104 protein-coding genes, 5 tRNA genes, 3 pseudogenes and 1 riboswitch (2 of these 113 only partly in view) are annotated in these 114,236 nt (G+C 56.4%); of the genes and pseudogenes, 62 read left to right on the top strand and 50 right to left on the bottom strand.

From position 1 onward, the window contains the following. From edd to N7D90_RS18570, 4 genes are all read left to right on the top strand, one after another. Positions 1-116: the 3' end of a phosphogluconate dehydratase gene (edd, locus tag N7D90_RS18585; RefSeq protein WP_261739369.1), read on the top strand. Its footprint begins 1,711 nt before the window's first position; the window shows 116 of its 1,827 coding nt (coding positions 1,712-1,827); its start codon lies off the left edge, out of view; the stop codon is at positions 114-116. Next, positions 113-1,069 carry a glucokinase gene (locus N7D90_RS18580; protein ID WP_261739368.1) on the top strand — a complete coding sequence of 319 codons (957 nt, stop codon included), beginning with the start codon at positions 113-115 and terminating at the stop codon, positions 1,067-1,069. The genes edd and N7D90_RS18580 overlap by 4 nt, the downstream gene beginning before the upstream one ends. A 109-nt stretch (positions 1,070-1,178) precedes the next feature. Continuing rightward, entirely contained in the window at positions 1,179-1,910 is a 732-nt protein-coding gene (locus N7D90_RS18575; protein WP_261739367.1) for a response regulator, read from the top strand. Further along, the gene (locus N7D90_RS18570) at positions 1,900-3,360 is read left to right on the top strand and encodes a HAMP domain-containing sensor histidine kinase (RefSeq protein WP_315968124.1); all 1,461 of its coding nucleotides are present in this window, start codon (positions 1,900-1,902) and stop codon (positions 3,358-3,360) included. Before N7D90_RS18575 ends, N7D90_RS18570 begins: the two co-directional genes overlap by 11 nt. Here N7D90_RS18570 and N7D90_RS18565 read toward each other — a convergent pair. Continuing rightward, entirely contained in the window at positions 3,329-3,976 is a 648-nt protein-coding gene (locus N7D90_RS18565; protein WP_261739366.1) for an AP2 domain-containing protein, read from the bottom strand. The two genes, N7D90_RS18570 and N7D90_RS18565, sit on opposite strands and share 32 nt — an antisense overlap. Positions 3,977-4,328: 352 nt before the next feature. On the opposite strand from N7D90_RS18565, the gene N7D90_RS18560 reads away from it, so the two are divergent. From N7D90_RS18560 to N7D90_RS18535, 6 genes are all read left to right on the top strand, one after another. Then, the gene (locus N7D90_RS18560) at positions 4,329-5,618 is read left to right on the top strand and encodes an ABC transporter substrate-binding protein (protein WP_261739365.1); all 1,290 of its coding nucleotides are present in this window, start codon (positions 4,329-4,331) and stop codon (positions 5,616-5,618) included. A gap of 103 nt (positions 5,619-5,721) precedes the next feature. Then, a complete protein-coding gene (locus tag N7D90_RS18555) occupies positions 5,722-6,630 on the top strand; it encodes a carbohydrate ABC transporter permease (protein ID WP_261739364.1) in 909 nt (302 codons plus the stop codon). A 1-nt stretch (position 6,631) separates the two neighbouring features. Beyond that, complete coding sequence (locus N7D90_RS18550; RefSeq protein WP_261742480.1) at positions 6,632-7,477, top strand: carbohydrate ABC transporter permease; 846 nt, start codon at positions 6,632-6,634, stop codon at positions 7,475-7,477. 3 nt (positions 7,478-7,480) lie between these two features. Beyond that, positions 7,481-8,641 (top strand): ABC transporter ATP-binding protein, encoded by a 1,161-nt coding sequence (locus N7D90_RS18545; protein WP_261739363.1) that lies wholly within the window; start codon positions 7,481-7,483, stop codon positions 8,639-8,641. 84 nt (positions 8,642-8,725) lie between these two features. Further along, positions 8,726-10,078, top strand: a complete 1,353-nt coding sequence (locus N7D90_RS18540) for a carbohydrate porin (protein ID WP_261739362.1) — start codon at positions 8,726-8,728, stop codon at positions 10,076-10,078. 103 nt (positions 10,079-10,181) lie between these two features. Further along, complete coding sequence (locus N7D90_RS18535; protein WP_261739361.1) at positions 10,182-11,045, top strand: D-hexose-6-phosphate mutarotase; 864 nt, start codon at positions 10,182-10,184, stop codon at positions 11,043-11,045. A 31-nt stretch (positions 11,046-11,076) separates the two neighbouring features. On the opposite strand, the gene N7D90_RS18530 is transcribed toward N7D90_RS18535, so the two are convergent. From N7D90_RS18530 to N7D90_RS18520, 3 genes are all read right to left on the bottom strand, one after another. Beyond that, complete coding sequence (locus N7D90_RS18530) at positions 11,077-13,866, bottom strand: RHS repeat-associated core domain-containing protein (protein WP_261739360.1); 2,790 nt, start codon at positions 13,864-13,866, stop codon at positions 11,077-11,079. Then, positions 13,863-18,482, bottom strand: coding sequence for a SpvB/TcaC N-terminal domain-containing protein (locus N7D90_RS18525; RefSeq protein WP_410011861.1), 4,620 nt, complete (start codon positions 18,480-18,482; stop codon positions 13,863-13,865). Before N7D90_RS18525 ends, N7D90_RS18530 begins: the two co-directional genes overlap by 4 nt. Positions 18,483-18,792: 310 nt before the next feature. Next, entirely contained in the window at positions 18,793-19,653 is an 861-nt protein-coding gene (locus N7D90_RS18520) for a MurR/RpiR family transcriptional regulator (RefSeq protein WP_261742479.1), read from the bottom strand. Positions 19,654-19,858: 205 nt separating this feature from the next. Between N7D90_RS18520 and zwf the strand changes: the two genes are divergently transcribed. Genes zwf through N7D90_RS18505 form a run of 3 tightly spaced genes read left to right on the top strand, consistent with a single transcriptional unit; the run spans position 19,859 to position 22,711 of the window. Then, positions 19,859-21,328 (top strand): glucose-6-phosphate dehydrogenase, encoded by a 1,470-nt coding sequence (gene zwf, locus N7D90_RS18515; RefSeq protein WP_261739358.1) that lies wholly within the window; start codon positions 19,859-19,861, stop codon positions 21,326-21,328. Continuing rightward, the gene (gene pgl / locus N7D90_RS18510) at positions 21,315-22,028 is read left to right on the top strand and encodes a 6-phosphogluconolactonase (RefSeq protein ID WP_261739357.1); all 714 of its coding nucleotides are present in this window, start codon (positions 21,315-21,317) and stop codon (positions 22,026-22,028) included. The genes zwf and pgl overlap by 14 nt, the downstream gene beginning before the upstream one ends. A gap of 17 nt (positions 22,029-22,045) precedes the next feature. Continuing rightward, entirely contained in the window at positions 22,046-22,711 is a 666-nt protein-coding gene (locus tag N7D90_RS18505) for a bifunctional 4-hydroxy-2-oxoglutarate aldolase/2-dehydro-3-deoxy-phosphogluconate aldolase (RefSeq protein WP_395246975.1), read from the top strand. A gap of 275 nt (positions 22,712-22,986) precedes the next feature. On the opposite strand, the gene N7D90_RS18500 is transcribed toward N7D90_RS18505, so the two are convergent. Both N7D90_RS18500 and N7D90_RS18495 read right to left on the bottom strand, forming a co-directional pair. Beyond that, entirely contained in the window at positions 22,987-24,180 is a 1,194-nt protein-coding gene (locus N7D90_RS18500) for an aminotransferase class V-fold PLP-dependent enzyme (protein ID WP_261739355.1), read from the bottom strand. Positions 24,181-24,191: 11 nt separating this feature from the next. Next, positions 24,192-24,428, bottom strand: coding sequence for a DUF3820 family protein (locus N7D90_RS18495; RefSeq protein ID WP_261739354.1), 237 nt, complete (start codon positions 24,426-24,428; stop codon positions 24,192-24,194). A 208-nt stretch (positions 24,429-24,636) separates the two neighbouring features. Between N7D90_RS18495 and N7D90_RS18490 the strand changes: the two genes are divergently transcribed. Beyond that, on the top strand, positions 24,637-25,104 hold the full coding sequence (locus N7D90_RS18490; RefSeq protein ID WP_261739353.1) for a ferritin-like domain-containing protein: 468 nt from the start codon (positions 24,637-24,639) through the stop codon (positions 25,102-25,104). A gap of 58 nt (positions 25,105-25,162) precedes the next feature. Here N7D90_RS18490 and N7D90_RS18485 read toward each other — a convergent pair whose 3' ends face one another. Continuing rightward, positions 25,163-25,633 (bottom strand): MaoC family dehydratase, encoded by a 471-nt coding sequence (locus tag N7D90_RS18485; protein ID WP_060694572.1) that lies wholly within the window; start codon positions 25,631-25,633, stop codon positions 25,163-25,165. 88 nt (positions 25,634-25,721) lie between these two features. Next, the gene (locus N7D90_RS18480; RefSeq protein WP_261739352.1) at positions 25,722-26,666 is read right to left on the bottom strand and encodes an alpha/beta hydrolase; all 945 of its coding nucleotides are present in this window, start codon (positions 26,664-26,666) and stop codon (positions 25,722-25,724) included. Between the two features lie 209 nt (positions 26,667-26,875). Between N7D90_RS18480 and fadD2 the strand changes: the two genes are divergently transcribed. Then, positions 26,876-28,564 (top strand): long-chain-fatty-acid--CoA ligase FadD2, encoded by a 1,689-nt coding sequence (gene fadD2, locus N7D90_RS18475; protein WP_261739351.1) that lies wholly within the window; start codon positions 26,876-26,878, stop codon positions 28,562-28,564. 360 nt (positions 28,565-28,924) lie between these two features. Then, on the top strand, positions 28,925-30,616 hold the full coding sequence (gene fadD1 / locus N7D90_RS18470; RefSeq protein ID WP_261739349.1) for a long-chain-fatty-acid--CoA ligase FadD1: 1,692 nt from the start codon (positions 28,925-28,927) through the stop codon (positions 30,614-30,616). 125 nt (positions 30,617-30,741) lie between these two features. Here fadD1 and N7D90_RS18465 read toward each other — a convergent pair whose 3' ends face one another. After that, positions 30,742-31,122 (bottom strand): hypothetical protein, encoded by a 381-nt coding sequence (locus N7D90_RS18465; protein WP_261739348.1) that lies wholly within the window; start codon positions 31,120-31,122, stop codon positions 30,742-30,744. 280 nt (positions 31,123-31,402) lie between these two features. Between N7D90_RS18465 and N7D90_RS18460 the strand changes: the two genes are divergently transcribed. Both N7D90_RS18460 and def read left to right on the top strand, forming a co-directional pair. Continuing rightward, positions 31,403-32,356, top strand: coding sequence for a YihY/virulence factor BrkB family protein (locus tag N7D90_RS18460; protein WP_261739347.1), 954 nt, complete (start codon positions 31,403-31,405; stop codon positions 32,354-32,356). Between the two features lie 2 nt (positions 32,357-32,358). Then, positions 32,359-32,898 carry a peptide deformylase gene (def, locus tag N7D90_RS18455; RefSeq protein ID WP_261739346.1) on the top strand — a complete coding sequence of 180 codons (540 nt, stop codon included), beginning with the start codon at positions 32,359-32,361 and terminating at the stop codon, positions 32,896-32,898. On the opposite strand, the gene N7D90_RS18450 is transcribed toward def, so the two are convergent. Further along, positions 32,852-33,298, bottom strand: a complete 447-nt coding sequence (locus tag N7D90_RS18450; protein WP_261739345.1) for a GNAT family N-acetyltransferase — start codon at positions 33,296-33,298, stop codon at positions 32,852-32,854. The genes def and N7D90_RS18450 overlap by 47 nt on opposite strands. Before the next feature lie 608 nt (positions 33,299-33,906). On the opposite strand from N7D90_RS18450, the pseudogene N7D90_RS24735 reads away from it, so the two are divergent. Continuing rightward, positions 33,907-34,632 (top strand): annotated as a pseudogene (locus N7D90_RS24735) (PAS domain-containing protein); the annotation flags it as partial. Positions 34,633-34,656: 24 nt separating this feature from the next. After that, positions 34,657-35,226 (top strand): methyl-accepting chemotaxis protein, encoded by a 570-nt coding sequence (locus N7D90_RS24730; protein ID WP_410012321.1) that lies wholly within the window; start codon positions 34,657-34,659, stop codon positions 35,224-35,226. On the opposite strand, the gene N7D90_RS18440 is transcribed toward N7D90_RS24730, so the two are convergent. Further along, positions 35,223-36,254, bottom strand: a complete 1,032-nt coding sequence (locus tag N7D90_RS18440; RefSeq protein ID WP_261739343.1) for a LacI family DNA-binding transcriptional regulator — start codon at positions 36,252-36,254, stop codon at positions 35,223-35,225. The two genes, N7D90_RS24730 and N7D90_RS18440, sit on opposite strands and share 4 nt — an antisense overlap. Positions 36,255-36,483: 229 nt before the next feature. On the opposite strand from N7D90_RS18440, the gene N7D90_RS18435 reads away from it, so the two are divergent. Both N7D90_RS18435 and N7D90_RS18430 read left to right on the top strand, forming a co-directional pair. Next, positions 36,484-37,017, top strand: a complete 534-nt coding sequence (locus N7D90_RS18435; protein WP_261739342.1) for a gluconokinase — start codon at positions 36,484-36,486, stop codon at positions 37,015-37,017. 85 nt (positions 37,018-37,102) lie between these two features. Further along, on the top strand, positions 37,103-38,455 hold the full coding sequence (locus tag N7D90_RS18430) for a GntP family permease (RefSeq protein WP_261739341.1): 1,353 nt from the start codon (positions 37,103-37,105) through the stop codon (positions 38,453-38,455). A 104-nt stretch (positions 38,456-38,559) separates the two neighbouring features. On the opposite strand, the gene alaC is transcribed toward N7D90_RS18430, so the two are convergent. Then, positions 38,560-39,768 (bottom strand): alanine transaminase, encoded by a 1,209-nt coding sequence (gene alaC, locus N7D90_RS18425; RefSeq protein ID WP_261739340.1) that lies wholly within the window; start codon positions 39,766-39,768, stop codon positions 38,560-38,562. Between the two features lie 199 nt (positions 39,769-39,967). On the opposite strand from alaC, the gene N7D90_RS18420 reads away from it, so the two are divergent. Beyond that, the gene (locus N7D90_RS18420) at positions 39,968-40,459 is read left to right on the top strand and encodes a GyrI-like domain-containing protein (protein ID WP_261739339.1); all 492 of its coding nucleotides are present in this window, start codon (positions 39,968-39,970) and stop codon (positions 40,457-40,459) included. Here N7D90_RS18420 and N7D90_RS18415 read toward each other — a convergent pair. The 4 genes from N7D90_RS18415 to N7D90_RS18400 all read right to left on the bottom strand — a co-directional run bounded on the left by N7D90_RS18415 (position 40,456) and on the right by N7D90_RS18400 (position 43,921). Then, positions 40,456-40,962, bottom strand: coding sequence for a GNAT family N-acetyltransferase (locus tag N7D90_RS18415; protein ID WP_261739338.1), 507 nt, complete (start codon positions 40,960-40,962; stop codon positions 40,456-40,458). The two genes, N7D90_RS18420 and N7D90_RS18415, sit on opposite strands and share 4 nt — an antisense overlap. Before the next feature lie 119 nt (positions 40,963-41,081). Continuing rightward, positions 41,082-42,260, bottom strand: coding sequence for a GAF domain-containing sensor histidine kinase (locus N7D90_RS18410; RefSeq protein WP_261739337.1), 1,179 nt, complete (start codon positions 42,258-42,260; stop codon positions 41,082-41,084). 147 nt (positions 42,261-42,407) lie between these two features. Further along, positions 42,408-42,713 (bottom strand): PepSY domain-containing protein, encoded by a 306-nt coding sequence (locus tag N7D90_RS18405; protein WP_261739336.1) that lies wholly within the window; start codon positions 42,711-42,713, stop codon positions 42,408-42,410. 80 nt (positions 42,714-42,793) lie between these two features. Beyond that, positions 42,794-43,921, bottom strand: a complete 1,128-nt coding sequence (locus N7D90_RS18400) for a glycerophosphodiester phosphodiesterase (RefSeq protein ID WP_261739335.1) — start codon at positions 43,919-43,921, stop codon at positions 42,794-42,796. Between the two features lie 204 nt (positions 43,922-44,125). On the opposite strand from N7D90_RS18400, the gene N7D90_RS18395 reads away from it, so the two are divergent. After that, positions 44,126-44,449 carry a DUF2025 family protein gene (locus tag N7D90_RS18395; RefSeq protein WP_261739334.1) on the top strand — a complete coding sequence of 108 codons (324 nt, stop codon included), beginning with the start codon at positions 44,126-44,128 and terminating at the stop codon, positions 44,447-44,449. A gap of 13 nt (positions 44,450-44,462) precedes the next feature. Here N7D90_RS18395 and N7D90_RS18390 read toward each other — a convergent pair whose 3' ends face one another. Continuing rightward, positions 44,463-44,996, bottom strand: coding sequence for a DUF1003 domain-containing protein (locus N7D90_RS18390; RefSeq protein WP_261739333.1), 534 nt, complete (start codon positions 44,994-44,996; stop codon positions 44,463-44,465). Between the two features lie 34 nt (positions 44,997-45,030). Next, positions 45,031-46,110, bottom strand: coding sequence for a diguanylate cyclase (locus N7D90_RS18385; protein ID WP_261739332.1), 1,080 nt, complete (start codon positions 46,108-46,110; stop codon positions 45,031-45,033). Positions 46,111-46,390: 280 nt separating this feature from the next. Here N7D90_RS18385 and N7D90_RS18380 point away from each other — a divergent pair, with 280 nt between their 5' ends. Further along, a complete protein-coding gene (locus N7D90_RS18380; RefSeq protein ID WP_261739331.1) occupies positions 46,391-47,416 on the top strand; it encodes an MBL fold metallo-hydrolase in 1,026 nt (341 codons plus the stop codon). Positions 47,417-47,430: 14 nt separating this feature from the next. Here the strand turns inward: N7D90_RS18380 and N7D90_RS18375 are convergent, their stop codons facing one another. After that, positions 47,431-47,748, bottom strand: a complete 318-nt coding sequence (locus N7D90_RS18375; RefSeq protein ID WP_261739330.1) for a helix-turn-helix transcriptional regulator — start codon at positions 47,746-47,748, stop codon at positions 47,431-47,433. 77 nt (positions 47,749-47,825) lie between these two features. Continuing rightward, positions 47,826-48,065 (bottom strand): hypothetical protein, encoded by a 240-nt coding sequence (locus N7D90_RS18370; protein WP_261739329.1) that lies wholly within the window; start codon positions 48,063-48,065, stop codon positions 47,826-47,828. Positions 48,066-48,214: 149 nt separating this feature from the next. On the opposite strand from N7D90_RS18370, the gene N7D90_RS18365 reads away from it, so the two are divergent. From N7D90_RS18365 to N7D90_RS18350, 4 genes and pseudogenes are all read left to right on the top strand, one after another. Then, positions 48,215-49,858 (top strand): ShlB/FhaC/HecB family hemolysin secretion/activation protein, encoded by a 1,644-nt coding sequence (locus N7D90_RS18365; protein WP_315968166.1) that lies wholly within the window; start codon positions 48,215-48,217, stop codon positions 49,856-49,858. Positions 49,859-49,888: 30 nt separating this feature from the next. Then, positions 49,889-51,427: pseudogene (locus tag N7D90_RS18360) on the top strand (filamentous hemagglutinin N-terminal domain-containing protein); the annotation flags it as partial. Continuing rightward, positions 51,404-51,751 (top strand): annotated as a pseudogene (locus N7D90_RS18355) (integrase core domain-containing protein); the annotation flags it as partial. The pseudogenes N7D90_RS18360 and N7D90_RS18355, both read left to right, overlap by 24 nt. Positions 51,752-52,106: 355 nt before the next feature. Then, positions 52,107-53,195 (top strand): hypothetical protein, encoded by a 1,089-nt coding sequence (locus N7D90_RS18350; protein WP_261739328.1) that lies wholly within the window; start codon positions 52,107-52,109, stop codon positions 53,193-53,195. Positions 53,196-53,304: 109 nt separating this feature from the next. Here N7D90_RS18350 and N7D90_RS18345 read toward each other — a convergent pair whose 3' ends face one another. Then, the gene (locus tag N7D90_RS18345; protein WP_261739327.1) at positions 53,305-54,555 is read right to left on the bottom strand and encodes a ribonucleotide-diphosphate reductase subunit beta; all 1,251 of its coding nucleotides are present in this window, start codon (positions 54,553-54,555) and stop codon (positions 53,305-53,307) included. Between the two features lie 92 nt (positions 54,556-54,647). Here N7D90_RS18345 and N7D90_RS18340 point away from each other — a divergent pair, with 92 nt between their 5' ends. Then, on the top strand, positions 54,648-54,974 hold the full coding sequence (locus N7D90_RS18340; protein WP_261739326.1) for a hypothetical protein: 327 nt from the start codon (positions 54,648-54,650) through the stop codon (positions 54,972-54,974). Between the two features lie 84 nt (positions 54,975-55,058). On the opposite strand, the gene N7D90_RS18335 is transcribed toward N7D90_RS18340, so the two are convergent. Both N7D90_RS18335 and N7D90_RS18330 read right to left on the bottom strand, forming a co-directional pair. Then, on the bottom strand, positions 55,059-55,355 hold the full coding sequence (locus N7D90_RS18335) for a hypothetical protein (RefSeq protein WP_261739325.1): 297 nt from the start codon (positions 55,353-55,355) through the stop codon (positions 55,059-55,061). Between the two features lie 141 nt (positions 55,356-55,496). Continuing rightward, entirely contained in the window at positions 55,497-55,760 is a 264-nt protein-coding gene (locus tag N7D90_RS18330) for a DUF2790 domain-containing protein (RefSeq protein ID WP_261739324.1), read from the bottom strand. Positions 55,761-56,175: 415 nt separating this feature from the next. Between N7D90_RS18330 and acs the strand changes: the two genes are divergently transcribed. The 14 genes from acs (at position 56,176) to astE (ending at position 72,054) form a co-directional block, all read left to right on the top strand. After that, positions 56,176-58,131, top strand: coding sequence for an acetate--CoA ligase (acs, locus tag N7D90_RS18325; RefSeq protein WP_261739323.1), 1,956 nt, complete (start codon positions 56,176-56,178; stop codon positions 58,129-58,131). A gap of 587 nt (positions 58,132-58,718) precedes the next feature. Then, positions 58,719-59,492, top strand: coding sequence for an ABC transporter substrate-binding protein (locus N7D90_RS18320; RefSeq protein ID WP_261739322.1), 774 nt, complete (start codon positions 58,719-58,721; stop codon positions 59,490-59,492). 91 nt (positions 59,493-59,583) lie between these two features. Continuing rightward, complete coding sequence (locus N7D90_RS18315; protein ID WP_261739321.1) at positions 59,584-60,273, top strand: ABC transporter permease; 690 nt, start codon at positions 59,584-59,586, stop codon at positions 60,271-60,273. Continuing rightward, positions 60,270-60,968, top strand: a complete 699-nt coding sequence (locus N7D90_RS18310; RefSeq protein WP_261739320.1) for an ABC transporter permease — start codon at positions 60,270-60,272, stop codon at positions 60,966-60,968. Before N7D90_RS18315 ends, N7D90_RS18310 begins: the two co-directional genes overlap by 4 nt. Before the next feature lies 1 nt (position 60,969). Then, a complete protein-coding gene (locus N7D90_RS18305; RefSeq protein ID WP_261739319.1) occupies positions 60,970-62,082 on the top strand; it encodes a succinylglutamate desuccinylase/aspartoacylase family protein in 1,113 nt (370 codons plus the stop codon). 23 nt (positions 62,083-62,105) lie between these two features. Further along, positions 62,106-62,870 (top strand): ABC transporter ATP-binding protein, encoded by a 765-nt coding sequence (locus N7D90_RS18300; protein WP_261739318.1) that lies wholly within the window; start codon positions 62,106-62,108, stop codon positions 62,868-62,870. Between the two features lie 115 nt (positions 62,871-62,985). Then, entirely contained in the window at positions 62,986-63,966 is a 981-nt protein-coding gene (gene argR / locus N7D90_RS18295) for a transcriptional regulator ArgR (RefSeq protein WP_261739317.1), read from the top strand. Between the two features lie 284 nt (positions 63,967-64,250). Then, positions 64,251-65,471: an aspartate aminotransferase family protein gene (locus N7D90_RS18290; RefSeq protein ID WP_261739316.1), complete on the top strand. Its 1,221-nt coding sequence runs from the start codon at positions 64,251-64,253 to the stop codon at positions 65,469-65,471. A 138-nt stretch (positions 65,472-65,609) separates the two neighbouring features. Beyond that, positions 65,610-66,629 (top strand): arginine/ornithine succinyltransferase subunit alpha, encoded by a 1,020-nt coding sequence (aruF, locus tag N7D90_RS18285; protein ID WP_261739315.1) that lies wholly within the window; start codon positions 65,610-65,612, stop codon positions 66,627-66,629. 55 nt (positions 66,630-66,684) lie between these two features. Then, a complete protein-coding gene (gene astA, locus N7D90_RS18280) occupies positions 66,685-67,722 on the top strand; it encodes an arginine N-succinyltransferase (protein WP_261739314.1) in 1,038 nt (345 codons plus the stop codon). Further along, positions 67,719-69,188, top strand: coding sequence for a succinylglutamate-semialdehyde dehydrogenase (gene astD, locus N7D90_RS18275; protein WP_261742477.1), 1,470 nt, complete (start codon positions 67,719-67,721; stop codon positions 69,186-69,188). The genes astA and astD overlap by 4 nt, the downstream gene beginning before the upstream one ends. A 140-nt stretch (positions 69,189-69,328) precedes the next feature. Further along, positions 69,329-70,675, top strand: a complete 1,347-nt coding sequence (gene astB, locus N7D90_RS18270) for an N-succinylarginine dihydrolase (protein WP_261739313.1) — start codon at positions 69,329-69,331, stop codon at positions 70,673-70,675. Positions 70,676-70,742: 67 nt separating this feature from the next. Then, positions 70,743-71,030, top strand: a complete 288-nt coding sequence (locus tag N7D90_RS18265) for a topoisomerase II (RefSeq protein ID WP_235573226.1) — start codon at positions 70,743-70,745, stop codon at positions 71,028-71,030. A gap of 13 nt (positions 71,031-71,043) precedes the next feature. Next, positions 71,044-72,054 (top strand): succinylglutamate desuccinylase, encoded by a 1,011-nt coding sequence (gene astE, locus N7D90_RS18260; RefSeq protein ID WP_261739312.1) that lies wholly within the window; start codon positions 71,044-71,046, stop codon positions 72,052-72,054. Here the strand turns inward: astE and N7D90_RS18255 are convergent. Next, positions 72,051-73,550 (bottom strand): M91 family zinc metallopeptidase, encoded by a 1,500-nt coding sequence (locus N7D90_RS18255; protein WP_261739311.1) that lies wholly within the window; start codon positions 73,548-73,550, stop codon positions 72,051-72,053. The two genes, astE and N7D90_RS18255, sit on opposite strands and share 4 nt — an antisense overlap. A 119-nt stretch (positions 73,551-73,669) precedes the next feature. Next, positions 73,670-74,179 carry a 6,7-dimethyl-8-ribityllumazine synthase gene (locus N7D90_RS18250; protein ID WP_261739310.1) on the bottom strand — a complete coding sequence of 170 codons (510 nt, stop codon included), beginning with the start codon at positions 74,177-74,179 and terminating at the stop codon, positions 73,670-73,672. Positions 74,180-74,310: 131 nt separating this feature from the next. Continuing rightward, a riboswitch (FMN riboswitch) is annotated at positions 74,311-74,478 on the bottom strand. Positions 74,479-74,692: 214 nt separating this feature from the next. Here N7D90_RS18250 and ltaE point away from each other — a divergent pair. From ltaE to mgtE, 9 genes are all read left to right on the top strand, one after another. Continuing rightward, the gene (gene ltaE, locus N7D90_RS18245) at positions 74,693-75,697 is read left to right on the top strand and encodes a low-specificity L-threonine aldolase (RefSeq protein WP_261739309.1); all 1,005 of its coding nucleotides are present in this window, start codon (positions 74,693-74,695) and stop codon (positions 75,695-75,697) included. A 146-nt stretch (positions 75,698-75,843) separates the two neighbouring features. Beyond that, on the top strand, positions 75,844-78,462 hold the full coding sequence (gene alaS, locus N7D90_RS18240; protein WP_261739308.1) for an alanine--tRNA ligase: 2,619 nt from the start codon (positions 75,844-75,846) through the stop codon (positions 78,460-78,462). A gap of 83 nt (positions 78,463-78,545) precedes the next feature. After that, positions 78,546-79,781 carry an aspartate kinase gene (locus N7D90_RS18235; protein WP_261739307.1) on the top strand — a complete coding sequence of 412 codons (1,236 nt, stop codon included), beginning with the start codon at positions 78,546-78,548 and terminating at the stop codon, positions 79,779-79,781. Between the two features lie 189 nt (positions 79,782-79,970). Continuing rightward, positions 79,971-80,159: a carbon storage regulator CsrA gene (gene csrA, locus N7D90_RS18230; protein WP_003175645.1), complete on the top strand. Its 189-nt coding sequence runs from the start codon at positions 79,971-79,973 to the stop codon at positions 80,157-80,159. A gap of 61 nt (positions 80,160-80,220) precedes the next feature. Further along, positions 80,221-80,311 (top strand) — tRNA-Ser (locus N7D90_RS18225). 107 nt (positions 80,312-80,418) lie between these two features. Next, a tRNA-Arg gene (locus N7D90_RS18220) sits at positions 80,419-80,495 on the top strand. A 71-nt stretch (positions 80,496-80,566) separates the two neighbouring features. Beyond that, positions 80,567-80,643: transfer RNA gene (locus tag N7D90_RS18215), tRNA-Arg, on the top strand. A gap of 70 nt (positions 80,644-80,713) precedes the next feature. After that, positions 80,714-80,790: transfer RNA gene (locus tag N7D90_RS18210), tRNA-Arg, on the top strand. Positions 80,791-81,175: 385 nt separating this feature from the next. After that, positions 81,176-82,618, top strand: coding sequence for a magnesium transporter (gene mgtE / locus N7D90_RS18205; protein WP_261739306.1), 1,443 nt, complete (start codon positions 81,176-81,178; stop codon positions 82,616-82,618). Positions 82,619-82,735: 117 nt separating this feature from the next. Here the strand turns inward: mgtE and N7D90_RS18200 are convergent, their stop codons facing one another. From N7D90_RS18200 to N7D90_RS18185, 4 genes are all read right to left on the bottom strand, one after another. After that, complete coding sequence (locus tag N7D90_RS18200; RefSeq protein WP_019823397.1) at positions 82,736-83,056, bottom strand: Arc family DNA-binding protein; 321 nt, start codon at positions 83,054-83,056, stop codon at positions 82,736-82,738. Positions 83,057-83,381: 325 nt separating this feature from the next. Next, positions 83,382-83,786: a hypothetical protein gene (locus tag N7D90_RS18195; RefSeq protein WP_261739304.1), complete on the bottom strand. Its 405-nt coding sequence runs from the start codon at positions 83,784-83,786 to the stop codon at positions 83,382-83,384. A 66-nt stretch (positions 83,787-83,852) separates the two neighbouring features. Then, entirely contained in the window at positions 83,853-84,581 is a 729-nt protein-coding gene (locus tag N7D90_RS18190) for an aspartate/glutamate racemase family protein (protein WP_261739303.1), read from the bottom strand. Positions 84,582-84,639: 58 nt separating this feature from the next. Then, entirely contained in the window at positions 84,640-86,181 is a 1,542-nt protein-coding gene (locus N7D90_RS18185; protein ID WP_261739302.1) for an NCS1 family nucleobase:cation symporter-1, read from the bottom strand. A 245-nt stretch (positions 86,182-86,426) separates the two neighbouring features. Between N7D90_RS18185 and N7D90_RS18180 the strand changes: the two genes are divergently transcribed. After that, positions 86,427-86,552, top strand: coding sequence for a hypothetical protein (locus N7D90_RS18180; protein WP_261739301.1), 126 nt, complete (start codon positions 86,427-86,429; stop codon positions 86,550-86,552). 337 nt (positions 86,553-86,889) lie between these two features. Continuing rightward, positions 86,890-86,966, top strand: a tRNA-Arg gene (locus N7D90_RS18175). Between the two features lie 236 nt (positions 86,967-87,202). On the opposite strand, the gene N7D90_RS18170 is transcribed toward N7D90_RS18175, so the two are convergent. From N7D90_RS18170 to N7D90_RS18155, 4 genes are all read right to left on the bottom strand, one after another. Continuing rightward, positions 87,203-87,823, bottom strand: coding sequence for a LysE family translocator (locus tag N7D90_RS18170; protein ID WP_261739300.1), 621 nt, complete (start codon positions 87,821-87,823; stop codon positions 87,203-87,205). 137 nt (positions 87,824-87,960) lie between these two features. After that, positions 87,961-89,004 carry a hydroxyacid dehydrogenase gene (locus N7D90_RS18165; protein WP_261739299.1) on the bottom strand — a complete coding sequence of 348 codons (1,044 nt, stop codon included), beginning with the start codon at positions 89,002-89,004 and terminating at the stop codon, positions 87,961-87,963. Positions 89,005-89,044: 40 nt separating this feature from the next. After that, entirely contained in the window at positions 89,045-90,421 is a 1,377-nt protein-coding gene (locus N7D90_RS18160; RefSeq protein ID WP_261742476.1) for an MFS transporter, read from the bottom strand. 93 nt (positions 90,422-90,514) lie between these two features. Then, on the bottom strand, positions 90,515-91,180 hold the full coding sequence (locus tag N7D90_RS18155) for an RraA family protein (protein WP_261739298.1): 666 nt from the start codon (positions 91,178-91,180) through the stop codon (positions 90,515-90,517). 139 nt (positions 91,181-91,319) lie between these two features. Here N7D90_RS18155 and N7D90_RS18150 point away from each other — a divergent pair, with 139 nt between their 5' ends. Together N7D90_RS18150 and N7D90_RS18145 are read left to right on the top strand one after the other, a co-directional pair. Continuing rightward, positions 91,320-92,264, top strand: coding sequence for a LysR family transcriptional regulator (locus N7D90_RS18150; RefSeq protein WP_261739297.1), 945 nt, complete (start codon positions 91,320-91,322; stop codon positions 92,262-92,264). Further along, entirely contained in the window at positions 92,251-93,135 is an 885-nt protein-coding gene (locus tag N7D90_RS18145) for a LysR family transcriptional regulator (RefSeq protein WP_261739296.1), read from the top strand. The genes N7D90_RS18150 and N7D90_RS18145 overlap by 14 nt, the downstream gene beginning before the upstream one ends. Positions 93,136-93,562: 427 nt before the next feature. Here N7D90_RS18145 and N7D90_RS18140 read toward each other — a convergent pair whose 3' ends face one another. Together N7D90_RS18140 and N7D90_RS18135 are read right to left on the bottom strand one after the other, a co-directional pair. Next, on the bottom strand, positions 93,563-94,180 hold the full coding sequence (locus N7D90_RS18140) for a recombinase family protein (protein ID WP_261739295.1): 618 nt from the start codon (positions 94,178-94,180) through the stop codon (positions 93,563-93,565). A 376-nt stretch (positions 94,181-94,556) separates the two neighbouring features. Continuing rightward, positions 94,557-95,078, bottom strand: a complete 522-nt coding sequence (locus N7D90_RS18135; RefSeq protein WP_261739294.1) for a hypothetical protein — start codon at positions 95,076-95,078, stop codon at positions 94,557-94,559. Between the two features lie 782 nt (positions 95,079-95,860). Between N7D90_RS18135 and N7D90_RS18130 the strand changes: the two genes are divergently transcribed. From N7D90_RS18130 to N7D90_RS18120, 3 genes are read left to right on the top strand one after another with little or no spacing between them, the layout of a single operon-like run. After that, positions 95,861-96,286 carry a hypothetical protein gene (locus N7D90_RS18130; RefSeq protein ID WP_261739293.1) on the top strand — a complete coding sequence of 142 codons (426 nt, stop codon included), beginning with the start codon at positions 95,861-95,863 and terminating at the stop codon, positions 96,284-96,286. A gap of 37 nt (positions 96,287-96,323) precedes the next feature. Further along, on the top strand, positions 96,324-96,692 hold the full coding sequence (locus tag N7D90_RS18125) for a hypothetical protein (RefSeq protein ID WP_261739292.1): 369 nt from the start codon (positions 96,324-96,326) through the stop codon (positions 96,690-96,692). Then, positions 96,689-97,180: a hypothetical protein gene (locus tag N7D90_RS18120; RefSeq protein WP_261739291.1), complete on the top strand. Its 492-nt coding sequence runs from the start codon at positions 96,689-96,691 to the stop codon at positions 97,178-97,180. Before N7D90_RS18125 ends, N7D90_RS18120 begins: the two co-directional genes overlap by 4 nt. Positions 97,181-97,671: 491 nt before the next feature. Here N7D90_RS18120 and N7D90_RS18115 read toward each other — a convergent pair whose 3' ends face one another. The 8 genes from N7D90_RS18115 to N7D90_RS18080 all read right to left on the bottom strand — a co-directional run bounded on the left by N7D90_RS18115 (position 97,672) and on the right by N7D90_RS18080 (position 106,543). Beyond that, positions 97,672-97,875, bottom strand: coding sequence for an Arm DNA-binding domain-containing protein (locus tag N7D90_RS18115; protein ID WP_261742475.1), 204 nt, complete (start codon positions 97,873-97,875; stop codon positions 97,672-97,674). 325 nt (positions 97,876-98,200) lie between these two features. Then, positions 98,201-99,388 carry a fumarylacetoacetate hydrolase family protein gene (locus N7D90_RS18110; RefSeq protein WP_261739290.1) on the bottom strand — a complete coding sequence of 396 codons (1,188 nt, stop codon included), beginning with the start codon at positions 99,386-99,388 and terminating at the stop codon, positions 98,201-98,203. Between the two features lie 164 nt (positions 99,389-99,552). Then, entirely contained in the window at positions 99,553-101,337 is a 1,785-nt protein-coding gene (locus N7D90_RS18105) for an IlvD/Edd family dehydratase (protein ID WP_261739289.1), read from the bottom strand. A 16-nt stretch (positions 101,338-101,353) separates the two neighbouring features. Continuing rightward, the gene (locus N7D90_RS18100) at positions 101,354-102,238 is read right to left on the bottom strand and encodes an NAD(P)-dependent oxidoreductase (protein ID WP_261739288.1); all 885 of its coding nucleotides are present in this window, start codon (positions 102,236-102,238) and stop codon (positions 101,354-101,356) included. Then, positions 102,235-103,608 carry an MFS transporter gene (locus N7D90_RS18095; RefSeq protein ID WP_261739287.1) on the bottom strand — a complete coding sequence of 458 codons (1,374 nt, stop codon included), beginning with the start codon at positions 103,606-103,608 and terminating at the stop codon, positions 102,235-102,237. The genes N7D90_RS18100 and N7D90_RS18095 overlap by 4 nt, the downstream gene beginning before the upstream one ends. A gap of 220 nt (positions 103,609-103,828) precedes the next feature. Next, a complete protein-coding gene (denD, locus tag N7D90_RS18090) occupies positions 103,829-104,800 on the bottom strand; it encodes a D-erythronate dehydrogenase (protein WP_261739286.1) in 972 nt (323 codons plus the stop codon). Between the two features lie 37 nt (positions 104,801-104,837). Further along, positions 104,838-105,686: an ureidoglycolate lyase gene (locus N7D90_RS18085; protein ID WP_261739285.1), complete on the bottom strand. Its 849-nt coding sequence runs from the start codon at positions 105,684-105,686 to the stop codon at positions 104,838-104,840. A 116-nt stretch (positions 105,687-105,802) separates the two neighbouring features. Continuing rightward, complete coding sequence (locus tag N7D90_RS18080) at positions 105,803-106,543, bottom strand: SDR family oxidoreductase (protein ID WP_261739284.1); 741 nt, start codon at positions 106,541-106,543, stop codon at positions 105,803-105,805. 106 nt (positions 106,544-106,649) lie between these two features. On the opposite strand from N7D90_RS18080, the gene N7D90_RS18075 reads away from it, so the two are divergent. Together N7D90_RS18075 and N7D90_RS18070 are read left to right on the top strand one after the other, a co-directional pair. Then, positions 106,650-107,606, top strand: coding sequence for a LysR family transcriptional regulator (locus tag N7D90_RS18075; RefSeq protein WP_261739283.1), 957 nt, complete (start codon positions 106,650-106,652; stop codon positions 107,604-107,606). Positions 107,607-107,715: 109 nt separating this feature from the next. After that, complete coding sequence (locus N7D90_RS18070) at positions 107,716-108,984, top strand: MFS transporter (protein WP_261739282.1); 1,269 nt, start codon at positions 107,716-107,718, stop codon at positions 108,982-108,984. Positions 108,985-109,102: 118 nt separating this feature from the next. Here N7D90_RS18070 and N7D90_RS18065 read toward each other — a convergent pair whose 3' ends face one another. The 7 genes from N7D90_RS18065 to N7D90_RS18035 form a co-directional block, all read right to left on the bottom strand. Further along, a complete protein-coding gene (locus tag N7D90_RS18065; RefSeq protein WP_261739281.1) occupies positions 109,103-109,561 on the bottom strand; it encodes an REP-associated tyrosine transposase in 459 nt (152 codons plus the stop codon). A 239-nt stretch (positions 109,562-109,800) separates the two neighbouring features. Continuing rightward, on the bottom strand, positions 109,801-110,052 hold the full coding sequence (locus N7D90_RS18060; RefSeq protein ID WP_261739280.1) for a hypothetical protein: 252 nt from the start codon (positions 110,050-110,052) through the stop codon (positions 109,801-109,803). A gap of 95 nt (positions 110,053-110,147) precedes the next feature. Further along, on the bottom strand, positions 110,148-111,458 hold the full coding sequence (locus N7D90_RS18055; protein ID WP_261739279.1) for an MFS transporter: 1,311 nt from the start codon (positions 111,456-111,458) through the stop codon (positions 110,148-110,150). Between the two features lie 37 nt (positions 111,459-111,495). Beyond that, the gene (fucP, locus tag N7D90_RS18050) at positions 111,496-112,722 is read right to left on the bottom strand and encodes an L-fucose:H+ symporter permease (RefSeq protein WP_261739278.1); all 1,227 of its coding nucleotides are present in this window, start codon (positions 112,720-112,722) and stop codon (positions 111,496-111,498) included. Positions 112,723-112,882: 160 nt separating this feature from the next. Continuing rightward, positions 112,883-113,224: an L-rhamnose mutarotase gene (locus tag N7D90_RS18045; protein ID WP_261739277.1), complete on the bottom strand. Its 342-nt coding sequence runs from the start codon at positions 113,222-113,224 to the stop codon at positions 112,883-112,885. Beyond that, positions 113,221-113,997 (bottom strand): SDR family oxidoreductase, encoded by a 777-nt coding sequence (locus N7D90_RS18040; RefSeq protein WP_261739276.1) that lies wholly within the window; start codon positions 113,995-113,997, stop codon positions 113,221-113,223. Before N7D90_RS18040 ends, N7D90_RS18045 begins: the two co-directional genes overlap by 4 nt. Further along, on the bottom strand, positions 113,994-114,236 hold the 3' portion of the coding sequence (locus N7D90_RS18035) for an amidohydrolase family protein (protein ID WP_261739275.1). It continues 603 nt past the right edge of the window; 243 of the gene's 846 nt are visible here — the last part of the coding sequence; its start codon lies beyond the right edge, outside the window; its stop codon occupies positions 113,994-113,996. The genes N7D90_RS18040 and N7D90_RS18035 overlap by 4 nt, the downstream gene beginning before the upstream one ends.

The following is a 114,236-nucleotide window of genomic DNA, read 5'->3' as shown; positions in this document are numbered from 1 at the left end:
CTCTGGATAATGCCGTCGGCACCGGGCGTGAGTTGTTTGCGTTTATGCGTCAGGCCTTCAGTTCGGCCGAGCAGGGCGCGAGCACCTTTACCTCGTCTCTGGAAAATTTGAAATGAAGCTCGCACTGGTCGGTGACATTGGCGGCACAAATGCACGGTTTGCGCTGTGGGAAAACGACCAGCTGCATTCGGTCCGCGTGCTGGCCACGGCAGATTTTGCCTGCCCGCAAGACGCCATCAAGCTTTATCTGCACGACCTGAACCTGGCTCTGGGCTCTGTAGGTTCGGTGTGTTTGTCAGTCGCCGGTCCCGTGAGTGGCGATGAGTTTCGCTTTACCAACAACCATTGGCGCTTGAGCCGCTCGGGGTTCTGCCAAGCGTTACAAGTCGACAACCTGCTGCTGATCAATGACTTCAGTGCGATGGCCCTGGGCATGACTCGCCTGCAACCGGATGACGTGCGCCAGGTTTGCCCGGGTATTGCAGACTCGACGCGGCCATCGGTGGTTATCGGGCCTGGAACCGGGTTGGGCGTGGGCACCCTGCTCAATCTTGGCGAGGCGCAGTGGATGGCCTTGCCGGGGGAGGGCGGCCACGTTGACCTGCCCATGAGCAACCCGCGTGAAGTGCAGTTGTGGCAACACATCTACAACGAAATTGGCCATGTGAGTGCTGAAAGCATTTTGAGCGGCAGCGGTTTGCCGCGGGTCTATCGGGCGATTTGTGCAGTGGATGGTCATACCCCGGTGCTGGACAGCGACCGTGCGATCACCGCCGCTGCGCTGGAAGGGGATCCGGTGGCGCTGCAGGTGCTGGAGCACTTCAGTTGCTGGCTGGGACGTGTGGCGGGCAACAATGTTCTGACCATCGGCGGGCGTGGCGGGGTGTATATCGTGGGCGGTGTGATTCCGCGTTTTGCCGATATCTTCCTGGCCAGCGGCTTTGCCCGCAGCTTCGCCGACAAGGGATGTATGAGTGATTACCTGAAGGGCATCCCGGTGTGGTTGGTGACGGCACCGTACCCTGGTTTGATCGGTGCGGGAGTGGCGTTGCAGCAAGCGTTTGGCTAAAACGCGTAAACCTTGTAGCCGCTGCCGCAGGCTGCGATAAGGGCCGAAGGCCCTTCAAAGCCATCGCAGCCTGCGGCAGCGGTTACCAATAAAAATAAGGAACACCACAGTGACCATACCCGGCAAATCCATTTTGCTGGTCGATGATGACCAGGAAATCCGAGAACTGCTTGATCTCTATCTCACTCGCGCCGGTTTTCAGGTGCGCACCGTGGGCGATGGTGCGGGGTTTCGCGAAGCGCTGGATGCGGCGGCCAGCGATCTGTTGATCCTTGATGTCATGCTGCCCGACGAAGATGGCTTCAGTTTGTGCCGTTGGGTGCGTCAACATCCACGTTTTGCCCAGATTCCGATCATTATGCTGACCGCCAGCTCTGACGAGGCGGACCGGATCATTGGCCTTGAACTGGGCGCCGACGATTATCTGGGTAAACCCTTCAGCCCCCGCGAGCTGCTGGCGCGGATCAAGGCGTTATTGCGCAGGGCGCAATTTGCCAATACGAGTTCGGGCAACGAAGTCCTGGCCTTTGAAGACTGGCGACTGAACACCGTGACCCATCGACTGTTTCATTCCGATGGCGAAGAGGTAATCCTGTCAGGGGCTGATTTCGCCTTGCTCAAGTTGTTTCTGGATAACCCGCAGCAGATTCTCGACCGTGACACCATCGGCAACGCTACCCGTGGGCGGGACCTGATGCCGCTGGACCGGATCGTCGACATGGCGGTCAGTCGCTTGCGCCAACGCTTGCGCGACACCGACAAACCACCGCGGTTGATCCGCACCATCCGCGGTAGTGGTTATCAGTTGGCGGCTCAGGTCTCGTTCGGCAATGACCTTTAAATTCCTGCGCAAATGGCATTTGCCCCGCTCATTGCTGGGCCGCATGTTGCTGCTGACCTTGCTCGCCATTTTGCTGGCACAAACCCTGTCCAGTGCTATCTGGTTGTCGCAGTTGCGTACCACACAACTTGAAGGCCTGGTCAACAGTGCACGCAGCATGGCGCACTCGATGAACGCGACCGTGACCTACCTGCGCTCCTTGCCATTGGCCTATCGCCCGCTGGTACTGGATCAATTGCGCAGCATGGGCGGTACACGTTTTGTCGTCAGCCTCAATGACAAGCCTTTGGACATGCAAGTGTTGCCGCCGACCCAGCGCAAGCAGGCGGTGCTGGATGCGGTGGATCAGGTGTTGCGCGAGTCGGTAGGGCCCAACGTCGACATGTCGGTAAGGTTTGTCAGCCCGCAGGATTTACGTATTTTCAATGCCGGTCTCAAGCTCGATGAGCTGCCACGTTCCTGGGCGCATTTTGCGTTGACCCTGGAACCGGTCAATCCGCCGGTGCTGGTGACGCAAATTCAGATGGTGCCGGGTGAATGGCTGTACATCGCGTCCCTGTTGCCCCAGCCCTACACCAGCCTTGAAGAAGAGGGCCTACCGGCATTGCAGGTGTGGTTTATCGTCCTCAGCAGCATTTTTTTATTGTTGTTTATCGGGCTGCTGGTGCACTGGCAAAGTCGCCCGCTCAAGCGTCTGGCCCGGGCTGCCCGCGATATGTCGCTGGGCGAGGATGAGGTCAAACCGGTCGAGGTGGGCGGTGGCAGCGAAGTGGTCGAGGTGGGGCGTGCCTTGAACACCATGCGCGCGCGTATCAGTCGTTACTTGACCGAGCGCAGTCAATTGTTCAGTGCCATCTCCCATGATTTGCGCACGCCCATTACCCGCCTGCGCCTGCGCGTTGAGCTGCTGGACGACGAGCAACTGCAACACAAGTTCGGTCGCGATCTGGATGAGCTGGAGATGCTGGTCAAAGGCGCGCTGCAATGTGTGAAAGACACTGATATTCACGAAAATATCGAGGCAGTGGACTTGAATCACCTGCTCGATTGCTTGATCGAGCCTTATTTGCTCCCGCAGGGAAATGGCCGTGTGACGTTACAGGGGAGGGCCCTCTGGCCGTATTCGGGCAAACCGCTGGCTTTGCGGCGCTGCATGGGCAACCTGATCGATAACGCACTCAAGTACGGTAAAAACGCGCACTTGCGTATTGATGACAATGAAAACGCTTTTGTGCTGACCGTTGACGATGAAGGGCCGGGCGTTCCCGAACAGCGGCTTGAGCAAGTGTTTGAGCCTCACTTTCGCCTGGCCGGGCAGCAGCAGGGCTACGGGCTGGGGCTGGGTATCGCACGCAGCATCGCCCACAGCCACGGCGGTGAAGTCAGTTTGCAGAACCTGCGCGTCGGCGGCCTGCGGGTTACTTTGTACTTGCCGCGAAATGGCGACTGATCGATAGGCTCGCCTGCTCGGCACTGATGGGCAACAAGACTTCCAGGTTGGATGCTGAAGCCTTTTCGATAATGGCTTCAGGTCGGCGGGGGCTATTCATCGCAGCGTTGATACGGTTTTCGCGCACGCGCCTGCTGGTCTGGCTGAAGTGCTGCTGCAGTTTTTCCATGGCCACGTCATAGGGCTCGTTGCACAGGCTTAATTGCCGCTGGCGCTCTTGCAGTGCCAGCCGCTTGGCCTCGTCATCGCCATAACGATCAACGCGAAAGCTCTTGCTCAGGTTGTAACCGTGAATACGCGTCGTCGCGCGCCAGTAATCGATGTGGTTGGACAGAACCCGGTAAACCCCGGGGTGCCCGCTGGTGTTGTGCGGCATCAGGCGTTGGCGGCTCTCATAAGTGAAGGCCTGGGGCATTTTCAGCACCAGTTGGTTGCGCAAGTTTTCGGCCGCGTCCAATGCTGCAGCTTCCCCTCCGTACTCGGCAAAGTCGAAGAGGTGCAGATGCATCTTGCCGGAGCGCTGAATGTCCAGTTTCCAGGCGTAGGCGCGACCGTCCGGGTATTCAAGCGGGTAAATGAAACAGTGATTACGGGTCGTTGCGCGTGGGCTTGGCATAAGTCACATCTCCTGATGGGGACCGGCATCCGTTCTTTAATCGTGACGATGTGCAGCAGACTCGCTGAAGTTTTTTGCTGGTACAACGTGGGAAAACGACTTCGGGATGCGTCCTACATGTAATGCGGAAAATGCCTTACTTCGGTTGTGGGCCCAGCTTGGTGGCTTACAGGAACCCAGTGTCAGACATTGTCGTAAAACCTTCAGCATCGAAAATAGCCCAAACCTCTGTGTCACAAGGTTGTGACATATGCGCGTCTCTTCGTTACGCGGGGGCGGGTAGTGATGGATACACTCTTTGGCAGCGCAAGCAAAAGACTTGCACAGCTATAACAACAAGAAAGGATCAGTCATGAATTCATTCAGTCGCCTCGCCGTTGTCATTTCGCTTGCCACTCTATTCCCCCTGAATACCTATGCCAGCACCCCTGCCGATTCCAAAGGTACGGTTGAAGTCGTGCATTGGTGGACGTCCGGTGGTGAAGCCAAGGCGGTTGGTGTTCTTAAAAAGCTGATCGAAAAAGACGGTTACACCTGGCAGGACAGCGCTGTGGCCGGTGGTGGTGGCGCAGCGGCCATGACCGTGCTTAAAACCCGCGCCGTGTCAGGCAACCCGCCGTCAGCTGCACAAATCAAAGGCCCTGACTTGCAGGACTGGGGCGCCCTCGGTTTGCTGACCAACCTCGATGAGGTGTCCAAGACTAATAACTGGGACGCGCTGCTGTCCAAAACCGTATCCGACACCATGAAATACAACGGCCATTACGTGGCTGTACCGGTGAATATTCACCGGGTGAACTGGTTGTGGATCAACCCCGAAGTGTTCAAAAAAGCCGGCATCGACAAAGCGCCAACCACCCTTGAAGAGCTCTATGCCGCAGGCGACAAGCTCAAGGCCGCGGGCTTTATACCTCTGGCCCACGGTGGCCAACCTTGGCAGGACAGCACGGTTTTTGAAGACCTGGTGCTGAGCGTCATGGGGCCTGACGGTTATAAAAAAGCCTTCATTGATCTTGATCAAAAAACCTTGACCGGCCCGCAAATGGCCGAAGTCTTCACCAACCTGAAAAAACTGCAGAGCTATATGGATCCGGATGGCACCGGCCAGGATTGGAACCTGGAAGCGGCCAAGGTGATCAACGGCAAAGCCGGTATGCAGATCATGGGTGACTGGGCGAAGAGCGAGTGGGCTGCTGCGGGTAAGAAGGCTGGCACAGACTATGAATGCGTGCCTTTCCCCGGCACCAAGGGCAGCTTCACTTACAACATCGATTCGCTGGCGATGTTCAAACTGTCTGCCAAAAACAACACGCCAGGCAATATCGCAGCGCAAAACGATGTGGCCAAAATCGCCCTCGAACCTGAATTCCAGTACGTGTTCAATCAGAACAAAGGCTCGATTCCGGTACGCAACGATCTGGACATGAGCAAGTTCGACAGCTGTGGCCAGGCGTCAGCCAAAGACTTCGCCGAAGCGGGCAAGTCCAACAGCCAGTTGCCAAGCATGGCGCACAACATGGCCACTTCGCTGGCGGTGCAAGGCGCGATTTTTGACACCGTGAGCAACTTCATGAGTGACAAGAATGCGGATCCAGCCACTGCTGGCAAAAAGCTCTACTCCGCGATCAAGTCTGCGCAGTAATTCGTTGCTCTGACCTGCCACGCTCAGGCGTGGCACCCCATGACCCCAGGTTGTGCGGCATCTGCGTTTGCGGATGCCGGCATACCCTCTCGGGAGTATTTCGATGAGTTCCGTGGCTGTGTTCAGCAAGGCCTCGCCCTTTGATGCGCTGCAACGCTGGTTGCCCAAGCTGGTTTTGGCGCCGAGCATGCTGATCGTGTTGGTTGGCTTTTATGGCTACATTTTGTGGACGTTTGTGCTTTCGTTCACCAACTCCAGTTTTATGCCCAGCTACAAATGGGTGGGCTTGCAGCAATACGCACGCTTGATGGAAAACGACCGCTGGTGGGTCGCCAGTAAAAACCTGGCGGTATTTGGCGGGATGTTTATCGCCATCAGCCTGGTCATCGGCGTGTTCCTGGCGATTCTGCTCGACCAGCGGATTCGCAAGGAAGGCTTTATCCGCACGATTTATCTGTACCCGATGGCGCTGTCGATGATCGTCACCGGTACGGCCTGGAAGTGGCTGCTCAATCCCGGCCTTGGGCTGGACAAAATGCTGCGCGACTGGGGGTGGGAAGGCTTTCGTTTTGACTGGCTGCTGGATCAGGATCGGGTGGTGTACTGCCTGGTGATCGCGGCGGTATGGCAGGCTTCCGGGTTTGTGATGGCGATGTTTCTGGCCGGTCTGCGCGGGGTCGATCAGTCGATCATTCGTGCCGCCCAGGTCGACGGTGCGAGCCTGCCGACCATCTACCTGCGCATCGTGTTGCCAAGCCTGCGCCCGGTGTTTTTCAGCGCTTTCATGATCCTTGCGCACATTGCGATCAAGAGCTTCGACCTGGTGTCGGCGATGACCGCCGGTGGCCCGGGCTACTCCTCGGATTTACCCGCGATGTTCATGTATTCCTTCACTTTCAGCCGTGGGCAAATGGGTGTCGGTTCTGCCAGTGCGATAATGATGCTGGGGGCGATTCTGGCCATCCTCGTGCCGTACCTGTATTCCGAACTGAGGAATAAACGCCATGACTAATATGACGAGCGGGATCGGGGCACCACGATTGAGCTTCAGCCGCCTGGCGATTTACGCCACCTTGATTCTAGCTGCCGCGATCTACTTGATCCCGCTGGTGGTGATGCTGCTTACCAGCTTCAAAAGCCCTGAAGATATCCGCACCGGCAACCTGCTGAGCTGGCCGCAAGTAATTGACGGTATTGGCTGGATCAAGGCCTGGGACACGGTGGGCGGGTACTTCTGGAACTCGGTGAAAATCACCGTCCCTGCGGTATTGATCTCGACCTTTATCGGGGCCATGAACGGTTACGTCCTGTCGATGTGGCGCTTTCGCGGTTCGCAACTGTTCTTTGGCCTGCTGCTGTTTGGCTGCTTCCTGCCATTTCAAACCGTGTTGCTGCCGGCCTCGTTCACCATTGGCAAGCTGGGCCTGGCCAACACCACCACCGGCCTGGTGCTGGTGCACGTGGTTTACGGCCTGGCCTTTACCACGCTGTTTTTCCGCAACTACTACGTGAGCATCCCGGATGCCCTGGTCAAGGCTGCGCGGCTTGATGGGGCGGGCTTTTTCACTATTTTCGGGCGGATTCTGCTGCCGATGTCGGTGCCGATCGTGATGGTCTGTCTGATCTGGCAATTCACTCAAATCTGGAACGACTTTCTGTTTGGTGTGGTGTTTGCCAGTGGGGATGCGCAGCCGATTACGGTGGCGCTGAACAACCTGGTCAATACCAGCACCGGCGCCAAGGAATACAACGTTGATATGGCTGCGGCCATGATCGCGGGGCTGCCGACGCTGCTGGTCTACATTTTTGCGGGCAAGTATTTTCTGCGCGGGCTGACGTCCGGCGCGGTCAAGGGGTAAGGCATGGCTACTCTCGAATTACGTAACGTGAATAAATCCTACGGCAAGGGTTTGCCCGACACGCTGAAAAACATTGAACTGAAAATCAACGATGGCGAATTTCTGATTCTGGTGGGGCCTTCGGGCTGCGGTAAGTCGACCCTGATGAACTGCATTGCCGGTCTTGAGACCATCAGTGGCGGGGCGATTCTGGTGGACGATGCCGACATCAGCGGCATGAGCCCCAAGGACCGTGATATCGCCATGGTATTTCAGTCCTACGCGCTGTATCCGACAATGAACGTGCGCGACAACATCGCCTTCGGTCTCAAGATCCGCAAAATGAGCGCGGAGGCGATTGAAGAAGAAGTCGCACGGGTTGCCAAGCTGCTGCAAATCGAGCACCTGCTGACCCGCAAGCCTGGTCAGTTGTCGGGTGGTCAGCAACAGCGCGTGGCGATGGGGCGGGCACTGGCGCGGCGGCCGAAGATTTACCTGTTTGACGAGCCGCTGTCCAACCTCGACGCCAAGCTGCGGGTCGAAATGCGCACTGAAATGAAGTTGATGCATCAACGCCTGAAAACCACCACCGTTTACGTCACCCATGACCAGATTGAAGCCATGACCCTGGGCGACAAAGTGGCCGTGATGAAAGACGGGATCATCCAGCAGTTCGGTACACCCAAGCAGATCTACAACGACCCGGCCAACCTGTTTGTGGCCAGCTTTATTGGTTCGCCACCGATGAACTTCATCCCCCTGCGCCTGCAGCGTCGCGAAGGACGGTTGCTGGCCCTGCTCGACAGCGGGCAGGCACGCTGCGAGTTGCCGCTGGGCATGCAGGACGCCGGGTTGGAGGATCGTGATGTGATTGTGGGCATTCGCGCCGAGCAGATTGTGTTGGCACCCGCCGAGCCCAATGGCTTGCCAACGATTCGTGCTGAAGCGCAGGTCATCGAGCCCACAGGCCCTGACACCCTGGTTTTTGTGAACCTGAACGGGAGCAAGGTCTGCTGCCGAATGGCCCCTGATGATGCGCCGCTAGTGGGGCAGAGCCTCAATTTGCAGTTCGATCCGGCCAAAGTGCTACTGTTTGATGCGAATACGGGCGAGCGTCTGGGAGCGATGAGTTCGCCTCAGACCCACGGCCGGGCAGATAACGTGGCGCAATTCAAGGGTCGTTAAGTCGGAACAGGGAGCCTGTGACCAGGCCTCCTTGAGTTGTGCCGCGTTAAACAATGCCAATAAGAAAACAACGAGGATTAAGGGATGACTAACAGAATGACCCGCACCCGTCTGGCCTGCCAGCTATCGGCAATTATCGCGCTAAGCCTGGGTGCAAGCAGTGTCTACGCCGACGAAGCGTTCAGCGCCGACTCGAAATGGATGACCGGCGACTGGGGCGGTGAACGGACCAAACTGATTGAACAGGGCATCGACATCAAGGCCGATTACGTCGGTGAAGTCGGTGCCAACCTGCATGGCGGTTACAACGACGACAAGACTGCGCGCTACAGCGACCAGTTCGGTCTGGGCGTGGCTTTGGACCTGCAGAAACTGTGGGGCTGGGATAACACCCAGGCCAAGATCCAACTCACCAACCGTAATGGCCAGAACATCTCCAATGACCGTGTCGGCGACCCGCGTGCCGGCACTCTGAGTTCCTCCCAGGAAGTCTACGGCCGTGGCCATATGGTGCGCTTGACCCAATTGTGGATTCAGCACCAGTTCCTCGACGGCAAACTGGACGTCAAGGCCGGTTACTTCGGTGAAGGCGAAGACTTCAACACCTTCCCGTGCGAATTCCAGAACCTGGCGTTCTGCGGCTCCCAGGTCGGTAACTGGGCCACCAACATCTGGTACAACTGGCCGGTTAGCCAGGCTGCACTGCGTGTGAAATATAATATTTCGCCCGAGTTCTATGCGCAGATCGGCGCGTACAACCAGAATCCGTCGCAGCTTGAACACGGCAATGGCTTCAAGCTCAGCGGCAGCGGCACCAAGGGCACCGTCCTGCCGGTCGAACTGGTCTGGTCGCCGAAGGTCAACAGCCTGCCGGGTGAATACCGTGTCGGTTACTACAAAAGCACCGCGCCGGCCGATGACCTGCGCGAAGACATCAATGGCAATGACGCCGCAACCACCGGCCAGAGCTACCGCGTTCGCAACAGCAAAAGCGGCTACTGGTTTGTTGCGCAGCAGCAACTCACCACCCATAACGGTGATGCTTCCCGCGGCCTGAACATTGCTGCCAATGCCACCTTCCACGACAAGGACACCAACATCGTCGACAACTACCAGTCGCTGATGTTCGTGTACAAGGGCCCGTTCGATGCGCGTCCAAAAGATGACGTAGGTATCGGTTTTGCCCGTATCCATGTCAACGACGAGGTGAAGAAAAACGCCGAGCTGGCCAACGCGGCCATTGGCGCCACCGACTACAGCGATCCGCTGTACTCGCCATTGCGCTCTACCGAGTACAACTACGAAATCAACTACGGCTTCCACGTGACCAACTGGCTTACCGTGCGTCCAAACCTGCAATACATCACTCACCCGGGTGGTGTGGACCAGGTAGATAACGCATTGGTAGCAGGACTGAAAATTCAGTCGGTGTTCTAGGGTTCTTGCGCTAAGCTCCTTGCTTTTCCAGCGGATAGCCTTGGCTATCCGTTTTTTTTTCGGGGCTGCACACCTCGGCGTATGATTTTCAGGACTGCGGCACATGCATGAGCATCCGCTTCACCGTTTCTTCAAATCCAAACGCGAACAGCCGATTTTTCAGTGGGAGCGTTTTCAGCAACGCGACGTACTGGTGATCGATCACCCACATTGCCAGGCCGTATTCAGCCGTCAGGGCGCGCAATTGCTGCACTTCCAACCAACCGGGCAAAAGCCGTGGTTGTGGTGCGCAGCCAAATGGCCACAAGTGGGTGCCATACGCGGTGGGGTCCCTATTTGCTGGCCTTGGTATGGCCGCCATCCCAGTGAAAACGCGTGGCCATCCCATGGTTGGGCGCGGTTGATCGACTGGAAGCTGCTCGACAGCAGCACCGATGAAGAGGGTGTGACCCTGCACTGGCGTTTGCAGCTGTGCGATTGGCAGGTCGATTTGCATGCACGTCTGGGTGAAGAAATGGAGCTGCGCCTGAGTACCGAACATCAGGACGATGAGCCGTGCCAGGTCAGCCAAGCATTACGCGCTTACTGGCGTATTGGTGATGTCGCGGAGGTAGCGCTGTCCGGTCTGGACGGTGTGCAGGGCTACGATCAGTTGAACCGTGAGGTTTGTCAGCAGAAGGGCGAGCTGCGGGTGGAAGGCGGTTGCCAGCGGGTGTTCCAGCATGACGGCGAAATGCAGCTCAACGATCACGCCTGGCAGAGAGCGTTGAGTATCGACACGGGAGTCAAGGCCAACACGGTGGTCTGGCATCCGGGCAAGCGGCCATTGCTGGGCGTGAGCTGGAATGAAGTGATGGGTTTTGTGTGCGTGGAGTCCACCAGTGGCGGCACGCATAACCAGACCCTGGCCCCCGGCGAGAAAGCTCATTTGAGTTTGCAGGCGAGGGCGGGGTTGGTGGCTGGTTAATGTTGCGGCTTGCTCACAGCCTCTTTTCTCATCAAACGTAGAAATGCTTGACGATGGGGGCAGAGCTTGCAGCGGATGCTGTACTTTTTGCCGGGCCTTTATAAGACAGGTTTGATTTCGAAATAGTCAGGCTGTGGGGTATGAGTATTTGTGGTCGAAACAAACTGTTCATGACCACGTCCGATTGCCCGGAACGCTGCAACTCGAAAACAGCCTCTTTTGTGTCGCCGCTGAACGGTTGCAGCTCGTTCACAATGCTGAGTGCAAGGCCCTCAATCATGTCCATGCCCATAAAGATGGAAGGCAGAATTGTGTTTGACTCGGCTGACCTGAAAAAAAGATATTTATCCCCATGTGCTACCCATGCGGGTGGGTTCGTTACGGGTCTCTGATCAATTTGCGCAAGGTCGGTCAGCTCTAAATGCGCCACGTCGTGATACTCATGCATGGGTTCCAGGACCGTCCGGTATCGATGCTCACCGAATCGGCTCTTTTCTTTCTGGTTTTTTTCGCCGGCCTCTAGTGAAAAAAATACGAAATCGTTTGTAGCGAAACTTTCGATGTCCAAGAGTTCGGTATTGTTTTTATCGAAGGTGATTTTGTTTTTTTGCAGCTGCTTTCTCGACTGCAGCGTCAGTGCGCCACTGCTGTCGCGAAAATCCTTGTTTGAAAAGTGCACAAGGTTAAATACTTCTTCTTGAAACCCCGTGACGAACAGCTCTTCTGCGGCTGACAAGTCCAGGTCTTGCTTAAGCCTCGCCATATTTCTATCGGATAACTCACTGATGGCGGTGAAACCGTTGCCTTGGGTTCTTATGTCCTCCCACGCCTCGCCATGTTTGAGCATATGGTTATAGGCCGCCTCGACTTCTTGCGGCGCATTGCCATTTGGATCAACAAAGTTCAGCGGGTTGTTGCGCAGCATTCGATACAGATTCAAGCCATCCACAGTCCCCGCCGGATCCGGGTTAATCCACCGCTGCAACCATGGCGCGTAATAGCGCATGCCGTAGTAGTAAAGCCCACTGGCATCGCGCTCCTTGCCCGAGTAACGAATGGTTTTATAGGCTGCCTCAACGGCGGAGCGCGCTGACCACCAGGCTGTACCACCATAGGGGTAATAACCTTCATGGCTGATCAGGCTGGCGTGTGCGTCCAGTTCCAGGGTGCTTGAACCCAAGTGGTCATCCAGGGTGTAGCGCAACTGGTCATTCTCGACGGCGTCGGGTTTGCCGTGTGCCCAATGCAGGCAGCGAACGGCAGTCGCGATCACGACTTCAAGGCGTTCTCCTTCGTGGGTATGTATTTCCAGCCCCGGCAAGTAACGCACCTCTGAGGTGTGGGTCACCATTTTTGCCTGCCGGGTGCCGACTTTGCGCAGGCGCTGGCCGCTGGCGTCGTAGATATAGCGCTCCTCATCATCGCTGCCTCCCTGGCGACTGACTTGTACGGTTCGGCTCAATTGATTGCGGTTATCCCAGCTCAGGGGCTGACCGGGTTGCAGGGCTTGCTGGTTGCCATTGGCATCGAAGGCAGCGTTAAAGTCCGGTATTTCAAGCTGGGTCAAACCACGATTGCTTTTGGGCGCGATCAGCATCGTGCGGGTGTAGTTCTGCTGGCCTGTATGACGTAGTTCAGTCAGATTGCCGCCCGCATCGTATTGATAGGTCTGGCGGTAATTGACCAACAGGCTCAAATCGCCCGGGTTGGGCGCAAGTTCAGGTAAATGCGGGCCAATGCTGGCCCCGAGTGCTTCGCTGCCGGTAGCTTCGATCAATTGGTAGAGGCTGTCGTAGCGATAGGTGTTGATGGGTGAGGTTTTATGATGGGCAAAGAAGTGCACAGATTGGGCAAAGTCTTCAATTTGCAGCACATTGCCCACCGGATCGTACTGATAGCTCAGCGACTGCAGAGTACTACCGGGCCGGGTTGAGGTGAGTTTTATCAAGCGTCCGCTGGCAGGGTCGTACTGGCTGGCGCGGGTGACGCCATTGCCCAGGGTCTGGCTTTCAATTTGGCCAAAGGCGTTATAGGCCACGCTGTGGAAAACAGCAGTTTGCGTGCCGCCTTTGAGTTGCAGGGTTGCACCGTTGACTTCACCTGCAACGTTGTAGCTCGTGCGTTGCTGATGACCCGAGGCATCGATCTGACAGGTTGTTTCGCCTAGGGCGCTGTACTGCCAGTTAGTGGTTGCACCACTTCCGGGTTCGAGTAACGCATCGCGTTCGGTTACGGGCTGCGGCCAGTCAGGCGTCTGCAGGCGGGTTAAAAAGTGTCGTGTTGCACTCAAGGCGGTGCCCGATAATGTGTAATCGGCAAAGAGTTGTGTGCCGGCACTGTCATCGTTGCGAACCAAACGACCGCACTGGTTGTGTGCAGCGGCTGGCGCAGAAACAGCGCCATAGCCAAGACGCGTAATAACCTGTTCAGGCTGGCCTGGTCCTTGTTCGCTAATGGCGACCGGTCGTGCCAGTTCATCGAACTCGGTCCGCCAATGGCTGCCTCGACTGTCCCAGCTTTCAGCGTTGTTGGCATTTGCGTCAGCCAGAAGCAAACGCCAACCGGCATCAACGCTGTCGGTTAACAGTACCCGGTTGGACAGACTGAATACGGCGCTTTGATTGGGGGCTCCCAGGCGCGGGTCAGTGCACGCGATGGGTCGCCCGGCGGCATCGAATTGTTGACGAGTTACACGTTCGCTGACAGGTTCTTCGAGGTTGCTGCGATAGTAGGCAACTGTTCGGGCAGCCAACCCACGCGGTTCAATGACTGTGAGTATCGGGGTCATTGCATCCTGCCGGTTGTGCAAGCTAATAGTCATTGCAAGCCTCCTGTATCGCCGACGCTGCTCATGGTTTTGAGGGGGAAGGCCTCCAGATACAGGTCATTTTCATCCTCACTGATGCTGTACCAGGTCAGGTACGTCTGGCGCCGCCAATAACCACTGGCGGTAATGGTTTTGGTCGGGCGGCCCAGCGGGTCGTAGAACTGTTGGTCGCTGTAACCGAACTGGCGAAAGGACTCGTCGTTGATGTAACGATACTTATCGGCGAAGTAAGGCCGGTAGACGCGAACCGCCAAGCCTTTATTGTTGTATTCCACGCGCTCGCTGACACGCCAGCGCTCGGCGGCCTGTACCTGTGCTGGCTGGCCTCCCGTCATGCTCAGGTTGCCTTGGTCGTCGACTGCGTAGGCCTGCCCCGGTTCGACCTTCTGTTTGCTTTGCAAGGCTCGGCCAAACCCGTCCGAGGCACTGATGGACATGCGTACTTGGCGTTGCGGGTCGTTCGGGTAGCGGTCAGCCTGCAAAACTGCGCAATAGGCCGGTTCGCGAGGCAAGGCCAACAAGGCTGCGCAGGTTTGAGCCGAGATCTGGCTTTGCGGGTACTCACCGTTGGCCAAGCGTTTGCGCGCACTGGCGCGTAAATGCCCAGTGGGCATCAGCACCCCCAGCGCTACGCCATTGGGCAGCAGGTTCTGCGGCGCCTTCCCCATCCAGCTGCAGGGTTCGTAGAACATGGCCGAGGCCAGGTCGCCCATCACCGAGCTGTCGGCAATGGCCTGCCCAGCGCTTGCCGTGGCCTGCGTATGGCTGGCCATTGTGCCAAAACCGACATCCATGACCGCCTGGGTTGTGTCGTTCCACTCGGTGCCCCAGAACGTGCTCAGCACCAGCCTGCCCATCGCATCGTAGCGGGCTTCGTTAACATTCTGATTGGGGTCACGAATCCATTTGGCCTGCAAGGATTTGTAGTCGTAGACCACTTCAGTCACACCCTCGTCAGGTGCCGTAAATTTTTCCGGTAGTAACCAAAGGTGGTCATAGCTGACCCTGGACGGTTTGACCCATACCACCGGTTTTTGCTCGAGCAATTTGTTGAAATGCTCAATCGCGGCGAAAGTTGAATACCCCGTGCGTGCTGCCCACAGGCTGGTGCTGGCATCGACCGTGTTGCTGGTGGGCCGCCACAGACCGACATCCACATAACCGGCCGATTCGAGTTTGGCCTTGATCTCGTCAGGAGTGTTGCCCAGCAGGTTTGTCGGTGCGCCCTGAGCATCCTTGATCACATAGGCTTGCAAGGCACTGGCATCCAGTTCGGCCTGTTCGCCATATTCGGGCAGTGCCTCGAAGTTTACCGTCCCGTCAGGGCAGCCCTGGTATTGCACGCGGCTCTGGCCCGCCAGCATGCGCTGGCCGTTGAGCGGGTCTTTGCCCAGAGGTGACTGGGGGCCAATAAAGGTTTCATAACTGATGTTCTTGATCGACGGGTCGCCAGCGTCCAGGACGTAGGCCACATCCTGGCTGCGGTAGGGCAGGCCTAATCGCAGGTAGTCGGTCTGCTTGATATGCAACACCCGCGCATGGCTCTCGCTCAGGTAGCAGCGCAGTTGGGCGTCGTCCCAGGCATCGCCCCACCAACGGCGCAAGTGTGCGTGATCTTCGTCGTCCGGGTACGGAGCCCGTGCACCGGCCCGTCGCGCGCATGCAACGGAGACGGCATGGTTTACGCTGCCATACTCATCCATGGTCAGGTTGATCTGGTGCTGGCAGAGCGGATCATCGCCCTGGCGCTCGTATTGCAGGCTGCGCTGTTCGATGACGAAAGGCTGCATGACGCTGTAGTTGTCATGTGCCGAGCGCGCTTGCAGCAGGCGAACGCCATAGCGACTTTGCGTGACGCTGTAAGGCACGCAATTGCCATCCACCCCCAGAATTTCGGTGCGCAAAACCGAGCCACTCAAGGTGCGGGCCGCGTCGCGCAGGGTTGGGGCATCCCAGTCGGTATGGATCTGCTCGTTGCCGTCCACGCGCTGGGTGCACAGTGGGCTGCCCAGCGGCGCAAGCAGTGCATCGTCGGCCCAGGCATCGGTAACGGCCATGTGCAGGGTCTTGCCGGTGTGAAACCAGGTTTTGCTCAGTACCGGTGCGCTAAGTCCTTGGGTCTCGGTAGCCGGTGCAGACTCTGTGTCGGTTTGCAGCAACAACCCAAATCCGCGAAATTCCCGCTCTACGCCATCGTAATAACCGTGTCGATAGGCAAAGAACTGAGATAAGTGGTTGCCGGTAATCTGATCGAACTGGCGTTGTTCACTGACCAGATGCATGGGGAAGGGCATTTCAGACACTGCCTGAGACGGGTCTTGCAGAAGGGCTTTTTCATCCAGCCATTCCTGGGCCGATGAGCGATACACAACCTCGCCCGCAGCGCCCATGTTGTTGTCCGTGGCGCACAGCAGATACGGTTTGCTGTTGCTGACAAAGTCGCAGCGCCAATGAACAGGTTCAAGATCTGGTTTGCAGGTGTTGCTGGTCACCACCAGGCTTGAGCAGCCCAGACCTTGCAGGTCAGCCACGCTGACGCTGGTCAGCGCCTCATATCGCAACCCTTCGGGCAACGTAATAGTGACGGGGGCGGCGAAACCATGCCCGCTGAGGTTGATGAAAATCTGCACCGAGCCACTTTGCCAATACAGGATGTCGGCGGCCCCCGAGCCATCGAGATCGGCGAGCCGAATGTGCGCGGGGTTAAACTCCCCGGCAAACTCCAGTTTGCCAAGGTTGATCGGCTCGCCGAATCGACCGCGCCCCAGGTTAGGAAAGCAGCTCACGGCCTGATCTGTAATACGGATCAAATGCTGCTGGCCCGATCCCAGCAGGTCACTGAACGCCACCAGTTCGTAGCGATCATCACTGAATACGGGCAAGGCGCTTTCATCGACCTGGCGTTTGACCAGGACGGGGGGAGCGAAACCCTTGTTCTTCAAATTGGCATACAGGCGAACGCTGCGTGTCCCGATCATCGCCAAATCCGACAGGCCGTCTCCCATCAGGTCGGCCAGTTGTGCTTGCGGATGAAAAAATTCGCTGGGGAAGGCTGCGTAGGGGGTGAAGTGGTCCCATTGCTGGTTGGTGTCGAGGGTGAAAAAACCTGCAATGGAGGGCTGGGCCACCAGCCAGTCGAGCTTGCCGTCACCGTTTAGATCAGTCAGAACTTGAAGTGTCGGCGATTGCAGGTTGGCGGCAGGCATTTGCTTGAGCAACTCCCGCGCAGCGTAGCTCACCGCGTTTTTATCAAGACCGGGAGAGGGATGACGGACGGGGCGCCGGTAGTACCAGGCGTTTTCCAGTCGATACAGGATTCCGGCCAGGCCATCGCCGAACAGGTCCACCAATTGGTAGTTACCGGCATCGATGCCCGCGTCCAGCCTTGGCGCCTGCTCGGAAAAAAATGGCGAGAACCGGGCCTCCCCGGCGGTGAGGTTGAATGAGCTGTACTCGAACTCCATCGGCGGGTTGAACTGCGCCTCTTGCCCGACATAACCAATCAAGTGAGCGGTGCTCAGCAATGACGCAACCGGTTGCTGCTGGTACTCCAGTTGCAGGCGCTGGACCAGCGTCGGTTTCCCCTCAATCAGTACCGGGCCGGTATTGTCGGGGCCATCGGCACACCAGTGATACATCAGTACCTGATGGCACAGGCGCAGAGTGCGGTCCTCGAAGCCATATCGGTAACTGCTGACCGGGTCAGCCCGCAGTGGCCACGACTGGCCAGCGGTCTGCGGGTACTCGGGCTGGGCCACCAGTCGAGCGTCGGATTCGCCATAGTCGAACACCAGATCAAAAAGCCAGACCGGTGCCATTGGCTTTTGCAGCAAAAAAGGCACCCGGTCGCCAGTCAGATTGCCATAACGCACACGCTGCAAATAACGATGGGTGTTGCTGTCCCTGCGTTGCCAGGCGTCTGCGTAGGGCCCTGTCAGAGTGCTCAGCGATACATCGTTTTCAGCTATGTATTCGTACAGGACATGTTCGCCATTCACCGCGACCGACTCTTCAAGATGCCACTCTGCAACCCAGGTCGAGGTGTCATGCCGGTGTTGCAATCGGGCGGTTTCACTATGGCCATAAATATGGACGCTACCGTCGGCGATCTGGATCAGCCAAAACGAATCGGTTGCGCCTACATAGTGTTCGAATGTGCTGAAGTCTCCTTCCACCCGTGGTCTGTAGGCGGTCACGCGGTAGGTTTCAGACAACGACCGGTCGCGAAAGCGTGATGCATCGCGAGTGTTGATCTGGCCATTGGCATTGCGCTCAGGCAACAACACATCGCCATTGGGCGAGAGGTAGGCCGGTTCGCTCATATTGCCATTGGCGTCGGGCTCGAACTGCGGCGTGCCCCGGTTGTTTTTCCGACTGATCGAGGGCCGGTTGATTGACCATCCCTGACCGAACTCTGTCCGTCCGCCAGCACTGCTGTAGCTCAATCCCAGTGCTGGGGCATAGCCGCGGCCAGGCGTGATGGGCAAGGGAATGGCGACTGACGCTGCGCCGGTGAAGCCGACGGCTGCCCAGCCTTTGCCAATGCTTTGGATGGCTCCGCCGCCTTTTGGCAGTGAGGGTGCAGAAATACTGAGCGGTTCTTGGGCCATGATCATGAACTCCTGCCACGGGGCTTTTTCAGATAGACCGATCTGAAGATGAAGGGGCAGGAGTAGCAGGCAGAAGAGAGACTGAACCCCGTTTAAAGAATGACCCCGAGGCGTTCACGTTATGACTGTTTTCGACAGCTGTAACCTGTCATATCTGACAGTAAAACGTCCTGGGGACTGCTGCTTCAGAAGAGGAGGGAAGATCATGGTGTAGCCGCTGAGGAGCGCAGAAAGGCTGCGATAAGGTCCGAAGGACCTTCAAAATATCGGGCTCGCTGCGCTCCTCAGCGGCTACAAGCCCCGTGGGCTGTCAGTTGAATTCGTCGCCTACCGGATAGCGGCTGGCGTTGAGGCTTTCCTTGATTTTGCGCAGGTGTGGCTGGAAGTCCACGCCGCGGCGCAAGGTCATGCCGGTGGCCAGCACATCGAGTACGGTGAGCTGAATAATGCGCGAGGTCATTGGCATATAAATGTCAGTGTCTTCGGGCAGCGGGATATTCAGGCTCAAGGTACTGGCTTTGGCCAGCGGCGAATTTTCGGCGGTCAAACCCAGTACAGAGGCACCATTGGCTCGCGCAATACGCGCCACTTCCACCAGCTCACGGGTGCGTCCGGTGTAGGAAATAATCACAAACAGTTCGCCGGTATGCGCCACCGAGGCGATCATGCGCTGCATCAGTACGTCGGCGTGGGCGGTGACCGCCAGATTGAAGCGGAAAAACTTGTGCTGCGCGTCCAGTGCCACCGGGGCCGAGGCACCCAGGCCAAAAAAGTGGATCTGCCGAGCCTGGATCAGCAAGTCGACGGCGCGGCTGACAAGGTTGGGGTCCAATGCCTGACAGGCGCTGTCCAGGGAGGCGATGGCGCTGCCGAAAATCTTCTGCGTGTAAGCGGCCGGATCATCGTCCGCTTCAACCGCACGGCTGACGTAAGCTGCACCACTGGCCAGGCTCTGCGCAAGTTGCAGTTTTAATTCAGGGTAGCCACTGACGCCAAATGAACGGCAGAAACGGTTGACCGTGGGTTCGCTGACGGAGGCTGCCTGAGCCAGCGCAGCGATGCTGAACCGGGTTGCCTGCTGCGGGTTCTGCAAAATGATTTCAGCCACTTTGCGCTCGGCCTTGTTCAGGTCTTCGAGGCGGCCCTTGATCTGTTCGAGTAAATTTCGCACGCGGTCCATTTATGATCCTTGGGTCAGCGATGCAAGAACCGGACTAAAGCGGTTCTGGAAGGTGGCCTATCCTACTGGTGGCCTGTGACGACCACTAGCAGGAATCTGTATTTTCAGAAAATGTTGTGTTTATTACTACATTTTTCCTTGAGTGATGCCTTGAAAAAAGGTATTTGTAGCTTAACTTGATAAAAGAACAAACATCATGCCTTCGATTACGGTTGAACCGTGCACCTTTGCCTTGTTCGGCGCCCTCGGCGATTTGGCCTTGCGCAAGCTGTTTCCTGCTTTATACCAATTGGATCGCGCCGGTCTGCTCCACGCTGACACGCGCATTCTTGCGCTGGCTCGTGAACCCGGCGACGCCACCGCGCATCTGGCGCATATCGACAGCCAGTTGCGCCAGTACCTGGGCGACAAGGAAATCGAAGCTGAGGCGCTAACCCGCTTCCTGGCTCGATTGAGCTATCTGCATGTGGATTTTTTCAAGACTGAAGACTATTTGTCTCTGGCAGAGCTTGCCGGAACAGAACAGCGCTTGATTGCCTACTTCGCCACACCGGCGGCGGTTTACGGTGCTATTTGCGAGAACCTGTCGAAAGTTGGCCTAGCGGAAAACACCCGCGTGGTGCTGGAAAAGCCCATCGGCTCGGATCTTGAATCCTCGCGCAAGGTCAACGATTCCGTGGCGCAGTTCTTCCCCGAGAACCGCACCTACCGGATCGACCACTACCTTGGCAAAGAAACCGTACAAAACCTGATTGCGCTGCGCTTTGCCAACAGCCTGTTCGAAACCCAGTGGAACCAGCGCTACATCTCCCACGTTGAAATCACCGTGGCCGAGAAAGTCGGCATCGAGGGTCGCTGGGGTTATTTCGACAAGGCTGGCCAGCTGCGCGACATGATTCAAAACCATCTGTTGCAGTTGCTGTGCCTGATTGCGATGGATCCGCCTGCGGACCTGTCGGCCGACAGCATTCGCGACGAGAAGGTAAAAGTACTCAAGGCACTGGCCCCGATCAGCGCCGAAGGCCTGACCACCCAAGTGGTGCGCGGCCAGTACATTGCCGGTTACAGCGAAGGCCAGTCAGTGCCGGGTTATCTGGAGGAGGAGAACTCCAACACCCAGAGCGACACCGAAACCTTTGTTGCCCTGCGTGCCGATATTCGCAACTGGCGTTGGGCGGGTGTGCCGTTTTACCTGCGGACCGGCAAGCGGATGCCGCAAAAGCTGTCGCAGATCGTGATCCACTTCAAGGAACCGTCGCACTACATCTTCGCCCCTGAGCAGCGTCTGCAAATCGGCAACAAGCTGATTATTCGTCTGCAGCCGGATGAAGGTATTTCCTTGCGTGTGATGACTAAAGAGCAGGGCCTGGATAAAGGCATGCAGCTGCGCAGCGGTCCGTTGCAATTGAATTTTTCCGACACTTATCGCAGTGAGCGGATCCCGGATGCCTACGAGCGTCTGTTACTTGAAGTCATGCGTGGCAACCAGAACCTGTTTGTACGCAAAGATGAAATTGAAGCAGCATGGAAATGGTGCGACCAGTTGATCGCCGGCTGGAAAAAGTCCGGTGATGCACCCAAGCCGTACGCGGCGGGCTCCTGGGGGCCGATGAGTTCCATTGCTCTGATTACGCGGGACGGGAGGTCTTGGTATGGCGATATCTGATGTGAAACTGCCTGAAGGTGTCAATGCGCACACTTTCAAGAACCCGGCACACATGGCCGAGGGGCTGGCAACTCGTGTTGCCGAGGAATTGAACCAGGCCATCAGCACTCAGGGCGTTGCCACTTTGGTAGTGTCTGGCGGTCGCAGCCCGGTGGCATTTTTCCAGAGCTTGATCAAACAGCCGATCGACTGGTCGAAAGTTGTCGTCAGCCTTGCTGATGAACGCTGGGTGCCGGTTGAACATGCCGACAGCAACGCCGGGCTGCTGAAAAAGCACCTGCTTCAGGGGCCAGCCGCCAAGGCCCGCTTTGTCGGTTTGTATAACGCTGCAGCCACAGTTGAAAAGGCTGCATTGGAAGCGGATCAAGGCCTGGCCGAATTGCCGCCGATTGATGTGCTGATTCTGGGCATGGGTGATGACGGGCATACCGCGTCGTTGTTTCCTAACAGCCCGAACCTGAGCGAAGCCCTGCAACTGGACAACCCGCGCCGTTGCTGGGCGATGCTGGCGCCAACCGTGCCGCATCAGCGTTTGAGCATGAGCCGCAGTCTGCTGGCCAGTGCGAAGCACAAAGTGCTGTCGATCCAGGGACAGTCCAAATTGAACACCCTCAACGAAGCGCTGGGGGGCACAGATGTTGCTGCCTTGCCGATTCGTGCCTTTCTGCAACCTACGTTAGAGATTTACTGGTGCCCATGAGCCAAGGATCAGCTGCCATGACAACAACAATTGCGAACGTATCGATGGCGGATAAAGTCGCCCTGATCGACAGCCTCTGTGAACGTGCACGAATTCTGCCGGTGATTACCATTGCCCGCGAACAAGACATCCTGCCATTGGCGGATGCGCTGGCGGCCGGTGGTCTGACGGCCCTGGAAGTGACCTTGCGCTCGTCGTTCGGCCTCAAGGCCATCCGTATTCTGCGCGATCAGCGCCCTGAGCTGGTGACAGGTGCGGGCACCGTATTGGATCGCCATATGCTGGCGGCGGCAGAAGAAGCTGGTTCGCAATTTATTGTTACGCCGGGCATTACCCGTGACTTGCTCCAGGCCAGCGTTGCCAGCGATATCCCGCTGTTGCCGGGTATCAGCAATGCTTCCGGAATCATGGAAGGCTACGGACTGGGCTACCGTCGCTTTAAATTGTTCCCGGCTGAAGTCAGTGGCGGTGTGGCCGCGATCAAGGCATTGGGCGGCCCGTTTGGCGAGGTCAAATTCTGCCCGACTGGCGGGGTTGGCCCGGCGAATATTCGCAACTACATGGCGTTGAAAAACGTGATGTGTGTGGGCGGTAGCTGGATGCTGGACAGCGAGTGGATCAAAAACGGCGACTGGGCCCGAATCCAGGAATGCACCGCAGAGGCGCTTGCTCTGCTGGATTGATGTTTTAGCTACGAATATGTTGTGTGTTCTACGGTTTTTGGTGCGCTTGGTCGGCGCACCTTTTTTTTGCCCGGGTTTTTGTGATTACAACAAACCCGTAGCAGCTGCCGTAGGAACGAGGCTGCGTTCGATTGCGCAGCGATCGTAAATCCTGAATGCACGGTTTTTTCAGAAAGAACGCATAGTCTGACTTTACGACGGCTTCGTCGGAGTGCCGCACCACGCCAACGCAGCCTCGTTCCTACGGCAGCTGCTACGGGGCGAGCATCAAATGGTTATGCGTGGGCCAGTGACAGCTCGCGCAACGCCCTGACCAACTGATTAATGTCATCCAGACTGGTGGTTAAACCCACAGTGATACGAATGCAACTGCCACACGCCGAGCCATTGCGGGCGACGGTGAACAGGTTGTAGTCCTTGAGCAGGCGGTCAACCATCGGCTGCTGATCCTGTAGATGGGTAAAGCGCAGCGACGTAATGGCGCAACGCAGCCGCGGATCATCTTCGATCAGCACTTCAATCCCCGGCATTTTTCGCGCCTCACTCACCCACAGATCGCGCAGGTAGTTCAGTCGTGCTCCCTTGGCCCGTGCGCCGCCCATGTACTGGTGCTCCTGTAACACTGTGGGCAGGGTCAGCCAGGCCGGGATATTGGCGGTGCCGTAGGGCGAGCGGTTGCGGATATCCGGTTCCGGGTAATGCTGGCTGGCCATGTCGGGGTCAATATCGGCCAGGCGCTGCGGGTCTATATACATACAGCCCAGTGTCAGCGGCGCCCCGATCCATTTATGCAGGTTGTACCCGGCAAAGGCGACGCCCAATGTCTGCAGATCGAACTCGATCTGGCCCAGGGCGTGGGCACCGTCAAGTATCACATCGACCCCGTGCTCTTTGGCCGCTGCGACAATCTCCTGCACGGGCAGCACCAGCCCGGTGCGGTGGGTCACATGGGTAAGGGCCATCAGCTTGATACGCGGGTGGCGCACAAAGGCTTCGCGATAGCTGGCCACCAGGCTTTCATAAGTAGCAGGGTGCTTGTGGGTGATTTCAATGACTTCAAGCCCGCGTTGCTGTGCCACCCAGCGCATCGCATATTCGACGCTGTGGTATTCCAGGTCGCAGATCAGCAATTGATCGCCGGGTTGCAGGCCGTTGTAGTTGCGAATCAACGATTGCAGGGCGTCGGACGCGCGCGAAGTCAGTGCCACACCTGCCGGGTCAACGCCCAGCAGCTCGGCAAGTTGGTCGCGGATCTCGATGTTCCGGGACACATCGAAATGCTGGCGCACAGGGATCGAGTTGTTGCGGTTAATAAAGTCGATATTGCGCTGGTAGTCCTGCGCCACGTCGCGAGTCATGCGCCCGAAGTAGCCGTTTTCCAGATTGATCGGACCGGGAGCTACGTCGTAGCGCTCGGCAATGGCGTGCCAGAAGTTTTCGTCGCGGGCGTTGTCTTCAATCCTTGGCATGGGCAACTCTTTCAGTGGCGGGGTTTGGGTTTTGCGTGTTTGGCGCGCAATGGGTCGAGGAGGTCCGACAGGCCGTTGTGATCAATCTCTTGCATCAGGGCCAGCAAGCCGCCCAGTTCGCCGTGGGGGAAGCCCTGGCGGGCAAACCAGTTCAAGTACTGGCCGGGCAGGTCGGCGATGATACGGCCTTTGTATTTGCCGAAGGGCATTTCGCGTGTCAGCAACAGTTCGAGTTTTTCGGGGTTCATGCGGCGGCCTTTATTACGTGAAGCTATAGGATGAAAAATACAGGCAATTTGCATGAAGGCCAATTGACAGTTCATGCATATAAACCGGATACAGATTTTAATGAATTTTGTAACTTGCTGATTATTAAGAGTTTTATTCGATTTTAAAAGCTGGCACGAGCCCTGCAATCTCTATTGCACGATCCTCAACCCTGTAAGGAATTGAACAATGACTGACCTTAATAAAGAAGCCATTAGCGTCCTGAACGATTTGATCGAAACCAGCAAAGACGGCCAGGAAGGGTTTAAAACCTGCGCTGAAGATATCAAACACCCGGAGCTCAAGGCACTGTTTGCCAAGCGTGCTGCTGACTGTGCAGCGGCAGCTGCCGAATTGCAGGCACAGGTACGTGCACTGGGTGGTGATCCGGAAACCAGCACCAGCGTTGCCGGTGATTTGCATCGCCGCTGGGTGGACGTCAAGTCGGTGTTTACCGGCAAGGATGAAGAAGCAGTGCTCAACGAAGCTGAGCGCGGTGAAGACCACGCGCTGAAGGCTTATAAGGAAGCGCTGGAGAAAATCAGCAAGCACAACCTGGTGGGTATTCGCGATCTGGTAGAACGCCAGTATCACGGTGTGCAACGCAATCACGATCAGGTCAAAGCCCTGCGTAATCAGGCCCGTGCCCGTGCTTGAGAGCAACATGGCTGAATAAAAAAACGCCGGTTAACCGGCGTTTTTTTATGGGCGGGGATTAACCAATGCTGATCGCCGGCAGCACCGGCAAGGTCACGGTTTGTTGCTTGCGCGGGGCAATGATTTCGGCTTCGCCATCAACCACGATTTCATCGCGCTGATTGAACACGCGGGTAGCGATGCGAACGCGGAACTTGGGCATTTTTTCCAGAATTTCCAGACGCACGGTCAGGGTGTCACCGATCTTTACCGGCTTCTGAAAGCTCATTTGCTGGCCAACATAAATAGTGCCCGGGCCAGGCAGTTCGCAGGCCACGGCAGCACTTATCAGCGCGCCACTGAACATGCCATGGGCAATGCGCTCTTTGAACATGGTCGCAGCGGCGAATTCAGGGTCGAGGTGCACCGGGTTGTGGTCGCCGGACATGGCCGCAAAAAGCTGGATGTCGCGCTCTTCGACGGTTTTGCTGTAACTGGCAGTCTGGCCGACTTCGAGGGCTTCGTACGGGGTGTTGGTAACCTGGGTCATCTAGCGCATGTCCTGTGACGAGTGTTTGGTTTTAAAGCAATGATTTTAAAAGATTTTTCAATTCTTTTAGATAAAAAAGCAAATATGCTCATTCGCTGCGCAGCGGGCGGGTGTGGCTCAATGCCTGATTGAGCCACTCAATAACATCAGCCATCACTTCGTCGCGATTAATTTCATTGAAGAGTTCGTGCCGCGCTTGCGGGTACAGATTCAACTGCAACTGACGATTACCGGCTTGTCGCAAAGCCTTGGCCAGATCAGTGAGACGCTTGCCTTCACTCACCGGATCACATGAGCCGCCCATTATCAGTAACGGCAGGCCCGGATCAATTTGAGCGAGATTGGACGCTTTGCTGATTTGCTGCAACCCGCCTAACAAATCGATCCACAGTTGGTTGGTGCAGCGAAAACCACACAAGGGGTCACTGGCGTAAGCATCGACCTGGGCCGGGTCACGACTGAGCCAGTCGTAAGCGGTGCGGTTGGGCTTGAAGGTTTTGTTGAAAGAGCCGAAGGACAGCCACTCGATCAGCGCGCTGCGACCTTTGGGTCCTTGGCGCCACCGTTCGAAACGGGCGATCAGGCTGGCGGCACGATAGAGCGCCACCGGCTGGAAATTCGAGGCGCTGAGAATCGCGCCTTGCAGGCTTGCACTGTGATGCATCAAATACGCCTGGGCGATGTAACTGCCCATACTGTGGCCGAGCAGGAAAATTGGCACTCCCGGATAGGTCTGGCTGATATGTCGGTTAATAGCCGCCACATCACTGACCACAGCACACCAGCCATCGTTGTCGGCAAAGTAGCCCAGAGTTTCTTGCTCAGCCGTTTTGCCGTGGCCGCGCTGGTCGTGGGCATACAGCCCAAAACCGGCATCACACAGGGTTTTGCCCAGGTATGCATAACGGCCACTGTGTTCAGCCATGCCATGAGCCAACAGAACAATGGCTTTGGGCGTGCCAGCAGGCAGCCACTGGTGAACAAAAAGACCACTACGGTCGTTCGCCTCCAGCCAGAAAGTCTCAGGGATCATGGCAATTCCTTCATTTGTAGTCGTAGCAGTGTATAGCGCATTTGCCTGAAGGCCACTCAACAGGTAATCCCGTAGCAATAAGATTCAAGATGTAAATGGCGAAGATCGCTGTATTTGCCTACAACTTGATAACTGTTAACGTCCGCACATTCCGCTTTTCATTAAATGAATGACGCGGCCAGACACGCTCAGGTACGAGGATAAAAATAATGCAACCTGATTTCTGGAATGACAAACGTCCCGCCGGTGTACCGCTGGATATCGATATGACGACTTTCAAGTCGGTGGTTGATGTTTTTGAGCGCTCCTGCAAGAAATTCGCGGATCGCCCGGCCTTCAGCAATTTGGGTGTGACCATCACCTATGCCGAGCTTGAACGCCACAGTGCCGCTTTTGCCGGTTATCTGCAGGAATACACCGATCTCAAGCCTGGCGACCGCATCGCCGTGCAAATGCCCAATACCTTGCAGTATCCGATTGCCGTATTTGGTGCGATGCGTGCCGGGCTGATAGTGGTCAACACCAACCCGCTCTACACCTCGCGTGAGATGCGTCATCAGTTCAAGAGCGCAGGTATTCGTGCACTGGTGTACTTGAACATGTTCGGCAAGCGCGTACAGGAAGTACTGCAAGACACCGAAATCGACTACCTGATCGAAGCCAAAATGGGCGACATGATGCCGGCCGCCAAAGGCTGGATCACCAACCTGGTGGTCGATAAGGTTAAAAAACTGGTGCCTGCCTACCAGTTGCCCCAGGCGATTTCCTTCAAAAGCGTGTTACGCCGTGGTGCCGGCCAGGTTATTCGCCCGCTGACGGTAACGCTGGATGACACCGCAGTGCTGCAATACACGGGCGGCACCACCGGCCTGCCCAAAGGCGCGATGCTCACCCATGGCAATCTGATAGCCAACATGCAGCAGGTGCGTGCGTGCCTGTCACAGCATGGGGCTGATGGCCAGCCGATGCTCAAGGACGGCCGCGAGATCATGATCGGTCCGCTGCCGCTTTATCATATCTATGCATTCACCGCCAATTGCATGGGCATGATGGTCACCGGCAACCATAACGTCCTGATCACCAATCCGCGTGATATCAAAGGTTTTATCAAGGAACTTAAAAACTGGAAATTCACCTGTTTTCTGGGCCTCAACACCTTGTTTGTTGCGCTGATGGACCACCCCGACTTCAAGACCGTGGACTTCTCCGGGCTTAAAGTCACCAACTCGGGCGGTACGGCACTGGTCAAGGCCACGGCTGAACGTTGGGAAAAACTCACGGGGTGCAGAATTGTCGAAGGCTACGGTCTGACGGAAACCTCGCCGGTGGCCAGCGCCAACCCTTGCGGCTCCCTGGCAAGGCTGGGCACGGTAGGCATGCCGGTTCCGGGCACGGCCATGAAAGTGATCAGCGATGAGGGGGTTGATCTGGGGCTGGGCGAGCGGGGCGAGCTATGCGTCAAAGGTCCGCAAGTGATGAAGGGCTACTGGCAAAACCCGGAAGCCACAGCCGAGGTGCTGGACGCCGATGGCTGGTTCAAGACCGGCGATATTGCGGTGATTGATCCGGATGGTTTTGTCCGCATCGTCGATCGCAAAAAAGACCTGATCATCGTCTCCGGTTTCAACGTGTACCCCAACGAGATTGAAGACATCGTCATGGCACATCCAAAAGTAGCCAATTGCGCAGTCATTGGTGTGCCCGATGAACGCACCGGGGAGGCGGTCAAACTGTTTGTAGTACCGCGCGCAGGCGGGGTGACCGTTGAAGAACTCAAGGCTTACTGCAAGGACAACTTCACGGGCTACAAGGTGCCCAAGCAAATCGTGTTGCGTGATTCCTTGCCCATGACCCCCGTTGGCAAGATCCTGCGTCGCGAGTTACGCGATAACGCCTGATTCGTTCAACCTGGCGACAGACGCCCACTGGCAGTAAGCCAGTGGGCGTTTTTTTTCGGCCATGACACTGACCGACAATGGCCCATAACCTTCAGTGGGTGCGCTGTAATGCCCGATATAGAGGGCTTTTGACGTTAGTAGAGTTATTGCACTAATGATGACTTGGGATTGTCCTACAGTCAGGTTGGTTACTCTGCGGCCCATTTTTGGCTCTAGGCGGCCTTTAGCAAAGCTGCTACTCTCGGCGCGCTTTGTGACTTCCAGGTTAAGTAAAAACCTGAACTGTCCATTATAAAAATCAAACAAATAAGAACCGCACCCATGCGGTGAAGAATTCGCGACGCTGAGGAGTGGGCTTCCATGATTGAGAGCTTTTGGAAGGATAAGTACCCAACTGGGATTGCTGCTGAAATCAATCCAGATGAATACCCAAATATTCAGACGGTACTGCGGGAATCTTGCCAGCGTTTCGCCGATAAACCGGCGTTCAGTAATCTGGGCAAAACCATCACCTATGGTGAGCTTTATGAGCAGTCCGGCGCTTTTGCTGCCTGGTTGCAGCAGCACACCGACCTGCAACCCGGCGATCGCATCGCCGTGCAATTGCCCAACCTGCTGCAATACCCGATCGCTGTGTTCGGAGCAATCCGCGCCGGCTTGATCGTGGTCAACACCAACCCGCTATATACCGCGCGGGAAATGGAACACCAATTCAAGGACTCTGGCGCCAAGGCGCTGGTATGCCTGGCGAACATGGCGCATCTGGCCGAAAAGGTCGTGCCGCAGACTTCGATCAAGTATGTGATCGTCACCGAAGTGGCCGACATGTTGTCGCCCTTCAAGCGGGTGCTGATCAACTCGGTCATCAAGTATGTGAAGAAAATGGTTCCGGCTTATCACTTGCCCCAGGCCATAAAATTCAACGATGTGCTGAGCAAAGGGCAGGGCCAGCCGGTCAAGGAAGCCAACCCTGCGAGCAGTGATGTTGCTGTGCTGCAATATACCGGTGGCACTACGGGTGTGGCCAAGGGCGCGATGCTGAGCCACCGCAACCTGATCGCCAACATGTTGCAGTGCAAGGCGCTGATGGCTTCCAACCTCAATGAGGGTTGTGAAATCCTGATTACGCCACTGCCGCTGTACCACATCTACGCCTTTACCTTTCACTGCATGGCGATGATGTTGCTCGGTAACCATAACGTGCTGATCAGCAACCCACGTGATTTGCCAGCGATGGTCAAAGAACTGTCCAAGTGGAAGTTCACCGGCTTTGTGGGTCTCAATACCCTGTTTGTGGCGCTGTGCAACAACGATGCCTTCCGCAAGCTGGACTTTTTGGCTCTCAAGGTGACGTTATCGGGCGGCATGGCCTTGCAAATGTCGGTGGCCGAACGTTGGAAAACTGTGACCGGTTGCCCGATCTGCGAGGGTTACGGCATGACCGAAACCAGCCCTGTGGCCACGGTAAACCCGGCCCAGAGCATCCAGGTTGGCACCATTGGCATTCCGGTGCCTTCGACGCTGTGCAAAGTAATCAACGATGCCGGTGAGGAGCTGCCGCTGGGTGAAGTTGGCGAGTTGTGCATCAAGGGCCCGCAGGTCATGAAAGGCTATTGGGAGCGCCCGGACGCGACCGCGGAGATCATGGACGCTGAAGGTTGGTTGAAGTCCGGTGATATCGCACTCATTCAGCCAGATGGCTATATCCGTATTGTCGATCGCAAGAAAGACATGATTCTGGTTTCGGGCTTCAATGTGTACCCGAACGAGCTGGAAGACGTGATGGCTTCCTTGCCTGGTGTTTTGCAGTCCGCGGCAATCGGTATTCCGGATGAGAAAACCGGTGAACTGATCAAAGTGTTTATCGTGGTCAAGCCGGGCATGACCTTGACCAAAGATCAGGTGATGGCGCATATGCGTGCCAATCTGACAGCCTACAAAGCGCCTAAATTCGTCGAATTCCGCGACAGTTTGCCGACCACCAACGTGGGCAAAATTTTGCGTCGTGAGCTGCGAGACGAAGAGCTGAGAAAGCTGGGCCTTAAAAAGTAACTTGCCTGAATACAACAAAGCCCCGCATTGCGGGGCTTTGTTGTTTACTTGTGTGGGAGCGAGCCTGCTCGCGAAAGATGTTAACGCTTGAAACTTTCGCGAGCAGGCTCGCTCCCACGGATTTTTTACTTCTGCATAAATTGCGCGAAGTTGACACCAGTACCTGTCGGACGCACGTCCTGCAGGAAGGAGTCCTTGTCTGCGCTCAGCTCAAGGCTCATGGTTGGCGTACGCTTATGCGTAGCACGTACGACCATGCCTTCGCGCTTTTCGCGCAGGAATGCTGTCGTTACCTTCAAATGCAGCAGCTCGTCGGTGCTTGGAGTGTGCAGCAACAGGTGTACCCATTCGTATTGACCGACAGCCAAGCGGGCCAACGGAATATCGAACCACCAGATGTTCTTGTTGGTGTTCAGTGCGGCGAAATGGCAGTTGTTGACGCCGAGTACCGCGCCGCCGAGTTCCTGGTTTCTGCGGGCAATAGCCAGCTTTTTATCGAGTTTCATAACCTTCCTACAATTGCGGATCTTCAGCGCCATAGCCTGAATACGTCGCGTATTCTCGGGGGTTAGCGGGCAAACATAAAGCCCAACCTGCACGGAACGACGAAATGATCGGTAGAAAATAAATGAAACTCGGTGCGGGAAGGTGAGTCAACCTTGGGTTGGTCGATTTACAGGTTTGGCGGTGAAGTGCTTTCAGAGTCGCCAATTGGACTACTTTTAGGTAAAACCCTTCGCTTGGAGGCGTGTTGAACTCAATAACTGCGCGGCGAAAGGAGACGCTATGTTTTTTCCAGGCTTGAACGGCCTGCCTTTGGGCAAAGTCTTGATCCGTACGGTCAAGGAATTTATCGACGATGAAATGTCGACCTACGCCTCGGCGCTGGCCTACCAAATGCTGTTTTCGTTGTTTCCCTTCATTCTGTTCCTGATTGCTCTGATCGGCTTTTTGCATCTGCCCGACTTCTTTACCTGGTTGCGTTTGCAGTCTGAACTGGTCTTGCCGCCGCAAGCGCTGGAGCAGGTCAATCCGGTCATCGACCAGTTGCAGCAGTCCAAGGGCGGGTTGCTGTCGGTGGGTATCGTGATTGCGTTATGGACCGCTTCGGCGGGTGTGCGGCTGATGATGAGTGCGATGAATGCCGCGTATGACGTGGTCGAAGGGCGGCCCATCTGGAAGCGTTTTCCGCTGTCGATTTTTTACACCATCGGCATTGCCGGCATGCTTCTGGCCGCGGCTGCGCTAATGGTGCTCGGGCCGCAAGTGATGAGCTGGCTGGCAGGGCAGGTGGGGCTTGAAGACTTCGTTGTGACGCTGTGGACCATCCTGCGCTGGCCGGTGATTATCCTGTTGCTGATGGTTGCGGTGGCACTGATGTATTACGTGATGCCCGATGTTGAGCAGAAATTTCGTTTTATTACGCCTGGGTCGGTGCTTGCGGTAGTCGTCTGGATTGTGGCGTCATTGGGTTTTGCCTTTTATGTCAAAACCTTCGCGGACTACAACGCCATGTATGGCAGTATCGGGGCAATCATCGTGTTGTTGCTGTACTTCTACATTTCGTCGGCAGTGCTGTTGCTGGGAGCCGAGATGAATGCGGTGATCGAACACTTGTCGGCCGAAGGCAAAAATCCGGGTGAGAAAACATTCGCTGAATCCGAAGACCCCGACCCGAAGCAGCATGTCTCTGGCCTGGGGCGCGACCATTCCCTTAAACCCACTTCTGATGAAGCCTGACTATGATTCGTGAAATTCTGAAAATGGGCGATGAGCGTCTATTGCGTGTAGCCCAACCGGTGCCGGCTGAAATGTTCGACACGCCTGAACTTTGGCAACTGCTCGACGACATGTTGCAGACCATGGAACATGCGGGCGGTGTGGGTCTGGCGGCCCCGCAGATTGGTGTTGATCTGCAACTGGTGATCTTTGGCTTCGAGCACAGCGAACGCTACCCGGATGCCGAAGCCGTGCCGCAGACCATCCTGATCAATCCGTTGATCACGCCTCTGAGCCCCGCGCTTGAGGAGGATTGGGAAGGCTGCCTGTCAGTCCCAGGCCTGCGCGGTGTAGTCGAGCGGTATCACAAGATCCGCTACGAAGGCTTCACCCCCAAAGGTGAGCCGATCGTACGCGTTGCGGAAGGCTTTCATGCGCGGGTAGTGCAACATGAATGCGATCACCTGATCGGGCGTCTGTATCCGTCACGAATCAAGGACTTCAACAAATTTGGCTTTATTGATGTGTTGTTTCCGGATCTGGAACCGGGCACGCAGGAGTAACCCCTAACGCAATCATCGCCTTGTTGCGTTGGTAGCGAACCAGTCGTTCATACAGGGCGTGGGGCAATTCCACGTCCAGGTTGAATCCCAGTTTTTCATAGAAACCCTGCAGTTCTGGATCGCAGAACAACCAGACCGGGCCGTCGCAGGTTGCCACTGCCTGGCTGACCAGTTCGCCAGCCACACCTTGCCCGCGTAGCGCTGGCGCGACAAACAACCCTGTTAGCCAGTAGCCGTTAGCCATTGGCCGCAAACACAACCCCGCAATAATCTCTTCTTGGCGAGCGACCCATAATTGCGCGTCCTTGACCGCTTTCATCGACGACTGGTGCGCACGATAAAACTTGTTCATCAACGGCCACAAAGGTGCTTCAAGCGGGGCGTAAACAATGGCAGTCATGAGTCCACAGGCTTTTAGGGAAGGGGCGCGCAGTATAAACAAACATGGCGCGGGTTTTGTGGTGTTGCCGATATTTACTGTTGAGGTCTATTCGGAATTAAAACGTAAGTTTTATCGTTCTTTTTCGAATAAACGGTTTTAAATAAAAGTTCGCGCGTGATCAGTGCTATACCTGAGTCCACATCCCTGAACACTGGAGCGCACAACATGGCTAAAGGCATGGATTCAAAGAAAGCAGCGAAGAAAAAACCGGCCAAAACAGCTGACGAAAAACGCGCTGATAAAAAATCCAAAAAGTCCGATACCGGGTTGTTTGGGCATTAAGTAACTCTCCAGGAGCTCGGTTCTCGGGCTCCTGTCGTACTTTTAAACGCCGCATCCTCCATTTGGATTATTTTTTAAGCCTGTGCGTTTCGTCGCAAGTTGATGGCCATTTGCTTGCACCCGTTATTTGGCTAGCTATGCTCCTGTTTCACGGGGCCGGGCGCTAAGTGCTTAAACCCTCGAAGTGCGTACAGCTCTAACGTTAAGAGTTAAAAGCGCAGGTGGCTTGCTGTGTCTTGGACACTTTTGAATTATCAATAGACAGCACCTCCAGGGATTGAGCCATGTTTAATTCGCACCGAAAAGCCGATCAGCTTGAGAATCAACGCCTCAATAGCTTGTTAAATGACATGGCAGCCAAAGTGCAGGCTATCAGTCGCTCCATGGCTATTATTGAGTTCGCCCCTGATGGCACCATCCTGGATGCCAACGAGAACTTTTGTCGGGTCATGGGTTATTCCGTTGACGAGATTCGTGGCAAACACCATCGACTTTTTTGTGAACAGTCTTACATCAAATGCAGCGACTACAGCCATTTTTGGCGCGATCTGGAACGCGGCGAACCGTTGAGCGGCACCTTCTCACGGCTTGACAAGTCGGGGCGTGAGGTATGGCTGGAAGCCAGCTATATGCCCATTGTCGGTTCAGACCAGCAGGTCACCCGTGTGATCAAGGTTGCTTCGGACATCACCGAGCAAATCAATAAAGAGCACGAAAACCAGAGCATCGTGAATGCCCTGAGCCGCTCCATGGCCGTCATCGAGTTTTCACCTGATGGGCGGGTGATCAATGCCAACCAGAACTTTCTCGACACCATGCATTACTCATTGAACGAAATTGTTGGCCAACACCACGGCATGTTCTGTCATCGAAGTGAGAGCGAATCAGCCGGATATAAATCTTTCTGGGCCTCGCTCAACCGAGGTGAATACCATTCCAGACGTTTTGAGCGGGTCGACAAATACGGTCATACGGTTTTTCTTGAAGCGTCCTACAACCCGATTTTCGATGCCAAAGGCCGGTTGTACAAAATAGTGAAGTTCGCCAGCGATATCACCGCTCAGGTCACCAGCCTGCAAACTGCTGCCGAATCGGCCCACAGCACTTCGGTGCAAAACGACGCCTGCGCGCAGAAGGGGTCGCAGGTGGTTCAGCAGACGGTGCAAATCATCGAGGCCATTTCCAGGGACCTCAATGAAGCTGCGCAGAGCATTGATGCCGTGAGCAAGCAGTCGGACAGCATTGGCAAGATTGTGCAGACCATTCGCGGGATCGCCGATCAGACCAACTTGCTGGCGCTCAATGCCGCGATAGAGGCGGCAAGGGCTGGGGAGCACGGGCGCGGTTTTGCAGTGGTGGCAGATGAGGTCAGAAACCTGGCGGCGCGCACCAGTGCGGCCACACTGGAAATTGTTGAAGTGGTACGCAGAAACCATGACCTATCGCTCAGTGCGGTCACCAGCATGCAGTCGAGCCTGAGCCGAACCGGGCTGGGTGTTGAACTGGCCAATGAGGCGGGAGAGGCAATTCTGGAGATCCAGCAAGGCTCAAGGCATGTGGTCGATGCTATCAGCCAGTTCAACTCGACGTTGCAGTTGCATTAACTGCTCTCGCGCACCATCAATTCAAACCCCATGTCTTGTACCGGGTTGGCCACTTTATTGCCCGCCATCAGTGTGAGCATCTGCTCGGCTGCGCGGCGGCCAATGGCTTCCCGAGGTGTGCGAATACTGCTGAGGCGCGGCACCATAAACTCCGAAGACGGCAGGTCGTTAAAGCCTAGTACCGCAATCTGCTCCGGGATTTTTATCCCGGTGCGCGCTGCCTCCAGCAGGGCCCCTTGGGCAAGGTCATCGTTGCCGAAAAATATGGCATCAACCTGCGGATGGCTGGCGAGCAATTGTAAAAACAACTCACCGCCAAGGCCCACAGAGGAAGGGCGGGGCGTCAACACTTCAAGGTCAGGGTTGTACAAGCCTGCTTCCTGCAAGGCGCGACGGTAGCCTTCGCCCCGCAACAGCGTGCGTTGATCGAGTTGAGCGCCGATATAGGCCAAACGTCGGCGCCCACGGGAGATCAAATGCCGGGCGGCGGTTTCACCGGCCTTCAACTGAGAAAAGCCTACGCAGTTCAGGCCCTCGGCAGCATCCAGTTCCATCATGTACACGCAAGGGACATTGCTGGTTTCGATCATGCGCCGGGAGCTTTCGGAGCGGTCAAAGCCTGTCAGCAACAGACCGCGTGGCTGGTAGGCCATGTAGTTGCGCAGCAGGTTTTCTTCTTCATCGCGCGAGTAGTGAAAGTTGCCGATCAATACTTCAAAACCCTTGGGGCGCAATACGGCATGGATAGCTTCGAGAGTGTCGATAAACAGCAGGTTGGACAATGAAGGCACCAGCACGACTACGGAGTGGCTCTGCGCCGAGGCGAGTGCCCGAGCGGCCGGATTGACCACGTAGTTCAGGTCGGCGGCGGCCACCCGCACCTTTTCTGCAAGCTCGATGGCGACGCTGCTGATACCGCGCAAGGCGCGGGAGGCGGTAATGGGGCTGACCCCGGCGAGGCGGGCAACTTCATTAAGGGTAGGGCGACCCGTGGTTCGGGTGTTTTTATCGTTTTTAGAGGAGGTCATCGGGGCGGCTTGCCAAACAAAAAACAAGTCACTAAGGTAGCGCTGTCCTGGCGTGCCCGCAATTGCCTGATTGCGGGCAAGTCAGTTACCCCAGCTTTGTATGTCGAGAGCGTCACCGCGTCTCCCCATAAAAATGAGAAATAGACGTCGGTAGCCTAGGCTTTGTGCTTTGCTTTCAAGTATTGAACGCATGGACAAAGACAGCGCTGTCTACGGACTGAGGTGTTTCATGAGTCAACCTATTACTGCTCTGGTCATCATGGGCGTCGCCGGCTGCGGCAAGTCCAGCGTTAGCCAGGCACTGTGCCATCTCAATGGCGCAACTCCGATTGAAGGTGATGCGTTTCACCCAGCGGCCAATATAGACAAAATGAGTGCCGGTATCCCCCTGACCGATGAAGACCGTGCCGGCTGGCTAGACAGCCTGTGCGATGAATTGCGTCGTGCGGTTGCTAACGGCCAGCGCCCGGTCCTGACCTGCTCGGCGCTGAAACTGCGTTATCGCGAGCGCTTGCGCAGTGCGGTTGACGGTTTGGGCTTTGTGTTTCTTGAGCTCACCCCTGAAGTCGCTGCTGCTCGAGTGGCCGATCGTCCGGGGCACTTTATGCCCAAGACGCTGATCGACAGTCAGTTCGCTGCGCTTGAGTCACCGACCAATGAGTCATTGGTACTGACCTTGAACGCAGGTGAGATGAACGTTAAGCAATTAGCGAGCGCTGCCCGAGACTGGTGGTGCGAGCAGACGGTAATGGCAACTTCATGATGTTGTTTCAAACAGATAGCGCTATCTGCCTCGGCCGTAGCGGCACACACGTACTGGATAACAACAAAAAGGCAGGAGACGCCCCATGCTAGGCATGTCCCACAATACGTTTCTGCTGCTTGACGCAGTAGTGACCATCATCGGCTTGATCGTATTGATCACCCGATTCAAGCTGCATCCCTTTATCGCATTGATCATTGCGTCGGCATTTTTGGGCCTGACGGCCGGTATGCCTGCCAATCTGATCATCAAATCGTTCCAGGACGGCTTTGGTGGTGTGTTGGGCTTTGTCGGGATCATCCTGGCGCTGGGCACGATGCTTGGCAAAATGATGGCTGACTCTGGCGGTGCAGATCAAATCGCCCGTACCTTGATCCGTGCATTCGGCAAGGAAAAGGTGCAGTGGGCGATGATGTTTGCCGCATTCCTGGTCGGCATTCCGCTGTTCTTCGAAATCGGCTTTGTACTGTTGATCCCGCTGGTGTTTATCGTTGCGCGCCGCACCGGTGTCTCGATCATCAAAATCGGTATCCCGCTGCTCGCCGGTTTGTCGGCTGTACACGGGTTGGTGCCGCCGCACCCGGGCCCGTTGCTGGCCATTGGCGTATTTGGTGCCGATATCGGCAAGACCATTTTGTATGGCCTGATCGTTGCGTTGCCAACGGCGATCATTGCCGGTCCTATTTACGGTACGTTTATCGCTAAATACATTCCCGGTCATGCTTCGCAGGAGTTGATGGACCAACTGGCGAGCGAGCCGGAATCAAGCACGCTGCCGAGCTTTTCCATCACCTTGATCACTGTGCTGCTGCCGGTGTTCCTGATGTTGCTCAAGACGTTCGCGGACGTTGCGCTGCCGGATGGCAACTTCTTCCGTGTGTGGATGGACATGATCGGTCACCCGATCAGCGCCCTGTTGCTGGCATTGCTGCTGGCGCTTTACACCTTTGGTGCTCGTCAGGGTATTGATTCAAAACGCATCCTGAAACTGCTCGACGCGAGCCTGGCTCCGACCGCTGCAATCATTCTGATCATTGGTGCAGGCGGCGGCTTCAAGCAAATGCTTGTGGCTAGTGGTGTGGGTGACGTGATCGGCCATATGGCGGTGAACGCGCAAATCTCACCGATCCTGTTGGCTTGGCTGGTGGCTGCGGTGATTCGTATCGCGACCGGTTCTGCGACCGTAGCGACGATTACCGGGGCGGGGATTGTATTGCCGGTAGTGGACATGATTCCGGGTGTAAACCGCGAGCTGCTGGTGCTGGCAACGGGGGCGGGGTCGTTGATTCTGTCTCACGTCAACGATGCGGGTTTCTGGCTGGTGAAGCAGTACTTCAACATGACCGTGGCTGAAACCTTCAAAACCTGGACGGCGATGGAAACCATCCTGTCGGTTGTAGGTTTGATCTTTATTCTGCTGCTGTCGTTGGTGGTTTAACGAGTATTTGTAGCCGCTGCCGCCAGGCTGTTTGAAGGGCCGCAGGCCCTTCAAACAGGGTTGCCGTGCAACCCATCGCAGCCTACGGCAGCGGCTACAGAAACTTAGCTGGCGCTCAAGCCGTCAGCCCGGAACATAGCGCGAATACCGCGTAGCGCCTGACGAATGCGATCCTGATTTTCAATCAGGGCAAAGCGCACATGATCGTCGCCGTACTCACCAAATCCTACGCCTGGCGACACACAGACCTTGGCATCCGCCAACAGCTTCTTGGCGAATTCCAGTGAGCCCAGATGCGCGTAAGCCTCGGGAATCTTGGCCCAGATATACATCGAAGCTTTCGGGTTTTCGACCATCCAGCCCAGTTCATGCAGCCCTTTGACGATCACGTTGCGGCGCTGACGGTACTGTTCGGCAATATCCTTGACGCACTGCTGGTCGCCTTCGAGCGCAGCAATCGCCGCCACTTGCAGCGGGGTGAAGGTGCCATAGTCGTGGTAGCTCTTGATTCGCGCCAGAGCATTGACCAACTCCGGATTACCCACCATAAAGCCAATGCGCCAGCCTGCCATGTTGTAGCTTTTTGACAGGGTGAAAAACTCCACCGCGATGTCCTTGGCGCCCGGCACTTGCATGATCGAAGGGGCTTTCCAGCCGTCGTAGACGGTGTCGGCGTAGGCCAGGTCGTGAACCACCAATACATCGTATTGTTTGGCCAGGGCTACCACGCGCTCGAAGAAATCCAGCTCAACGCATTGCGCCGTGGGGTTGGACGGGAACCCCAGAATCATCATTTTCGGCTTGGGGATCGAGCCGCGAATGGCTTTTTCCAGTTCGGCAAAAAAGTCCACGCCAGGGATCAGGGGCACCGAACGCACCTGGGCACCGGCAATCACGGCACCGTAAATGTGAATCGGGTAGCTGGGGTTCGGCACCAGCACGGTGTCGCCTTGGTCCAGAGTGGCAAGCATCAAGTGCGCCAGGCCTTCCTTGGAACCGATAGTGACGATGGCTTCGTGCTCGGGATCAATCTCGACGTTGTAACGGTCGGCATACCAGCGTGAAATAGCCCGGCGCAGACGTGGAATACCACGCGAAGTCGAGTAGCCGTGCGTGTCTTCACGCTGTGCGACAGTGCAGAGCTTTTCTACGATATGGGGTGGCGTCGGGCCGTCAGGGTTACCCATGCTGAAGTCGATGATGTCTTCGCCCCGACGTCGGGCGGCCATCTTCAGTTCAGCAGTGATGTTGAAAACGTAGGGGGGGAGTCGATCTATGCGCGCAAAGCGTCGCGGCGAACCTTGGTCTGCCATGTGTGCCTCTGATACGTAAGCGCCCGGAACCGTCCGAGCGACGTTGACCACTGCGGTGGTCTGAACAAAACAATACTGGCGATGATGGCCTTTTGTCTAGATGCCGCCAGGGTCTATTTTTTCGCGGGTACGACCAAGCTGCGTTTTTGTTCCTATACTCAATTGCTGTGTTTCCTACTTACTCGATCGAGCATGTCCCATGGATCAACTAAAAAAGTTCGAACTGCCAGCTCCGCGATTTGCCAAAGGTCAGTTTCAACTGATCGCGGGCTTGGGTGGGCGTTTCACTCAGGAGACCTCTGATCGAATTCCTCATCTGTGGGACCAGTTCATCCCGGAGATCGGAAAGGTGCCAAGTCAAATTGGCGAGGAAACCTACGGTGTTTGTTGTAATCCGGATGGCGAAGGCGGCTTTGAATACATTGCCGGCGTGGCTATCAGCAAGCTGGACGACCTGCCTGAGCGGTATCGCTGGATTGAGTTGCAAGAGCATGCCTACGCGGTCTTCGAGCATCGCGGCCCACTGGATACTCTTGCACAGACTTTTCAGGCGATTTGGAACGACTGGCTGCCCAACTCTGGCTACGAAGCGGTTGATGCGCCCGAGTTCGAGCGCTACAGCGCAGACTTCAATCCTGACACCGGCACAGGTGTGGTAGAGATCTGGCTACCGGTTAACAAGCCCGCTTAACCGGCCTGTAAGAGCCGCGGCGACATGGGTTCCAGCGACAGCACCAGACGTCGTTCACCGCGATAGGCCTCGCCCTGCTCGACCCACCCCTGGCTCAGGTAAAAAGCCAGGGCGCTGGCGTTGAACGGACTTACAGACAGCATCAACTGACGAACTTCGGGCCAAAACCGATGAATGGCCTGGGGTAGTTCGCGCAGACAGGCTTTGCCTAATCCTTGGCCTTGCATCCGACTGTCGACCTGCAGTGCGTGCAAGGTGGCGCTGCCAGTTTCTGCCCAATGAGGCAAAAGTAGTTGGCGCTTAAGGAGTAGAAAGGCCACCGGTAGTTCATCGGTTAGCAGTGCCAATCCTTTGATCCCGTCATGTGCTTGGGCAGGCAGCGAGTGCAGAGCCGACTCGATATTGCCGCAAAAAGCGATTTGCTCAGGATGAACCTCAATCCCCAGCAATTGTTCGCGCTGGAGAGGGGTGAGGGCTTCATAAGCGCAGAGGCGGATGTGCATGTCGGAATTCTGTCGGGGCGCAATGGGAGGTAGCTGACGCTTTACATCAGTTACCGCTGAACAGTGCGTCAGTTTCTACTTATCCCGAGCCCAAATACAGATTTTTCGCAGGTCGACCTTCAGGGCAGCGGCAGGCTAAAGGTAAAAATCGTGCCGTTTTCTTCATCCGAGGCTACTTCCAGATGGCCGCCGTGGGACAGGGCTATCTGGCTGGCAATGTACAGCCCAAGGCCAAGACCGGCTTGCGGTGTGTGGTTGGCCGAGCGTGTATAGGGCTTGAAGATATCGGGCAGGAGTTCGGCCGGGATGGGTTTGCCTTGGTTCGAGACCGAGAGCCTGAAAACCCCATCCAGGATCAGGGCTTCAACCCGCACCGAACCGGTGAGAGAACCATGGGTAATGGCATTGGCCAGCAGGTTGGAGAGCAGTTGAGCCAAACGGCCACTGTCACATTGAATGCCTTCGAGTGGTCCGATGTCAGACTGGATCCAGCGGTCGGGATGAACGCTTTGTACTTCCGAAACCACGTGGCTGAACACTTGATCGAGATCGAGGCATTCGCACAGGGTTACGGGGATTCCGCTGCCGAGGCGGCCTCGAGCAAAGTCCAGTACGTCCTCTACTAACTGCGATGCACGATGACCGCAAGTCAGGATGTGCTGCACCAGAACATCAGTTGACGGGCTGGGGTGCCTGCGTAACAAACACTCGGCGGCTGTGGTGATAGCGAATAACGGGTTGCGCAAGTCATGGCCGATAACGGCGATAAATTGCTCGCGCAACTCTGCATTTTCGCGCTCCTGTAACAGCGCCGTTTCGGTACGCTGCAGGCTTTCTTCAGCGTCAATTTGCAGAGAAAGCAGACGTGCAAATGACTCCATTGTGGACTGGATGGTGCTGGCTTTGAGGCTTGCTGGATCTGGGTCAAGAGCGCACAGAGTGCCAAAAAAACTGCCGTCGGTACGCCACACCGGAATCGTGATGTAGCTCTCGAAACGATACAGTTTTGGCGTGTGATGGTGCTGGTACAGCGGGTCTGTACTGGCGTTGTCGATGATGATCGGCAGATGCGAGTTCATGCTTTCAAAGCACAGTGTGCTGACCAGATCCAGTTCCCCACCCGCCTGCAAACCAAAGCCCAAGTTGTCGAGTACCGCACAGGCGGTCCAGGTGGTCTGGGTGACTCGGGCAACGGCGGCAAAGCGCATACCGGTCATTTCAGTGATGACCTGCAGGATCGCAGGCACAGCACTGATCCGGTTAATTGTTGCAATATCGTCTGCCGCGCCTTGCGCCATGGGAAATGCTCTTGCTTAAAAAGTTGATTTTAGCCAGAACACTTGAGCAAGGTACAAATTCATGGGGTATTTGTATAAATTTCTACAGACAAAACAAAAAGCCGCGCCCTTCATAAAGAGTGGCGCGGCCTTTTTATTTAAATTAACTCAGGTGTCTTGTTTGTCCTGCAGCACTTCAGCAGTTTTTGCGTCGAGATCGACGTCCCACTTAATACCTTTGCTGTCGCGCAATTCAACTTCATAAACCAGTTTGCCGTAGGAGTGATCAAGCTCGGTGTCGAGAATGGTCGCGCCCGGATGTTTATCCAGCGCTGCTTGATTCAACTTTTCAAATGAGGTGATTTCACCCGATTTGATCAGGCCAGGAATATGGTCAGGGCGTACATCGGCCTGGGCAACACCAGCAGTCAAGGCCAGGGCAACAGTGGCGAATACTAGATTAAGTGATTTCATGTTGAGTCCCTTGGGGTTGATTTGTTTAAGTGGGCTCAGACTACCCGGCGCAACTTAACTCATCCTTAATTTTCGCCCTGTTACTTGCTAGTAGCCATTTTTTCCAGCAGTTGGTTAACGGTTTGTGGTGCTGGACGCTGGAAGTACTTGAGCAGTTCACTGGCACGGTTAGTGAAAATGCCGTCGACGCCTGCGGCCATTGCTTTTTTGAAGTCCACAGGTTCGTCGAGGGTGTACACGTGCACCAGCATGCCTTTGTCGTGGGTGGCCTTGTTCATCCACGGCTGGATCAGGTCGGCATAACTCTGGTCACCGCCGTGGGTGAGTGCTGCCGATGGGCCTGTGCCGATTGCTCCGTTGGTCTTGGCAATATCAAGCCATCGAATGAACTCTGCCTGGTCTTTGGGTTGCTGCTTGGCGTAGTACGCGGCTTTATCCTTCTCGCCAGAATCGGCGAAACTGAGCGTGGTCTTGGGCGTAATGGAGTCTTCACCCACCCACAGCAAGAGGATTTTTGGTGTGTCGGGCATTTCTTTTTGCAACAACCCAAGGCTGCTTTTCTCGAAGGTTTGCAAAATCACCCGGCCTTTGCCCTGACCGACCTGCGGTTCCGCTTTCGCTCCTGTCGCAGGCTCAAGCCAGCCTCGTTCGTTCAGCTTGTTTTTCAGGTCGTGTTCAATACCCGGAAATTGCTTGGGTTCTTTGGTTTCGATGTACAGGCCCGGTTTGTGTTGCGGATTGCCTTGGGCGATATCGATGATTTCGTCCAGAGTCAAAATCGGCAGTCCTACGTAGGATTGACGTGCGCGTGTCGGGTAAGACTGGTTGAACCAACTGCCTGCATCCAGGGTTTTAAGTTCTGCGAGGGTAAAGGCGCTGGCGGGGCTGTCTTTGCGCTCCGGGAATTTTTTGGCCACATCGGTGGTACGTAACAGGCTGTTGTCATGCAGCGCAAACAGAACACCATCCTTGCTGCGTTGCAGGTCCATTTCCAGATAGTCGGCGCCCAAGTCTCGGGCCAGGGTGTAGGCTGCTGCGGTTGATTCCGGGGCATCGAATGACGCACCCCGATGGGCAATAACTGCCGGGTGCGGGATACCGTGAGCGTTGGCTTGTGCCGCTTCAATGGTGTTTATCGCGCTGGCGGTTTGTACGCCGCTCATGGCCAGGATCAGTAGTAGGGCGCTTTTGCCAAAAGTGTCAGGCATTGGTTGAATTCCTTTCAATCAGAACAATAGGGGGCCAAGCGACGGGCAGATCGACATGGACCTGTGTAATGTTTTTTTTGCGATTTTTCCTGCAAATGTGCAGTACTCTTGGGCGCAGCAGCGTCCCCGGCAGAGGGACAAGCATCAAGTCTTGCGTGTAAACCATCGTTCCAGAGCCCTTGGGGCTCGTTAGAGAGGTTTACCATGCGTATCACTTCGCAACTAATCTGTCAGGCCGCCGATCTACTTAACGGTTTTGTTGGTTTCAATCGTAAGACAAGCCAGCACATTGTCCGTTTTAGTGAAGATTCTTTCGGGATGGATGTCGCTGACGACAACATCACGCCTACCAGCGAGTTTGTTTGGCAGTCTGCTGGCGCAGACACCATGACCCTCAAGCGCGAGTTGATCCAGTTATTGCTGGATCAAAACATCGACGACCGTCTGAACATTACCGAGCCTTTACGTGTGTATATGCAGCGTCAGGACGTGCCTGAAATTTCGGCCGTGCGCCGCTGTATAAGCTGAGTGCCTGCAACCCTCAGGACTCTTTGCGCACGAAGTGTTGGTGCATTTCCGTGGTCAGGCTTTCAATCCGCTCGGTCAACTGTTTGGTCATTTCGGTTAGCCGGGTGTTTTGTTCCAGCAGCGTCATGATCTGTTCTGTGGTTTGAGCCGCGGCGGCTTGCCGTTCGGTATTGGCCACGGCCAGAGCCTCGCGGTGCTGGGCATCTGCATCGGACTGGGCCTTGTCGCGCGCGGCTTGGCGCGTTTGAGCGAGCAGGATCAAGGGCGCGGCATAGGCCGATTGCAAGCTGAACGCGAGATTGAGCAGGATGAACGGATAAATATCAAAGTGCGCCACGCCAAACACATTCAGGCATACCCATATCACCACGATCAGGGTTTGTGCGCCGAGAAAGGCCGGGGTGCCAAAGAAGCGAGCAAATGCTTCAGCCCTTAAGGCAAACCGGTCATTGCCGAAGGTTGGCGCCAAGTGTTCGTAGGCCCGATGAAAACGCAAGTGATCGGTTTTCCTTGTGGGCGCTGGAGTGGCTGTATCTTCAATGGCCATAGGGCTCTCTTCTGGTTTCGCTTGCGTGATGGGTTCAACCGGAACTGCCGCTCAAAACCGACTCTGGAAGTGTGTCTGCGGCACCAACACTGATTTTGTTACGGCCCGTGTTTTTTGCGATGTACAGGGCTTTATCGGCTTCGTTCAACCACATGTTGGCGTGCAGGAACTCGGGGCGGCAGGTGGCTAGCCCAATGCTCAGGCTAACGTTCAGGTCAGGTTCGTCGCAGTATTGAAAGTTGGCGAACACATGGCGCAGCCGCTCCATGATTTCCGTGGTTTGGGCCAGCGAACGGTTGGGCAGGATGACGCAGAATTCATCACCGCCATATCGCCCGGCGAGGTCTTCGGCACGCAAGTTATTCTTGAGCTCCTTGCTGAGCTGGCGCAATACACTGTCGCCCACGATATGTCCGTAGGTGTCATTGATATTCTTGAAATGGTCGATATCAATCAGTACCAGCGTGGCAGTGGAATGGTTTTCTTGGCACTTGAGGAAGCTGAGCTGTAACAGGTCTTTCCAGTAGCCGTGATTAAGCAGACCGGTAAGGCTATCGGTACGGCTGAGGGTGCTGAGTGTCCGCTTATGTTCCGCCAGAGTGATTGCCAGGCCATAACTGACCATGCCTACAGCGAAAGGGTAAAGGATCAGTACGGGCACGCAGGCATAAACTTGCAGGCTGGTGGTATGGGGAGTAAAGGCAATACCGAACAGCAACGACGCAATCAGGGCACCTGCCAATTGCGCCAGCGCTCCACGGAGCAGCAATTTTGGGCCACCTGCCGCGACGTTATGCATCATCATCATCGACACAATGATAACCGTTGGCAGAGGATTGAACTGAATGCTCGCAGCCCAAAACCCCCCACACAGAGAATCGATCAAAATATTGCGGCGTTCAGCCCTATACGGATACGTCGCACGTGATGACAGCTGATATGCCAAGTGCGGCCATGCAAACGCATTGATCAGCAGCAGTACCCACACCCAGGCAGACCTGTCGAGCGGATAGAGAGCCGCCATCAAGCCGATGCCGCCAAACCCAGAGCCAATGATCCGTGGCGCATAAATGCGCTTGGCGAACGACAGACCTTTGCCTCTTTTATTGTCCATGGTTATCTGCGCAAGATGTTTGGGCTGAGTATCCGGCAACTGCTTGGTAGTCTCTGGCCGATTGTTGGCTTGCTGATAAGCATTGTCGAGAATACATCGCAGATATGTTGTTTTTTTTGAAACGATTTTTCGGTCTCTTCCAGCCCCTGAGGTAGAGACCGACCCTGTGGTGCAAGTTAAGCAGTGTCTGCTACCACTACAGGTGTTTATAAAATGACGATCAACCTTTCATGGACTGAAAAGCAAGTTAATACTCACTTTTTCACTGGAGCCTTCAGCCATGGCACTCGACTCACACAGTGCAGAGGGACCTAAACCCGCTGAACGTCATCAAGGCGCATTTTTGAATGATGGCGTAAGACCGTCCTCCAGCCTGGGCAAGACCTTGGGTATTTTCTGGAAAATGATTTTTCAAAAGCCTTCGGATACTCGTCCGGCAGGTGTGATCCCGGTCAAGTCACTGACTCGTCAACAGTTGGATGCCGCACCGAATTTCAGTGTGTATCGGCTGGGGCATTCGACCTTGTTGCTCAAGCTCAACGGCAAATACTGGCTGACCGATCCGGTCTACGCAGAGCGTGCCTCACCGTTCCAGTGGGCTGGCCCCAAGCGTTTTCATGCGCCACCGATCAGCCTTGATCAGCTTCCTCCTTTGGAGGCAGTGATACTTTCCCATAATCACTATGACCATCTGGATCAAAAAACCGTGTTGCGCCTGGCAGCCAAGACACAGCATTTTTTGGCGCCCCTGGGTGTAGGGGATTTGCTCATCAAGTGGGGAGTGCCGGCCAGTAAAGTTCAGCAACTGGACTGGTGGCAGGACACCCAATGTGGAGGCATTCACTTTATCGCGACCCCGTCCCAGCATTTTTCAGGCCGAGGTCTGTTTGATCATAACCAGACGCTTTGGGCGTCCTGGGTGATGATTGTTGATGAGGTACGGATTTTCTTCAGCGGTGATTCGGGGTATTTCGATGGCTTCAAATTGATCGGTGAGCAGTTTGGGCCATTTGATCTGACCTTGATGGAAACGGGCGCCTACAACGTTGACTGGCCGCATGTACACATGCAGCCCGAGCACAGCTTGCAAGCCCATATCGACCTGAATGGACGCTGGTTAATGCCTATTCACAACGGCACCTTTGACTTGGCCTTTCATGCCTGGTCCGAACCCTTTGACCGGATTGTGGCGTTGGCAGAGCAACATAATGTGCTCATCACAACGCCGCAAATGGGGGAGGGATTCAACCTGATGCAACCTCACAAAGGTCGTGCCTGGTGGCTTGAGGCGCACACTGGCGGGTAATCAAGGTCGTTCTTTTACTCGATCATGGCAAAGTCATCGCGGCCCATCGGATCTGGCGTTGTGCCGCGAACATTGCCTCCACGGCCGGGTGAAAACCCGGGGAAGAACACCAGCCCTTGCGCTTCCAGGCTGTATGCGAGGGCCAGGCGAGTGACATCGCGTACAGGCGCTCCGGCTTCAAAGCGTTCAATGGCGGGCACTGAAACGGTGGACTGTTCACTCAGGTGCTCGAAACTCCAGCCAAGCATTTCACGGGCTTGCGCGCAGTGCAGTGGAGTAAATTGATTAATGACGATGCGTTCATACGTGCTGCGCATGGCTGAATGGGGCATGGGGGTTCTCCAGAGCTGAGTCAGTGCTTGAAAAAAATACTGTGTTTTTATACAGTTATTTTTATCGTGGATCAAACTCATTTCTTGATACGTGCTGGCCGGTTAAACCAGCTGCCCAGCCGTTTTTTTGCAGGTTTTTGCGTGTGACGTAAGGGTCGAATATTTCGATAATGAGGGTCACGTAGCTGGTTTACACCCCCCGCATTTCCGCCCGCCTGGCAACCCAGTTCGAAGATTTCATCAATAAAGAAATTTCTTCGCTCATCCCAGAAAAGTCCTAAATCTTTTATTTCAACTAAGTCTAAGAATTGCCTCATTCAGGGACATTCGGACGCTCTTGCCTACGAGTTAGCCCTACAGCCAGGTTAGCAAGTGATGGATGGAGTGCAGCATGTCGGTATCTCACCTCGGGATGAGGTTGTTATCTCTGGTTTTGCTCGGTGCTTTGGCAGGGCAGGATTCGGCCATGGCGGCTCAAGTGACGACGCCGGCTGATCAGGACCTGATTCGCGACCGTCAGGAGCGCCTGCTCGAAGAGCAGCGACGTCGACTTGAGGAACTTCAGGAGCTGCCTGGTAAGCCTATTTCCTCTACGGCTCCAGCTCAGGCAGCCGACAGCCGCTGTTTCCCTATTAAAAGCATCCAGCTCAAAGGCGCCGACAGCCTGCCTGCCAGTGAGCGCGAGTCTGTGCTCAAGTCATATATCGGGCAGTGCCTGGGCGTCCCCCAGCTCAACGAGTTGCTCAGGATTATCACTAACCACTATATCGACAGGGGCCTGGTGACCAGTCGTGCGTATTTACCGCAACAGGATCTGTCCCAAGGTCATCTGCAGGTGTTGGTGGTGGAGGGCACGCTCGAAAGCTTCAAGGGCGCCGACAACAGTCAGCTGTCGATGCGCGAACTGGCTATGGCTTTTCCCGGTCAGGCAGGTAGTCAGCTCAACTTGCGGGAAATCGAACAAGCGATTGATCAGCTCAACCGTTTGCCATCCAACCAGGCACACATGGAATTGACGCCGGGCAGTGCAGTGGGCGGCAGCTCGGTTTTGGTAAAAAACGATCCACAAAAGCCCTGGCGCGCCAGCCTGTCGCGCAATAACGACGGCCAGAAGAGTACCGGCGAGCAGCAGTGGGGCACCGGGTTTGAGTGGGACAGCCCGTTAGGTCTTGCGGATCAATTGGTTCTGCGCGGTGGCCATGATGCGATCAGTGATCATCAGAAAACGTCGAAAAGCGCGATGCTCTACTACAACCTGCCGTGGGGTTGGTGGAACTTCGGTTATAGCTACAACCAGAGCGATTACCGTTCCGTGGCCCAAGGTGACAGATTTGACTTCAAGCAAACCGGCGACAGTGCAAACCATCAACTGCGTGCCGAGCGGGTGGTTCATCGCGATGCGCTGAGTAAAACCTCCCTTAACGTCGGTTTGGCACATATACGTTCCAACAACTACGTCGAAACCTCGCGGCTGCAAAACAGCAGCCATCGTTTGAGCGAGTTTCAGGTGGGCATCAACCACGGTCGGCGAATCGCCAATGCCTTCGTCAACCTTGATGCCGGTATGCAAAACGGTACTGGCGCCTTTGATGCTCAGGGCAATCACCACCCCAAGCCCGGCATGCCAGATGCCCGCTACCGTAAATACACCGCCACCCTCAGCTATTTGCAGCCCTTCAAACTGTTGGGCGAGTCTTTCAGTGTGACCAGTCTGGCCACCGGCCAACGCAGCGAGGATGTGCTGTTCAGCCCGCAACGCATGAGCCTGGGCGGCTCAGCCTCTGTGCGTGGCTACAAGGACCAACAGCTTTCCGGCGACAGCGGCGGTTACTGGCGCAACGACCTGCGTTGGTCGCGGCCTGTGACCCTGGACTGGCTGCGCCCGGTATTCACCGACTACGGCACCAGCTTCGGCTACGACCAAGGCGTGATTCGCCACGGGCGTTACAACCGAGAGCTCAGTGGCCGAGTCTCCAGCAACTCGCTGGAGCTGTTTGCCCGTGGCCGCCATCTGAGCGCCAACGTGACCTTTGCCCACTCTCTGGAACGACCGGATGTGCTCACCAAGCGCGAAGCGCCGATCTACTTGCGCATGGATTTCTTCCTGTAATTCAACGTTTTGCTGCATCGAGAAACTGACATGGATGATCGTCATTTAGCTTTTTTGGCCCGCCAGCCTTCCGCTGCACTGCAACCCCGGGAATCCTTTGTGGGAATGCCCAAGCGTGGCCTGGCCTTTATTCTGGTCAACGCGATTTTCTGGCAGCCACTGCTGGTGCAGGCCGCAGACATCGTGGTCAGCGGGCCAGGTACCAGCCTGGGGGCCGCGGGCAATGGCGTCCCCATCGTCAATATTGCTGCACCCAATGGCAGCGGCTTGTCGCACAACCAGTTCAAAGACTACAACGTCGGTGCCAATGGCCTGATCCTCAACAACGGCATCGATCGAACGCAGTCGACCCAGCTGGGTGGGATCATCCTCGGCAACCCGAACCTGCATGGCAACGCCGCCAACATCATCCTCAACGAAGTCAACGGTGGCAGTCCCAGCCAATTGCGCGGCTACACCGAAGTAGCGGGGCAGTCGGCCAAGGTGATCGTGGCCAACCCCTACGGCATCACCTGTAATGGTTGCGGTTTTATCAACACCCCGAACGTCACGTTGACCACCGGCAAACCCATCCTCGATAACGGCCGTCTGGATCGTTATCAGGTTGATGGCGGCGCAGTGACCATCGACGGTCAGGGTTTGAACGCCAGCAACGTCGACCGCTTCGGCATCATCACCCGCTCGGCGAAAATCAACGCGCAAATCAATGCACGCAACTTGACTGTGATAGCCGGTCGTAACGACGTCAACGCTCAGACCCTGCATGCCACCGTGCGCGCAGATGATGGCAGTGCCGCGCCGCAGTTGGCGATTGACTCCAGCGCCTTGGGCGGAATGTACGCAGGCGCCATCAGGCTGATCGGCACCGAGGCCGGTGTCGGGGTGAAACTGGACGGCACCTTGGCTGCTAGTGGTGGCGATATCCACCTCGATGCCAATGGACACTTGAGCCTGATCCAGGCCACAGCCAGCGGCGCGGTCAAGGTCAAGGCCGCAAGCCTTGATGCCCAAGGGGATGTGTACGCGGGCACCGCACTGGACATGCAGGCTCAAGGTGATTTCACTAATCGTAAAAACCTCGCGGCCCGCGACAGCATCAAGCTCTTAAGCGGCGCACAGTTGATCAACAAAGGGATCATTGAAGCCGGGGTCAATGCAGATGGTACGCGCAACATTGCCGGCGATGTGCAGATCAATACACAGACACTGACAAACACGGATGCCAGCATCATCGCCAGCCGCAAACTGACGGCTAGCGCCCAATCCCTGAGCAACCAAGGCGGCACATTGAGTGCCAAACAGATCGCTAACATCAGCGCCGGCACGCTGAATAACCAGAACAAAGGCAGGGTTCTAAGTAACGGCAGTCTTGATTTGCAAGCTGATCGGTTGCTTAACACTCAAGGGCTGGTTTCAGCTAACAGCATCAATGCCCGGGTCGGGAGCCTGGATACCGAACGCACGGACTTTGTGGACAACGCCGCTCGCATCGAAGCGGCGAACAACCTGACCCTGCAAGCAGGGCGCGACGTCAACAGCGTGGGTATGGCCTTCGAGCAACGTGGAAGACCTCAGGGGCAGCTGTTTCACTCGGATCAAGGGTCGCAGTATGCGAGCCGTTTATTCCGCCAGCGGCTCTGGCGTTATCGAATGCGCTAGAGCATGAGTCGCCGAGGACATTGCTGGGACAATGCGCCGATGGAGCGTGTGTTTCGGAGCCTGAAAACTGAATGGATACCAACCACGGGCTACCGAACGGCCCAAGAGGCCCAACGCGACATCAGTCATTTTTTGATGTGTCGGTACAACTGGATTCGGCCCCATCAATTCAACGCTGGGCTCGCGCCAGCTCAGGCCGAGAAAAAACTTAACGTCGTGTCCGGGATTAGTTGACCACTACACTTTGTGCCATGCGGTGTTTACGACAATATTTTTCGTACAGAACTTAGGAATCCAGCCATAAGATTATGTAAGTAGAGAAATTTCTTCGCCGAGATCAGAAACTTCTTAAATCTTTTATTTCAAATAAACCTAAAACTTACTCCCATTCAGGGACATTCGGGTGCTCTTGCTTACGAGTTAATCCCACAACCAGATTAACGAATTATGGAAGGGCATCAGCATGACTGTTCGGGATTGAGTGATCACTACGCCGAGACACAACAGAAACCCTGAAAAAGGTTTTTTGGTAGTCGGATGGTGCCTGTTTGAATGTGCCCCCTTATCTGAAATAGCGGTACCGGAAGAAATGACTCAATCTGCAATTCATCCCGCCCTCGCTACCAATCAACTTCTGTATCTGCTGTATGGCGACAAGGCTGTTTATCGGCATGAGGCGAAGTTCAGTATTTTGTCGGCGCTACGCCACAGGAAGGTTTCAGCGGACTTTACGATTACGCTGATGACTGACCAACCCGAGGCGTTTGATGGCTGGCCAATCACAGTATTGCCTCTGGACGCTATGACACTGGATGCCTGGCAAGGTGCAGGCGGTTATTATCATCGGCGCAAGGCTTGCGCGATCCAGGCAGGTGTTGCGCTTGCTGGCAAAACTATTTTCACTGATACCGATACGGTTTTTTTCAAAGACCCTGCTCAACTGTTCAAACGCGTCACTGATGATCAGTTTTTGATGGATGAGTTTGAGTGGTATTGGGACGAAGCTTCCCGGCGCTCGGAGTTCAGCGCACTAGTTACACATCTCAAGGCTGAAAATAAAGTACCCGTACCTGCCTTGAGGCTGTTCAATAGCGGGATTTGCGGGATGACCAAGGCCAACGGGGGTCTTTTCGAGGGGGTCATCAGTTTGATTGATCAATGGACTCATCATGGCGTAACGCTCCTTACGATTGAGCAAATCGCGATGTCATTTATGTTGGCCGGTCGGAAAGTCGTCGAGGCCAATGACTGCATCAATCACTATTTCTCGGTGAAGCGCTATCACCATGCAATGTACCAGGCGTTTTTCGAAGAGCAGGGCGAGGGCTATCGCGATGACTTGCCAAGAGCGACATTTGCTGTTCCCGACCGGCTTCCAAATAACTCGCTGCGCAATCGCTTACAGCTTAGATGGAGGTTCAGGGGGCAATGCTCTACTTCCCGAAAGGTAGCCAAGTTCTATCTATTGGGTAAGCAGGCTGATCGTTCTTCTTATCTTGATACTTGCAAGTATTTTTGGTGGGCTGTGGCTGTTGATGAACTTAGCAGCCTGGAACCTGCTGGCAAGTCCTTCACGAAGTTGGCTGCGTTATGGCAGGCGGATTCTGAATTTTTGAGTTTCATAAAGGGGAATAAAACACAAAAAGATGAAAGGTATATTTTCACTGGGCGAGTCTGAAATTTGCAAGGAGGGAGGTCATTTATGTCGGAACAATGTGCACAAAAAAAGGGCCAACAATTGTTGGCCCTTTTTGCTTGTTACGAATGGCTTGAATCAAGCCCCCGTATCAATCCCAGCTCAACGCGCCGCCGGTTTGGTATTCAATAACCCGCGTTTCGAAGAAGTTTTTCTCTTTCTTCAAGTCCATGATTTCGCTCATCCATGGGAACGGGTTGGTGGTGCCCGGGTATTCTTCTTTCAGGCCGATCTGCGACAGGCGACGGTTGGCGATGAACTTGAGGTAGTCCTCCATCATCGCTGCGTTCATGCCCAGTACGCCGCGCGGCATGGTGTCGCGTGCGTATTCGATTTCCAGCTGGGTGCCTTGCAGGATCATCTGCGAAGCTTCTTCCTTCATTTCAGCGTCCCACAGGTGCGGGTTTTCGATTTTGATCTGGTTGATCACGTCGATGCCGAAGTTCAGGTGCATGGATTCGTCGCGCAGGATGTACTGGAACTGCTCGGCAACACCGGTCATTTTGTTGCGACGGCCCATCGACAGGATCTGCGTGAAGCCGCAGTAGAAGAAGATGCCTTCCAGAACGCAGTAGTAGGCGATCAGGTTGCGCAGCAGTTCCTTGTCGGTTTCGACGGTGCCGGTTTCGAACTTCGGATCGGAGATCGAACGGGTGTACTTCAGGCCCCAGGTGGCTTTTTTAGCGACCGACGGGATCTCGTGGTACATGTTGAAGATCTCGCCTTCATCCATGGCCAGCGATTCGATGCAGTACTGGTAGGCGTGGGTGTGGATCGCCTCTTCGAATGCCTGGCGCAGGATGTACTGGCGGCACTCCGGGTTGGTAATCAGGCGGTATACGGCCAGTACCAGGTTGTTGGCAACCAGGGAGTCGGCTGTGGAGAAGAAGCCCAGGTTGCGCATCACGATGCGACGCTCGTCGTCGGTCAGGCCTTCCGGGTTTTTCCAGAGGGCGATGTCGGCGGTCATGTTGACTTCTTGCGGCATCCAGTGGTTTGCGCAGCCGTCGAGGTACTTCTGCCACGCCCAGTCGTACTTGAACGGTACGAGCTGGTTGAGGTCGGCGCGGCAGTTGATCATCATCTTTTCGTCAACCGCAACACGGGCGGAAGCGCCTTCGAGTTCGGCCAGACCTTCAGCGATGTCGAGGTTGTCCAGAGCGGCCTTGGCGCGAATGATCGCAGCCGAGTCGTTGGCTGTAACTGCACGGGCTTCCTGGGCTGCAACACCGCCAGCGGCGTCGAGGCGGTCCATGTTGGCTTCGGTGGCGTGGCCAGCGTTGGCGCCTTTAACGGCGACTTCGCCTTCGTCTTCTTTGTCGAATTCGTCCCAGCTCAGCATGACGTGTCGTCTCCTGCGTGAGGGCCTGATAGCCGTGTGAAAACACTGATGGTTTGTTTTTTACACGGCCATAGGCCACTTGGATCTAAGAAATGTTGCTTGCAGTAGCGTTGTGCTCACGCAAAAACATGAATGTGTACGGTGGCTTGTACCGCTGTCGCTCAGGGGAGGAGGTCGTACCTGCACTCACCCTGGACCTTGAGGTCGTAGCAGCGTGGTTTTATAGCCCGGCAAGGGGATATTTCAAGCCTTTTTGGTGGCTGCAGTATACGGCTTTTGCACAAGGTATTTCAGCCAGTATTTTTTTAGAGCATGCGACGAAACGCCCTAAATTTGTGTTGGGCTTAAGCATGGCTGCGGCTGAGCGCGGGTTCACCGGGGCAGAAGTTTTTTTACCAGGGGCCGAAGCGGTCAAATGACCTGGGGCTTGAGCGGGGATGAGGCGGGCTTTGACGCGGGGCAGACCAAGCCCGGCCGAAACCGGGCGTCGAGTCGATGCGGTGTTAGCTGAGGCGATGGCCGTTGGTGCGGTCGTAACCGTCTTCGGCAAAGGCGGCCGAGCGGGTGTTGTCGTAGCCATCTTCGGCAAAGCTGGCCGAGCGGGTGTTGTCGTAACCATCTTCGGCAAAGCTGGCCGAGCGGGTGTTGTCGTAGCCATCTTCGGCAAAACTGGCCGAGCGAGTGCTGTTGTAACCGTCTTCGGTAAAGGTGGCTGCGTGTGTGCGGTCATAACCGTCGGCGGCAAATGCGGTGCTGGCGAGGACGGACAAACTGAAAGCCACAATCAATGAACGTTTCATTTAATAATTCCCGTGCGATACAGGCGCAGGCAGGCAACTTTTCAAGGGCGATAAAGTTACGTTGATAGTTGCAAGAAGAGCCGTGTTGGATCGCTTTAACAAGTGAGTTAATTAACGCTGGAATAAATCGGGAGCCGTTAATCAGCCGTTGGAACAACCGTTGCCCATTACGCGGTACTCAAGGGTGTGTTGCATGCCCTGCGAGTCTTCGTAGACCATTTGGGCCGGTACGACTTCGCAAACGCTGGGGATTTCGCTCATGGAAATAACTTTGGCGATATCCAGTTCGGACGAGTAGGAATACTGTTCAACGGCAGGCTGCTGATGTGCAGCATGTGCGTTAACTTCATCAGCCATGGCGGTCAAACACACACTGCTCAGGGCCAGAACTAACAACGCTTTCATTTCAAAATTACCTGTTTTAGGTCGAGAGGGGTCACGCAGCCCTTGTGAGGCTACGTGTGAAACCGAGTAATGAAGAGCGATTAAACTTGCCTTCGTGGGGGCTGTAACTTGGGTTAATCGCGGTGCCTTGGTTGGCGAGATGAATTTTAGGCCTGTGTCGTCCGGGCATATAGAGGGAGTTTTGATAAAGACTATTGACAGTTTCTGCAACAATCGTCGAAAACAGGCTTCTTTTTTGACGTTTGCAAGGTGAGCGTTGAGCAGTAAGACGCTGTAAGTGCCGGTCTTGAGCCTTGCGCAGAAAAACCATGATTTTTCTGCGTGTTTCTTACTACCAACGTCGAATGGATCTCACGGCCTGGCCCGGCTAAAACAGGGTCATAAAACAACAACTACAAGCATTGAGGTATGAAACATGAGTGCCGCTTCCCTGTATCCCGTACGCCCTGAAGTCGCTGCTAATACGCTGACTGACGAGGCGACCTACAAGGCGATGTACCAGCAGTCCGTCGTCAACCCGGATGGCTTCTGGCGCGAACAAGCAAAGCGTCTCGACTGGATCAAGCCTTTTACTACCGTCAAGCAGACCTCCTTCGACGATCACCATGTCGATATCAAATGGTTCGCCGACGGCACCCTCAACGTTTCCTATAACTGCCTGGACCGCCACCTTGCCGAGCGCGGCGATCAGGTAGCGATCATTTGGGAGGGCGACGACCCTTCCGAGCAGCGCAACATCACCTACCGCGAATTGCACGAAGAAGTGTGCAAGCTGGCCAACGCCTTGCGCGGTCAGGATGTACACCGTGGTGACGTTGTCACTATCTATATGCCGATGGTGCCTGAAGCCGTGGTCGCTATGCTGGCGTGTACCCGCATTGGCGCGATTCACTCGGTAGTGTTTGGTGGCTTCTCGCCCGAGGCGCTGGCCGGGCGAATCATCGACTGCAAGTCCAAGGTGGTGATCACTGCAGACGAAGGTCTGCGTGGCGGCAAACGCACGGCACTCAAGGCCAATGTCGATGTGGCACTGACCAACCCTGACACCTCGAGCGTGCAGAAGATTATCGTGTTCAAACGCACCGGCGGCGACATTGCCTGGTACAAGCACCGTGATATCTGGTACCACGACTTGATGGCTGTGGCCTCGAAGCACTGCGCGCCGAAAGAAATGGGCGCCGAAGAAGCCTTGTTCATCCTTTATACCTCTGGCTCAACCGGCAAGCCCAAGGGTGTGCAGCACACCACGGGTGGCTACCTGCTGTATGCGGCCATGACCCACGAGCGCGTGTTCGATTACCGTCCTGGCGAGGTTTACTGGTGCACGGCGGACGTGGGTTGGGTAACCGGTCACACCTATATCGTTTACGGGCCGTTGGCCAACGGCGCGACCACGTTGCTGTTTGAAGGTGTGCCGAACTATCCGGACATCACCCGTGTGTCGAAAATTGTCGACAAGCACAAGGTCAACATTCTCTACACCGCGCCAACCGCCATTCGCGCCATGATGGCTGAAGGTCAGGCAGCGGTTAAGGATTTCGACGGCTCCAGCCTGCGCCTGCTGGGTTCGGTGGGTGAGCCAATCAACCCTGAGGCCTGGAACTGGTACTACACAACGGTCGGCAAACAGCGCTGCCCAATCGTGGATACCTGGTGGCAGACCGAGACCGGGGCTTGCATGATGAGCCCGCTGCCGGGTGCGCATGCGCTCAAGCCGGGCTCTGCTGCACGTCCGTTCTTCGGTGTGGTGCCGGGGCTGGTGGATAACCTGGGCAACCTGATCGAGGGCGCTGCCGAGGGTAACCTGGTGATTCTTGATTCGTGGCCGGGGCAGGCGCGGACCTTGTATGGCGATCATGATCGATTCGTCGACACCTACTTCAAGACCTTCCGTGGCATGTACTTCACCGGTGACGGCGCGCGTCGCGACGAGGATGGCTACTACTGGATCACCGGTCGTGTAGATGACGTACTGAACGTGTCCGGACACCGGATGGGTACGGCTGAAATCGAAAGCGCGATGGTGGCGCACCCTAAAGTCGCTGAAGCTGCAGTGGTTGGCGTGCCGCATGACATCAAGGGGCAGGGGATCTATGTCTACGTCACCCTCAATGGTGGCGAAGAACCGAGTGAAGCGTTGCGCCTTGAGTTGAAAAACTGGGTGCGCAAGGAGATCGGTCCAATTGCCTCTCCGGATGTGATCCAGTGGGCGCCGGGCCTGCCGAAAACCCGCTCGGGCAAAATCATGCGCCGGATCCTGCGCAAGATCGCTACCGGTGAGTATGACGGTCTTGGCGATATTTCGACCTTGGCCGATCCGGGTGTGGTGCAACATCTGATCGAAACCCACAAGAGCATGAAGGTCGCGTAACGCGCTTTCATTGTCATCGAGCCCCGCCCGGCGCTGCCTGGCGGGGTTTTTTATTAATGGTCTTGTAGCCGCTGCCGAAGGCTGCGATAAGGGGCGCAGGGCCTTCGCTTTGAATTTAAATCGCTGCCTGCGGCAGCGGCGACAGGAGAAGTGTTGGAGGGAGTGTTACCGCATATGTAACCGGCTGCACAGCAACGGGGCATTCCGACACCCAAAGCACCGTTTTAGAGCCCTATTTGACCCGCTATAAAATAAGATGAAACGCTGCACTTGCCGGAATAGAAGGGTTTGCGAATAATAGGCCCGCTATTTGCAGCTTCTATAGGTTCTACGTCTTTTCCTCTTGCATTTATTTGAAGAGTTGTCAACATCCAAGACCGCCTTTTTCGATGCATCTGTAATTAGTTGTCGCATTGAAGAAATAACGGCTTGAAGCCTGTCGTTAGAATGCCGATCACTCGCTCGTCGTTGTTGTGCTGATTTCAGCTCAACGCCAGTAGGACGTTGCGCCGCATTCCCGGTTTAACCTCCGCATATTGGGCTTAGGCTCACTCTGCTTTTATTGCCCTTACCGATGGAGTCCTAAGATGAAGAAACTCGTGCTTCTTGGCGCCCTGGCACTGTCCGTGCTGTCCCTGCAGGCTTTTGCTGCTGAAAAACCTCTGAAGATTGGTATTGAAGCCGCTTACCCTCCGTTTGCTTCCAAAGCCCCGGATGGCAGTATCGTAGGTTTTGACTACGACATCGGTAATGCGCTGTGTGAGCAGATGCAGGTCAAATGTGTGTGGGTCGAGCAAGAATTTGATGGTCTGATCCCTGCGCTTAAAGTACGCAAAATCGACGCGATCCTGTCCTCGATGTCCATCACCGAAGACCGCAAGAAGTCTGTCGATTTCACCAACAAGTACTACCTGACCCCGGCTCGCCTGGTAATGAAGGAAGGTACTGTGGTCAGCGACAGCCTGGATGAGCTCAAAGGCAAGAAAATCGGCGTACAGCGCGGTTCGATCCACGACCGTTTCGCCAAGGAAGTTCTGGCACCTAAAGGTGCAGTCGTAGTGCCTTACGGTTCGCAGAACGAAATCTACCTGGACGTAGAAGCGGGCCGTCTTGATGGCACCGTTGCAGACGCCACCCTGCTGGACGACGGTTTCCTGAAAACCCCGGCTGGCAAAGGCTACGCATTCGCAGGCCCGGCATTTACCGACGTTAAATACTTTGGTGATGGCGTGGGTATCGCAGTGCGCAAGGGCGACGCCCTGAAAGACAAGATCAACGCTGCTATCACGGCTCTGCGTGAAAACGGCAAGTACAAGCAAATCCAGGACAAATACTTCAACTTCGATATTTACGGTCAGTAATACATCGCAGTTATTCGTCCGAAATGGCGCAAGCGACAGGATCTCTGAAGTTTGCGCCATTTTTTCATCCCCATTTCTGAGGACCTGAATCATGTTGAAAGGCTACGGGGCTGTCATCCTCGATGGCGCTTGGCTGACGCTTCAGCTCGCCTTGTCGTCCATGGCCCTGGCCATTGTTCTAGGTCTGATCGGTGTTTCGTTGCGCTTGTCGCCGGTACGTTGGCTGGCTTGGATGGGCGATCTGTATTCAACGGTAATCCGCGGGATTCCCGACCTTGTGCTGATTTTGCTGATTTTTTACGGCGGTCAGGACTTGCTCAATCGCGTGGCGCCAATGCTGGGCTACGACGACTATATTGATTTGAACCCGCTGGCGGCCGGTATTGGCACTTTGGGCTTTATTTTTGGCGCCTACCTGTCCGAGACCTTTCGTGGTGCTTTCATGGCCATCCCCAAGGGGCAGGCTGAGGCCGGCATGGCGTACGGGATGAGTTCGTTTCAGGTGTTTTTCCGGGTATTGGTGCCGCAGATGATTCGCCTGGCGATTCCGGGCTTTACCAATAACTGGCTGGTGTTGACCAAGGCCACGGCCCTGATTTCGGTAGTCGGCTTGCAAGACATGATGTTCAAGGCCAAGCAGGCGGCAGATGCCACCCGCGAGCCGTTCACTTTCTTCCTGGCGGTTGCGGCGATGTACCTGGTACTGACCAGTGTTTCGCTGCTGGCGTTACGACAACTTGAGAAGCGCTACTCGGTAGGCGTAAGGGCGGCTGATCTATGATCTTTGACTACAACGTCATCTGGGCCAGCATGCCGCTGTACTTGAGCGGGCTTCTGGAAACCGTGAAATTGCTCGGCATTTCGCTGTTTTTCGGCTTGCTGGCAGCAGTCCCGCTGGGGCTGATGCGGGTTTCCAAGCAAGCCTGGGTCAACCTCCCTGCCTGGCTTTTTACCTACGTGATTCGCGGCACGCCGATGCTGGTCCAGCTGTTCCTGATCTACTACGGCCTGGCTCAGTTTGAAGTGGTTCGTGACAGTTTCATGTGGCCGCTGTTGTCCAGTGCGACGTTCTGCGCGTGCTTGGCATTTGCCATCAACACCAGCGCCTACACCGCCGAAATCATTGCCGGTAGCCTGCGGGCCACGCCTAATGGCGAGATTGAAGCCGCCAAGGCAATGGGCATGTCGCGCTCGAAAATGTATCGCCGTATCTTGCTGCCGTCGGCCATGCGCCGGGCTCTGCCGCAATACAGCAACGAAGTAATCATGATGTTGCAGACCACCAGTCTGGCCTCCATCGTGACTCTGATCGACATTACGGGCGCCGCGCGCACCGTCAATGCGCAGTATTACTTGCCGTTTGAGGCCTACATCACGGCCGGTGCTTTCTACCTGTGTCTGACCTTTATTCTGGTGCGCCTGTTCAAACTGGCCGAGCGCCGCTGGCTGGGCTACATGGCCCCACGGAAGGCCTGACATGGAACGAATTGATCATCTGTTGCCCTGGAACAGCTTGGGTTCTGAGCGCCACTTGACGGTATTTCGGTTTGGCGCGGGTGAGCGCAAGGCCTACATTCAGGCCAGCCTGCATGCCGATGAGTTGCCGGGCATGCGCTGTGCCTGGGAGTTGAAGAAGCGTCTGGCCGAACTTGAAGCTCAAGGCGCCTTGAACGGCGTGATCGAATTGGTGCCAGTAGCCAACCCCCTGGGGCTTGGCCAACTGCTGCAAGGCAGTCATCAGGGGCGTTTTGAGTTTGGCAGCGGCAAGAACTTCAACCGCGATTTCGTTGAGTTGAGCGAGCCGGTAGCGCAGAAGCTGGCAGGACGCCTGGGCGAAGATCCGCACGCCAATACCCGACTGATCCGTCAGGCAATGCTTGATGTGTTGTCCGAGCTGCCCCCTGCAGCCAGCCAGCTGCAAGGCATGCAGCGTGTGTTGCTGAGCCATGCCTGCAGCGCGGATATCGTGCTTGACCTGCACTGCGAGACCGACGCTGCACTGCATATGTATGCCTTGCCTCAGCATTGGCCGCAGTGGTGTTCGCTGGCTGCGCGACTGGATGTGCGTGTTGGTCTGCTGGCCGAGGATTCAGGCGGCAGCTCCTTCGATGAAGCCTGTTCGTTGCCGTGGCTGCGCTTGCAGCGCCAGTTTGCTGATGCGCAGATTCCATTGGCCTGCATGGCAACCACGCTGGAGCTGGGTGGGCAAGCCGATACCGGGCGCCCGCAGGCTGAGGCTTATGCCGAGGGCATTCTGGCGTTTCTGGCCGAGCAGGGGCTGATCACTGGCGACTGGCCGGTAGCGCAGTATGAAGCGTGCGAAGGCATGCCATTCGAAGGCACTGAGTTGTTATTTGCACCGCACCCCGGTGTGGTGAGTTTTTTACGTCCGGTGGGCGCCTGGGTTGAAGTGGGCGAGCCGCTGTTTGAAGTGATTGATCCTTTATCCGACCGGGTCAGTACGGTATGCGCAGGAACATCCGGCGTGTTGTTTGCCGTTGAGCGACTGCGTTATGCCCAACCCGGTTTCTGGCTGGCTAAAGTGGCGGGGCGCGAGCCTTTGCGTCACGGGCGCTTGCTCAACGACTGACTGTTTTTGTGAGAACCGACAGCATGTACAAACTTGAAGTCCAAGACCTGCATAAACGCTATGGCAGTCATGAAGTGCTCAAAGGCGTTTCACTGGCCGCCAAGGCGGGCGATGTGATCAGCATCATCGGTTCCAGTGGTTCCGGCAAAAGTACCTTTTTGCGCTGCATCAACCTGCTTGAGCAACCCCATGCAGGCAAGATCCTGCTCAATGGCGAAGAGCTCAAGCTGATTGCCAACAAGGACGGTGCACTCAAGGCTGCTGATCCCAAGCAGTTGCAGCGCATGCGTTCGCGCCTGTCGATGGTGTTTCAGCATTTCAATCTGTGGTCGCACATGACCGCGTTGGAAAACATCATGGAAGCGCCAGTGCACGTGCTGGGGATGACCAAGGCCGAGGCCCGTGAAAAAGCCGAGCATTACCTCAACAAGGTAGGCGTGTCCCATCGCAAGGATGCCTACCCAGGGCACATGTCCGGCGGTGAGCAGCAGCGTGTGGCGATTGCCCGTGCGCTGGCGATGGAGCCTGAAGTCATGCTGTTTGACGAGCCGACCTCTGCCCTCGATCCGGAGCTGGTGGGTGATGTACTGAAGGTGATGCAGGACCTGGCGCAGGAAGGCCGGACCATGGTGGTGGTGACTCACGAAATGGGCTTTGCCCGTGAAGTGTCAAACCAGCTGGTGTTCCTGCACAAAGGGATTGTTGAGGAAAGCGGCAATCCGCGTGAAGTGCTGGTCAATCCACAATGCGAGCGGTTGCAGCAGTTTCTGTCGGGCAGCTTGAAGTAACTGCAGTTTTAAGACTGCCTCTGTGCACCAAAATAGGTCATGCTCCGCATCCCGCGCAGCTGGCCTAGGCTAGTTGCATAGGTTTTATTCCCGTTTTCGTTCCGGATAGCACGCTATGACCGCCCATCGAATTGGTTTCCTCATTTGGCCCAGCACCAAAGCCTTGACCCTGGCGCTGGCCGAGGAAGCGTTGCGTGTTGCTCAGCGCGTGCATCCTGAAGTCGTTTACGAGTTGTTGTTCCTGCAGGCCGAGCCGCCTATCGAAGGCGCCTGGCAATTGCCCGGCGAGCCCTGGAACGGCAAGCTTGAAGGTTGCCAAAAACTGTTCCTGCTGGCGGACGAGCCTCCGACCTCCCTGGCGCCAGCCTTGAGCAGCGCGCTCAAGCAGCTGGTGCGGGCAGGGTGTGTGATTGGCGGGTTGTCGGCCGGGGTCTATCCGCTGGCGCAATTAGGCCTGCTCGATGGTTATCGTGCCGCGGTGCATTGGCGCTGGCAGGATGATTTTGCCGAGCGTTTCCCCAAGGTGATTGCCACCAGTCATTTGTTTGATTGGGATCGTGATCGCCTGAGTGCCTGTGGCGGGTTGTCGGTGCTCGATTTGTTGCTGGCTGTGCTGGCCCGTGATCATGGCGCTGAGCTGGCCGGTGCGGTTTCCGAAGAGTTGGTGGTGGAGCGCATTCGCGAGGGTGGCGAGCGTCAACGCATCCCGCTGCAAAACCGCCTTGGTTCCAGCCATCCCAAGCTGACCCAGGCCGTGTTGCTGATGGAAGCCAATATTGAGGAACCGCTGACCACTGACGAAATCGCCCAACATGTGTGCGTATCGCGTCGGCAGTTGGAGCGAATCTTCAAGCAATACCTCAATCGGGTGCCCAGCCAGTATTACCTGGAGCTGCGCCTGAACAAGGCCCGGCAAATGCTGATGCAGACCAGCAAGTCGATCATTCAGATCGGTTTGTCCTGTGGTTTCTCGTCTGGGCCGCATTTCTCCAGTGCGTATCGCAACTTTTTCGGCGCGACGCCGCGAGAAGACCGTAACCAGCGCCGCAGCAGCAGCCCGTTCGAGTTGTCATCGGCACCCGCCGAACGCGGCTGAAATCGTCCCGCCCCATCCTGCCCCTGAAACCAGCATGACCTGCCGTTGCGGCAATGCTCATGCTTTGGGGGCAAATCAGCGCGCCAGAGTGCTGCCGTAAATACGCCCCAGCGTTTAAACTGCGCCTTTGTGACGGAATATGTCGCATTGTCGTAAGCCTGTGTAAATCGTGGTTTGGCGCTATAAGAAGTTGTCGCTTGGCGACAAGGCGCGCCCCCGATGTGTCCCTACAATCCCCCCATCGCTCGCCAGTTTAGGCAGGCGTTCCTCTTCAGGAGACTCCGATGTCCGTTGAGCAAGCCCCGGTGCAACGCGCCGATTTCGATCAGGTCATGGTTCCCAACTACGCACCTGCGGCCTTTATTCCTGTGCGTGGCGCCGGTTCCCGTGTCTGGGACCAGGCAGGTCGAGAGCTGATCGACTTCGCGGGTGGCATTGCCGTTAACGTTCTTGGCCATGCGCATCCGGCACTGGTTGGCGCGTTGACTGAACAGGCAAACAACCTTTGGCACGTATCCAACGTGTTCACCAACGAGCCGGCACTGCGCCTGGCCAAAAAACTGGTGGATTCGACCTTCGCCGAGCGCGTGTTCTTCTGCAACTCGGGTGCCGAAGCGAACGAGGCCGCCTTCAAGCTGGCCCGTCGTGTGGCCCATGACCGTTTCGGCGCCGAGAAGTACGAAATCATTGCCGCGCTCAACAGCTTTCACGGCCGCACGCTGTTCACCGTAAACGTAGGCGGGCAGTCGAAGTACTCCGACGGTTTCGGTCCAAAAATCACCGGTATCACCCATGTTCCGTTCAACGATCTTGACGCGCTGAAAGCGGCGATCTCGGACAAGACCTGTGCCGTGGTGCTGGAGCCGATTCAAGGCGAAGGCGGCGTGCTGCCTGCCGAGCAGGCTTACCTGCAAGGCGCCCGCGAGCTGTGCGACCAGCACAATGCGCTGCTGGTGTTTGACGAAGTGCAAACCGGCATGGGCCGTACCGGCGAACTGTTTGCCTACATGCATTACGGCGTGACGCCGGACATCCTGACCAGTGCCAAGAGCCTGGGCGGTGGTTTCCCGATCGCAGCCATGCTGACCACCGAAGCGCTGGCCAAGCATCTGGTTGTCGGCACCCACGGCACCACTTACGGCGGTAACCCGCTGGCGTGCGCAGTCGGCAATGCGGTGATCGATGTGATCAACACCCCTGAGGTGCTGCAAGGCGTTAAAGCCAAGCATGACCTGTTCAAAACCCGTCTTGAGCAAATCGGCCAGCAATACGGCCTGTTTACTGAAGTGCGTGGCATGGGCCTGTTGATCGGTTGTGTGTTGAGCGATGCCTGGAAAGGCAAGGCTAAAGACATCTTCAATGCCGCAGAAAAAGAAAACCTGATGATTCTGCAGGCTGGCCCCGATGTGGTGCGTTTCGCCCCAAGTCTGGTGGTTGAAGAAGCCGATATCGAAGAAGGTCTGAACCGCTTCGAGCGCGCCGTTAAAACACTGACACAAGCCTGACCGGCATTCCCTGTGGGAGCGAGCCTGCTCGCGAAAGTCTCGAGAGCCGCGCTATCGTTCACGACCTTCGCAGCAGACTAACTCCTGCAGGGCGGTCTTGTTTTTCCCCTCTTATTTTATGGATTAAGGAGTGACACCATGCTGGTGATGCGCCCTGCGCAAATGGCTGATCTGGGCGAGGTACAGCGTCTGGCTGCGGATAGCCCGATTGGTGTCACTTCATTGCCGGACGATATCGAACGCCTGCGCGACAAGATCGCCGCGTCCGAAACCTCGTTTGCTGCCGAAGTCAGCTTCAATGGCGAAGAGAGCTACTTCTTCGTTCTTGAAGACACCACCACCGGCAAGCTGGTGGGGTGTTCGGCGATTGTGGCTTCGGCCGGTTACTCGGAGCCGTTTTACAGCTTCCGTAACGAGACCTTCGTTCACGCCTCCCGCGAGCTGAAGATCCACAACAAGATCCACGTCCTGTCGCAGTGCCATGACCTGACCGGTAATAGCTTGCTGACCAGTTTCTATGTGGTCCCGGAACTTGTGGGGTCGGCCTGGTCCGAGCTCAACTCCCGTGGCCGTCTGCTGTTTGTGGCCAACCACCCGGAACGCTTTGCCGATTCGGTGGTAACCGAGATCGTCGGTTATAGCGATGAAAATGGCGACTCGCCATTTTGGGACGCTATTGGCCGTAACTTCTTCGACTTGAACTACGCTGCCGCCGAGCGCCTGTGCGGGCTGAAAAGCCGTACTTTCCTCGCCGAGCTGATGCCGCACTACCCGATTTACGTGCCGTTGCTGCCTGACACTGCCCAAGAGGCCATGGGGCAAGTCCACCCGCGGGCGCAGATCACCTTCGACATCCTGATGCGTGAAGGCTTCGAGACCGATCATTACATCGACATTTTCGACGGTGGCCCGACCCTGCATGCACGGGTTTCGGGGATCCGCTCAATCGCTCAAAGCCGCGTGGTTCCGGTCAAGATCGGCACGCTGAGCAAAGGCGGCGGTCGTCAGTACCTGGTGGCCAATGCCCAGTTGCAGGACTACCGCGCAGTATTGCTGGAGCTTGATTGGGCGCCGGGCAAGCCGGTCACGCTGGATCTGGAAGCGGCCGAAGCACTCGGCGTTGGCGAAGGTGCCAGCGTACGAGTGGTGGCGGTTTAACGCGTTTGAGCGAGTTTCGCGGGGTTCGTCAGCGAGCCCCGTCTGAGGAGATAGCATGATCGTTCGTCCTGTACGCAATAGCGATTTACCGGCCCTGATTGAGCTGGCACGCAGCACCGGAACCGGCCTGACCACCTTGCCGGCCAACGAAGAGCGCTTGCTGCATCGAGTGACCTGGGCTGAAAAAACCTTCCGTGGTGAGGCCGAGCGCGGCGATGCGGATTACCTGTTTGTGCTTGAAAACGACGAAGGCAAGGTGGTGGGTATTTCCGCCATTGCTGGCGCCGTGGGCCTGCGCGAGCCTTGGTATAACTTCCGGGTGGGCCTGACCGTCAGCGCCTCGCAAGAGCTGAGTATTTACCGGGAAATTCCGACCCTGTTTCTGGCCAACGACCTGACCGGCAACTCTGAGCTGTGCTCGTTGTTCCTGAGTGCCGATTACCGCACGGGCCTCAATGGCCGGATGCTGGCCAAGGCCCGGATGCTGTTTATCGCCGAGTTCCCGGAGCTGTTCGGTAACAAGATCATTGCCGAAATGCGTGGCATGTCCGATGAAGCCGGGCGCTCGCCGTTCTGGGAAAGCCTGGGTCGACACTTCTTCAAGATGGAATTCAGCCAGGCCGACTACCTGACCGGTGTAGGCAACAAAGCCTTTATCGCCGAGTTGATGCCCAAGTTCCCGGTGTACACCTGCTTCTTGTCTGAAGATGCCCGTGCGGTGATCGGCAAGGTGCATACCCACACCGAACCGGCGCTGAACATGCTTAAAAGCGAAGGTTTCAGTTACCAGGGCTACGTCGATATTTTTGACGCGGGCCCGGCGGTGGAATGCGAAACCAGCAAGATCCGCGCTGTACGCGACAGCGAAGCGCTGGTGCTGGCCATCGGCACTCCGGGTGACGATGCCACGCCTTACCTGATTCACAACCGCAAGCGTGAAGATTGCCGCATCACCGCAGCGCCTGCGCGTCTGGCTGCTGGCACTCTGGTTGTCGATCCACTGACCGCCAAACGCTTGCAACTGACCGCAGGCGATCAAGTGCGCGCGGTTGCCTTGTCGGCCCAGCCAGTTGCCCCACGGGAGTCGAAATAATGAGCACGTTGTACATTGCAGGCGCCTGGCAGAACGGGCAGGGCGAAGCCTTTGAATCGCTGAATCCGGTCACCCAGAAAGTGCTGTGGGCAGGTAATGGCGCCAATGCCGAGCAGGTTGATGCTGCCGTCAAGGCCGCGCGTCAGGCTTTCCCGGAGTGGGCCACACGCACATTTGAACAGCGCCTGAGCGTGCTTGAAGCCTTTGCCGCGAGCCTTAAAACTCACGCGGATGAACTGGCACGTTGCATCGGTGAAGAAACCGGCAAGCCACTCTGGGAGTCGGCCACCGAAGTCACCAGCATGATCAACAAAGTGGCGATCTCGGTGCAAAGCTACCGCGAGCGCACAGGTGAAAAAAGCGGCCCGCTGGGCGATGCCACCGCTGTTTTGCGCCACAAGCCCCATGGTGTGGTTGCCGTATTCGGTCCGTACAACTTCCCTGGTCATCTGCCTAATGGGCATATTGTTCCGGCATTGCTGGCCGGTAACAGCGTGGTTTTCAAGCCGAGCGAGCTGACCCCCAAAGTCGCTGAGCTGACCGTCAAGTGCTGGATCGAAGCCGGGCTGCCAGCCGGGGTGTTGAACCTGCTGCAAGGTGCGCGCGAAACCGGTATCGCACTGGCGGCGAACACAGGTATTGACGGGTTGTTCTTCACTGGTTCGAGCCGCACTGGCAATGCACTGCATCAGCAGTTTGCCGGGCGCCCGGACAAGATCCTGGCCCTGGAAATGGGCGGCAATAACCCGCTGGTGGTCGATCAGGTCGCGGATCTGGATGCTGCGGTCTACACCATCATTCAGTCGGCCTTTATCTCTGCCGGGCAGCGTTGCACCTGTGCCCGCCGTTTGCTGGTGCCGCAAGGCGCATGGGGCGACAGCCTGCTGACGCGTCTGGTTGAAGTCAGCCAGAACATCGAAGTGGGGGCTTTTGATCAGCAGCCCGCACCCTTTATGGGGTCGGTGATTTCCTTGGGCGCCGCACGCGCCTTGATGGATGCACAAGAAGTTCTGTTGGGTTCGGGCGCTGTTGCCCTGCTGGAAATGCACCAGCCCGACAGCAATGCCGCCTTGCTGACGCCGGGCATTATCGACGTGACTGAAGTCAGCGATCGTTCGGACGAAGAGCTGTTCGGGCCATTGCTGCAAGTGATTCGCTACGCCGACTTTGACGCGGCAATTGCCGAGGCCAACAACACGGCGTTTGGTTTGGCTGCGGGCTTGCTGTCGGATTCCGAGGCGCGCTATCAGCAGTTCTGGCTGCAGAGCCGTGCCGGGATCGTGAACTGGAACAAACAGCTGACGGGCGCGGCGAGCAGTGCACCTTTTGGTGGCGTCGGGGCGTCGGGCAACCATCGCGCCAGTGCCTATTACGCAGCTGATTATTGCGCGTACCCGGTGGCTTCTCTTGAAACCCCGACCTTGACCCTGCCAGCGGCGTTGACCCCTGGCGTGCGAATGTCGTAACGCTTATCTCATTCCTGTGGGAGCGGGCTTACTCGCGATTGCATCAGCGCGGTCTGGCAGCAAAACCGCATCGTACGCATCGCGAGCAAGCCCGCTCCAACAGGAGATACAAATAGCCACCGTTTCCCGGAGCCTCACCGATGAAGTCCTTTGAAGTCAATTTTGACGGTTTAGTGGGGCCGACCCATAACTATGGCGGTTTGTCGTTTGGCAACGTCGCCTCCCAGAGCAACAGTCAGCAGGCCTCCAACCCCAAGGAAGCCGCGCTGCAAGGCCTGGAAAAAATGAAAGCGCTGATGGACATGGGTTTTGTCCAGGGTGTGCTGGCGCCGCAAGAGCGTCCGGACGTTGCTGCTTTGCGCAGTCTGGGTTTTTCCGGCACCGACGCGCAGGTTATCGAGCGCGCAGCCAAAGAAGCCATGCCGTTGCTGGTTGCCAGTTGCTCGGCATCGAGCATGTGGGTGGCTAACGCCGCGACTGTCAGCCCAAGTGCAGACACTGCAGACGGGCGTGTGCATTTCACTGCTGCCAACCTCAACTGCAAATACCACCGCAGCATCGAGCACCCGACCACCAGCCGCGTGCTGGGCGCGATGTTCGCTGATCAGCAACACTTTGCGCACCATGCGGCACTGCCCGCAGTGGCTCAGTTCGGCGATGAAGGCGCGGCCAACCACACGCGCTTTTGCCGTGAATATGGCGAGGCAGGTGTCGAATTCTTTGTGTTCGGTCGCAGTGCGTTCGACAGTCGTTACCCGGCGCCGCAAAAATACCCGGCCCGCCAGACTCTCGAAGCTTCGCAAGCGGTAGCCCGCCTGCACGGTCTGAGCGAAGAGGGCGTGGTATTCGCCCAGCAAAACCCTTCCGTCATCGACCAAGGGGTGTTTCACAACGATGTGATTGCCGTGGGCAATGGTGAGCTGTTGTTCCATCACCAGGACGCGTTCCTCAATACCGAGCAGATGCTGGCCGAGTTGCATGGCAAGCTGGCGGCCCGTGGCGCTAACTTCCAGTCGATCAGCGTGCCTCGCGATCAGGTGGCCGTGGAAGATGCGGTGCGTTCGTACCTGTTCAACAGCCAACTGCTGAGCCGTGCGGATGGTTCCATGCTGCTGATCGTGCCTGAAGAGTGCCGCGCCAACCCGCGTGTCTGGCAGTACCTGCAAGGGCTGACGGCTGCTGGTGGGCCGATTCGCGAGGTCAAGGTGTTTGACCTTAAGCAGAGCATGCAGAACGGCGGTGGCCCGGCGTGCCTGCGGTTGCGTGTCGCACTCAATGAAACTGAGCTGGCAGCGGTCAATCCGGGGGTTATCATGACCGCGCCGTTGTATGACACGTTGACCCAGTGGGTCAGCAAGCACTACCGCGACGCCCTGCGCGAAAGCGATCTGGCCGACCCGCAATTGTTGCTTGAGTGCCGTACGGCATTGGATGAACTGACGCAAATCCTTAAACTGGGCTCGGTTTACCCCTTCCAGATCAATTGAACGGCGGTGTGCCTGAGCGATTATTAGTGCCGGGCACACACCTTCACCTCCCAATGAGAGCAAAAGAATGACCGATACCCTGAAGTTGATCCTTGAAGACACTGATGGCACCCAGCTGGAAACCAGCTGCACCCGCGTTGCCGTGATGTGGCAGGGCAAAGAATTGTGGATTCAGCAAGACGGCCGTGGCCAGTTGCTGATCGGTGTTGACGTTGAAGAAGGCGATGCCGAATACGCCAACCTGCTGCTGCGTCCATTAGCGACTAACCTTGTCAGCCTGCAACTGGAAATGGAACCGGCTGATCTGAGCGATGACGAAGACGATCACGTACACGGTCCAGACTGCAACCACTGATTAAGGATGCACCATGCTCGCTCTCGGCAAACTGCTTGAACTGACCTTGGCTGGACGTGAACCAGCCGAGAAAACTCAACTGACTGTCGACGGCGTGCGGATGCGCTGGCTGACCGAAGGCGCGCTTGAAGTACGCCCGCCCGAGGCTCGCGACAACGGCATGGATCTGTTGTTGTCAGCCGGCATCCACGGCAATGAAACAGCGCCGATCGAGTTGCTCGATCGTCTGTTGCATGCCATTGCGCGGGGAGAAATCAAACCCCGCGCACGAATTCTGTTCCTGTTCGGCAACCCGGGTGCCATGCGCACCGGCGCGCGGTTTGTCGAAGAAGACCTCAACCGGCTGTTCAATGGTCGCCACGCAAGCAGCAGCGGCCCCGAGGCCCTGCGCGCGTGCGAACTTGAGCATCTGGCCGAAACGTTTTTCAGCCCGCCTGAGCGCACCCGTCTGCATTACGATTTACACACGGCGATTCGTGGATCGAAGATCGAGCAGTTCGCGCTCTATCCCTACAAGGAAGGGCGTACTCACTCGCGCGACGAGCTGGCCCGCTTGCGCGCAGCCGGGATGGAAGCGGTGCTGTTGCAAAACAAGCCTTCGATTGTGTTCAGTGCTTACACCTACGACCGGCTGGGCGCCGAGGCGTTTACCCTGGAGTTGGGCAAAGCCCGGCCTTTCGGGCAGAACGGCGGGGTCAATGTCGAGCGTCTTGAGCTGCGTTTGCAGCAGATCATCGAGGGCACCGAGTCGCCGCTGGCCGAGGCTTCGCTCGAAGGCTTGCAGCTGTTTAGCGTGGCCCGTGAAGTGATCAAGCACAGCGATGCATTTATCCTGCATTTACCGGTGGACGTCGAAAACTTCTGTGAGTTACCCAAGGGATACCTGCTGGCGCAAGACGCGGGCAAGACGCGTTGGGTCATTGAAGAAGAGGGCGCGCGGATTATCTTCCCAAACCCCAAGGTCAAGAACGGTCTGCGCGCCGGGATGATTATTGAGCCTGCTGCAATCGAGGCGCTGGTTTAGCCTGGAATGAACCTTATGTAGCTTTTGCGTGAAGGCAGCCCCAACTCCTCGCGTATGCCGTTTTCGGTAAAGGCCACCGGGTTGGTCCTGGTGGGAGGGGTGAGCGGGTCGTTATCAAAGTCAAAGGGCTCTGCGCTGGCGGGCAAGCCGACTACCTGCAGCTCCGCGTTGTCGGCCTGGGCTGGCGGTATGTGGGGTTGTTGCGGATCCGGGCCGGTTCCCGAAAAAATGGTGCCGGTCACGTAGTTGTAGGCATGACACAGCTCATGGTAGAGCGAGGCCAGAGGCACCGATTCGTCTTTCTGGTGGGCCGGGTTGTAGTAGACCGTTCCGCCAAAGGCTCCCCAGCCAGCAGAGCCACCTGCTATGTAAGGCGACGCCATCAGCAGCGCGGGCTGGTACATCCCGTTGTCGATACGCTTGAGTTCCACAATGGTGATGGGCTTTTGGCTGGCGTGAATGCTCTTGCTCAGGGCTGCCAGCAACTGTTGGCCGTAGGTCGAGCCCAGTAACATTTTCAAGTCATCGGTCACGCGCTCGACGAATGCGGGTGCTCCCTGAATGACCAGCCCTGAACTCGCCAGCGATTGCGCGTCGATTTTGCTGACCTGGCTATCGATAAAGGATGTGGCGTCATTTTGCGTATTGGTGGGCACCAGAACGCCCTCGCTTACGGTGGTCACAGGCTCTATTGAGTGCGCCTTGTCGTTGGGCTTGAGCCCCGCGAAGGCGTTATCCCCCAGGCCTGAATAAAGGGCGTTGCTGCCTTGACCAGCGTACAAAAGATCATCGCCGTCACCGCCACTGATGATGCTGTGTTGCTCGCCGCCAATGGCAATATCATTGCCTTCTCCGGTCTCGATGTAGCACCTGCCAGCCCCGCCGCGCACAAAATCATCCCCTTTGCCGGTGTAGACCGTCATTACGCCGCTGCCGATGGCATTGACCACGTCATTCCCTTCACCGGTTTCGATATAGGTGCGTCCATCGCTCGTCATCACGCGGTCATTGCCGGGGCCGGTGTATACCTGGGCGAAGCCTGAACTGGTGACAACGGTGTCATCGCCTGAGCCGGTGTTGATGTGCAGGGGTTGCATGACCGTGGCGGCAATGTAGACCGAGTCGTTACCGTCCTGGGTATGGATTTCAATGATTTGTCTGGCGCTGGCCGGGGTAACGCGAAAGCGCAGGTGATTGATATCGATCAGCAGTCGATTACCGGTGCGGGTCACCAGAATGGTTCGGTGCAGCCCTTCAATGGTGAAAACCAGCCGATCCGTGCCCTCGGAGATAGGTGTGGAGTATTCGTGGGTGTAGCGATCAATGGTGACGCTCTGACCCTTGTGGACAACGACATGAGTGCGGGTCTCGAGGGTGTGGTCGGTTATTGGCAGGGTTGTGGTGGTCGTGCCGGGGCCTTGGCTGGCGCCATTTATGGCGAATTCATGCTCGGCTTGAAGCCGTGCAGTGGAGGCTGAAGGGGTGAAAGAGGTCATCGTGGGTACTCCAGTGAATAAAGAGGCTTTATTCAAACGGCTCTGGAGGGTGCTGCGGTGTCAGATAATTGTAGCGGTGCCCACAAGCCGGACCGAAGTCTGGCTTGTGGGCTGGCGATTTACACCGCGCGTTTTTGCTGGGTGTCCATGCGCTTCAAGTCGCGAATTTTTTGCAGGGTATCGACGCAGGTCTTTGCCGCTTCCTGGCCTTTGTGCACGAAGTGGTCGAAGAAGAATTTGTGGTGTTCTTCACCGGCATGGAAGTGGTGCGGGGTCAGGCTGACCGAGAATACCGGCACTTCGGTTTCCAGTTGCACTTGCATCAGGGCGCTGACTACGGACTGGGCGACGAAATCGTGACGGTAGATGCCGCCATCCACCACCAGTGCCGCGCCGACGATACCGGCATAACGGCCAGTCTTGGCCAGCAGCTTGGCGTGCAGCGGGATTTCAAAGGCGCCGCCGACTTCAAAGAAATCGATGTCGCTTTCCTGATAGCCCTGTACCAGCATTTCGGCCAGGAAGCCTTTACGGCTCTGATCGACAATGTCTTTGTGCCAGCAGGCTTGGATAAACGCTACGCGCTCGTGGTGGTTTTTGCTTTTGCTGTCGATTGCGGTGGGTTGCATGTTCAGATTCCTGTTTGTGTGAAAAACAGGGCATATGAATCGAATGGGATTAAAGGGTACGTTCAGGTGGGCAGCGCACGGCCATTTGGCATCGTCACTTGTCCACCTGGTTGACGGCCCTTTGGCGCCAATCCCGTTCTCTCTTCATCCGGACTATGACCGTCGGCCCCGGGATCACACCGGGTCTGCTGACCTTGATCTGTCATCGCCGAAGCGGGGACCGACCAAGCGCTCGCGGGCTATGCGCTTTGCGCGCAATTACCGCCGGTGGGGAGTCGCACCCCGCCCTGAGAACGTTGCCGCCAGCCTTTCTGGCGGCGGGCATTTTGTATCACAAATTTTTCGCAGATGCATGGCTGCTTTTTGCTAATAGCAATCAAATTTCTTGCTGGGTTAGCAGTCGATTTCTGTGCAAACACAAATATATGGCCAATCTGCCTGCGCTACGCTTGTTCGAAAGGGAATTCCCCGATTAGTCTCCAGTGCTGATCACTTATTGCCGAGGCCGCTCCAATGACTGTTATCGATCTTCGTAGTGACACCGTGACCCAACCCAGCGCTGGCATGCGCGAGGCCATGGCAAATGCGCCGATGGGCGACGATGTGTATGGCGAAGATCCTTCGGTAAACAAGCTGGAGTCCGAACTGGCCTTGCGTCTGGGTTTTGCCAGTGCGCTGTTCGTGCCCACCGGCACCATGAGCAACCTGCTGGCACTGATGGCTCATTGCGGGCGCGGTGACGAATATATCGTCGGTCAGCAGGCCCACACCTATAAATATGAAGGCGGCGGGGCGGCGGTACTGGGCTCGATTCAGCCGCAGCCGCTGGAGGTTCAGGCGGATGGTTCGCTGGACCTGGCGCAGGTTGTTGCCGCGATCAAGCCTGACGATTTTCACTTTGCCCGCACCCGTTTGCTGGCCCTGGAAAACACCATGCAGGGCAAGGTGCTGCCAGTTGAGTATCTGGCAGCTGCCAGTCGCCTGACCCGTGAGCATGGGCTGGCGCTGCACCTTGATGGCGCTCGGCTGTACAACGCGGCCGTCAAACTGGGGGTTGATGCGAGTGATATCACCCGGCATTTCGACTCGGTATCGGTGTGCCTGTCCAAAGGTTTGGGTGCGCCAGTGGGCTCCGTGTTGTGCGGCACTGCCGAGCTGATCGGCAAGGCCCGGCGCTTGCGCAAGATGGTCGGTGGTGGCATGCGCCAGGCAGGCCAGTTGGCGGCTGCCGGGTTGTATGCGCTGGACCATCAGGTTGAGCGTCTGGCGGACGACCATGCCAATGCGCAGTTCCTCGCCGAGGGCCTGCGTGCTGCCGGGTATGAGGTGGAGCCGGTGCAGACCAATATGGTCTATGTGCAGGTCGACGAGCGGGCGGAGGCTCTCAAGGCCTTTGCGGCCGAGGAGGGGATCAGGCTCAGCGCGGCACCGCGCTTGCGAATGGTGACGCATATGGATGTCAGTCACAGTCAGATTGAGCACGTAATAGCCGTTTTTACTGAGTTTTCCCGCCAATAATCTTGCGATCCGTCCAATTGCTTGTCGCTATCGTATAAACACGCTGTACCCGAGGCGAAGGGCCGATATAATGCGGCCCTTTGCGAGTCGCACTGTCGATTGACGTGATTCACTTGCCTCTGGCCGCAGCCTCCGTGGAAGAACCTATGAAAAGCGCAGAAATCCGTGAAGCCTTCCTTCGCTTCTTCGAGGAGCAAGGTCACACCCGTGTCCCTTCCAGCTCCTTGGTCCCGAATAACGACCCAACCCTGCTGTTCACCAACGCGGGGATGAACCAGTTCAAGGACTGCTTCCTGGGTCAAGAAAAACGTGCCTACACCCGAGCGACCAGCAGCCAGAAGTGCGTGCGAGCCGGCGGCAAGAACAGCGACCTGGAAAACGTCGGCTACACCGCACGTCACCACACCTTCTTTGAAATGCTCGGTAACTTCAGCTTCGGCGATTATTTCAAGAAAGACGCGATCAACTTCGCTTGGACTTTCCTGACCGGCGTTCTCAAGCTGCCTAAAGACAAGCTCTGGGTAACCGTTTACGCCAGCGATGACGAAGCGTATGACATCTGGACCAAAGAAGTCGGCGTCCCTGCCGAGCGCATGATCCGTATTGGCGACAACAAAGGTGCGCCGTACGCATCGGACAACTTCTGGACCATGGGCGATACCGGCCCGTGCGGCCCTTGCACCGAGATTTTCTACGATCACGGTCCTGAAATCTGGGGCGGCCCGCCGGGCTCGCCAGATGAAGACGGTGACCGTTACATCGAAATCTGGAACAACGTGTTCATGCAGTTCAACCGCACCGCCGATGGCGTGTTGCATCCGTTGCCAGCGCCGTCGGTAGATACCGGCATGGGCCTGGAGCGGATCAGTGCGGTGATGCAGCACGTCAACTCCAACTACGACATCGATCTGTTCCAGAGCCTGCTCAATGGCGCGGCGCAAGCCATCGGCTGTGCCAACGAAGGCCAGGCATCGCTCAAGGTTGTAGCCGACCACATCCGTTCGTGCAGCTTCCTGATTGCTGATGGCGTATTGCCTTCCAATGAAGGTCGCGGCTATGTATTGCGCCGCATCATTCGTCGCGCCTGCCGTCACGGCAACAAGCTGGGCGCAACCGGCAGCTTCTTCTACAAGATCGTCGCGGCACTGGTTGCCGAGATGGGCGAAGGCTTCCCGGAGTTGGTTCGCGAGCAAGCCAACATCGAGCGCGTGCTTAAAGCCGAAGAAGAGCAGTTCTCCAAGACCCTGGAGCAGGGCCTGAAAATCCTTGAGCTGGATCTGGCTGAACTCAAGGGCACCGTGGTGCCGGGCGACGTAGTGTTCAAGCTCTACGACACCTATGGTTTCCCGATGGACCTGACGGCCGACATCGCCCGTGAGCGCAACCTGACCGTGGACGAGGAAGGCTTCGAGCGCGAGATGGAAGCCCAGCGTGTGCGTGCGCGTTCGGCCAGCGCGTTCGGCCTGGACTACAACACTCTGGTTAAAGTCGATGTGCCGACCGAGTTTATCGGTTACAGCGCGACCCAGGCCCCGGCCAAAGTCGTTGCTCTCTACAAAGACGGTCAGTCGGTTGCCAGCTTGAGCGAAGGCGATGACGGCGTGGTCATTCTTGATCAGACCCCGTTCTACGCCGAGTCGGGCGGCCAGGTAGGCGATTGCGGTTACCTGCAAGCTGGCGCAGCGCGTTTTGACGTGCGCGACACCACTAAAACCGGCGGCGCGTTCCTGCACCACGGCGTGGTTGCAGCGGGCGGCCTGAAAACAGGCGAATCCGTTGAAGCCAAGGTAGATGCTGATGTGCGTCACGCCACCGCGCTGAACCACTCGGCGACTCACTTGCTGCACGCGGCCTTGCGCCAGGTGCTGGGCGAGCACGTTCAGCAGAAAGGTTCGTTGGTCGACAGTCAGCGCATGCGCTTTGACTTCAGCCACTTCGAGTCGATCAAGCCTGAGCAGATCAAGGCGCTGGAAGATATCGTCAACGCCGAGATTCGTAAGAACACCCCGGTCGAGACTGAAGAAACCGACATCGAAACCGCCAAGCAAAAAGGCGCCATGGCGCTGTTTGGCGAGAAGTACGGCGACAACGTGCGCGTACTGAGCATGGGCGGCGATTTCTCGGTTGAATTGTGTGGCGGTATTCACGCCAACCGTACTGGCGATATCGGCCTGATGAAAATCATCAGTGAGGGCGGTGTAGCCTCCGGTATTCGTCGGATCGAGGCTGTTACAGGCGCGGCCGCACTGGCTTACCTGAACGCCGCCGAAGAGCAGCTCAAGGAAGCCGCAAGCCTGGTCAAGGGCTCGCGTGAAAACCTGGTCGACAAACTGTCGGCGGTGCTTGAGCGTAATCGCCAGCTGGAAAAACAACTGGAACAATTGCAGGCCAAAGCTGCAAGCGCTGCGGGCGATGACCTGTCATCGTCGGCAGTGGACGTAAAAGGCGTGAAAGTGTTGACCGCCCGCCTGGATGGTCAAGATGGCAAGGCGCTGCTGGCGCTGGTAGATCAGCTGAAGAACAAGCTCGGCCGTGCGGTGATCCTGCTCGGCAGTGTTCATGAAGACAAGGTTGTACTGGTTGCAGGCGTAACCAAAGACCTGACTGGCCAACTCAAAGCCGGTGATTTGATGAAGCAGGCCGCTGCGGCAGTGGGCGGGAAGGGCGGTGGTCGTCCGGACATGGCGCAAGGCGGCGGTGTTGATGCTGCAGCCCTGGACGCCGCGTTGGCCCTGACTGTGCCATTTGTCGAACAGGGTATCTGAGGTCCAGTACGCGCCATCGTCTAGTGATGGCGCGTCGTTTGAATGATAAATGGGCGCCCTTTATGGGCTGAGGCTGCTTTGAAATGGCTTTGATCGTACAGAAGTTTGGAGGCACCTCGGTCGGCACTGTCGAGAGAATCGAGCAGGTCGCCGATAAAGTTAAGAAGTTCCGCGAAGCCGGTAATGATCTGGTGATCGTGCTCTCTGCAATGAGCGGCGAAACCAATCGCCTGATCGAACTGGCCAAGCAAATCAGCGATCACCCGTCACCTCGCGAGCTGGATGTAATTGTATCCACGGGCGAGCAGGTGACTATTGGTCTGCTGGCGATGGCGCTGAACAAGCGCGGTGTACCTGCGGTGTCCTATACCGGCAGCCAGGTGCGCATCCTTACGGACAGCTCGCACACCAAAGCCCGCATCCTGAAAATTGACGATCAGAAGATTCGCGCCGACCTTGGGGCCGGGCGTGTGGTTGTGGTTGCAGGTTTCCAGGGCGTCGATGAGCACGGCAACATAACCACGTTGGGTCGTGGCGGCTCTGACACCACCGGTGTGGCACTGGCGGCGGCCCTGAAGGCTGATGAATGCCAGATCTATACCGATGTAGACGGGGTTTACACCACAGACCCACGGGTTGTGGCCAAAGCTCAGCGTTTGGAAAAGATCACCTTCGAAGAAATGCTGGAAATGGCCAGCCTGGGCTCCAAGGTGTTGCAGATCCGCGCAGTCGAGTTCGCAGGCAAGTACAACGTTCCGCTGCGCGTTTTGCACAGCTTCAAGGAGGGTCCAGGCACCCTCATTACTATTGATGAAGAGGAATCCATGGAACAGCCGATCATTTCTGGTATCGCATTCAATCGCGACGAAGCCAAGCTGACCATCCGTGGCGTGCCAGACACCCCGGGCGTGGCGTTCAAGATTCTGGGCCCGATCAGCGCGGCCAATATCGAAGTCGACATGATCGTGCAGAACGTCGCGCACGATAACACCACCGACTTCACCTTCACTGTGCACCGCAATGACTACAACGCCGCACAAACCGTGCTGGAAAACACGGCGCGCGAGATCGGCGCCCGTGAAGTGGTGGGTGATACCAACATTGCCAAGGTTTCGATTGTCGGTGTAGGCATGCGTTCTCATGCGGGCGTTGCCAGCTGCATGTTTGAGGCGCTGGCCAAAGAGAACATCAACATCCTGATGATCTCGACCTCCGAGATCAAAGTGTCGGTGGTGATTGAAGAGAAGTACCTGGAGCTGGCCGTGCGTTCCCTGCACACCGCTTTTGACCTGGACGCGCCAGCCCGACAGGGTGAGTAAAACGTTTCCAGGAGGGCGCGGTTAATCCGCGCCCTTTGTTTTTTTGGCAGGCATGAACCAGGCCCACCTGTTTTGTCATGTTGGTCAATACTTAGGAGCACAGGGTGCTATAGCTGTTCGGCTAGTAGGCCCGGGCTCTTTTTTTTTGCAGACTGTTGTCCCTGAAATGAAAAGTGTGAGGAGAAACGTATGCTGATTCTGACTCGCCGTTGTGCGGAAAGCCTGATCATAGGCGATGGCGAAATTACTGTGACCGTGCTCGGTGTCAAAGGCAACCAAGTGCGCATTGGTGTGAATGCTCCCAAGGAAGTTGCTGTGCACCGTGAGGAGATCTACCTGCGGATCAAGAAAGAAAAGGACGAAGAACCAAGTCTTTAATTTTATTTAAGTTTTTAGTTGCATGCGGGGAAAAGGCTGGTTATTATACGCCTCGTGTTGCGGAGAGGTGGCCGAGTGGCCGAAGGCGCTCCCCTGCTAAGGGAGTACATCTCAAAAGGGTGTCGGGGGTTCGAATCCCCCCTTCTCCGCCATTATTCATGTAGCACGTTCGAATCTAGACAGTTCGGTAAGTTGTTGAAATTACTGAAAAAAAAGCTTGTCAGAGAGATTTAACGGTCTATAATACGCAGCTTCAAATGCACTCGTAGCTCAGCTGGATAGAGTACTCGGCTACGAACCGAGCGGTCACAGGTTCGAATCCTGTCGAGTGCACCATTTAAGAGTTAATGGCTTTGGCGGTTAACTTGGCTTCAACCAGCGGTGGTCTGGTCTAACAAACACAACTTGCACTCGTAGCTCAGCTGGATAGAGTACTCGGCTACGAACCGAGCGGTCACAGGTTCGAATCCTGTCGAGTGCACCATTTAAGAGTTAGTTGCTTCGGCGGTTAACTTTGCTTCAACCAGGGTGGTCTGGTCTAACAAACACAACTTGCACTCGTAGCTCAGCTGGATAGAGTACTCGGCTACGAACCGAGCGGTCACAGGTTCGAATCCTGTCGAGTGCACCAAACACCAAAAAGCCTGCACAGTGTGCAGGCTTTTTGCTATCTGCGATTTGAACATTACTGTCATTCGCCAGACTTCTCCCCAGTTTATGCTGCCCCTTGTACACGCTGAGATTTCATCTTCGGCTTGTGTCCTATGCGTTTTAACCTGCGTCGCACAATCATCGTGCAGGCGCCGTTCGACGGCGCCTCGCAAGCTTTTGTTAAGTCCAAGATTTTTGCGTCATAAATTTTTAAGCCGTGTATGATTGCGCCCGTCAGCCCCGCCGGGGCTTGTGGAATACTTCCATGGACTTACCCAGTAGAAACTCAGCATCCCGTTTTTCCAATCATGAATTGACTGATTGATCCTTCCGGCGTGCCCTGCTGCTGGGAGTGGAGTTCGCCTATGACCGAAGTTGAAGTAAAGAAAACGCAAGACAGCCTGCAAAGCCGCCTCGCTCAAGTTATTGAGCTGCTTAATCGCCAGCGTGTGGTCGAAGACCTGACTCATCGTCAGGAAGGCCATAACCATGATCGGGTTGAAAACCTGGTCCATCGGCAAAACCTTGTTGAGCTCCAGCGCAAGCTGGAAGACCTGCACTCCGCAGACGTTGCCTACATCCTCGAAGCGTTGCCGCTGAACGACCGTTTGACGGTCTGGCAGTTGGTCAAGGCTGATCGCGATGGCGACATCCTGCTTGAAGTATCCGACTCGGTACGTGAAACCCTGATCGCCGACATGGACGATCACGAGCTTCTGGCAGCCGCCAAGGAGATGGATGCCGACGAACTCGCTGACCTGGCCCCTGAGCTGCCGCGAGACGTCGTCCATGAGTTGATGGAGACCCTTGATGGTCAGCAGCGTGAGCGCGTTCGCTCCGCACTGTCCTACAACGAGGATCAAGTCGGCGCCCTGATGGACTTCGAGATGGTGACGATCCGTGAGGATGTCAGCCTTGAAGTCGTACTGCGTTACCTGCGTCGCCTCAAAGAGCTGCCTGGGCATACCGATAAATTGTTCGTGGTCGATTACGACGGTGCGCTCAAGGGCGTGTTGCCGATCAAGCGTTTGCTGGTCAACGACCCTGAAAAGCAAGTGTCCGAGGTAATGGCCAGCGATCCGGTGAGTTTCCATCCGGACGAAGATGCCTACGATGCCGCTCAGGCGTTCGAGCGTTATGACTTGATCTCTGCGCCTGTAGTCGACAAGAACGGCAAGCTGATTGGCCGTCTGACCATCGATGAAATGGTCGACCTGATCCGTGAGGAGAGCGAAACCGAAGTTCTCAACATGGCCGGTCTGCGCGAAGAGGAAGATATTTTTGCCTCGGTCTGGAAGTCCCTGCGTAACCGCTGGGCCTGGCTGGCAGTCAATCTGGTCACGGCGTTTATTGCTTCGCGGGTGATCGGCCTGTTTGAAGGCTCGATTGAAAAACTGGTGGCACTGGCAGCGCTGATGCCTATCGTGGCCGGCATTGGCGGTAACTCCGGCAACCAGACCATCACCATGATCGTACGAGCGATGGCGCTCGATCAGGTCAACACCGGCAGCACCTCGCGTCTGATGCGCAAGGAGCTGGCCGTGGGGCTGATCAATGGCCTGGTGTGGGGTGGGGTAATTGGCGTTGTTGCGTACCTGCTGTATGGCAGTTGGTCGCTGGGCGTGGTGATGACCGCGGCCATGACACTCAACCTGCTACTTGCAGCGCTGATGGGAGTATTGATCCCCATGACGTTGGCCAAGATGGGGCGTGACCCGGCCATGGGCGCGAGTGTGATGATTACCGCCATGACCGACAGTGGCGGGTTCTTCATCTTTCTGGGACTGGCAACCATCTTCCTGCTTTGATGGTCTGCGACCTGATCGGACACTGTCTGATCAGGCCGTTTTTGTAGCGGGCGTGAACAGCGCCCATAAAAAAAGCCAGCGCGATGCTGGCTTTTTTGTGCCTGATTTAAATCAGGATTACTCGGATGCCGCTTCAGCGTCGTGAGCAATCAGTGAAACCAGGGCGTTTTGCTGGCGATGTGACAGTTGTCGAAAGCGTTGCAGCAGCTCACGTTCATGCAGGGAAAGTTCTGGGCTGTCCAGGCGCATGCTGAGTTCGTCACCCAGTACACCTTCCTGAATAAGGCTTTGCTCAAGACGAGCAATGATTTCTGAGTTCATGCTGCGGTGATGGTTGCGAGCCACTTCGGCGATGCGCTCGCGCATTCCGTCTGGCAGGCGTACGACGAACTTGTCAGCCGTACGGCTGGAGTAAATAGCCTGTTTCAATGGGCGCATTATAGTTAACCGGTTAGTTCAGGGGAGCGGTTCTCGGGAATTGGCCGCAGGATGTATTTAAGACCGTTCTGGTGGCCAAATGTTCAACCTGAATTGCGAAGAGGCGCGCATCATGCCTTAAATCTGCCATTTCCCCGGCGTCAATTCTGTGACAAATATTGACCCGGATACAGGCGTTATGCCAGCAGTGATTATCAAAAACATGAGCTGGTATTCATAGCGTACAGATTTAGCGCTTATCCAGAAGGGTTGTGCCCTTGCAGGTTAGTAGCCTTGGCGCAATTGTGGGTCAAACTTGATTATTCACCCGTTCTCAGTGCGCTCATCAAAAAAACCAGCGTTCAACTTCGGCTGCTTCGCGGGTGGGGCGATCATTGGTCGCCAAATGAGGAGCTACGCTGGTGGCCGCATTCATCACCGCCAACTGGGGTAGCGGTTTGAGTGGTTTGCTGTAAACAGCTGCTATTTCAACGGGTTGCTCAGCCGAAGCAGGCTCAGTTTGAAAGTGCACAGCTGCCAGCACGGCCAGCGCAAGGGCATTTAACAGTAAGAGTGTGCTGTTCATGGCGGTCATCTCTGAGAGCATGGACGGAGTACTGTTACTAGAGCAGTCTTCATGCCAACTGTAGAATGGGTAAAAATCTATATAAAACAGTTGGTTGAAGTATGTCTTGGAGAGGGGCTGATTGCAATTTGCAATGATGGCTTTTTGCTGTAGTGCAATTTGCATGACACGGAAGAAAGCGAGGAGTTACCAGCCCTGTGCAGCCGCGGATAGCGGCTGCAGCGTGCTTGTCTAGCGTGCGAATCGAGCTGCCCACCCCGTAATCGCCTTGGGGCGGGGTGTTGCGTAGGTGCGTACTTTCGACGTCGACAGCCCCAGGCGAACCAGCGTTTCGGCGATGGTCACCGCTGCCGTTACACCATCAACCACCGGCACACCGGTGCGCTGACGAATCTGCTCATCCAGTCCGGCCATTCCTCCGCAGCCCAGGCAAATAACTTCCGCCCGGTCTTGGCTGACCGCCAGTTCGGCCTGTCGAACAATGGCTTCAACAGCTTTTTGCGGTGAAGACTCGAGTTCCAGAACGGCAAGGCCGCTGGCGCGTACCGAAGCGCAGCGTTGCCACAGTCCTGACAGTTTCAAGCGGTCTTCGATCAGTGGCACGGTGCGATCCAGTGTGGTGACCACCGAGTAGGCGCGCCCCAAAAACATGGCCGTGCTGGCCGCAGCGTCAGTGATATCCACCACGGGCACGTTGAGCAACTCTTGCAATCCTTCGCGGCCATGCTCGCCATATCCGGCCTGGATCACGGCATCGAAGGGCTGATCGTAGGCCATGACGCAGTCCATTACCGCGATTGCGGCCAAATAACTTTCAAAATTGCCTTCAACCGACTCAGCGCCGAAGCTGGGCGTCAGCCCAATGATTTCGGTGCCCGGCGCGGCTACGGATTGCGCCTGCCGAGCAATGGCCTGAGTGATGCTGTCGGTCGTATTCACATTAACCACGAGGATTCGCATGGACTCTCCTTGGAGTGGCTGGGAGGAGGCGGCCTGCACGCGGCAGACCGCCGTTGCATCAATGGCTGGCGTTATCGACCGCAATCGATTCGCCGCTGACTTGGGCGTAGTGGGTTTGGCGTTTGGCGATGATCAGATAAAGCATCGCTGCAATACCGGCACCAATCAGCCAAGAGAATGGAGAAACAGTGTGGAAACCCGGAACCAGCGCCAGAACAATTGCGATCAGCGCTGCCGGAATAAACGCCGCAACGGCGCGCAAATTCACGCCACGGGAGTAGTAGTAAATACCTGTGGGGTCTTCGCTATATAACGCTGGCACATCCACCTGGCCTTTTCGTACCAGCCAATAGTCGACCATGATCACGCCATATAACGGGCCGAGCAGGGCGCCCAGGCCAGACAGGAAGTAAACAATCACCAGCGGACTGTTATAGAGATTCCACGGCAGGATCAGCACCGCGATGGTTGCGCTGATCAGTCCCGCCCGGCGAAAGGTCAGGTACTTGGGGGCCAGGTTGCTCAGTACGAAAGCTGGCGCGACGAAGTTGGCCATGATATTCACCGCCACCGTCACAATCAGAAATGCCAGGCAGCCCAGCACCAGGAAGAAAGTATTGGGGATCGACGCAATGATCTGCGTCGGGCTCTCGATAATTGTCCCGTTGATTTGAAACTGAGCGCCGCAGAGCAGGACGGTGATACCGGCAAACACCAGAATATTCACCGGTAGGCCCCAGAAATTTCCGACCGTGATGGTTTTGCAGCACGGCGACGAACGCGAAAAGTCACTGAAATTAAGGATCATCGTGCCGTAAATCGCCAGCCACAGCGCGCCACCGGCAAACACATTGCGCCACACCTCTGCGGTGCTCAATGGCACACGATCCGACCAGGCAATGCTGCCGTTGGCCTGAAAGTACATCCAGGCAGCAAGGCACAGCACGGTGATTAAAATCACTGGCCCGGCAAAGGCTTCATAGCGGCGAACCATTTCCATGCCGTAGGCGAGGATCGCCAGTTGCACAAACCAGATCGCGACAAAACATACCCAGCCCAGGGTCGACAGCCCAAGGATCGAGTCGTGGTCATAGGCAGCGAAACCGGGATGAATGGCGGTCAGCAACACACGCAAGACCACAGAGGCCAAATAGGTCTGAATCCCGAACCAGGCTATCGCGATAACGGCGCGTATCAGCGCCGGAATCTGGGCACCATGAATGCCGAAACTAATACGGCTAATAACCGGAAACGGCACTCCGGTTCTCTGGCCCATATAACCCGAGAGGTTCATGAAGTTGAACACCAGCGCTGCGCCGATCCCGAGCGAGAGCAAAATTTGCCAGCCATTCAGCCCAAGTGCATACAGCCCGATGGCAAACGAGTAATTGGCAATGTTGTGCACATCGTTGGTCCACAGGGCAAAAATACTGTAGCGGCCCCAGCGCCGACCTTCGGTTCTGGTCGGGGCAAGGTCGTTGTTATGCAGGCGCGGACTGAGTGCCAGTGGTGCGGGCGTGGGGCCTGCGGTGTGGGGGAGGGGAGTTGAAACCGGTGAAGGTAAATCCAGAGCGATGGTATCGGCGAGTCTTGAACGCATTCTGGCAAGCTCCTGATGCCTACCGGCGTGATGACTGTTCATGAGCGTTGGCTCGACAAATCTTCGTCACGGCTGGCGGGAATCACTGGTTGTGAGAGTCCGCGGTATGCCTGCTTTTTGCTGCAGGCTACGAAACAATATGTACTTAATTTTTGTTTATTTTGTATACAAGTTCCGTGTTGGTGTAAGCGATATTCATGCCAGCAGAAACACAGAGATCAGTAAAAGTGTTCAAGGACTGCTTTATGTTTTTTCATCTACCTGAAAATAAAAGAATTTTTATTTTTTACCTGGCTGCTGAAAAACCAGCGAATAGAAAGGGAGATGGCGCGTGGTCGATTGTGACCAAAGAATGGGTTGTTACTTTTTGATGCAGAAAACCTGTGTGGAGAGTTTGAGTGCACCGTTATGTGACGTTTTGTATACGGTTTTTTTGGCTGTAAGCACCAGTAAATACCCTGCTCCAGCTCAAGCCCCCCCTGTGGGAGCGAGCCTGATTGCGAAGATCATTCGCGAGCAGGCTCGCTCCCACGCTTGAAGTATCTTTGCGGATACTCTGTTTCCGGGTGCGCAGCGCGTGGAAATACAAAGCGTCAGGTCTGACGGTTACGCCGCATTCACGGCTATGGGGAGTGTGTCTTACCGTTAAAAAGCCCACACGCGACATGACAAACAAAGGCCTGGCCGTTACCATGCTCGCCGTCATTTGTCTCAGTAGCTCAATTGGATAGAGCATCCCCCTCCTAAGGGGAAGGTTGGCAGTTCGAACCTGCCCTGGGACACCATATATTCCGGGCCTCTCCAGCCATACTCCTGACAGTTAAATTTTTCTGTGACAGCAGGGTGGCAGCAGCAGGAAAAAGTAAGCCCCGCCGGGCAATGCTCAGGCGGGGCTTTTTTATGCCAAACGCTTGCGGGGCGAAAATTACCCCTCAACCAGCATGATGGGTGCCGTGGTTGCATCACGTGATCAAGAGAGCGCATCTCTTGGCCGAGGCTTGTCTCGCCTGGAGAGGGGGGGTCACGCTTTTCGATATAGCGCCAGAAACCCTGCCAACGACACCATTGCGGCTCCACAACATTTGTTCAGCCGTCGCATTCCCGTCTCAGTGAGAATTTTTGCCGCTTGCACTCCGCCTGCAGCATACAAAGCCATCACTGCTACATCGACTCCGGCCGAAATAAGCGCCAGTACAGCGTACTGCGGGAGAGTGGGCTCACTGGGATCAATAAACTGCGGCAAAAAAGCAGTGAAGAACAGCAGCACTTTAGGGTTCGTCATCGCCACCGAAAAACTGCGCCAGAACACTTCGCCCGTACCGGCACTGGTATCTGCCTTCGACGCACTGAGCCCTTGCGGATTGCTGCGCCAGAGTTGAGCACCCAGCCACGCCAAGTAACAGACGCCTATCCATTTCAGAGCCAAAAATAGGTCTTGCGAGGCCAGCAGCATCGCGCCGAGCCCAAGTCCGACGGCCGCAATGACCAATACATCCGATAGGGCTGCACCAGCCATTCCGACCGCGACCTTGCGCGTGCTTCGAGAAGAACCATTAGCCATCGCTAACAGAGAGGTAGGGCCAGGAATAAGCGCGCCAATAAAGCAGCTTGATGTGTAGAGGAGAAGCGTTGCGGAGTTCATTCGGGAGCGCTCGGGTGTAGTTGGCGTAATGCTGGAAGGGGTGATATTGCCCAGTTACCGGAATTTTATAAAGCCACCGTCGACAGTAAGCGACCGTGTATTTGCCCGATGCATCTCTGCGTGAGTTTAGGAGGCTATCAAGTGCCAATGACTTTACGGGCTCTTTCGTGAAAGAAATCCCAGACTTCCGGATTGAGCAAGTGTGGTGGACGCTCACCTCGCAGCATCGCCATGATCTGTTGTGCCGAAGATCGGGCAACATTTCGCCTTCCACCGTGCGTTACACCTGCGGTATGAAAGGTTGCCACAACATTGGAACACCCGAGCAATGGAACACTCCGTTTTGGCGGCTCGCACTCCCAGACGTCCAGCCCAGCACCACCTAGGTGCCCCTTGTTCAGGGCCTGGTATAACGCTGTTTCATCATGAATCCCGCCACGGGCCGTGGAAATAAACACGGCGCCCGGCTTCATAATGGCGAACTGTTCAGTGCCGATCAGATGAAAGGTGGAAGCGTTAAGAGGGCAATGCAAGGATAAAAAATCACTGCGTCGTAGCAACTCCTCCAGCGTCACCGACTGCGCGCCACGCGCAAGAATTTCTTCAGCGCTGAGATAAGGGTCATAAGCCAATACATCGAGACCAAAACCTTGAGCGATACGAGCTGTACGGCTGCCAATTTCTCCCAAGCCCACCAACCCTATGGTACCGCCATAAATTTCTTGGCCCATGAGATCTTCACGAGTGAAACCTGTTTCGCGTCTGATCTTGTTGTCTGACTCAACGATGCGTTTTACCACAGCCAGCAAAAGCCCAAAGGTATGCTCTGCAACCGAAAATGCATTGGCACCGGCTTGGTTCACCACAGCGATACCCGCACGTGTGCAGGCTGCCACATCGACAGTATCGAAGCCTGCCCCTCCTGAAGAAACGCACAGTAGATTGGGGCATTGATCGATCAATGATGCATTGACGAACCAGGACCGAGGCAACTCGTCCTTGGCTGCGGACACATGATAGGCGTGAGCCTGATTCAGCCCGGCCAGGGTTCGTACGTCCTCACTTTGGCTCGGCAAAACACTCAACGTTAGCTGGTTATTGCCTCGGATTAACGCGTCGAAAACAGGGCTGATCCAAAAGTCGAGGCGACAGACCTGCATGATGCGCGAGGATTCGTTCATCTTGGTTCCTTTCTTCAGATCAGCAGAGGGAGTTGAAGGCTCAGAATTTCCCGTGAGGGATAGGCGGTAACGAGGGCTCCACATCAGTTTTGAATTGACTGACATTTGCGACTTCGGCACGCGGTTCGATCATTGTGAGGACCACCGCGAAAGTTATAAGCGAGCAAATACCGAGAAAGCCGAACACATAGTCCCAGCTGAAGCTGTCAAGCAGCAGACCAACCACAAAGGGAGCGAACGCCCCTCCAAGAGAGCCACCTGTGTTGACCACTGATGCGGCAAATGGAACCTTTTCCTTAGTGGCAAGACCCATGGGGTACACCAGAAATGTCGAATAACCGATGTTCAACAGAATTCCAGCAAGCAGGAACACCGCCGCCAATAACGCAGGGTCGCTGGGTGAATTCAACAGCACATACATCATGATCACGGTCGACAACGAACTGATGAGCATCGCCGGCTTACGACGCTTATCGAAAACACGGTCCGACAGCCAGCCGCCCAACAGATTGCCAATAATCGCGCCCACCCATGGTGCAGCGGCCACCATGCCCATTTTCATGATCGAGTATTGTTTTACGGTGATCAAATAAGTGGGAATCCACGTCATGATCGAATAAGTGATCCCCACCATCAGGAAATAGCCGATCGCGCAAGCCCATACGTTCCAGGAAAGCAGGATGCTCTTACTGTCTGCCAGGGGCTTTGTATCGCGGCTGCGAATTAACGTATCGACCCATTGGGGGATACGCACCATTGGCCTGATTACTTGTTGGCCTGCACCTTGGGTACCTTGGATATACTGCAACTCGCTCGCCGAACAGTGACGACTATCTGCGGGGTCATCCTTCACCAACCACCACCAGAGGATGGCCACGAAGAACCCCGGCACCGCAAACAGGTAGAAGACCTCGCGCCAGCCATACAGGTGCACGATGTAGGCGCATAGCGGGGGGACGAAGGCCGGAGCGAACTTGATCGATGACATGAAGATGCCCGTTGCCAGGCCTTTCTCGCTCGGTGGAAACCACCGGTTGATGATCGACACAATTCCGATATTGATCGGACCTTCCGCCGCACCCAACAACGCTCGTGCCAGCTTGAGCTGAAGCACGCTAGTAGTGAAGCCTATTAATAAAGTGGCTAGAGATGTGACCACCAGTGATCCCGTCAGCAACTTGCGGATACCGTACTTGCTGAATAGATAACCTGACGGAATCTGCACTAAGGCGTAAGTGAGATAGAACAGACTGGCCAAAGCGCCGATGTCGGTATTACTGAGGTGATACTCTTGTTTAATGAATGGTACGACCACGCCTATGTTGGCGCGGTCGGCGCCAGCAACCATATAAGCAAGAAAAAACAGAGCTGCCACAACCCAGCGGAAGCGGCTTGTTGGCTTCGAATAAGCTTTCATTTCTTTCACCGATTTTATTGGATTTTTGTTCGGTATTAATCCGGGACGGATGGTCATCCCTGAATTTGCCAAGTAACTCTGGCTTTCACTCAGTCAGTCCAACAGGCCCCTTGCTGCCAGCGTCGCTTCCAACCAGCTTTGTCGATGTTCGCCCGTTGCGATTTCAGCCATCACCCGTCGCTCGTGTTCGGCGTGTAATCCGGCCAGCCGCAGAACCTCCGAGGCATCGGCTTGGGGAAAGGCCACCAGTCCATCCTCATCACCCACAAGGATGTCGCCCGGCGTGACGATCATCCCGCCAATGCTGACCGGCACGTTTACTTCACCAGGTCCATCCTTGTATGGACCGCAATGCATCACTCCACGGGCGTAGAGCGGTGTATTTTCAAACGCGACAACATCGCGAATCACACCATCAACTACATAGCCCACACAGCCACGCATATCGGCGTACAACTTGACCAACTCACCGATGACAGCGTTGTTTAAATCGCCTTGAGCATCGATGACCAGCACATGACCAGGTCGGAGCATGGTCATTGCTTTGTAGATGTAAAGGTTATCGCCAGGACGGGTTTTTACGGTCAACGCTGTGCCCACTAACTTCCCGGTTTTGTTCAAACGTGTCAGCCCACGTGCGCCGATATGGCGCCCCAGGTTGTCGCTGATATGGGGCGTAACTACGTTGGAAAACGCCTGTATCAATGAAGCTGCTGCTGGAGCACAGGCAGAATTTATTCGAAGACCGGGCAGAGACATATGCACTCCTGAAGCAATCATTGAATCTCGTTTTTTGTATGGGCTTATGCCTTGCGCAGATTATTGCCGAGGAAATTTAAGTAGACATAGGGATATTTAATGAACTAAATATATTCCAAAACCAGATGAGATGGTTCCTTTGCCAACCTTCAAACAGCTTGAAGCCCTGATCGCCGTTGTGGATCACGGCACCTTTGACGGGGCCGCTGCCCGCTTGGGTGTGGTGCAATCGGCGATCTCCCGTCAAATTCAGGAGCTGGAACATTGGCTGGGGTACGATCTGTTCGATCGCAGTGGGCGTACGGCTAAACCGACCGTATTAGCCGGCGAGATCGTCACTCAAGCCAGGCATGTGCTGTTACAGCGTGACATCGTCAACAGCTGTCTGATCAGCAATGAAGTCTTGAGTCGAAAACTCAGAATCGGTATCACCGAACTCAGCGCCTTGACCTGGCTACCGCACCTGATCAAGGCGATCTCAGACCATTACCCAAAGGTCCGGATAGAGCCCGAAGTCGATCTAAGCGTACGGCTGCATGAGCTGCTCATGTCGGGTCAGCTGGATGTCGTCGTGGTTCCCGATGCCTTCAACTCGAACGGCCTGGTAAAGGTCTCGCTTGATGAGGTCAAGAACAATTGGTTCTGCGCGCCGGGTCTGCTCGATCATTCACGCATCTTGACCCTGGAAGATCTGTGTCGCTGCACACTTTTGGCACAGGGGAACCTGTCTGGCTCCGGGTTACTGATAGCGCAGTGGCTGACCGCACAGCGAGCCAGCCCGCGCGCGCACATTCCCTGCAGTAGCTTGGCGGCGCTGATCGGTTTGACAGCATCGGGACTCGGGGTCACCTACCTGCCTGACTCAGCCGCTCACGCTTATCTCGCCAGTGGACAGCTGGTAAAGCTCAAGGTCGAACCGCAATTGCCTATCACCCCCTATGTCGCCTTGGTTCGAGCGGACACCTACAGCCCCTTCCACCGTCATATCGTCGAGTTGATGAGCCAGCACTGCGACTTGCAGAAACCTTACGAACGAGCCATCCCCTCCCTTCAGTCTCAAGGGAGCGAGCATGATCAACTTTAAGCAGGTTGAAGCCTTCTACTGGACTTTGAAGTTGGGCACCCAGCAACGGGCAGCCACTCGACTGTTCATCACCCAATCGGCTGCTACCAAGCGGCTACAAGAATTGGAAAAGCAGGCATGCTTGCCCTTGTTCGAAGCAAGCGGCCACAAAGCGCACCTGAGCGCCAAAGGTGTCGAACTGCTGGAGGCCTGCGAAGGATTAATTGGAAGTATGGCCCGGCTTGAGGCTCTTCGTGGGGCTTCACGGCAGACGATCCGCACGATAAGAATGGGCTTCACCGAACTGGTGACGCTGACCTGGTTCTCGGCGTTTGTGGCGAGCGTAAAAGCCGTTCATCCCGATGTTTCGCTCCATCCGGATGTTGATCTTTCGGCAAGCCTGCAAAAAAAACTGTTGGATGGCGACCTCGATCTGGTAGTGATCCCGGAGGACTACGTCACGCCCGCAATGACTGCCATTGCGCTGCAATCCATCGAGTTCGCCTGGCTGGCTCCCGCCCGACAGTTCACTGAGAACACCACGATTTCTCTCAAAGAACTCGCCTCTTGGCCGATTATCGTACAAGGAGCGCACTCGGGAATCACTCAACGATGCGAGCAGCTGTTTGCGCAAGCAGGGATCGAGTTCAATCACGTCTATGGCAGCAATAGTTTATTTGCTTTGGTTGCATTGGTTCGTGCTGGGGTTGGGGTCAGTTGCTTGCCCAAGGATCTTTTCGCTGACGAACTTGAGCGAGGCGAGCTTCAGGAAATTGCAGTCGAGGCTCCACAAACCATCGTTAATTATCAGCTGGCCTTTCTCAAGCACGGTCAGAATGTATTGACTGAATCTTTAGCGGCATTGGCCAGCCAATGCGTGATCTCTCATTGAGGTGTGAAATGTAGACGTTCGCGTGAGACAGTCATTTGGCAACATCCTAATGGGGGGTTAGAAATGTTAGACGCCTTCCGGTGTTGTACTGGGTCGATATCATTGGCGCCGGAGATGTCCGCTTTTGGCCCAGGCTGTGTGAAAACGTTTTAGAGCGAGTTTGACAGTCAGAACCGCAACGAGAATCGCGTTCCTACGAAAATTTCAGGTCTGCTGACCAACTAAACGCTGGCAGATTTTACGTAGCAACGCAGACTTTAAAACGGTGCATGCGTTTTCACACAGCCTGGACCGTTCTCTGCCAGTCATGGTTACGAATCGAGCTGGTCACTTTCGATGCACACGGGTGGGCAAGTGGAGTGCAATTACCCAGTCGTCATGACGCTCCGCTATGATCCTGACCGTAAAGCCTTTTTTATTGGTGCTTTCAGGCGCTGGCCAAGTCCCTGATCCTGAGGACTGTGGTGGTTGAGCAGTTGGCGTGCCTGGCTGTTGCGCGGATGCCCAGCCCGGCGCCTAGTAGCTCAGTAACGCGCTTGTGCAGATCTTCATCGACCGGCCGGCCCTGATACTTACCGGCAGCTTTGGCCTTCTCGATACCCTGGGCCTGGCGCTCGCGGCGCTGCTCGTAATCCTTGCGCGCAATGGCGGCCATCATTTCCACCAGCATCGAGTTGATAGCGCCCAGCATCCGCCCGGTGAACTCGTCGCCCTTGGTGTCCTGCATTCCCTGGTGACTGGTCGGCAGATCGAGCGCGACGATGCGCAGGCCCTTGGAGTCGATCGCGGCCTTGAGCTTCTGCCAATCCTCTACCGGAAGGCGGGAGAGCCGGTCTATCGACTCCACCAGCAGCACGTCACCCTTTCGCGCATCCTTGAGCAGCCGGAGAAGTTCGGGGCGGTCTGCCGCGGCGCCGCTGGCGTTCTCCAGGTACACGCTCGCAATGACCTTGTTGTGGTCGGTTGTGAATTGCTCGAGCGAAGCACGGGCGCGGCCAGCGTCTTGCTCTTCGGTCGATGCGCGGAGGTATGCGCGGATGAACATAATGGGTGCCTGTATCAGTTAGGGTGTTCTCCTAATACTGTTTCACTTTGGGTGTTACTTATCAAGCGAAAAGTCTGAAAAAGGCGAAATCTGCCCGTATCTGGATAGGCATACTTAAGGTGCTACACAGAACGGGACGAAACGGTACTGAGAAAGTGGTTTTTGAGTGTTCTGAAAAGAATCTTATCGTTGCAGTATGTTGTGGTGACCCTAATTGTTACGGGCAATAAAAAGCCCTCGTTCAGAGGGCTCGTTGTTAAGATTTTTTCGGTGGAGGTGGTGGAGGGTCGCGCCGAGGAAGCGGAACGTCACTTTTAATATTTCTCATCGGCGGTGGGGGCGGCGGTGGGGGCTTCTGCTCTGCCATCGGTAACTCCTAGGTGCGCGTGTGAGTGAATACTGGGAGAAAGGAGATCATTGACCAGACTACAGTGTAGATAACGTTTTTCGACAATGCGTCGAGCTCATTTCCTCTTCGATCGTTGTTCGTTGCATTTTTTGTTGCGCCCATCACGTAATAGTCCATCATGATCTGCATGAAAAAGCTGTTCGCCAGTTCGACGCTTCCATCGTAATAACTGATGAGGGTCTTCCGATGGTCTTCAAGTTTTTCGGCTACTGGTATCGCTAGATCTTCAAACCGGATGCGCCAGGCTCGGGCGAAATGCCACATAGCTCTGATGACGAAAACGCCCGCTCCAAGGTAAAAAATCCAAAAATAAATTCCTGCTGTTGTGTCCGTCGGTGGAGCCTTTGGAAGAAGGTAGGAGAGGAAGCTCAATAGCGCGATGATCATCGCCAAGGGTAAATTAAGGCGAGAAAGTAGCTTCTCCTTCCGGTCCGCCTCGGCCATATAGATTTTCTCGTACAGCTTGAACTCCTCATCTTCGGACTTCATGTGAGACTTACTCCAGTGCATTCTTGATGTGGCTTTAGGCCATCATCGTGTGCTTGCCTCGCTTCTGCCAAGTCCTAGCCCACAAATATCGCCTCGCTGCTTTGTTGCCGCATGGTACTGCTTGCTTATCCAGCACACATTAGTATTCGAGGAACCCCCAATGCCGGCTGGACCTGACCTTCCATTTCGGTATGCCAGGTTCCGCGCTACGTTCGCAAATTTAGCAAAAATGTGGCGCGATTCAACTCCCCCATTGGGGGAAGTTAAAACCACCGCAGCCAAGTGTAAGGCAGGGTCACAATCGAGTTGGCCTGTTCCTGCCTGTTGTCAGGAGGAGCGGGGCAATCAGTCCCAACGGTCCGAATCGGCTCATTTGGTCTGTTTCGAAGGGAAATGGAGAGGTCACGATCTCGGGCATTGCGGCAAAGGTATAGTGAAGTTGACCATCCCCCCCCCTGTGTTGATTTCTACTCTGTGCGTTTCTTTCCACGCTCAGTGAGACCAAAGCGTCTCCGTGAGCAGGCACGCTCTGCCTCTCTAGAGGCGTCAAGACCTAGCACACGGAAAAGGCTACCTGTAATCAAGAATGTAGCTGCGTCACTGAGGGCTAACTATGTCGGGTGCTCGCTGGGTCTTACCCGTAACAAGCAGTTTTGCCTAAATGCGTCGTCTGCGAGCTGGTTTGCGAACGCTGTATTGGGGGGGAGCAAAATTGATGTACCAGAGGAAGAGTTGTAGGAGTAGCTGTATACTCGACCTGATTGACAGGGGAGATGTTTGCAATGATGGAATGGACTACACCATTGAGTTTCAGTCTTCGAGCAGGAAAGCTGGCTTATGATCATCGGCACAAATTACAACGTTGTTTTACATGGATAAAAGTTTATTTCGATATAGGGTCAACCCAAGTAGTAATGACGGGGGTACCTGGGGCGGGTAAAACTTTGCTTAGCGGGCAAATGGATGAAAAGGGTAGGGGGCTGTATTTTGATAAGCCAGGCGAATCTGTAAATGTTGAGGTTACATCTTTAACGCTTGGTAACTTATCTAAAGTCTTGAGAGTTCTGCCTGGTCAGATGGGTTATAGAACTCGTGGCGAGATTGACGCTTATCAGAAGAATAAAGGGCTGGAGGGGGTCATACACGTAGTTGATTTTGGATACTCATCTCCGAGAGATGCCGTACTAGCTCAGTCATTTAATAAATGACGGGTTCACCACCGTTGAAGAACTGCGGCAACGCAATTTGCAACTTGAGATTGATGCGTTAAGGCATGAGTTAGCTAATATAAGAAGGTTGCTTGTTCAAAGCCAAAATTTGAAATGGCTGCTTATCGCGGTCAACAAAGTTGATCTATACCCTGATAGGGTGGCTCAAGCTCTCAGTCACTATCATCCTGCCGGAGATAGTGTTTTTAGCACTGCCTTACGAGAGCTACAGAATGAGATCGGCAAGAACAATCTATCGATTTATATTGCTCAGACTTGCGCTAAGCAAACGGATTTTACATGGAACGGAGAAGTAGCGAAATCCTCTCTGCCACATGATAAGCAGGATGATATACTTAGAGAGTTTATGAAAACTATCGCAATAATAGCGGAGATCCATGAATGAATGACTATCCACACTCTAGCGGGCGTTTCTCTCAGGAGCAGAAAGAGCGTGCGAAAGAGCTTGAGGAGCTTATAGCGCTCGCTGAGTCGTCCACTTTGTCTTTGGATAAGCTATCAAAAGAGATTCAGAGTAACGATGCTAAAATTTTGGCGACGACTCTTTTTGCTTCAGCGGTTTTGTCAATTGTAGCGGGTGGTTTTGTTTTTTTTGCTGGGAACTCTGTTTTTTTGTCAGAGGGCAATATTTATATATTAGGCTCAGTGTTGGTAGGCTCCTTTTTGCTTTTTTTGGGGGCGACTTGGTTTCTTGTTTCCCTCAGAAAGCGAGGCGTGAAGTTGAAATATGACCGTCTTATTGAGTTGGATATTCAGCGGCGCTTGATTTCTATGATCGATCAGCAGGTCAGTAGGGTAATGAGTTTTGGAGGGTTTTCACCTGTAAATAGAGTAATAATAGATATCAAGGTTAAACGGATGGCTCGCGATTAGATTTTTATTAATCCTGCTCAATAGCCGTATTAAGAAGGTCGGCTGTAATCGGCTGGCCTTTTTATGTATGGATAAGAGCGCGACGTAGCATCTACCTTTGCTTAAATGTTTAGGGCGTGAGAGGAAAGTTTTAGTAATGTTTGAATTTCATGTTGATTTATTTTGTTTGTTGTGTTCTGCAGTTATAATAATTTTTTCTGATCTTTAAATATAGTGCGTAGCAGGTTTCGGATCGGAAGTTGTTGTTAGCCACTCTGAATGTTTACGTTTGGGGACTTCTCCTTTGTCTATGCACCTTTGCTCCCTCTTGAATAAATTAGCTCAACTATCCTTACGAAATTTTTAGGTGCGCGTATAGCTTGCGTTACTGGTAATGGCGTGGCGTTATTTTTCTGGTTACTGGTAATGGAGGCTAGCCGTGATGAGCGAGATGCTCGACCCGAACACATTGAGGCAACGTGCCTATAAAGACCGCCAGCGTGAAGCAGGCTTTAAGCAGGCGAAGGTAGGGTGGCGCCTCTCCGGCCTTGAGTGACAGCCAGAGGCTCGCCATGGGTTCGAGCCTCTGCAAGGTACTGAGTGGCCTCAGTGCGAGCTTGATCAAGCGTGAGAATGCCAACACGGCCTAAAGTCTTCTTCCGGCCACGGGCCCAGGAGACGACGTAAGACTTTGCACCTGCGGCAGTAACTCGCACGAATAGACCGCCGACGGTGGTATCGTGAACTTCGTATTCGTTGCCAGTGACCTGCAGTGTTCCGAGCAGTTTGGCTGTTAGCTTCTCTTTCAATTTGTTTCCATGGGTGCATGGTGGGTGCAAAAAGAACTATACGGGGTCGTTTTTACGGACACAACCGGACGCCAGGGCCAATAAATGCTGGGCTTAACCAATGATGGCTGGGCTTTATATGACCCTCCTAAGGGGAAGGTTGCAGGTTCGAACCCCGCCTGGGACACCAGATACGCAAAGGCCCCGCACTGTTTACCAGGCGGGGCCTTTTTTGTTGCTGTTAGCCAACCCTTCAGGCTTGGCCGAGTAACCCCCGGCCCGCCAGGTTTTTCATCAATGCGCTAACTCCAAACGACCATTGCGGCGCTTGGTCGCTACCTGTGACGCGGTTGTGCAAGGCGCCCAGTGTCGGTGACGAGATGCTCACCACATCATCCGCCTTGTGGGTGAAGCCTTGACCCGGCTGGTCGCGGTCTTCAGTCGGGGCGAACAGGGTGCCGAGGAACAGCACGAAGCCGTCCGGGTACTGGTGGTTGGCGTTGAGTGTCTGTTCGGCCAGGTCCGCTGGGTCGCGGCTGATCTGGTTCATCGAGCTTTTGCCGTCGAGTACGTAGCCGTCCGTGCCTTCGACGCGCAAGGTCACTTCGCAGTGGCGCACGTGGTCGAGGTTGAAGTGTTCGTCGAACAGGCGAATAAACGGCCCGAGGGCGCAGGATGCGTTGTTGTCCTTGGCCTTGCTCAGCAGTAACGCGCTACGGCCTTCGAAGTCGCGCAGGTTGACGTCGTTGCCCAGGGTTGCGCCGTGTATGCGGCCTTGGCTGTCCACTGCCAATACTACTTCGGGCTCCGGATTGTTCCAGCTTGAGCCGGGGTGAATGCCGATGGCGTTGCCGCTGCCCACCGCCGCAAGGATCGGCGCTTTGGTGAAGATTTCTGCGTCCGGGCCGATGCCGACTTCGAGGTACTGCGACCACATGTTCTGTTCGATCAGCACCTGCTTGAGGCGCATGGCTTCGGGTGAGCCGGGGCGTAAATCGCGCAGGTTGTCGCCGATCACTTCTTGCACCAGGGCGCGAACTTCTTCGGCGCGCAGGGCATCGCCGCCTGCTTTTTCTTCGATCACCCGTTCGATCATGCTGGCGGCAAAGGTCACGCCTGCGGCCTTGATCACTTGCAGGTCCGCAGGGGCGAGCAAGTAGGGTTTGGCCTGGTCGCGTTGCTCACCACTGTTGGCCAGCAATGCCTCAATTTTACCCAGCGAGGTACCTCGGATTTCGCGCACGGCTTGCAGCGGGTTTTCGCTATCCAGCAGCAAACTCAAAGTAGGGAAGTGGGCGGTACAGTCGATCACTTCGCCGTCACGAATCACCACAACGGCTGGGCCACCACGTTCACCGGGCAACCACGCGCGACCGACCAGTGTTGCGCGTTGCCAGTCATCCGGCAGGGAGTTTTTTACGGTCAATTGCAGGGTTTGCATTAGCGTGATCCTTGAAAAAAGTACATTGGGCAACTCTGGGGTAGCCCAGGTTTTGTGGGAGCTGGCTTGCCTGCGATGCGGACGCTGCGGTTTGTCAGGTAAACCGAGGTGTTGTCATCGCGAGCAAGCCCGCTCCCACAAGTCAGGTCATGTGTCCATAGTGTTTAGTGGGAGTGGCGGGGTGGGCCGTTTTCCGGGATCACACGCCAGTACAGGGTTGCCGGTTCCAGGCAGCCGCCCGTGGACAATTGGCCAACCAATTGGCGATACAGTTCCTGCCATGGGGTTTGCGAAGGGGCCAGCGGTGGCAGCGGTTCCTGGCGGCGCTCGTTGAGTACGCTTTCGTCCACCAGCAGGTTGACGCTGCGGGCATTGAGGTCGACGCGCAGGCGATCTCCGGTGCGCAGCAATGACAGGCCGCCGCCCACGGCAGATTCGGGGGACATGTTGAGGATCGACGGGCTGGCTGAAGTGCCGCTTTGACGGCCATCGCCCATGCACGGCAGTGAATCGATCCCGGCCTTGATCATGCTGGAGGGCGGCGCCATGTTTACCACCTCGCCACTGCCGGGGAAGCCGACGGTGCCGCAGCCACGAATCACCAGAATGCAACGCTCGTCGATGTCCAGGGACGGGTCGTTGATCCGCGCCGTGTAGTCTTCCGGGCCCTCGAACACAATGGCTCGCGCTTCGAAGCTGTTGGGTTGCAGCGGATCGCTGAGGTAGGTCTTGCGGAAGGCCTCGCCCACCACTGACATTTTCATGATGGCGCTGTCGAAGAAGTTGCCGCTGAGTACGATAAACCCGGCGCGGTGCATCAGCGGGTCCTCATAGGAGCGGATCACGTCACGGTCGCCGGTTACGCAGTCGGCAACCACGTCACCCATGCTGCGGCCACTCACCGTGAGGCAGTCGCGGTGCAGGCGGCCGACCTTGTCCAGTTCATGCATCACCGCCGGTACGCCACCGGCACGGTGGAAACTCTCGCCCAGGTATTCACCGGCCGGCATGCAGTTGACCAGCAACGGTACGTCTTCGCCGACACGCTGCCAGTCTTCCAGCGACAGGTCGATGCCGCTGTGGCGGGCGATGGCAATCAGGTGTGGCGGGCAGTTGGTGGACGCGCCCAGCGCCGAGGCCACGGCGATGGCGTTTTCAAAGGCGGCGTGGGTCATGATCTGCGACGGGCGTACGTCTTCGCGCACCAGGTCGACAATTCGCATGCCGGTGGCATAGGCCATTTGCCCGCGTTCGCGGTACGGCGCCGGGATGCTCGCGCAGCCGGGCAGCGACATGCCCAGCGCTTCGGCCAGGGCGTTCATCGACAGGGCGGTGCCCATGGTGTTGCAGTGGCCAACCGACGGTGAGGAGGCGGTGGTCAGGGTCATAAACCCTTCGTAATCGATCTCGCCGGCACTGAGCAAGTTGCGCGCATGCCACAACACAGTGCCCGAGCCGATGCGCTGGCCCTTGTGCCAACCGTCGAGCATCGGCCCGCCGGACAGCACGATGGAGGGCAAGTCGGTAGTGGCCGCAGCCATCAGGCAGGCCGGGGTGGTTTTGTCACAGCCAGTGGTCAGCACTACACCGTCCAACGGGTAGCCGTGCAGCACTTCTACCAGGCCCAGATAGGCCAGATTTCGGTCCAGGGCGGCGGTCGGGCGGCGTGACTGCTCGGCAATCGGGTGCACCGGAAATTCCATCGGAATGCCGCCCGCGTCGCGAATGCCGTCCTTGACCCGTTTAGCCAGTTCGATGTGATGACGGTTGCAAGGCGTGAGGTCGCTGCCGGTCTGGGCGATGCCGATAATCGGCCGCCCCGATTGCAGTTCGGCGCGGGTCAGGCCCTGGTTCATGTAGCGCTCTACATACAGTGCGGTGAGGTCGGCGTGGCTTGGATCGTCGAACCACAGCTGGCTGCGCAGGCGGCGTGGGGTTGAATCGGTCATGGCAGGCTCCAGCAAGTTATTCGGGCAAAGGGTTGTTGCGGCGCAACTGACGGATCAGCCCGGCGTGGTCGAGTTCGCCGTCACCGGCCTCGACCATGGCGGCAAACAAGCTGTCGACCAGACTGCCTACCGGCAGTGACAGGCCGAGTTTTTGCGCTTGGGCGAGGGCGGTACGGGTGTCCTTGAGCTGCCATTTGGCAGGCCCGCCGGGGGTGAAATCGTTGTTCAGCATGCGTTGGCCGTGTTGGCGCCAGATCGGTGAATCGACAAAGCCACCCATCAGCGCTTCGTGGACTTTTGTCGGGTCCGCGCCGCCGCGCTCGGCCAGCAGCAGGCCTTCGGCGACGGTGGCGATGGTGCTGGCGACGATCAGCTGGTTGACCAGCTTGGACAGCTCGCCGGTGCCCGCCGGGCCAACGTGCACCGGGCGGCCCATGGCGGCCAGGACCTCGCGGCCCTGTTCGAAGGCCGCCGTTTCACCACCGACCATGATCGCCAGGCTGGCTTCCCGTGCACCGCGTTCGCCCCCCGACACCGGAGCGTCGAGGTAGCGCAGGCCGCTTTCGGCGCACATATGTGCCTGTGCGGCAGCGGTGTCGACCGGAATCGAGCTCATTACAATCACCAGCGCGCCGGGCGCTAATGCTTGGGTGGCGCCGTTTTCACCAAACAGCACCTCGTCACAGGTCGGGCCATCGCTGAGCATGCAGATCAGCACCTGGGCGCCGTCTGCTGCTTCAGCCGGGGTCTGAAACACTTCGGCGCCTTGCGCGGCAAGTTCCTGCACCTTGGCGGGCGAGCGGTTCCATGCCCGCACCGGGAAGCCTGCATGCAGCAGGTTGCGGGCCATGGGCTGGCCCATGATCCCGGTGCCGATAAAGGCTACGGTTGGCAAACTCATGCTTTACCTCCAACGGCGGCAGCGGATGCCTGGGTTGCACCGATCTGCGACACCTTGTTACGTGGCATCAGCACCATGCCCAGGCCACCCAGTCCGACCAATGCAGCAATCACCAGGAAGCCCGGGGTGTAGCTGCCGGTCACAGTGAACAGATAGCCGGTCAGGTAAGGGCCGATAAAGCCGCTGAGGTTACCGATGGAGTTGATCAGGCCAATCCCTACGGCAGCGCCGACGCCCGTCAGTACTTGCCCCGGTACGGCCCAGAACACGTTGATGGCGCTGTAGACGCCCATGGCCAGCAGGATGAAACCAATAACGATGATCCATGGCTGGTTGAGCCACAGCGCCACGGCAATGGAAATTGCGGCGAGCATGGCTGCACCGCCCGCATGCCAGTGACGTTCTTGCAGGCGGTCCGAGCGACGGCTCCACCAGATCATTGCCACTGCGGCGACGGCGTACGGGATGGCGGTGATCAGACCGTTCTGCATCAGGCCGATTTCCAGCCCGAACGTGCCGCGGAACGATGCCAGAACCGTTGGCATAAAGAAGTTCATCGCGTTGGAGCCTGAGGTAATTCCGAAGTACACCATTGCCAGCAGCCATACCTGACGGTTGCACAGTGCCTTGCGGATCATCTGGCCCTTGGTCGGTTGCACGCCCACCACCAGCGGTTTGTTGCGCTCTTCCTGGGCCAGGGTGTTGATCAGCCAGTTGCGCTGTTTGTCGGTCAGCCAGTGAGCATCGGCCGGGTGGTCAGTGAGGTAGAAGAAGCACACCACGCCGAGAATTACCGCAGGTACAGCTTCGACGATGTACATCAGGCGCCAGCCGACAAAGCCCCAGGCATCGCCCATTTCCATCAGGCCCACTGACAGCGGAGCACCAATAATTTGCGCGATGGGTACGCCCAGGTAAAAGCTGGCGATCATGCGGGCGCGGTAACGGCTCGGGAACCACAGTGACAGCAGGTAAATCACCCCCGGGAAGAATCCGGCTTCGGCTATACCCAGCAACACGCGCAGGGAGATGAAGTGGATGGGTGTCTGCAAAAAGCCCATGGCACCGGCGATGATGCCCCAGGTCACCATGATCCGGGCGATCCACACCCGGGCACCGTAGCGGTGCAGCAGAATGTTGCTTGGCACTTCGAACATGAAGTAACCGAGGAAGAAAATACCTGCGCCCAGGCCATAAATGGTCTGGCTGATGCCGATGTCTTCGTTCATCCGCAGGGCGGCGAAACCGACGTTGTTGCGGTCCAGGAAGGCGACCACAAACAGCAGGACAAGAAAGGGGATCATGCGTTGGGTAACGCGTTTGATCGTCTGTTGTTCGATGTCCGAGACATCGGGGAGTGGAGTAGTCATGTGGCACGACCTCATTTTTTATTGTTGTGAGTAACGTGAGTCTTGAGTAACGAATCCTTCGTAGCAGCTGACGAGCGGAGCGAGGCTGCGTTCGGCGGCGTAGACGTCGTAAACCCTGGGAGCCGGTTTTGACTGGCACACCGCAGGGTCTGATTTCACGACTGCTTCGCAGCCGGACGCAGCCTCGCTCCGCTCGTCAGCTGCTACGGAGCGCCTTGTGTCAGTTGGCGGTGTCCTCAATATGCGCCCGCACGATGGCGTCGAAATCCGCGTCGGCGGTAAAGCCCAGTGCGCGTGCACGCGGCGCTTCTACCTTGCTTGGCCAGCTCTCGACGATGCGCTGGATGGTTGCGTCCGGCTCCCAGTTAATCAGTTTGGTTACTTCATCACCGGCCACCCGTTGCAGCGCCGCCACCATATCGGCGACGGTGGTGGTGACGCCCGGCAGCGGGATGATGCGTTCGTTGCCCAGGGTTTGCGGTGACAGAGTCATGCCCAGCAGCATCGATTCAATGATGCGCCGCGGCGAGGTGAGGTATACGCGGGTGTCCGGGCGTACGGGGCAGACGGCGGGCAGGCCCACCAGCGGTTCGCGGATGATCGAACTGAAGAAAGTCGATGCCGCTTTGTTCGGCTTGCCGGGGCGCACCGCCACAGTTGGCAGGCGCAGCACCCGGCCATCGACAAAGCCCTTGCGCGCATAGTCGGCCACCAGCAATTCACCCACGGCTTTTTGCATGCCATAGGACGATTGCGGGGTGAGCACGGTGTTGTCGTCGACTACTTCCGGCAATGTGCCGCCAAACACCGCGAAGCCGCTGGCGTACACAAAGCGCGGCGCGTTGCCCTGTTTGCGCAGGGTTTCGAGCAGCAGCATCAGGCCGTGCAGGTTGACCTGCATGCCCAGATCGAAATCCGCCTCGGCAGCTGAGCTGACCACCGCCGCCAGGTGCCATACCAGGTCCACGCCATCAGTGACGCGGGCGATGACTTCGGGGTCGGCGACATCGCCGGTTACCAGTTCGATGCGCGGATCAGTCGGCACATCCTCACCGGCAAAGGTGTCAAACAGCACGATACGTTCAATGGCCCGAGGCGCTTGGCCTTCAAAGGTCAGGGTGTTGAGGTCGAGCAGGCGCTGGGCCAGTTGCTTGCCGATAAAACCGGTGCCGCCAGTGATCAGAATTCGCATGTGTAGCTCCGTTTCTTATAGTTGTTTGAGCGTTGTATCAGTCGGCTTGAACGGTGAGTTGGCGCTGTTCGCCAAGGCCGCTGATGCCCAGGTGCATGACCTGGCCTGCGCGCAGGTACACCGGTGTCGGTTTGACGCCAAGGCCCACACCCGGCGGCGTTCCGGTGGAAATCACATCGCCCGGTTGCAGCGACATGCAGCGGCTCAGGTAGGCAATCAAGGCCGGGATCTGGAACACCATGGTGCGGGTATTACCGTTCTGGTAGCGCTGTCCGTCGACCTCAAGCCAAAGGTCGAGCTGGTGCGGATCGGCGATCTCATCGCGAGTCACCAGCCACGGGCCGATGGGGCCGAAGGTGTCAAAGCCCTTGCCCTTGTCCCAGGTACCGCCACGTTCCAGTTGCCATTCGCGCTCGGACACGTCATTGATCACGCAGTAACCGGCCACGTGCTCCAGAGCGTTGTTTTCGTCGATATTGCGTCCGCCCTTGCCGATGACCACGCCCAGTTCGACTTCCCAGTCGGTTTTGGTCGAACCACGGGGGATTTCCACGTTGTCGTTGGGGCCGCAGATGGCGCTGGTCCATTTGCTGAACACCACCGGTTCGGCTGGCACCGCCAGGCCCGACTCGGCGGCATGGTCGGCGTAATTGAGACCAATGCAGATGAACTTGCCGACCTGGCCGACGCAGGCGCCGATGCGTGGCGAACCGCTGACTAGCGGCAGGGTGGCGGGGTCGATTTTGCTTAGTGCGTCCAGGCTTGTGGCATCAAGGGCCGTGCCAGCCACATCGGCGATGTGCGCCGACAGATCGCGGATATTGCCTTGAGCATCCAGCAGACCGGGTTTTTCCTGACCTTTATCGCCGTAGCGCAGCAGTTTCATAAAAGCTCCTTTATCAAAATGTTCTTGGTGGGAGCGAGCCTGCTCGCGATTGCATCACCGCGGTGTCACTGAAACACCGAGGTGCCTGCATCGCGAGCAGGCTCGCTCCCACGGTTTCAGTTACTCATCCCGCCATCAATTACCTGGACAGTGCCGGTGGTGTAGCTGCTGGCATCGCTGGCGAGGTACAGCGCCAGTTGGGCGATTTCTTCAGCGCTGCCGATGCGGCCCATGGGTTGGCGGTCTACGAAGGCCTGATACACCTCGGCTTCGGACCGTCCCTGTTCAAGGGCCTGTTCGGCGATGCGCTGGCGCAGCGAAGGCGAGTCCACGGTGCCGGGGCAAATGGCGTTGCAGCGAATGCCCTGGCGCACATAGTCGGCGGCCACTGATTTGGTCAGGCCGATCACCGCAGCCTTGCTGGCGGTGTAGGCAAAACGGTTGGGCACGCCTTTGACGCTGGACGCCACCGACGCCATGTTGATGATCGAGCCGCCGCCGTTATCCAGCATGCCGGGCAGGAACGCGCGGATCATCCGGTACATGGCGGTGACATTAAGGTCGAAAGAGAATTGCCAGGCCTGCTCGTCGCATTCCAGTAGCGCGCCGCTGTGCACGTAGCCTGCGCAGTTGAACAGCACGTCAATAGCCCCCACCTGCTGGCAGATGGCGTCAATGGCGGATGCTTGAGTCACGTCCAGAGCCAGGGCTTGAATGCCAGGGATGTCGTGCAAGGTTTCGATATGCAGGTCGGTGGCAATGACCTGAGCGCCTGCATCCCGAAAGGCCAGTACCGAGGCGCGGCCGATGCCTTGCGCCGCCGCGGTGACCAGAACGCGTTTGTTGGCTAGGTTCATGACAAGTGTCCGTTGTTATTATTTGGCGCAACAACTGCACACTAATATTGCTTTGCGATAATCGCCAATGAGATATTCTCAGGTCTTAATAACCGGAGGTTATCGGATGGCGGATGTCGGGTTTAACCAGCTGTGCAACTGGCTGCGATTTCGCCATTTGGTGCTTATCGACACCTTGGCGCGTACGCAAAACATGCACGCCACCGCGCAAGAGATGAGCATCAGCCAACCGGCTGTCAGCAAGATGCTGCGCGAAATCGAGCATCAACTGGGCTTTGATGTATTTGCCCGTTTGCCGCGCAGCATGACGCTCACTGACCTGGGTAGCCACGTGGCCCGGTTCGCCCAGATTGCGTTGAACGATACCGGCCAGTTTGTCAGCCAGATCAATCATCTGCGCCAGGGCGGGCATGGCTTGCTGAAGGTCGGCACCATCTATGCGGCGACAGCCCTGGCAGTACCGGCGGCAATTGTGCGGGTCAAGCAGGACTGGCCCTTACTCACTGTGCAAGTGCTTGAAGGCACCAGTGCCAACATGCTGACTCTGCTTGAACACAAGGAGCTGGATCTGGTGGTGGCGCGGTTTACCCTCGACCGCCATCGTGAGTTGTTTGAATTCCAGGCGCTGGCGCCGGAGCCGCTGTGCCTGGTCACGGGCAGCCAGCACCCGCTGGCCGGGGCCAGTGAAGTGCCGCTGGCCGAACTCGGCAGCTGGCCGTGGGTGATTTACCCGACGGGCACGCCGATGCGCGCGCGGGTGGAGAAAGCCTTTGTCGAAGCAGGCATGCAGACCCCGGAAAACACCGTGGAAACCGTGTCCCTGCAAACCACCATGCAACTTTTGCAAACCACCCCAGCGGTGGCGATGCTGGCCGAATCGATGGTGGAGCCGGAAATCCGGGCCGGGCGTTTGACCCGTCTGGCCTTGCCATTTCCGCTGGTGCTGGCGGATTACGGGGTGATTATCCGGCGCAATGAAGTACCTCAGTGGTCTGCGAAAGCCTTTATTGACGCGCTGTTGAGTGGTCCGGATGCCCTGCGCGGTGCCCGCCAGACGCCTTGATAACGACGAGTTATCAACTGATGGAATCTTGTGATTGGGCAGTGTGAACGTGGGCAACTAGAGTGAGCGGCGTCCTTGCAGGATAAAAAACCGCTCACTAGAGGCGCGCATGAAAACAATAAAAAGCTACAAGACGCTGACCATCTTCTTCCTGTTTATGATTGGCGTGGTCAACTACCTCGACCGCAGTGCCCTGTCCATCGCCAACACCACCATCCAAAAAGATTTGGCCATCAGCCCGATGCAAATGGGCGTGATGCTTTCGGCCTTTTCCATTGCCTACGCATTTTCGCAACTCCCCCTCGGCGCATTGATCGACAAGCTCGGTAGCAAGCTGGCGCTGGGCGGTTCGCTGGTGGTGTGGTCGGTCGCGCAGGCGGCCTTCGGTTTGTTCAGCAGCTACGGCCATCTGGTCGGACTGCGGGTGTTGCTGGGGATTGGCGAAGCGCCGGTGTTCCCTTCGGCGGCCAAGGCGTTATCGGAGTGGTTCGATACACAAGAGCGGGGTACGGCCACCGGCTGGGTGTGGTCCTCGACCTGCATCGGACCGTGCCTGGCGCCGCCTTTGTTGACGGTATTTATGGTGCACCTGGGCTGGCGCGGGATGTTTATCCTGACCGGCATCCTGGGCCTGCTGCTGGCGGTGTGCTGGTTCAAGTTCTACAAAAGTAAAGCGCAGTACATGGCCGAGACCGGCCGTGCAGAACCGGTGCCGGTACAACAGGCCAAGGCGCCGAAAGTGCGTTGGACCTCGTTGTTCAAGGACCGCAACACCTGGGGCGCATTTCTCGGGTTTATGGGCGTGATCTACATGATCTGGCTCAACCTCACCTGGCTGCCCGGCTACTTCGAACGCGAGCATGGCCTGGATCTGTATCGCACCGCCTGGGTGGTATCTTTGGCTTACCTGTTCGGCGCCCTGGGCACTATCGTTGCTGGCAAATGCTGCGACCGCTTGGTGGCGCGCGGCATGCGGGTACTGGCCAGCCGCAAACTGATGGTGATACTGGGCCTGCTCGGCGGGGCGCTGTTTACCCTGATCGTGGCCTTCACCACCAATGTGGTGGCCTGTGTGATCCTGCTGTGCCTGACCATGTTCTTTATCAACATCTCCAGCGCTACGGCCTGGATGATCGTCAACACCATCGTGCCGTCGGAGCGGGTCGCGTCCTTTGGTTCGATCCAGAACTTTGGCGGTTATCTTGCAGGCTCGATTGCGCCGATCCTGACCGGCTTCAGCGTGCAGCAAAGCGGCTCGTTCTCCACTGCATTTGTGATCAGCGCGGTAGTGGCGGCGTGCTCGGCCCTGGCTTACTTTACGTTGCTCAAGGAGCCACAGGCGCCGTTGTCGCCACTGGCGACACTTGCAACAGCGTGATTGAGTCTTTGTGGGAGCGGGCTTGCTCGCGATGAAGGCGCCGCGGTGTATCTGAGCAATCGCGTCGATACCATCGCGAGCAAGCCCGCTCCCACAGGTTTCTGGATGGTTTGATGGATCAAAGCCATTGGGCATCCCACAAGGGATAATCGCCGATTCGTTTGATCAGTCCGGCGCGCAAAGGGTTGGCGATAACGTAGCGGGCTACCCGCTTTAGATCTTCGTCATGACGTAAAGCATGGTCATGGTAGCCCTGCTGCCAGCGGCTGCCTGTGCGTCCGGTTACCTGATTGATGGTTCGGGTGCTCAACGATTTGGTGCGGCACATCAACTCATCAAGCGAGCCATGCTGCAGTTTTAGCAGCCAATGAAAGTGATCAGGCATCACCACCCATGCCAGCGATTCCGCGAAGCCTTGTTCTTGTGCCTGCCTGAACTGCTGGACAACATGCCGTCCTGTACGCCAGTTCAGGAAGATGGGTTCGCGATCCAGAGTGTTGGTGGTCAAGAGATAGATGCGATTTTGCTCGCTGTAGCGGCCGCGGCGCAGGCGATGGGATGCTGGAGGTGAAAGCATGACAAAGCTCAATGAGTTGATAAACCTCAAAGGCTAGTCACTGCTAGGCAGGGGTCACCGGCCATGGTTTAACCGTATATGTCATGGCGCACGATTTTTGTGTGAACGGTTGCATATATGCAACCCTGTGGGAGCGGGCTTGCTCGCGATGGCATCACTGCGGTGTAACTGAAACACCGAGGTGCCTGCATCGCGAGCAAGCCCGCTCCCACAAATAATTGGCGGTGGCTCGCAGCCTGTTACAACCAGGACTCGGTAACCCGCCGGTCAAGTTCTTCCCAATCGGCCATGCCCAGCACCCGGGTGGTGTTCAGGCCGCGCAGGTAGCCGCGCAGTTGATGGGCGCTGGCGTGGACTTCTGCGGTGCTGGTGTTTTCGCTGTCCAGGGCCTGCTCGTAGAGGCTCAGGTAGTCGTCCACCCGGTCGCGGTACTCGGGCAGTACCGCTTCGCGAATCAGGTCGAAAGTTCTCAGTTTTTGATTGGTATTCACGGGCCACCCTTTGTGAGATTACGGGCTATTGTTTTGCGTCCAACTGTTTCCCAATGTATCTCACCTGTGGCCCGTGTTAATACCGCTAGCGCCCGTTAGTGTGACGCAGGTGCCGAGACGGCAAGTTTCCCCGGTTCACGCCCGGCCCTGGCAGAACGCACCAGCATCAACGCCCCCAGCAAGGCTGTCGCGGCCAAAAAGTACATGCCTGCGTGTGGGTTGTTGAAGTAGCCCTCGGCCCAGGTTTTGACCGTCGGCGCGAGGAACCCACCGAGGTTGCCCAGCGCACCAATCACGGCAATCCCGCTGGCCGCTGCCGCACCACCCAAAAAGCGCGCTGGTAAGGTCCAGAACAACGGTTGCACGGTGATAAACCCGGCTGCCGCGACGCAGAACGCCAGGATCACCAGCGGCAGGCTGCCACTCAACGTCGAACCCACCATGCCCACCGCGGCCAGTGCCAGCATCACTGCGGCAAAGCGGGTTTGCTGGCCTTTGCGGTCGGCGTAGCGGGTTACGGCGTACAGCATGATAACGGTAGCAATCCACGGGATGGCGGTCAGCAAGCCGACTTTCAGGCCAATGCCAGTGCCCAGCAGTTCGGCGATCCGGGTCGGCAGGTAGAACAGCACGCCATACACGCTGACCTGAATCGTGAAGTAGATAAAGGTGAAGTACAGCACCTTGGGGTTGATCAGCGCCGAGCGCCAAGACGACGGGCCCTTGTTGGCCTTGAGCAGTTGCTCTTTGTTCAGTTCGTGTTCGATCGCGGCCTTTTCTTCGGTGTTCAGCCACTTGGCATCCCGCGGCTTGTCGGTCAGGTAGAAGAACGCAAATACGCCGATGATCGACGCGGCCAGGCCTTCGGTGACGAACATCCATTGCCAGCCCGCAAGGCCGAACTGGGCCGTTTCCAGCAGCCAGCCCGACACTGGGCCACCCACCATCAACGACACCGGTACGCCGAAGTAGTAAATGCCATAGGCCGAGCCGCGCTGGTTCTGCGGGAACCAGTAGGTCAGGTACAGCACCACGCCCGGCGACAGCCCGGCTTCGGCTACACCGAGCAGAAAACGCAGGACGTAGAAGCTGGTTTCGTCGTGGGCAAACATCATGGCCGCAGAAACCAGACCCCAGGTGACCATGATCCGGCTTAGCCAGATTCGCGCGCCGACCTTGTGCAGCATCAGGTTGCTCGGTACTTCAAATACCGCATAGCCAATAAAGAAAATCCCCGCGCCCAACGCAAACGCAGCGTTGCTTAGGCCGGTGTCGGCCTGAAGGGCGTGCTTGGCAAAGCCGATGTTGGAACGGTCGATGATCGCCATGGCGAACATCAGGGCGACAAAGGGCAGGATGCGCCAACGAATCTTGCTGAGCGCCTGTTGCAATACAGGGTTGGACATGGGGTGCTCCGTTTGTTTTTTTTGTGGAGTACAGCAATCAGATTTTTTTCAGGGCAGCACGGGCATAGGCCGCAACGATGACAAAACAGCCCATCGGCAACAGGTACGCCACGGCGGTCGAGGAGTGGTCGGCGACCAGGCCCATCACGTAGGGCAGCAGCGCGCCGCCGACAATGGCCATGATCATGAATGAGCTGCCGCGCTTGGTATGCGGGCCGAGGTTTTTCACGCCCATGGCAAACAGGGTCGGGAACATGATCGACATAAAGAAGAACATCGCCACCAGCGCCACCACCGACAGGCCTTCAACCCCCAGCACCACCACGGCGCTCAGTGCCACGTTGATCAGCGCGTAAATCAGCAGCAGAAGCTGGGCATTGACGCGGCCCATCAGCCAGGTGCTGAAAAAGCGGCCAAACATAAAGCTGAGCATCGCCACCGAGAGCAGATACGCGGCTTGCTGGCTGCTCATCTGTGCCCAGTGTTCGGTGACGTAGTTGATGAAAAACGCGCCTACGCCGACCTGTGCACCGACATAGAAAAACTGGGTGATTACCCCGGTGACAAACTCGCGGTGCTGCCACAGGGTTTTGTGGTCGTGCTGTTGGGCCTGGACTTCCTGCTCGCGCAGGTCGGGCAGCGGGGTACGGGCGATCAGGATGGCCACCAGCAACACCAGGGCGGCAATCACCAGATAGGTCATTTGCAGCGATTGCGTGGTGTCAGTGCTGTTGGCGCCGCTGAAGAACAGCGCGCCGCCAATCAAGGGCCCGAAAAACTGCCCCAGGCCGTTGAACGATTGTGCAAGGTTCAAGCGTCGCTCGGCCCCGGCGGGGTCGCCCAAGACTGTGGCGTAAGGGTTGGCGGCGGTTTCCAGGCAACCCAGGCCGCAAGCGATCACAAACAGGGCGAACAGAAAGAACTGAAAGCTCTGCGCGGCAGCAGCAGGCATAAACAGCAGGGCGCCGGTGGCGTAGAGGCACAGGCCTAACAGAATGCCTGCCTTGTAGCCGTACTTGTCCATCAGCAAACCGGCGGGTAGGGCGATGAGGAAGTAGGCGCCGAAGTAGGCGCTTTGCAGCAGGCCGGATTGCGCCTTGCTGACGTGCAGGGTTTCCTGGAAGTGCTTGTTCAGTACATCGAGCAAGCCATAGGACAGACCCCAGAGAAAGAACAGGCAGGTCACTAGAATCAGTGCCCAGCGATAGGACGTGACCGCCCGGCCAAAGGATGGCTGTGCGACGTTCGAGTGCTTGAGTGACATGACGCATCTCCTTTTTATTGTTGTTAGAGCGGTGTTGCGTGGATCTACTTGTGGGTGCTGACCTTGTGGGAGCGGGCTTGCTCGCGATGGCATCACTGCGGTGTGTCAGGCAGATCGAGTCGTCTGCATCGCGAGCAAGCCCGCTCCCACAGGGTCAGGGTCAGGGTGAATGGTGCAGGCTGAAAATCTGGCTCATCGACGCCCATTTTTCGCCGGGACGGGTCCAGGGTGTGGGCTGCTGGAAGCGCCACATCAGCGCTTCCCATTCCTGCACCCTGGGGTCGCTGGCTCCGGCCCGGGCAAAGGCTTCTGCGTTGAAGTCGGGAGCCGTGTCCATGACCATGAACAGCCGCGTACCCAGGCGCCAGATCTGCATGTCGAGCACGCCGTGCTGGCGCAGGTGGGCGCTGATCTGCGGCCAGATTTGCTGGTGCAAGCGTTCGTACTCGGCGATCAACACCGGGTCGTCGATCAGGTCCAGCGCCAGGCACTGGCGACTCATGTCAGCGCCCGGTCCAGGTGGGTGTAGCCGCCATCTACCACCAGCCATTGCCCGGTGGTGTGGGAGGAGCGTGACGACAACAGAAACAGCACGCTGTCGGCGATTTCCTCACTCGTGGTCATGCGTTGGCCGAAGGGGATTTTTTCGACGATGCTTGCCAGCTTGGCTTTCGGGTCGGCAAAGGTGTCGATCCAGCGCTCGTACAACGGAGTCATGACTTCAGCCGGAATGACTGCGTTGACCCGTACCCCGTCGCTCAGCAACGAGGTGGCCCATTCGCGGGTCAGCGACAGTTGCGCGCCTTTGGCGGCGGTGTAGCCGCTGGTGCCGCCTTGGCCGGTGAGGGCGGTCTTGGAGCTGATATTGACGATGGAACCGCGAGTAGCCTTGAGCGCGTCCACGCACAAGTGGGTCATCAGGTAGTAATGGATCAGGTTTTTTTCCAGTGACTCGACAAAGGCTGAACGCCCGGCCTCAAGGCCGATGCTGTCATTGACTCCGGCGTTGTTGACCAGCCCGTCGATACGGCCAAAGCGTTGCAGTACTGTGGCGACGGCGGCGCGGCAGGCGTCTTCGTCGCGTAATTCGACCTGTACAAACAGGCTTTGGGAACCACGTTGGTCCAGTTGCCGCGCCAGTTCATCGGACAGCGGGCTGTGACCGAAAATAACCGGGATCGCGCCTTCGTCGGCCAGCCCCAAGGAGATAGCTGCGCCAATCCCCGAGCCACCGCCGGTGACGATAAAGACCTTGTCTTGCAGGTACAGATTCATTGAATCGCTCCCTCAATGTTGTAGACGCGGCACGCCGTGCCACCCCAAATGGCCGCATGTTGCGAGACACTGCCAACCAGGCTGCAAGTGGCCGCGTAGTCGCTGGCCAGCAGGCACACAGGCCAGTCGGAACCGAACATCAAACGCTCGGGGCCGAACAGCTCCAGTGCGGTGTGCAGATAGGGCGTCAGTTGTGCGCTATGCCAATCCTGCCAATGGGCTTCGGTGATCAGCCCCGA

Source organism: Pseudomonas fragi (genome assembly GCF_025426255.1).
In the GTDB taxonomy this organism is placed as follows: domain Bacteria; phylum Pseudomonadota; class Gammaproteobacteria; order Pseudomonadales; family Pseudomonadaceae; genus Aquipseudomonas; species Aquipseudomonas kulmbachensis.
This window is presented reverse-complemented; position numbering and strand designations above follow the sequence as displayed.

Excerpts from the sequence above, each read along its gene's own strand:
- N7D90_RS18580 (WP_261739368.1), top strand. The coding sequence starts at position 113 with ATGAAGCTCGCACTGGTCGGTGACATTGGCGGCACAAATGCACGGTTT.
- N7D90_RS18570 (WP_315968124.1), top strand. The coding sequence starts at position 1,900 with ATGACCTTTAAATTCCTGCGCAAATGGCATTTGCCCCGCTCATTGCTG.
- N7D90_RS18565 (WP_261739366.1), bottom strand. The coding sequence starts at position 3,976 with ATGCCAAGCCCACGCGCAACGACCCGTAATCACTGTTTCATTTACCCG.
- N7D90_RS18560 (WP_261739365.1), top strand. The coding sequence starts at position 4,329 with ATGAATTCATTCAGTCGCCTCGCCGTTGTCATTTCGCTTGCCACTCTA.
- N7D90_RS18555 (WP_261739364.1), top strand. The coding sequence starts at position 5,722 with ATGAGTTCCGTGGCTGTGTTCAGCAAGGCCTCGCCCTTTGATGCGCTG.
- N7D90_RS18550 (WP_261742480.1), top strand. The coding sequence starts at position 6,632 with ATGACGAGCGGGATCGGGGCACCACGATTGAGCTTCAGCCGCCTGGCG.
- N7D90_RS18545 (WP_261739363.1), top strand. The coding sequence starts at position 7,481 with ATGGCTACTCTCGAATTACGTAACGTGAATAAATCCTACGGCAAGGGT.
- N7D90_RS18540 (WP_261739362.1), top strand. The coding sequence starts at position 8,726 with ATGACTAACAGAATGACCCGCACCCGTCTGGCCTGCCAGCTATCGGCA.
- N7D90_RS18535 (WP_261739361.1), top strand. The coding sequence starts at position 10,182 with ATGCATGAGCATCCGCTTCACCGTTTCTTCAAATCCAAACGCGAACAG.
- N7D90_RS18530 (WP_261739360.1), bottom strand. The coding sequence starts at position 13,866 with ATGACTATTAGCTTGCACAACCGGCAGGATGCAATGACCCCGATACTC.
- N7D90_RS18525 (WP_410011861.1), bottom strand. The coding sequence starts at position 18,482 with ATGGCCCAAGAACCGCTCAGTATTTCTGCACCCTCACTGCCAAAAGGC.
- zwf (WP_261739358.1), top strand. The coding sequence starts at position 19,859 with ATGCCTTCGATTACGGTTGAACCGTGCACCTTTGCCTTGTTCGGCGCC.
- pgl (WP_261739357.1), top strand. The coding sequence starts at position 21,315 with ATGGCGATATCTGATGTGAAACTGCCTGAAGGTGTCAATGCGCACACT.
- N7D90_RS18505 (WP_395246975.1), top strand. The coding sequence starts at position 22,046 with ATGACAACAACAATTGCGAACGTATCGATGGCGGATAAAGTCGCCCTG.
- N7D90_RS18500 (WP_261739355.1), bottom strand. The coding sequence starts at position 24,180 with ATGCCAAGGATTGAAGACAACGCCCGCGACGAAAACTTCTGGCACGCC.
- N7D90_RS18495 (WP_261739354.1), bottom strand. The coding sequence starts at position 24,428 with ATGAACCCCGAAAAACTCGAACTGTTGCTGACACGCGAAATGCCCTTC.
- N7D90_RS18490 (WP_261739353.1), top strand. The coding sequence starts at position 24,637 with ATGACTGACCTTAATAAAGAAGCCATTAGCGTCCTGAACGATTTGATC.
- N7D90_RS18485 (WP_060694572.1), bottom strand. The coding sequence starts at position 25,633 with ATGACCCAGGTTACCAACACCCCGTACGAAGCCCTCGAAGTCGGCCAG.
- N7D90_RS18480 (WP_261739352.1), bottom strand. The coding sequence starts at position 26,666 with ATGATCCCTGAGACTTTCTGGCTGGAGGCGAACGACCGTAGTGGTCTT.
- fadD2 (WP_261739351.1), top strand. The coding sequence starts at position 26,876 with ATGCAACCTGATTTCTGGAATGACAAACGTCCCGCCGGTGTACCGCTG.
- fadD1 (WP_261739349.1), top strand. The coding sequence starts at position 28,925 with ATGATTGAGAGCTTTTGGAAGGATAAGTACCCAACTGGGATTGCTGCT.
- N7D90_RS18465 (WP_261739348.1), bottom strand. The coding sequence starts at position 31,122 with ATGAAACTCGATAAAAAGCTGGCTATTGCCCGCAGAAACCAGGAACTC.
- N7D90_RS18460 (WP_261739347.1), top strand. The coding sequence starts at position 31,403 with ATGTTTTTTCCAGGCTTGAACGGCCTGCCTTTGGGCAAAGTCTTGATC.
- def (WP_261739346.1), top strand. The coding sequence starts at position 32,359 with ATGATTCGTGAAATTCTGAAAATGGGCGATGAGCGTCTATTGCGTGTA.
- N7D90_RS18450 (WP_261739345.1), bottom strand. The coding sequence starts at position 33,298 with ATGACTGCCATTGTTTACGCCCCGCTTGAAGCACCTTTGTGGCCGTTG.
- N7D90_RS18440 (WP_261739343.1), bottom strand. The coding sequence starts at position 36,254 with ATGACCTCCTCTAAAAACGATAAAAACACCCGAACCACGGGTCGCCCT.
- N7D90_RS18435 (WP_261739342.1), top strand. The coding sequence starts at position 36,484 with ATGAGTCAACCTATTACTGCTCTGGTCATCATGGGCGTCGCCGGCTGC.
- N7D90_RS18430 (WP_261739341.1), top strand. The coding sequence starts at position 37,103 with ATGCTAGGCATGTCCCACAATACGTTTCTGCTGCTTGACGCAGTAGTG.
- alaC (WP_261739340.1), bottom strand. The coding sequence starts at position 39,768 with ATGGCAGACCAAGGTTCGCCGCGACGCTTTGCGCGCATAGATCGACTC.
- N7D90_RS18420 (WP_261739339.1), top strand. The coding sequence starts at position 39,968 with ATGGATCAACTAAAAAAGTTCGAACTGCCAGCTCCGCGATTTGCCAAA.
- N7D90_RS18415 (WP_261739338.1), bottom strand. The coding sequence starts at position 40,962 with ATGCACATCCGCCTCTGCGCTTATGAAGCCCTCACCCCTCTCCAGCGC.
- N7D90_RS18410 (WP_261739337.1), bottom strand. The coding sequence starts at position 42,260 with ATGGCGCAAGGCGCGGCAGACGATATTGCAACAATTAACCGGATCAGT.
- N7D90_RS18405 (WP_261739336.1), bottom strand. The coding sequence starts at position 42,713 with ATGAAATCACTTAATCTAGTATTCGCCACTGTTGCCCTGGCCTTGACT.
- N7D90_RS18400 (WP_261739335.1), bottom strand. The coding sequence starts at position 43,921 with ATGCCTGACACTTTTGGCAAAAGCGCCCTACTACTGATCCTGGCCATG.
- N7D90_RS18395 (WP_261739334.1), top strand. The coding sequence starts at position 44,126 with ATGCGTATCACTTCGCAACTAATCTGTCAGGCCGCCGATCTACTTAAC.
- N7D90_RS18390 (WP_261739333.1), bottom strand. The coding sequence starts at position 44,996 with ATGGCCATTGAAGATACAGCCACTCCAGCGCCCACAAGGAAAACCGAT.
- N7D90_RS18385 (WP_261739332.1), bottom strand. The coding sequence starts at position 46,110 with ATGGACAATAAAAGAGGCAAAGGTCTGTCGTTCGCCAAGCGCATTTAT.
- N7D90_RS18380 (WP_261739331.1), top strand. The coding sequence starts at position 46,391 with ATGGCACTCGACTCACACAGTGCAGAGGGACCTAAACCCGCTGAACGT.
- N7D90_RS18375 (WP_261739330.1), bottom strand. The coding sequence starts at position 47,748 with ATGCCCCATTCAGCCATGCGCAGCACGTATGAACGCATCGTCATTAAT.
- N7D90_RS18370 (WP_261739329.1), bottom strand. The coding sequence starts at position 48,065 with ATGAGGCAATTCTTAGACTTAGTTGAAATAAAAGATTTAGGACTTTTC.
- N7D90_RS18365 (WP_315968166.1), top strand. The coding sequence starts at position 48,215 with ATGGCGGCTCAAGTGACGACGCCGGCTGATCAGGACCTGATTCGCGAC.
- N7D90_RS18350 (WP_261739328.1), top strand. The coding sequence starts at position 52,107 with ATGACTCAATCTGCAATTCATCCCGCCCTCGCTACCAATCAACTTCTG.
- N7D90_RS18345 (WP_261739327.1), bottom strand. The coding sequence starts at position 54,555 with ATGCTGAGCTGGGACGAATTCGACAAAGAAGACGAAGGCGAAGTCGCC.
- N7D90_RS18340 (WP_261739326.1), top strand. The coding sequence starts at position 54,648 with ATGTTGCTTGCAGTAGCGTTGTGCTCACGCAAAAACATGAATGTGTAC.
- N7D90_RS18335 (WP_261739325.1), bottom strand. The coding sequence starts at position 55,355 with ATGAAACGTTCATTGATTGTGGCTTTCAGTTTGTCCGTCCTCGCCAGC.
- N7D90_RS18330 (WP_261739324.1), bottom strand. The coding sequence starts at position 55,760 with ATGAAAGCGTTGTTAGTTCTGGCCCTGAGCAGTGTGTGTTTGACCGCC.
- acs (WP_261739323.1), top strand. The coding sequence starts at position 56,176 with ATGAGTGCCGCTTCCCTGTATCCCGTACGCCCTGAAGTCGCTGCTAAT.
- N7D90_RS18320 (WP_261739322.1), top strand. The coding sequence starts at position 58,719 with ATGAAGAAACTCGTGCTTCTTGGCGCCCTGGCACTGTCCGTGCTGTCC.
- N7D90_RS18315 (WP_261739321.1), top strand. The coding sequence starts at position 59,584 with ATGTTGAAAGGCTACGGGGCTGTCATCCTCGATGGCGCTTGGCTGACG.
- N7D90_RS18310 (WP_261739320.1), top strand. The coding sequence starts at position 60,270 with ATGATCTTTGACTACAACGTCATCTGGGCCAGCATGCCGCTGTACTTG.
- N7D90_RS18305 (WP_261739319.1), top strand. The coding sequence starts at position 60,970 with ATGGAACGAATTGATCATCTGTTGCCCTGGAACAGCTTGGGTTCTGAG.
- N7D90_RS18300 (WP_261739318.1), top strand. The coding sequence starts at position 62,106 with ATGTACAAACTTGAAGTCCAAGACCTGCATAAACGCTATGGCAGTCAT.
- argR (WP_261739317.1), top strand. The coding sequence starts at position 62,986 with ATGACCGCCCATCGAATTGGTTTCCTCATTTGGCCCAGCACCAAAGCC.
- N7D90_RS18290 (WP_261739316.1), top strand. The coding sequence starts at position 64,251 with ATGTCCGTTGAGCAAGCCCCGGTGCAACGCGCCGATTTCGATCAGGTC.
- aruF (WP_261739315.1), top strand. The coding sequence starts at position 65,610 with ATGCTGGTGATGCGCCCTGCGCAAATGGCTGATCTGGGCGAGGTACAG.
- astA (WP_261739314.1), top strand. The coding sequence starts at position 66,685 with ATGATCGTTCGTCCTGTACGCAATAGCGATTTACCGGCCCTGATTGAG.
- astB (WP_261739313.1), top strand. The coding sequence starts at position 69,329 with ATGAAGTCCTTTGAAGTCAATTTTGACGGTTTAGTGGGGCCGACCCAT.
- N7D90_RS18265 (WP_235573226.1), top strand. The coding sequence starts at position 70,743 with ATGACCGATACCCTGAAGTTGATCCTTGAAGACACTGATGGCACCCAG.
- astE (WP_261739312.1), top strand. The coding sequence starts at position 71,044 with ATGCTCGCTCTCGGCAAACTGCTTGAACTGACCTTGGCTGGACGTGAA.
- N7D90_RS18255 (WP_261739311.1), bottom strand. The coding sequence starts at position 73,550 with ATGACCTCTTTCACCCCTTCAGCCTCCACTGCACGGCTTCAAGCCGAG.
- N7D90_RS18250 (WP_261739310.1), bottom strand. The coding sequence starts at position 74,179 with ATGCAACCCACCGCAATCGACAGCAAAAGCAAAAACCACCACGAGCGC.
- ltaE (WP_261739309.1), top strand. The coding sequence starts at position 74,693 with ATGACTGTTATCGATCTTCGTAGTGACACCGTGACCCAACCCAGCGCT.
- alaS (WP_261739308.1), top strand. The coding sequence starts at position 75,844 with ATGAAAAGCGCAGAAATCCGTGAAGCCTTCCTTCGCTTCTTCGAGGAG.
- N7D90_RS18235 (WP_261739307.1), top strand. The coding sequence starts at position 78,546 with ATGGCTTTGATCGTACAGAAGTTTGGAGGCACCTCGGTCGGCACTGTC.
- csrA (WP_003175645.1), top strand. The coding sequence starts at position 79,971 with ATGCTGATTCTGACTCGCCGTTGTGCGGAAAGCCTGATCATAGGCGAT.
- mgtE (WP_261739306.1), top strand. The coding sequence starts at position 81,176 with ATGACCGAAGTTGAAGTAAAGAAAACGCAAGACAGCCTGCAAAGCCGC.
- N7D90_RS18200 (WP_019823397.1), bottom strand. The coding sequence starts at position 83,056 with ATGCGCCCATTGAAACAGGCTATTTACTCCAGCCGTACGGCTGACAAG.
- N7D90_RS18195 (WP_261739304.1), bottom strand. The coding sequence starts at position 83,786 with ATGCAAATTGCACTACAGCAAAAAGCCATCATTGCAAATTGCAATCAG.
- N7D90_RS18190 (WP_261739303.1), bottom strand. The coding sequence starts at position 84,581 with ATGCGAATCCTCGTGGTTAATGTGAATACGACCGACAGCATCACTCAG.
- N7D90_RS18185 (WP_261739302.1), bottom strand. The coding sequence starts at position 86,181 with ATGCGTTCAAGACTCGCCGATACCATCGCTCTGGATTTACCTTCACCG.
- N7D90_RS18180 (WP_261739301.1), top strand. The coding sequence starts at position 86,427 with ATGTTTTTTCATCTACCTGAAAATAAAAGAATTTTTATTTTTTACCTG.
- N7D90_RS18170 (WP_261739300.1), bottom strand. The coding sequence starts at position 87,823 with ATGAACTCCGCAACGCTTCTCCTCTACACATCAAGCTGCTTTATTGGC.
- N7D90_RS18165 (WP_261739299.1), bottom strand. The coding sequence starts at position 89,004 with ATGAACGAATCCTCGCGCATCATGCAGGTCTGTCGCCTCGACTTTTGG.
- N7D90_RS18160 (WP_261742476.1), bottom strand. The coding sequence starts at position 90,421 with ATGAAAGCTTATTCGAAGCCAACAAGCCGCTTCCGCTGGGTTGTGGCA.
- N7D90_RS18155 (WP_261739298.1), bottom strand. The coding sequence starts at position 91,180 with ATGTCTCTGCCCGGTCTTCGAATAAATTCTGCCTGTGCTCCAGCAGCA.
- N7D90_RS18145 (WP_261739296.1), top strand. The coding sequence starts at position 92,251 with ATGATCAACTTTAAGCAGGTTGAAGCCTTCTACTGGACTTTGAAGTTG.
- N7D90_RS18140 (WP_261739295.1), bottom strand. The coding sequence starts at position 94,180 with ATGTTCATCCGCGCATACCTCCGCGCATCGACCGAAGAGCAAGACGCT.
- N7D90_RS18135 (WP_261739294.1), bottom strand. The coding sequence starts at position 95,078 with ATGAAGTCCGAAGATGAGGAGTTCAAGCTGTACGAGAAAATCTATATG.
- N7D90_RS18130 (WP_261739293.1), top strand. The coding sequence starts at position 95,861 with ATGATGGAATGGACTACACCATTGAGTTTCAGTCTTCGAGCAGGAAAG.
- N7D90_RS18120 (WP_261739291.1), top strand. The coding sequence starts at position 96,689 with ATGAATGACTATCCACACTCTAGCGGGCGTTTCTCTCAGGAGCAGAAA.
- N7D90_RS18110 (WP_261739290.1), bottom strand. The coding sequence starts at position 99,388 with ATGCAAACCCTGCAATTGACCGTAAAAAACTCCCTGCCGGATGACTGG.
- N7D90_RS18105 (WP_261739289.1), bottom strand. The coding sequence starts at position 101,337 with ATGACCGATTCAACCCCACGCCGCCTGCGCAGCCAGCTGTGGTTCGAC.
- N7D90_RS18100 (WP_261739288.1), bottom strand. The coding sequence starts at position 102,238 with ATGAGTTTGCCAACCGTAGCCTTTATCGGCACCGGGATCATGGGCCAG.
- N7D90_RS18095 (WP_261739287.1), bottom strand. The coding sequence starts at position 103,608 with ATGACTACTCCACTCCCCGATGTCTCGGACATCGAACAACAGACGATC.
- denD (WP_261739286.1), bottom strand. The coding sequence starts at position 104,800 with ATGCGAATTCTGATCACTGGCGGCACCGGTTTTATCGGCAAGCAACTG.
- N7D90_RS18085 (WP_261739285.1), bottom strand. The coding sequence starts at position 105,686 with ATGAAACTGCTGCGCTACGGCGATAAAGGTCAGGAAAAACCCGGTCTG.
- N7D90_RS18080 (WP_261739284.1), bottom strand. The coding sequence starts at position 106,543 with ATGAACCTAGCCAACAAACGCGTTCTGGTCACCGCGGCGGCGCAAGGC.
- N7D90_RS18075 (WP_261739283.1), top strand. The coding sequence starts at position 106,650 with ATGGCGGATGTCGGGTTTAACCAGCTGTGCAACTGGCTGCGATTTCGC.
- N7D90_RS18070 (WP_261739282.1), top strand. The coding sequence starts at position 107,716 with ATGAAAACAATAAAAAGCTACAAGACGCTGACCATCTTCTTCCTGTTT.
- N7D90_RS18065 (WP_261739281.1), bottom strand. The coding sequence starts at position 109,561 with ATGCTTTCACCTCCAGCATCCCATCGCCTGCGCCGCGGCCGCTACAGC.
- N7D90_RS18055 (WP_261739279.1), bottom strand. The coding sequence starts at position 111,458 with ATGTCCAACCCTGTATTGCAACAGGCGCTCAGCAAGATTCGTTGGCGC.
- fucP (WP_261739278.1), bottom strand. The coding sequence starts at position 112,722 with ATGTCACTCAAGCACTCGAACGTCGCACAGCCATCCTTTGGCCGGGCG.
- N7D90_RS18045 (WP_261739277.1), bottom strand. The coding sequence starts at position 113,224 with ATGAGTCGCCAGTGCCTGGCGCTGGACCTGATCGACGACCCGGTGTTG.
- N7D90_RS18040 (WP_261739276.1), bottom strand. The coding sequence starts at position 113,997 with ATGAATCTGTACCTGCAAGACAAGGTCTTTATCGTCACCGGCGGTGGC.